A 115,343-nucleotide genomic window follows, 5' to 3' on the forward strand; every position below is an offset into this window, starting at 1 on the left:
CTATTTCTACTGTTTTCTTTCTGAAAAAAGAGCAGCGGAAAATATTTAAATCGAATCTGTTTTATATTTTTCCGGCAGTTTTTCTGCTTTTCAGTATCTATATTCTTTATTTTACACTCATTCATAATCCAAAGGAGAGTATCATAGGATTGGGGATTGTAGCCTTTGGATTGGTTTTATATGTAATTGACCGGAAATATTTTAAAAAACCTTCAGAATAATTAAAATCATAATATCGAACATTCGTGGGGATCTTAAATCTTATAAAGTTTAAGGATTCAAAAAATTATGTGAATCTGATATAACAAAGGAATTTTAATTTGAATTAATAAATTCTTATCTTTGCACTCTCAAAAATTGCAGAATGTCTAAATCATTAATTCCAAAACTAGAAGCTATTAAACAAAGATATAATGAGGTTGCAGACCTTATTATACAGCCTGATATCATTTCGGATCAAAAAAAATATTCTTCTTTGAATAAAGAATACAGTGATTTGGGAAAGATTGTAAGAGTATACGATCAATATAAAACCGCTTTAGATAATATCGCCGAATCTGAAGAAATCATTGCTGACGGTTCAGACAGAGATTTGGTAGATATGGCTAAGGAGGAAAAAGTAGAAGCTCAGGCTAAACTTCCGGGATTGGAAGAAGAGCTTAAGGTTTTATTGATTCCTAAAGATCCTGCCGACGACAAAAACATTATTGTAGAACTTCGTGCCGGAACAGGCGGTGATGAAGCTGCTATTTTTGTGGAAGATGTATATAGAATATATTCTATGTACTTCAAAACAAAAGGATGGAAACATGAAGTGACAGATTCTAATGAAGCAGCAAAAGGATACAAAGAACTGATCATGAAAGTGGAAGGGGAAGGTGTCTATGGAATCATGAAATTCGAATCAGGTGTTCACCGTGTACAGCGTGTCCCTGAAACAGAATCTCAGGGAAGAGTTCATACCTCTGCAATTACGATTGCTGTACTGCCGGAAGCTGAAGAAGTGGATTTTGAACTGAATCCTGCGGATATAGAGATGCAGACTTCACGTTCAGGTGGAGCAGGAGGTCAGAACGTAAACAAGGTTGAAACGAAAGTTCAGCTGACACACAAACCTTCAGGAATGGTAGTTGTATGTCAACAGGCTCGTTCTCAGTTGGCTAACCGTGAGTTGGCTATGGAAATGTTAAGAACTAAGCTATACGATATCGAATTGCAAAAAGTTCAGGGAGATATTGCTGCACAGCGTAAATCGATGGTTTCCACAGGGGACCGTTCTGCTAAGATTAAAACGTACAATTATCCTCAGGGAAGGGTGACGGACCACAGAATCAATAAATCTATGTATAATCTGGATGCTTATATGAACGGAGATATCTCTGAAATGATAGATGCCGTAATCATGGCGGAAAATGCAGAGAAAATGAAGGGAGAAGAAGAAAACTATTAAAAATAAATATCAATCAGGCTCTTGAATTTCAGGAGCCTTTTTTTTGCTTTAAAATTCAGCATAATTTAATGGAAACTAAAACAATGAAAGGATCTATGAGAATTTTATTTCTAATAATGCTGTTCTGTATTCAGAACATTTTTGCTCAAACGAAGCCTTTAAAACCGGAACAGGTATTTGGGATGTATTTTGATACTTTTGTAAAACAGGATGAGCATGCCCAGCAGAAACTTAATGCTTATCTGATACCGTTTCTTGGAGCCGAAAATACGAATAGCATAGACGTGAACAACTCTTTCAGTGATGAGGTTCAGAATCTTACGGGTATTTTCCTTGCCAATCTTCCAAAAGAAAAAGCAGCTGCCTGTAAAACAGAGGCTGAAGAATTTTTTGATGCGCTTTTAAGCAATTTAAAGAATACCGAATACAAAATAAAAAGTATTAAGGACGTTAAAATTGAATATGCTGATAAAAGCTTTGTGACAGAACTTAATGTGGATCTTAGTTTTCCTGTTCCTGCTAAAACGGGAAATTTAAAAGCTGAAGATATACAGAAAATGACTGCAGAAGATTTGAAGCAGTATTTGAAAAAGGAAGCGCAATCTTTCGCAAAATCAACAGGTAAAGTTACAGTAAAACAAATTTTTAAGCTGTACCAGATTAAGAAAGAAGGAAATGTGTATTATTGGAACGGAAGTCCTCAGGAGCTGGTATGGAAACTTAGTGAAAACTATTTCAAGAATTTAAATCAGTAGACAATTAAAAACATCGACATGAAAAATTTTAAGATTATTGTACTGCTGATGCTGGCGGTATTAAGTCAAAACCTGATGGCTCAGACAGAAGTGAAAAAGCCTTCAGAAGTCTTTGAAATGTACTTTGGGACTTTCGTCAATAATGATACAGCTGTTCTGAATAAGCTGAATGATTATTTAAGACCTACCGTAGAAGGAGAAAATGCTTATCAGGTAGATTTTAAAATTGTTTCACAGGATATGATGAAGGAAAGTACGGATAATTTTTTATCTGCTTTTCCTAAATCTACGGCTGATGCCTGCAGAAAAGAAGCTGAAGATTACTTCAGGGCGATGATGGAGAATTTCACAAAGGGAAAACTTACTGTTAAAGAGGTGAAAGTTGTTCAGAATGAATATATAGAAGATCAGAAAATTGCTGAAGTAAGCTATTCTGTAAGCTTTAAAGTTCCTGTAAAATTTTCTGATGTCCCTTCAGGTGATATTAAAAAAGTAAAGCCTGAAGAACTGAGAAAATATCTGGTTCAGAGTGTACAGGACTTTAAAAACGCAGACAAAACTGTAGTAACCGAGCAAAAGTTTAGCTTATATCAATTAAATGAAGGTGGTAAAATTTACTACTGGAATGGTAGTCCTGATGAAATTGTTTCAGGTTTAACGGATTTTTATTTTGAAAGTTTTGGGTCTAAATAACGATCCGTAGAAAATATTTTTTTAATGAAAAGCTCTGGTATCAGGGCTTTTTTTATTTCGTATACTTTACGTATTTTTGAGAAAACCCTTCATTATGAATTTTAAACCTATCTTATTAACCGCTGGAGTTCTGTTTTCAGCAACTTTTTATTCTCAAAAAATGAATTATCCAAAAGCATTAAAAGGCAGTCAGACAGATACTTATTTCGGAAGTGCTGTTTCTGACCCTTTCAGAGATTTGGAAAATGATTCTGACGCTACAAAAAAATGGGTAGACGATGAAGTAACCTACAGCCAGAATTATCTTTCAAAGATTCCTTTCAGAAATAAAATTAAAGATCAGCTGAAAGATATCTGGAATTATGAAAAAATTTCAGCTCCTTTTAAAGAAGGAGATTATACCTATTATTATAAAAATGACGGTCTTCAGGCACAATCTATTCTATATAGAACCAACAACAAGACCAAAGCAACGGAAATATTTTTAGATCCGAATAAATTTTCAGATAAAGGAACGACTTCGCTATCCAATTTGTCTTTCAATAAAAAAGGAAACCTTGCAGCTTATTCTATTTCTGAAGGCGGAAGTGACTGGAACAAGATCATTATCATTGACGCAATTACCAAAAAGCAAATTGACGAAACAATACTGGATGTAAAATTCAGCGGAATTTCATGGCAGGGCGATGAAGGTTTCTACTATTCAAGCTATGATAAGCCTAAAGAAGGAACAGTTCTTTCCGGAATGACCGACAAGCATAAAGTGTATTTCCATAAATTAGGAACCAAACAATCTGCAGATCAACTGATCTTCGGAGGTGATAAAACACCGAGAAGATATCTTAGTGCAGGGGTTTCTGAAGATCAGAAATATTTGATTATTTCTGCAGCCAATGCAACAAACGGAAATGAACTGTACATCAAAGATCTAAAGAAAGGAGGAGACTTTATACAGATCACAAAAGGATTTGATGTTAATGCCAATATCGTAGATACCCAGGGTGATGATCTGTTTATCTTCACAGATAAAGATGCTCCGAATATGCGTTTGGTAAAAACGAGCATCAAAAACCCTTCTCCGGAAACATGGAAAGATGTTATTCCACAGACGGAAAATGTTTTAGGTATTTCATCAGGTGGAGGATATTTCTTTGCAACATACATGATAGACGCCATTGATCAGGTAAAACAGTTTGACAAAACCGGAAAACTGGTAAGAGAAATTGCACTTCCCGGAAAAGGAAATATAGGAGGTTTTGGTGGTAAAGAAGAAGAGAAGGATCTTTATTTCTCGTTCAGCAACTATATTACTCCAGGAACTACCTATAAATTTAATGCAGATTCAGGGAAGTCAGAAGTTTATCAAAAACCAAAAGTAAAATTCAATCCCGAGGATTATGTTTCTGAGCAGGTATTCTATACCTCAAAAGACGGAACAAAAGTTCCCATGATGATCAATTATAAAAAAGGAACCAAGCTTAACGGTAAAAACCCTACAATTCTTTATTCTTACGGAGGATTCAATATCAGCCTTCAGCCATCATTTTCCGTGGTGAATGCAATCTGGATGGAAAATGGAGGAATCTATGCGGTGCCAAATATCAGAGGTGGTGGAGAATACGGAAAAAAATGGCATGATGCCGGAACAAAAATGCAGAAGAAGAATGTTTTTGAAGACTTTATTGCTGCTGGAGAATATCTTCAGAATAAAGGGTATACTTCGAAAGAATATATGGCATTATCAGGAAGATCAAATGGGGGGCTTCTTGTAGGGGCAACTATGACCATGCGTCCTGATCTTGCAAAAGTAGCGTTCCCAGGAGTTGGGGTTCTGGATATGCTGAGATACAACAAGTTCACAGCTGGAGCCGGGTGGTCTTACGACTATGGAACGGCAGAGGATAATAAAGAAATGTTTGAATATCTTAAATCTTATTCTCCGGTACATAATGTAAAGAAAGGAACATGTTATCCTTCTACGATGATCATTACCAGTGATCATGATGACAGGGTTGTTCCGGCACATTCTTTCAAATTCGGTGCTGAACTTCAGGAAAAACAGGGATGTAAAAATCCTATTTTGTTGAGAATTGAAAAAAATGCAGGCCATGGTGCAGGAAGAGCAACTGATCAGGTGATCAGTGAAAATGCCGATCTTATTTCGTTTGCTTTATATGAAATGGGAATTAGTAAATAGATAATAATAACAAAAAAAGAACCAAAGTGACTGATTTTATTAAAATTAGTCACTTTTTTTAATTGTACTATGTATTAAATTCTTATTTTTGCTTTGGATATTTAAAAATTATTAATTCTATTCATTAATTTCAGTTATGAAAAAAAGAATTTTACTAGTTTGTGCATTGGCAGGTAGTTTGGCCAGCTTAAATGCACAGAGGTGGGTGCCCGCCTCACAAAAAACTTCTGAAATCAGAAAAGAAGTTGAAGTTCAGCACTCTTACAAAGTGGATCTTGCATCACTTAGAAATCTTTTAAAGGATGCTGTAGAAACAGGAAAAGGGGCGACAGCTGTTGTTGTTTCTCTTCCAACAGCTGAAGGGAAAATTGAAAAATTTGCGGTATACAGTGATCCTGTAATGGAGAAATCCATAGCAGATAGGTATCAGCTTGGTTCGTATATTGGGGTAGGAGTAGACGATCCTTCCAAATACTTGACATTTACTACATCTCCTACAGAAATGCAGTCTATGATCATTAAAAACGGGGTATTTCAATTCATAGAGCCTATCAGTGCTGATAAGCAGACTTATGGAGTTTTTTACAAAACTAAAAGAACTACAGGAGACCATGGTTTTGATTGTTCTACTGATGAGAAGACTTTTGACATAAAAGCATTAGAGAATAACGGAAAAAAAACTCTTTCCAACACAGGGATTACCAATAGACCACCTAGTACAAAATACAGAACATACAGATTAGCTCTATCTGTTACAGGAGAGTATACTACTTATTTTGGTGGTGTTCCTGGTGCGATGGCGCAGATCAATACTACTATGAACCGTGTGAACGGAGTTTTTACAAAAGATTTTGGAATTAAACTATTGGTTCAGGATTACCCTGCTATTATTTATACAAATGCGGCTACTGATCCCTATTCACCGGCGACACAAATGAATAACTGGAACGTACAGCTTCAGCAGACTCTAACTTCTGTAGTAACTAATGCAAACTACGATATCGGACATTTATTCGGAGCTTCAGGGGGAGGAGGAAATGCAGGATGTATAGGCTGTATCTGTGAAGATCCTACGACTGCAACTTCCAAAGCTAAAGGATCTGGTTTTACATCGCCAGGAAATGCTATTCCAAGTGGTGATGCTTTTGATATAGATTATGTTGCTCATGAAATGGGGCACCAACTAGGAGGAAACCATACGTTTTCTCATGCTACTGAAGATTCTGGAGTTAACATTGAACCAGGAGGAGGTACTACTATTATGGGCTATGCGGGAATTACTCAGGATAATGTCCAGAATAATTCTGATGCTTATTTCCATTATTCATCTATTAATCAGATTCTTAATAATCTTGATGCTAAAACAACCTGTGGGACTTCAGAAAATATAATAAATAATAACGCACCGGTAATTGCAGCTCTTACACCTTACACAATTCCTAAGGGAACGGCTTATTATCTGGATGCATCAGCTACTGATGCACAGGGTGATGCAATTAAGTATACTTGGGAACAGTATGACAGTGTAAGTGGCCTTACCTCTATTTCTGGAGACAGCGGTTGGGGATATAATGCTGAAGGATCTATTGCAAGATCTTTCTTTGGAACAGCAAGCGGTAGAAGATATTTTCCTAGCCTTCCATTGGTAATGGATGGTAAGCTTACTAATAAAGCAACATGGGAAACTGTATCTTATATTCCTAGAATATTGCATTATGCAGTAACAGCAAGAGATGAAAATGCACAAAGACCGATGCTTTCATCTTTGGAAACAACAGTGACTGTAGGAAGTGAAGGGCCTTTCAAATTTAATGGTCTTACTGATTCTTCAGTATTGTACAATAACTCTTCAAATACTATATTTTGGGACGTTGCCAGCACCAATGCAGCACCATATAATGCAGCCAATGTAAAAATTGAGTATACTACAGATCTTGTCAACGGAGCAACGTGGACAGAATTGGTAGCTTCTACTCCAAATACAGGAAGCTATACTGCACAAATGCCAGCCAGCTTAACTGGAGCAGTTAAACTTAAGATTTCTGCAATTGGAAATGTATTCTACGCAGTATCTCCAAAAGTAACTGTGGGAGCAGCTCCTACTTCTACAACAGCAGCACCAACAGGTGTTTTTGCACAAGGTTCTGAAATTTTGAAAACTACGGCCAGACTGTCTTGGAACAGCGTACCGGGTGCTACTTATTCTATCAATTATAGAAAAGTTGGTGCTACAAACTGGTTAAATGCCACAAGTCCTACAAGCTCTGTTGTATTAAGCGGTCTTGAAGATGAGTCTAATTATGAAGCACAGGTAGCAGCTGTTGTAAATACTGTACCGGGAGCTTTCTCTTCTACTTATGCTTTCAAAACAAAAGGTCTTAGAACGGGTGTAGATTACTGTTTGATGACGACAGGAGGAAATAACCTTAATGCGTCTTATTACAGTGGGCTTATTCAGCTTAACTTGTCAAATCTTGCCTATTTCTCAGGTGGTTTAGGTAATGCTGCAAAAACTTATCTTGATTTTAGTGAAGACCCTACTCAAGTAGTTAATTTAACAAAAGGAACTCAGTATACGGCACAATTCAGAAACTTGGGTCATGACTTGGGAACATACAATGACTATTTGGAAATTTGGATCGATTACAACAGAAACGGAGTTTTTGAAGCCAATGAAAAAGTAGGATCAAATGGAGCAATTCCAGTTTTCAGTAATGCAAATCAACTTAGTTTCCATGATGGAAATATAACGTTCACAGTACCTGCCAGTGCATATGCTGGTGATAAGTTAGTGAGAATGAGAGTAGCAAGTACATTCTTTAACCCTGCTACCGGGCCATGTGGAGTTTCCTCAGTTCCAGTAAGTGGAGGAGGTGTTATTTCTACTGGAGGATTCAGAGATTTCTCTGTGAAAATTTCAAGTGGATTGGCAGTAAACGATGTAAACGGACCAAAAACATCTGAAATTTCTATCTATCCAAACCCTGCAGATACTTTCGTGGAAGTTAAAAACCTGAAAGGAAAAGCTGATTACAGCATTTTCAGTGCAGACGGTAGATTAGTTCAACAAGGTCAGACAGATGGTAACAACAGAATTAACGTTGCATCATTGATCAAAGGAATGTATGTGATCACTCTTAAAGATGACAAAAACACGTACAATACTAAACTTATTAAAAAATAAGAAGACAGTATATTGATAATTAAGACCGGGCATTTGTCCGGTCTTTTTTATATCCTAAAATTCAGAAAAACTGGATGTTAACATAAGTTTCATGTTTCGTTCAAAAAAATTAACTTTACGGAGACAAAAATTATTGGAATGCGAAAGACAATTTCTGTGAAAAAACCGGATTTTAGCGTAGACCCTCTGGAAAGAGAGATCTATAATTTTGAAAAAGACGGATTAGAGTTAAAATCATCTTACACTCAAAAAGATGTTAAAAATGAATCTTTAACACAGACTTCTCCAGGAATTGCACCCTTCCTCAGAGGACCATATTCTACCATGTATGTACAGAAGCCATGGACTGTCAGACAGTATGCTGGTTTCTCTACAGCGGAAGAATCAAACGCATTTTACAGAAGAAATCTGGCAGCAGGACAGAAGGGGCTATCCGTAGCTTTCGACCTTGCGACACACAGAGGATACGATTCTGATCACTCTAGAGTCGTAGGGGATGTAGGTAAAGCTGGTGTAGCTATTGATTCTGTGGAAGACATGAAAATACTGTTCAATGAGATTCCATTAGACCAGATCTCTGTATCCATGACGATGAATGGAGCTGTACTTCCAATTTTGTCTTTTTATATCGTAGCCGCTGAAGAACAGGGCGTAAAACAGGAACTGCTTTCAGGGACAATTCAGAATGATATTCTGAAAGAATTCATGGTAAGAAACACCTATATCTATCCACCGGCTCCTTCTATGAAGATCATTGCGGATATCTTTGAATATACTGCACAGAACATTCCAAAATTCAACTCTATTTCCATCTCAGGATACCACATGCAGGAAGCGGGGGCAACTCCGGTATTGGAAATGGCCTACACCCTTGCAGATGGTCTTGAATATGTAAGAACAGGAATTAAAGCTGGAATGAATGTGGATGATTTTGCACCAAGGCTTTCATTTTTCTGGGCGATCGGTATGAACCACTTCATGGAAATTGCAAAAATGCGTGCCGCCAGATATATCTGGGCCACGCTTTTGGAACAGTTCAATCCGCAGAACGCGAAATCTTTAGCATTAAGAACCCACTCCCAAACTTCCGGATGGTCGCTTACAGAACAGGAACCATTTAATAATATTACAAGAACAGCTATTGAAGCCCTTTCTTCGGCTTTAGGCGGAACCCAGTCATTGCATACGAATGCACTTGATGAAGCCATTGCTCTTCCTACAGATTACTCAGCGAAGATCGCGAGAAACACCCAGATTATTCTTCAGCAGGAAAGTGGAATCTGTGATGTTGTAGATGCCATGGGCGGAAGTAATCTTGTAGAAAGCCTTACCCAGCAGATGATCGAAGAAGCGATGAAGTACATCGATGAGGTAGAGCAGGAAGGTGGAATGACCAAAGCCATTGAAGCCGGAATTCCAAAAATGAGGATTGAAGAAGCTGCTGCAAAAAAGCAGGCTAAAATCGACAGTGGCGAAGAATTCATCATCGGAGTAAATTCATTCAGAACCACCTTAAAACAGGACGGAATTGAAATCCTGGATATCGACAACACTGAAGTTCGAAGAAAACAGATCGAAAGACTCGAAAGAATAAAATCAGAAAGAAATTCTGAAGCCGTTACACAAATCCTGGACGAAATCCGCGAGAGTGCCAAAACAGGAAAAGGAAATCTTTTGGCTTTATGTATAGAAGCCGCAAGAAGAAGGGTAACCCTTGGTGAAATGAGCGATGCTATGGAGGAAACTTTCGGAAGATATAAAGCCAATATTAGAACCATCTCTGGAGTATATGCTATGAATGCAGGGAAAAACGAATATTTTGAAAAAGCGCTTCATCTGACTCAAAAATTTGAAGAGGCAGAAGGACGACGTCCGAGAATTATGGTTGCCAAAATGGGACAGGACGGACACGACAGAGGGGCCAAAGTAGTCGCTACAGCATTTGCCGATATGGGATTTGACGTTGATGTAGCACCATTGTTTCAGACTCCGGAGGAAGTAGCCAAACAGGCTGTAGAAAACGATATCCACATTCTTGGGGTGTCTTCTCTAGCAGCAGGCCATAAAACACTGGTTCCGCAGGTTGTGGAAGAACTGAAGAAATTAGGAGCTGATGATGTAACGATTGTAGTAGGAGGTGTTATTCCGCAGCAGGATTATGAATTCCTGTATGCAAACGGAGCCGATTTTATTTTCGGTCCGGGAACGAATTTACCGAAATGTGCGGTGGAAATCTTACAGAAATTCTTAGAAAACTAAAATAAAACTGCTCTCTCTGTGCGGATTGGTTGAAAAGTACTAATTTCAGTTCTCCAACCATAAAGTACCGTAAGATGAATTTTAAAAATACAACAAAGCCTGCTGCCAATAAAATCATTATTGTCGCAGGCTTAATTTTTATAGCCCTATTTTGTTTTACGGCAGACTGTAAGAATAAACCGGTTCAAAAATCCCCTTTGCCGGCTGATATTAGTTTGGTTAAAAGCCACCTGAAGGCCCTTACCGAAACGCCTGAATTCCGAAACCATAAAAATATTGACCAATTGAATGAAGTTGCAGACTACATTAAACAAAACTTCAGCAAATATGGGGATAGTACGATCTTTCAGGAATATAATGTTGAGGCTAAAATCTATAAAAATGTAATCACTTCCTTCGGAACTGAAAATAAAAAAAGAATCATTATTGGAGCCCATTATGATGTTTGCGGAGATCAGCAGGGTGCCGATGACAATGCTACCGGAGTGACAGCCCTTTTGGAACTTGCCAGAATGCTCAAAAACCAAAAATTGAATTACAGAATTGATCTTGTAGCTTATACATTAGAAGAACCTCCCTATTTCAGGACTGAAAATATGGGAAGTCATATTCATGCCCAGTATTTAAAAGACCATAACATCGACGTTTATGGAATGGCTAGTGTAGAAATGATAGGGTATTTCAAGGATGAAAAAAACTCACAAACCTATCCTTTAGGCATTTTGTCGTGGGTCTATGGAGATAAGGGAGACTTTATTACCCTTGTTAAAAAGTTCGGAGCAGGAAATTTTGTAAATAATTTCAGTACTCAATTTAAAGAAGCCAACCAGATAAAAACAGAAATCTTTACAGCTCCAAAATTTGTAAAAGGAACCGATTTTTCTGATCATCTTAATTACTGGAAATTCGGCTATTCTGCCCTGATGATCACAGATACGTCATTCTTTAGGAATAAAAATTACCACGAGAATACAGATACACTGGAAACGCTGGATCTTGTCAGAATGACCAAGGTAATAGATGGTATTTTTCTCAGCCTGATCCACATGAAATAAAAAAAAATGTTTTCAGATTCATAAAAAATACTATATTTGCATCTGAAAATCAAGTTTAACCCTTTAAAAAACAACGAAGCAATGTTCAAAACGAATCAAAATTCTTCAGCTGGAGTACCCCTTATGGTGGTAAGGCTTCGTGGTTTGGTATACTCTTAGAATAATAGTACAACGAAATATCAAAACCCGAAGTCGTAAAGATCTCGGGTTTTTTATTGCGCAATATGTAAACTCCAGTTTCCCCGAAATTTTTATAGTGTCATTAAGAACAAAATGAAAAGATCTTTTAACAGGTCTGTTTCATGATGTTCACTATCGTAAAATCGATCAACTTAATATTTAGTTAAGTAAAGAATTGTTGTGGTTTGTCAGAATCTAGCTTCTGGCATCTCACTTCTGAATTCTCTTTTATGGAAAATAATAACCTTCTGTTTTATCGGCTGAGAAGCGTAAGAAGCAGAAAAAGAACAGGTAAAAAAGATGTAGAAAAACAGATAAGAAAAAAGTATAAACGTAGTAATGAGCTTTGGAACCTCAGGAGGAATATTCCGTGGATTCCATTGGAAAAACCCTATCAAAGAGGTTTTGTAAGATTCTTCGTGCTGAGTGATGATGTGAAGAGATCCAAAGATGCAGATTTCTATGAAGGAATTCTGAAGAAGATCAACACGTACATGTATTCCGAAAGCCGGCTATTTTTGAAAAAGCGTAGAAAGTTTGGAAGAAGAATATACGTAGAAAAAGCACAGAAACTTAATAGCATTTCCTTTTACTCATGGATAGATCCAAAGTTTGGGCTTGCCCCCAGAGAGAGGCAGTATTTTCTTAGAAAAGAAGAATACAATCCGTTCAGAAAAAGAGCTGAAACGTACTACGAATTCATTGAACCCTGGAGATTTACTCTACGGATAAGACCCCATATGATTACGCACTATAAACCAGTTGACCTGAATCTCGAGAGAGAATATGCTTCACTGAAGGCATATGTGGAACAGCATAAAATTGCGGGAATCATCCGAAAAAAAATCTATGGTAAATCAAATGCCTGGAAAAGGGAATATGAAACTGATCTTATCAAAAGCAGGAAATATGCAAACTGCATCATGTCTGCAACAGAGATTGCAGAATATTTTGAGGACTTATAAGTCCAATATTATTTAAAACAAAAACAATGGGAAATTTAAAACTAAAAGGAAAAGATATATTAAAACTGGGTTATCCAAATAATCAAAGCGTCAATGTGGCTTTAGAGGTCATGAAAAGGAATTTTGCAACCAAGAATATTCATCATGTAAAATCTATTTTAAAAGACATTCTCCTCAATCCTGAGAACTTTGAAAAAGACCTGACTTTCGGACAGATCGCAGAATCCCTGCTTTCATCCAGAAAAACAGAAAAAAGAATGCTCAATAGCCAACGGGCTTCTTTTCAGATCTTTGGAAATAATATCTCTGAAGAGGCAAAAAACCAGCTGTATACGGCTTTAAAACTGCCAATATCAACTCAGGGAGCGTTAATGCCCGATGCTCACAGCGGTTATGGACTTCCTATAGGAGGTGTTTTGGCTGTAGAAAATGCGGTGATCCCCTACGGAGTAGGAATGGATATTGGCTGCAGAATGAGCCTCAGTATTTTGGATATACCCGTTTCATATCTTGACGGAGCAAGAGATAAATATGAAAAAGCTCTTGCTGAACACACCAAATTCGGGATGTATGAAACGCATAAATCTCATGTAGACCACGAAATCTTTGAAAGAGATACATTCGGGATGATCCCGATTTTGAGAAGATTAAAAGGAAAAGCCATTAAGCAGATGGGATCATCAGGTGGCGGAAATCATTTTGTGGAATTTGGAGAAGTCGAAATCACGGAAGAAGAAGAACAGATTGGATTACCGAAAGGCAAATATCTCGGAATTCTTTCACATAGCGGTTCCAGAGGTCTGGGAGCAGAAATTGCACAGTATTATTCAAGAGTTGCGGCAGACCAGTGTCCATTGCCAAAGGAAGCGCAGCAGTTTGCCTGGCTGGATCTCAACACCCATCTCGGACTGGAATACTGGACTGCGATGAACCTTGCCGGAGATTATGCTTCCGCCTGTCATGATGATATCCACAGAAGGCTTGTGAAAGCTGTAGGAGGAAGAGTAAAGGCGAGGATAGAGAATCACCACAATTTCGCATGGAAAGAAATTCACAACGGAAAAGAGGTCATCGTCCACAGAAAAGGGGCAACACCTGCCAACGAAAATGAATTGGGAATGATTCCGGGATCTATGACAGCAAAAGGTTTTATCGTCCGTGGAAAAGGAAATCCTGATGCTTTAAATTCAGCATCGCATGGTGCAGGAAGAGCTCATTCGAGAGGTGAATGCCGAAGCCTTTTTACGCAGAATGATATCAAAAAAGAACTGAAGCTCAAGAAAGTTACCCTGATTGGTGGGAATACTGAAGAAGCACCAATGGCATACAAAGATATCCATGAAGTAATGAATGCGCAGAGTGAACTGGTAGATATACTGGGAACATTTCAGCCCAGAATTGTGAGAATGGATAAATAACTAAGTTGCAGGCTTCTGGTTATCAGTTGTTATTTTTCAACGGGTAACCGGAAACCGGTAACTAAACGACAAAAAATAAAAAAATGGGAGCACCTCATAATATAAAAAGATACGGAGAAGTCTGGCCGGAATTTAGAATCCGCCACGGACTTGAAATTTTAAATAAATTAAAGGCTAAAGTCATCATATCCGGTGGCTGGGCATGGCATTTTATGTCGGAAAAATCGCATACGGAGTACAAACATGCCCACGATCATAAGGATATTGATGTTTTTGTAAAAAAAGAAAATGCAGCAGAAACAGTCATGATCCTGCAACAGGAAGGTTTTCAGAAAGTATGGACCCGGTATGATCATCTCCAGAGTGAAGAAAATTTCAGGAGATATGAGAAAACGGTAGAACTTGAAAACGGTAAATCTCATAGAATCACCATCGATTTCTTTGAAAAAAATGATCTTGATACGATTGAGATAGATGGTTTTACTGTTGTTAAGCCGGATGTTTTGCTGACTTTTTACCGAAATATCCATTCCAGTGATAAATGCTGGGCTGTAATGGCTGCCAAAGATTTGTTGGAAAAAGGAATTGACCCTGTTGGTCATCCAAAATTAAATGAAATCCCTAAAGGAGATTAAAATGGAAAAACTCATACAAATAACTTCTGGAAGAGGACCTTTAGAGTGCCAGTGGGTTACCGCTAAACTACTGAAAGTCTTCCTTGAAGAGGCAAAAGATAATAAAATAGATTATGAAATCATCCACCGTGAAAATGGGGATGAAAACCTGACCCTCAAATCCGTAACCATTCTCTTAAGAGCAAAAGGTTTAAATGAATTTTTAAAAAGTTGGTTAGGAAGTATCTGCTGGACGGGAAAAAGTACATTCAGGAAACTACATAAAAGGAGCAACTGGTTTATCGGAGTTTTTGAACTGGAAGGACTGGAGAAGATCAATTTTAATGAAAAAGATATTCAGTTTCAGACCACAAGAAGCCAGGGAAGCGGCGGACAAAACGTGAATAAAGTGAATACAGCCGTTCGCGCAACCCATTTACCAACGGGACAAAGTGTTTTCGTGCAGGATACTCGTTCACAATTGGAGAACAAAAAATTGTCTGTCACAAGATTAAAGGAAAAAGTGATGGAACAGAATATCATTCAGCTTCAAAAAAGAATGGAGGAAACCTGGAACAACCACTTGCAGGTGCAAAGAGGAAATCCGGTCCGTACATTTTCCGGGACAGATTTTAAAAAGAATCATCAGGATAAATCATTTAAAAAACAGAGAAACATCCTGAAAAAAGAATTAAAAAACGAAAGAAATGACCTTAACTAAAAACAAATATTATTTTGAAGCCCTGGACAATTATCCATACAGTCTTCCTGATTGCCTTGAAGCTTTAAATTACGCGTTATCCTATGATCCTGAAGATGCAGACAGTCTTTGCCTTATGGGAAGGATATATAGTGAAATGCTGGCCGATCATGATAAAGCTAAAATGTATTTCGGAGAGGCGATGCAGTGCAATGTGGGTAATCTCAATACACCAGAGCATTATATCAAATGTCTTTTGGCTCATGAAGATCTGGAAGAAGCAGAGAAGCTGATCAGTTACGCATTAAAAATAAAAGGGATAGATAAAGCCAGGATATTAATACAAAAATCGTTGTTATTTGAGATTCGTTTTGAATATACAAAAGCTTTGGAACCTTTAAGAGAGGCTAAGAAATACTGTTACGATCAGGCTATGACCGATATTGTAACGGGTAGGATCAAATTTGTTAAAAACAAAATGAAAAAAAGAAGAACGAAAAAAAAGAAAAAGTAAATTAGTTTCTTCCCAAACAGTAGAGACTTAAATATTCGTTGAATTAAGTAAGAGGATCTTTTTTAAGGTCCTTTTTTGTAGCTTTAATAGATGGAACTCTATTTCGAACTTAAAACACTTCAGTTAAAGGAAACTTTCTCCATTGCGTATGGAAATTATGACAAAAGGGAAGCCTTGCTGGTAGAATTATCTTATCTAAACTTTAAAGGTTATGGTGAATGTGTTGCTATTGATTATTATCAGATTAATTTGAAGAGCTTTATACGTAAACTAAAAGAAATACAGCCGTTACTTCAAAAACAGAGCATTATCCATCCAACAGAATTTTTCGCTATTCTTTCAGAACTTCATTTGCATCCGTTTTTGATGTCTGCTTTAGATTGTGCCTATTGGGATCTCTTTGGAAAACTTGAAAACATCAGCTTTACAGAATTAAATGATATTCCTGCTGAGAGCTTAGTTGAAAGCTCTGTCACCATTTCTATAGCAGCTATTGAAGATCAGATCAGTAAAATAAAGAAAAGCAGCTGGAATAGATTTAAAGTGAAATGCAAAGGACTGAACCAAGATCATATTGGACAACTGTTGAGGTTAAACAGGCATATTGCGCTGGATTCCAATGCTAGTTTTACAGACCAGGATTGTCTGTGGCTTCAGGAAAATGAAATGATAAGCAGGTTTTCTTATCTGGAACAGCCAAGACCTATTGGGAATTACAAAATATTAAGCAAAGAAAGTTTTACCAACTGGATGGCTGATGAAGACTGTCAGAACCTTAATTCTCTTGAAAAACTTTTGCCCTATTATAAAAGTGTCAATATCAAATTAATGAAATGTGGAGGACTCACGCCTGCACTCGAAATGATTAGAAAAGCGAAAGAATTAGGTTATAAAGTGATGATCGGCTGCATGACAGAATCCAGCATTGGTATATCGGCCGGCTGCGTACTGGCAGGTCTTAGTGATTTTGCAGATCTGGATGGAGCCCATCTGATCTCCAATGATTATGCCTCGGGAAATTTCGTGGAAAATGGAAAAATAATCCTATCCGGAAAACCAGGCCTCGGAATAGTTTTAAAATAAACCACAAAAAAATATGAGTTATGAGGCTGATACACTCTAACTCTAACTTCTCAAACTCTCCGATACAGAAAATTACTTCTTATTTACAGAGATCAGGTAATCATAAACCATTTGGTGCTGCTCGTCACTTAATTTTGCTTTCGGAGCCATTCTGCTTAGTGTTTTGATCCATCCCTGATCGTCGTGTTTAGCTGGATCCGGAAGTTTGTGACATTTGGAGCATGAATTTTCAAAAATAGTTTTACCCTGAACAAGCTGTTCAGAGGCAGTGTATTTTGGTCCGGTTACAGCGACACTTTTAGGACCGCATGAAACCATACATGCAGCGCCTGCAGCTATACTTAAAATTACTTTTTTCATATCCCTGTTTTTTTTGATTGGGTAATTATTTTTTCACAGAAACAATATAATCGTAAACCCACTGATGCTGCTCATCTGTCAGTTTTGCTTTTGGAGCCATCGAATTCATGATTCCTACCCACTGTACTGAAGTATGCGCCGTAGGATCAGGTAATTTATGACATCTTCCACAAGAATTTTCAAAGATTGTTTTCCCCTGTGCAAGTTGTTCTGCAGTAGAAACAGCAGGTCCTATGGGAGCAACAGTTGAAGCCTTTGGAGTACAGGATGCCAATAAAATCCCGGCAAGTAATGCAGCAGCAGATATCTTTTTCATATTTTAAATTTTGAATTGTAACAAATGTAGGAATTTCCATCTCCCATTGATATGGTGAACTCTAGTTTTAATTTAGAAGAAATAAAATTAACGCCTCATTATATGGGAGTTTGCAGGTTATTTTTATATTTTTGAATCAATGAAATTTTCGACAGACGAACTAATGGAAGGAATAAGGTCAGGCGACAAACGTCTGACAGCAAAAGCTATTACATTAGTTGAAAGTAAAAAAGCTGAGCACAGAATTCAGGCAGAGGAGCTTCTGAAAAGGATAATGCCCTTTACAGGCAATTCTATCAGGGTAGGAATAACGGGAGTTCCGGGCGCAGGAAAGTCTACATTTATCGAAAATTTCGGTAGGCTGGTCATTGCAAACGGCAAAAAAGTAGCGGTTTTGGCCATTGATCCCAGTTCTTCTATTAATAAAGGAAGTATTTTGGGTGATAAAACCCGAATGGAGGAGCTCGCTAAAGAAGAAAATGCCTTTATACGCCCTTCTCCAAGTTCCGGATTTCTTGGAGGTGTCGCCAATACTACTTTTGAAACCATGATGATTTGTGAAGCAGCGGGTTATGATTATATTCTTATTGAAACCGTAGGCGTTGGGCAGTCTGAGGTTTTGGTGGCTGATATAACGGATGTGTTTCTATTTCTTAAAATCATTGGAGGAGGAGATGAACTGCAGGGGATTAAGCGTGGGATTATGGAAATGGTAGATCTTATTTTCATCAATAAAGTTGAGCAGGACAATCTGCAGAAAGCAAAAAATACAAGACTGGAGTTAAAAAGGGCCCTGGACTTTATTCCTCCAAAAGAAAAAGGTTGGAAAATTCCGGTATTATTAGGTTCTGCTCTTTATAATGAAGGTCTGGATGAGGTCTACGCCAAGATCTTCGAATTCACAGATATGAAAAAGAAAACAGGCCGTTTTAACGAAGTTCGTACCCAGCAGGCAGAAAAACGGTTTGAATATTGGGTTCAGGAATATATTCTGGCCATGATGAAAAGAAGCAGTTCCGTAGAAGAGGCTTACATAAAGCACAAAAAAAATGCTTCAGAAATGGTTTCTAATCCCAGCACTGAAGCAAAAATATTTGTTGAAAAATTTTTATCTAAAGACTAAAGTTTTTCCTTCTCTTTTTCTATTTTCTGATTTTCCGAAACATAACCGTCATAAGTGATCGGCTGTCTGTCGTTGCTTTGTATAGAAACAAATGCTTTACCGTTTTTAAACACCTCTATATTAATCTGATCAACATTTCTTACATCATTGGGCTTGATTTTTAAAGTCCAGTTGCCTTTTTTATTTTGAGATTTGTTGACGGTGAAATCTTTGGATACAAAGCGGTAGCCGGTTTCAGATGAATTATATGAAGCATTGTACATTCTGCCAAAATAGGGAAGGGCTACATCCATATTATTTTTTTTAAGCTCTATAGAATAGCCTCCACCTTGCAGCTGAAGTATTCTGGTTGTAGGTGCATTCTGAATAGAACCGATCGCATTGATCACTTCATAGTTCATAGGATTGGCCCTTTGAGCATTAAAAGTAAATTCCTCGGAACCTACCAGTGTATCTACTGTTTTGGAATCTAAATAAGCTTGTGAAGAGCAGCTCTCAAAGAGAAAAAAGAAACCAAAAATAAATATAAGTGAAATATACTTTTTCATAACCGTAATTATTGTTAAATTTAAATAGCAAAATGTATGCAAATATATGGGTTGTTATCTGTTTTGGAATAAAAATTGTAAATGTTGAATTATTAACACTCGAACTATGAAATTTACACATCTATTAGGAATAGGAGCAGTTGCCCTGTCAGCTGTAGCTTGTACTACCAATCCGATTACGGGGAGGTCGTCTTTGCAGATTGCCAATAACTCGGAAATACTGACAATGTCTTCCCAGGAATATAGAACAACATTGTCTAAATCTAAAATTATCTCCGGAACTGCAGATGCTAAAAAAATAGTGAGTGTAGGGAGTAGAATAAAAAGCGCCGCTGAAAGATATTACCAGAGTATCGGAAGATCTGCCGATCTTGCCAATTATAGCTGGGAATTTAACCTTATCCAAAGCAATGAATTAAATGCCTGGTGTATGCCTGGCGGGAAAGTTGCAGTGTATACCGGTATTCTTCCTGTAACAAAAAATGATAATGGTCTTGCAGTAGTTATGGGGCATGAGGTTTCACATGCTTTGGCAGGTCACGGAAATGAAAGGATTTCTCAGGCAATGGTTGCACAGTATGGAGGTTCTATTTTGGGAGGAACAATTTCGAACTCACAATGGGCCGGTATTTTTGAAAAAGTGTATCCTATCGGATCTCAGGTTGCTTTACTGAAATATGGAAGAAACCAGGAATCCGAAGCAGACCAAATGGGACTTTATCTGATGTCGATGGCAGGATATGACCCGAGAGAAGCTATTCCTTTCTGGAATAGGATGGAAGGAGCGTCTTCAGGAGCAAGACAGCCTGAGTTTTTATCTACCCACCCGAACCCTGAATCCAGAATTTCGGATATCAATAAAAACCTTCCAAAAGCCCTGGAATATTACAAAGCTGCAGGAGGGAAAATATAATGATTTAAAATTTTAATCTTGTATAGAGTCTTATTGAGTTTTAACCCATCGAGATAAGGCTCCTTTTAATCTAAAAACCACTAAACACAATATTTATGAAAAGTTTATCAATTACAGGACTTATATTGCTGGCTGTTTCAGCATTGCTTTTTTATCTGACGACTGACTTTACAGTAGGAGGAATTACGATATCCCATATGATGGGGGTGATGGCCGGAGTAGGAATTGGGCTTATCATTGGAGGAATGGTTGGATATGTAAGTAAGGGAAGTGCTCTGAAGGCAGAAGAGAAAAGAAAAGAATTCAAACAGTTGCAGAAAGATAAAGAAGATCTGGAAAAGCAGGCGGCAGAAATTGCCCAACGTGAAGCAGAACTTCAACGTCAAAATCAAAACCCTCAAATTTAAAAATTTGAGGGTTTTTCTATAGTTGTTGTTTTCAATTATTTAAACTTATAGCCTACTCCTACTAAAAACAGGTTAGGTCTGTTGTCATATCTGATTTCAGAACCTGAAACCTTATTAATGAAGTTTCTTTCATCCTTACTGAATGAACCTTCGTATCGTGCATTGATAAGCAGTTTTTTGATTTCAAGCTGCGCACCGAACTGATATCCTACTGTGAAATTATTTTTAACATTTTCCTTGAAGTCATTATAGGTGTTTTCCTTGCTTAAATTGTAGCTTGCTACAGGCCCCACAAAAACACCTAACATATCTCCTAAAACTTTATGTCCTAAAAGAATAGGCATATCAAGACGGTTGCTTTTAACATCAAAAGTAGTGTTTTCTGTAGTGAACTCATTTTTGAAGTGGGTGTAGTACAATTCCGGCATTACATAAAATGAACCTGGAAGCCCTACTTTCAGGGAAAGTCCTGCATTGAAACCAACATTATTTTTTCCTGTTCCTTCAATGGCCTCATTAACTGTTCCTTTAAAGTTTTTCCATGAAGGAGAGCTCGTCGGAAATATTAAGTTAGCTTTCGCTGCCAGTGATATCTGTGCAGAAGCGAACATTGAAAATCCGATTAATGCTATACTAAGTACCTTTTTCATTATCATCTATTTTAGTGATTGTATTTTCAATCGTTTTATTATTTTCAAGTAAATACTCTCTCAGTTCTTTAAACAGTTCTGAAGAATAAACGAAGTCAATTAGATTTTTATTGCCTGCAGTGATTAAGACATCCTTGTTTCCTTCCCATTCCTTGATTCCCAATCGTAGATATACAATTTTTTCCCCAATCGTCATCACAGAATTCATATCGTGTGTATTAATGATTGTTGTTGTATTGTATTCCTGGGTAATCTCAAGCAGCAGATCATCAATAATATTAGAAGTATAAGGGTCAAGACCGGAGTTGGGTTCATCACAGAACAAATACTTCGGGTTGTTCACAATCGCTCTCGCAATGGCTACACGTTTCTGCATTCCTCCCGAAATCTCTGATGGGAATTTTCTGCCTGCCTTATCAAGATGTACTCTGCCTATTACGTCAAAAACCCTCTTCTTTTTTTCTCTGAAAGTAAGGTTTGTAAACATGTCCAGTGGAAACATAATGTTCTCTTCGACAGTGAGTGAGTCGAAAAGCGCACTGCCCTGAAATACTGTTCCGATTTCTGAACGCAGATGCTGTTTCTGATCCCTCGTCATCGTGTTGATATCCGTTCCGTCAAAAAGGATTTCTCCTGATGATGGCTGATAAACATTCAGTAAACTTTTCAGGAAAACAGTTTTTCCGGAACCACTTTGTCCGATGATCAGGTTCACTTTTCCTTTGTCAAAAGAAGTTGAAATTCCCTTAAGTACTTCAACATCACCAAAACTCTTCTTCAGATCTTTTACCTCAATCATCAGCTTAATATTAATTGGGTTAAAATTAATTCAGAAATGATAATAAATACCATTGTCCATACTACCGCCTGGGTACTTGCTCTACCTACTTCCAGCGACCCTCCCTGTACATTATATCCAAAATAAGAAGGAACTGTAGCAATAATAAAAGCAAATACAGTAGTTTTTACAAATGCATAATACACGAACAAGTTGGGCATATACATCTGAATCCCTACGATGTAGTCGTTCTCAGTCCAGTTACCAGTCAGCATACCTGCCAAATGTCCACCACCTATACCGAAGACGATACTGATGGCAATAAGAATAGGATTGAAAATAACGCAGGCGAAAATTTTAGGCAATATCAGGAAATTGGGAGAATTTACACCCATAATATCCAGTGCATCGATCTGCTCAGAAACCCTCATTGTTCCTATACTTGATGCTATATATGACCCTACTTTACCTGCCAGAATAAGACTGATAATCGTTGGGGAAAATTCCAGAACCAAAACGGCTTTGGTAGCATATCCCACGAATGAAGGTGGGATAGGAAAGGACGAAGAGGCAAAGTTATTGAACATCTGGATAGCAACTACTGCTCCCACAAATATAGAAGTGAAGATCACAAGCCCAAAAGAATTGACGCCGAGATCATTGATTTCTCTCATGAACAGCTTCCAAAAAACCCTCATTTTCTGGGGTTTCTGCAAGGATTTACCTAGAAGGATAATGTATTCTCCTACTGCTGTAAAAAACTTTTTTAACATGTTGCTAAATTAGACTTTTTTTATTTAATTAAGGTTAAGGCTCAGCCATAGCTCTGAGGATTATTAAACCTTAGAAGCAAATATGATTCCTCAATTTTAATCTTAACCTTTTGTTTGATTTATTTTGCGTTTTTATCGCCACCGATGACCAATAAAACGGTCTTTAAAACAATCACCAGATCCAGGACAAAACTCCAGTTCCTTACATAGAACGTATCTGCCAATATCCTTTTTTTCATTTCTACCTCTACGTCTCCATAATCTCCCCGCAATCCATTGACCTGCGCAAGACCTGTAATGCCCGGAGAAACCATACTTCTTAAGCTGTATCTTCCGATCTTGGGTTTATAGTAATTGTCAACAGCCAGCATGTGTGGACGTGGTCCTACAATAGACATTTCCCCTTTGATGACATTAATGAACTGAGGCAGCTCATCAAGACTGGTTTTTCTGAGAAATTTACCAATACTTGTGATTCTGGAATCATTATCTTCGGTCGTTTTTGTGGCAGATTCATCATTCACGACCATGGTTCTGAATTTCAGGCAGCAAAATACTTCCTCATGAAAACCATATCTTTTTTGAACAAAAAATACAGGCCCCTTAGATGTTACCTTTATTAATATAGCAATAACAGGAAACAGCCATGAACAAAGCAGGACTAAGATAGTGATTGAAAAAACAAGATCAAAAATCCTTTTCACCAGAAAATTAGAATAATAATCTAAAGGATATTTTGCCTGACTGAGCACTGGCTGCGTCTGAATATACCCCAGATCATACAGGAAAAAGTCACTCTGTGTAATGCTAGGAATTAATGAGATATGAACCTTATTATCTTCGGCCAGCTTAAATAACTCTTTTTCCACGCTCTCGGTGAACGTGTTTTCGGTAGAGAGAAACAGGGTATGAATTCCATTCCTTTTCCAAAAATCAACGAGTTTATCCTTGCTGATATCTGAACTTTCATATTCAAATATTCTGTATCCGTAATCTTTTCTATCCTGAAATATATTCCTTAAAATCTCTGTTGAGCTTGTTTCTCCCAGAAACATTACATTTCTGTAATTGATCCCCAGTGAGCGAAAATACTTAATAGAGAAGTAAATCACCGATTTCGCTAGGAAAATACAGAAAAACAGATAAAAAGAAAGCCAATATATATCCGAATTGAAAAATACATTTTTGCTCACTTTCCCAATAAGGAGCACTCCCAATATAAAAAACAGAAAATGAATCAGCAATCGCTCAAGAAACAAAGTATAGGTGAGATTCCTCTGAATATTATAAATTTTTGTCCTGCCGCTCAGCAGCATCCAGAACAAAAACAGCAATATCAGTGAGAAAATATTTTGATACCAGGTCTCTTCATGATATCTTAAACTCTCATTCCTGCTTATAAAAAAGAATATGAAGATAGATGCAATAACCATAAGGTCAAGCAAAATAATGATCGATTTCAGGTATCTAGAGTATCGAATTCTCTGCATCTATCGGTGTTTATAACGGATACGAAGAGCGAAGGTACATATTTTTTACGGGATATTCAGGTATTTATGTGTCTGAACCGACGCTTGCCATTCCGGATGAGCTAAAATAAAATCAGTGATTTTTGGATACATCTCATCACGCTTGCTCCATTCGCTCTGCATATACAGCTTACAGTTTTCAGAAACCTTGGCGGCCTGCTCCTGTGCAAATGTAAAATCGTGTTGATTGAAAATAATTACTTTAAGTTCACTTGCTTTCGCATAAATCTCTTCTTTAGGAAGTCCTGTCTTCTTAGGAGAAAGAGTGATCCAGTCGATTTGTCCACTTAAAGGATAGGCTCCGGACGTTTCAATGTGAATGGTACATCCCAGCTCCTTTAATTTAGAGGTCAGAACATCCAGGTTCCACATAAGCGGTTCTCCACCTGTAAGAACAATAGTCTTGCAGTGTTTGGCTGCCGTTTCTGCAATTTCTTCTGCATTCATTAATGGATGGAGTTTAGGATCCCAGCTTTCTTTTACATCACACCAGTGGCAGCCGACATCGCAACCTCCTAATCTGATGAAATAGGATGCTTTTCCGGTATGTGCCCCTTCTCCCTGTAAAGTGTAAAAATGCTCCATTACGGGGAGCATTTTACCTTCTTTTAATAAAATATCTTCTTCTTTATTCATTTTAAAATTAGTCGTTATAGACCGAAGTTTTGTATGCGATGATGGTGTTTTTCATCAGCATGGCTCTCGTCATAGGTCCTACTCCTCCAGGTACCGGCGTAATCCAGCTTGCTTTGGCTGCACAGCTGTCAAAATCTACGTCACCTGCAAGGTAGTATCCTTTTGGAGAGTCATCATCTACTCTTGTTATACCTACATCCACAATTACTGCACCGTCTTTGATCATATCTCCTTTTAAGAAATGAGGATCACCTAAGGCCGTAATAACGATGTCTGCTTTTTTTGTATACTCTTCAATATCTTTTGTATAAGAGTGCGTCAATGTTACAGTAGAGTTACCCGGGAAATCTTTTCTTCCCATCAGGATGCTCATAGGTCTTCCCACGATTTTACTTCTTCCTATAATTACACAGTCTTTTCCTTTAGTTTCAATATTATATCTTTCCAATAACGTCAGGATCCCGAAAGGAGTAGCAGGAAGGAATGTATCCATTTCCAAAGCCATCTTTCCGAAATTTTCAGGGTGGAAACCGTCCACGTCTTTTCTTGGATCGATAGCGAGAATAATTTTTTCCTGATCGATCTGATCCGGCAAAGGAAGCTGTACAATGAAACCGTCTACAGCCTTAGATTTATTCAGTTCGTCGATCTTTTCCAATAATTCCGATTCAGAAACTGTACTTGGGAATTTTACAAGTGTAGATCGGAATCCTACTTCCTCACAGTCTTTTACTTTACTGTTTACATAGGCCTTGCTCGCTCCGTTGTTTCCAACAAGAATCGCTACCAGATGCGGTGCTCTTTTCTTGCTTTCCAGGATCTTTTCCACTTCAACCTTGATCTCTGCCTTTATTTCTTTGGATACTTTAAGTCCGTCAAGAATTTCTGCCATTTTTACTTTTTTTACTTTTATTTAGATTTTATTGAATACAACAATATCCTGGAATTCATCGGCACCTTCCTTTTCTACATCAGTTCTCCAGAATCCTTCTTTTATAGCGGTCACTTTTAATCCTGCTTCTGCCGCCATCTGGTTCAGGAGTGGAATGCTTACCGCAATATTGGCAGCGGTCACCTTATCATCCATCAGTCTGTAACCGTCATATTGATGAGGGAACGGCATTGTACCATATTCCGTTTTGGATTCATCATACAGAAAGAACGTGGCTAAACACTGTCCGCCGCTGTTCAGAACCCTGCTGATCTCACTCAGATATCTTTTAATCTCAGGTATCTGCATATGCGTGAAAACTGAGAACAAAAATGCTTTGTCGAACCGGGCATCATTATAAGGAAATGTAAAGTTTTCCGCTTTTTGGCTGAAAGTATTATACAGATCATTATAAATCGGAGTAAACTTGAATTTAAAATTCGGATGCTTTAGTCCAATATTTTTGTTGCACCAGTTAATTCCTTTTTCTACAGCGTCGAAACCGTCGTAAGTACCCTTATCAATAATTCCGGTAAGAGCTACAGCCGTTCTTCCGATTCCACATCCTACGTCAAGGACATGGTCTGTATTTTGTAACCCGATATATTTTTTAAGTGCATTTACCTGACGTATTCCATGAGGAATAAAGTCGCTGCCTCCTACGTAAATATCCCCTTTCTTAGGCTCATTTTTAGATCTTTTTCCCGTAAGACCATCATAGAGGTCGATTGGGAAGTAATAGATCTTTCTTCCCAGAAGCCTGAGGCCGGGAGGAAGTTTGTAATAATATGATCGTAATGCAGACATCTGCTACTTATTTCCTTTATAATAATTAATCAATCCGTTGGTAGAGCTGTCATGAGAGCTTATGGTCTCACTGCTTTCAAGTTGAGGAAGGATTTTATTGGCTAAAACTTTTCCTAATTCCACTCCGAACTGGTCAAAACTGAAAATATTCCAGATCACACCCTGTACAAAGATTTTATGTTCATACAGTGCAATAAGCTGTCCTAATGAAAAAGGAGTTAATTCGTTGAATAATATAGAGTTGGTAGGTGTGTTTCCGTGGAAGACTTTGTAGTTCAATAGTCTGTCGATCTCCTCCTCAGATTTTCCTTCGTTTTTCAATTCTGCTTCCACTTCCTCTTCAGACTTTCCGAAAGCAAGTGCCTCAGTCTGTGCAAAAAAGTTAGCTAAAAGCTTCGGCTGATGGTCCGAAACCGCATTGCTGCTTTTTATATAAGCGATAAAATCAGCCGGAATTAATTCTGTTCCCTGGTGGATAAGCTGGTAAAAGGCATGTTGACCGTTTGTTCCTGGTTCGCCCCAGATGATTGGTCCTGTTTCATATTCTACAAATGCTCCGTTTCTGTCTACGCACTTTCCGTTGCTTTCCATATCTCCCTGCTGAAGATAAGCTGCGAATCGGTCAAGATATTGAGAATAAGGAAGAATCGCATATGTTGTTGCAGCGTAAAAATTACGATACCAAATCCCTAAAAGTCCCATCAGAACCGGAACGTTTTCCGAGAAATCTGCGGTTTGAAAATGCTGGTCTGTATCAGAAGCTCCTTTTAGAAGTTCCTCAAAATTGTCATATCCTACGGCCAGGACAATGCTGAGACCGATAGCGCTCCAAAGAGAATATCTTCCACCTACCCAGTCCCAGAACTCAAAAATATTTTCTTCTGCAATGCCGAATTTTTTAACTGCTTCAACATTAGTAGATAAAGCCACGAAATGTTTCGCTACATCTTCCTCTTTTCCTGCTTTCAGAAACCAGTCTTTTGCAGAGTTGGCATTCGTCATCGTTTCCTGAGTTGTAAAAGTCTTGGAAGCAATGATGAATAATGTAGTTTCAGGATTCAGATTGTTAACGGTTTCTGCAATATGATTGCCATCAACGTTTGAAACAAAATGAACGTTTAATCTAGTTTTAAAATGTTTTAAAGCCGAACAAACCATTACCGGGCCCAGATCTGAACCTCCGATTCCTATATTGACCACATCTGTAATTTCTTTTCCACTGAAGCCTTTATGTTCTCCGGAAATAATTTTCTCAGAGAACGCTTTCATATGCTCAAGAACCCTTTTGATCTGAGGTTTTATGTTTTCACCGTCTACAATGATCTCCTTATCAGAGAAATCTCTCAATGCAGTGTGTAAAACTGCTCTTCCTTCTGTTTCATTGATTTTATCACCTGAAAACATTTTGGAAATTGCATCTTTCAGTTGACATTCGTCTGCTAACTGCAATAAAAGTTCTTTCGTTCTCGAATCAATCAGATTTTTAGAATAATCGAAAAGAAAGTTGTCTTTCTGCAAAGAAAATTCCTTAAAACGATCTGCATTGTATTGGAAAAGACTTCTCAGATCAAAGTCGTTTTCTGCAAAATGATCTTCAAGCGCTTTCCAGCTGGTGGTTTGTATAGGATTTATTTTTGATAGCATAGATTAGGAATTAGATAGATTCAGAAAAGATGAGATGGGATCAAAATGTTTAAAATCCATATCATTTTATTTCTGATGTGCAAATTTAAGGAAAAATAAAACCTCAGATAAATTTGAGCGGGATAAATAACATTTTTTTAAAAAACAAACCCCAGATCAAGTCTGAGGTTTTATGGTTACTGTTTTGTGAAAGATGCATAATGAAGGCTATTCATCTATTTCGTTCAGGATATTTTCAAGGCGCTTTGCATTTCTTCCGTAGATGTACCGGGTCCATAAAACAATGCTTGTTACTATTGCTGCTGTTCCAATCAGAACACTTATGATAAGAGCCTGCTGATAAGGAGCTGACATATTTCCTAAAGATTCTCCTTTTTTCTCCAGCAAATTATAAAACTCCAGCCCTAATGCGATCATAAAATGAGGAAGAAGGAGAAATCCGAAAGATTGATATCTCTCCATATTCAGTTTCAATTCATGGTATATTTTCCAGAGGCTGTTTTTGGTATTTCCCGTATACAGTTCGGTTTGCTTATAAAATTTGTAAAATCCGAAAAGATAGTATGAAGATATCACCACAAGAATGGCGTAAGAGGTATAATAAATAATATACTGAGATTCAGGGAAATCTAACTGCTGTGGAAAGAATGCAATCAAAATGACGGCAATAACCTGCATCGGAAATTCAGCTTTCATACTTTTCTGAATCTTTTCGATAGGATGCTTGCTCTTTTTTAGCTGTTCTATAGTGTTGGGAATATGGACGCTGTCACCGTCTTCCTTATTCCACTGTTCTTTTAATTGATCAAAATTCATAACCTGATTTTTTTATGATTTGTTGTAATTTTTCTTTGGTTCTGTTAAGTTTTACACGGGCATTGCCTTCGCTTAGTCCCAGGTTATCCCCGATTTCTTTGTGGGACATCCCTTCCATGAAATAAAATATAACGGCTTTCTCAAGCGCTTTAAGCTCCTGGACTGCGCTGTAGAAAACTTCCAGTTGTTTATCCTTTGCGGGATTGTAATCTTCATGTTGTACTTCAAAATGATCAGGAACATCAGTTTGATTGCTGGTGCGTTGTTTTTCTTTTTTTAAATAAGTGATAGCGGTATTGATTGCTACACGGTACATCCAGGTAGAAAATTCGCTGTTGCCTTTGAAGTTCTGGTAAGATTTCCACAGCTGAATAAGAATCTCCTGCTGCAGGTCTTCCCGGTCTTCCACAGAATCCGCATAGATACGGGAGGCCTTGTATAAAATGCCTTTGTGTTGATTGACAAGCTTTAAAAAAGCGGTTTCAGTTTGACTGCTCACGATGATTTCATGGTTTGGTTATGCGTTATAAGCTTGATACAGGTTTTACAGTGTATCCTTTTGATCTTAAAAGTTGGATAACTCCGTTTTCGCCCATAAGGTGAGCTCCTCCCACGGCAAAGAAAGCACTTTCTTTTTTCATTATTTCCGGCATTTTCTCTGCCCAGTTTTTGTTTCTGTCCGTAAGCATCGCTTTTTCCTGTTTAGCATTCATTATTTTATCATTTTTAAAGAGTGTATAGAGGGACTGTACATCTTCTTTTTTGAATGCTTCGACCATTTCCTTAAGCAGAATTTCATATTCTTTGCCCATTTTCAACTGTCCGATTACTGCTTTCAGATCATATGCTTTATTGATGGAGGTCATCTGATCTTCTACTTTCTCAAGTCCGCTGACTTTCTTTTTGTTTTTCAAAGCATTTTGAAGAAGCTCGATTTCATATAATTTTATTTCAGTCTGGGGGCATGGTAAAGCTTTCATTGAAATAAGGGCATACAATCCCTGCGAACTGGAATGATCCATTTTCTTTAAGTCTGTTCCATAATCAGCAAGGATCTTATCCAGTTCATTTGCCTCTTCAGGAGAAAGCTGTTCTGATAGTTTTTTATCGGTCTGATACATTTTCTGCATCGCCGCAATTTCTGTAGGTTCCGTATAATTGATTTCCATGACAAATTGCTCAGATTTTTCAAGAGCCTTCATGACCTTTGTTTTTATTTCAAAATCTTTGCTGCACATAATATGAGCGGTTCCTGCAATATAAGAAGGTTTTGTAAGTTCATTCCCCGAAATTTCCCAGAGCGTACTGTTTTCTGTGTTTTTACGCTGAGCGTTTAGGAGTATGGAGCCTGTTGATAATAATGCTGCCAACCCAAGTTTTACTAAATTTTTCATATGATTAAGTTTTTAATTCTTTAAACAGTAGGTAAGGGCAGTACAATGATCGTTACAGTTTTTTTTGAAAAAAGTAAAAAACCTCCTGAAAAGGAGGTCTGTAAAATCTAAAATTATGATGATAACCAATAGGTTAGGATTGCTTTTTTCTAATCTTGAATTTTTGTAGATTCCGCTTTCAAAGGTCTTCTCTTTCTCAAAAAGTATACAATAGCAGCTAGGATCAATAGCAAAGGCCATATTGTGATAAGTCCTACTGCTATCTTTTGGATCAGATAGTAGCCTTCTACAAAAGCATTTTTTGCATCATATATAAAATTGAATTTATATTTATTGTCTATATTTTTGGTATTGGTTACGGCAATTTCGGCAGTACGAAGCTTTGGTTCTTTAATATAAATATCAACGGTGCTGTATTTTATATGGTCTGAAGTATCTATATTGGCAAGCTGCTGGAGATTTCCTTCTGCCATATTATCATTGTCAAGTTTTACTTTGTCTTTATTCGTTTTCAGCTGATCGATATTTTCGCCTGTCTTTTTGATTCTTTTGGCTTCCATTTCTGCATATTTGATGTTAGAGGTTACATCTTCAGCCTTGATCGTTCTAGAGTTCAGGAAAAGTTTTTTATCATTAATTTGCACGAGCAAATCACCCAGCTTTTCAGTGGGGACACGTACCTGCATGGTGTTTTCTGTCTGATACTTTTTGATCAGCATCGCTTCTTCACCGGAAGTATTATAAGTTTCCTGAGAAACTACATTGCTCTGTAAATTACTGTGAGTAACAAACCCTCCCAGATCCTGAACTGTTTTTTCAATGGAAATGGTTGTTTCATAAACATCTTTGACTTCCATATTCACATCAGCTGTTTTAATGAATTGTTTGTTTTCTACTGTCATGGTAGCTGCGGAAGAAACACTGTCTGTAACCATGGCAACAGCAGAATCTGTAGCGGAATTTTCCACTGAGACAGCTTCTCCTTTTTTACATGAATAGATTCCTAATAATAGAATTGCAGATAATGATACTTTAATGTAAGTCGTTTTCATAGCGTTGATTTTAATGGGTTTGCTTAGGTCAAAGTTCTGCCAGGATCTTTTGTAATATTTGGATATCCACTGTAAAAATTTTGTAAACAAAAATTTCCATTTTAATATATTGTAAATGAGTGTTTTGTAAAACAGACTGAGGTGGTGTGGCTTGGTTTCGGAGCAATTTTTGCTTAACTTTTACAAATCAATCCCACAACACATTACTATGTCAAATACTTTTTCCAAAATCAGAAACGCTATAGAATTATTCAGATCCATAGATTTTGACCAGCTGAGTACTATTTCTCAAAAAGTTGATCTGCCGAAACTCATGCAGAATTTCTCAAAGCTTGATGATAAACAGCTGAACGGAATGATGAAAATGCTCGATCCGAATAAGAAAAAACGAGAACTTCCTCCTATTGATGGCGACTTTTATGATATCTACCACACCCTTACTCCTGAGCAGCGTGAGATCCAGCTTAAAGTTAGAGCGTTCATGGAAAAAGAAGTAAAACCTTTAGTGAATCATTATTGGCTTAGAGATGAGTTTCCTTTTGAGTTGATTCCGAAATTCCAGAAACTTAATATCTGCGGTGTCACCTATGAAGGGTATGGCTGTCCGGGGATGCCTTTTTTAATGGAGGGTGTTATTGCCATGGAAATGGCGAGAATTGATGCTTCTATAGCTACATTTTTCGGCGTTCAGTCGGGGTTGGCTATGGGATCTATCTATATATGTGGATCAGAAGAGCAGAAACAGAAATGGCTTCCACAGATGCAGAAGTTTGAAAAAATAGGAGCATTTGGTCTTACAGAACCTGAAGTAGGATCCGGAGCTGCAGGCGGTCTTACGGTAACCTGTAAAAAAACTCCCGACGGCTGGATTCTTAACGGTCAGAAAAAATGGATTGGAAATGCAACATTTGCAGACCTGATTATAATCTGGGCGAGAGATGTTGACAGCGGTGAGGTGAAAGGTTTTATTGTAGAAAAAGATAATCCAGGCTATTCTGTTGAAAAAATCAAAGGAAAAATGGCTTTGAGAATTGTTCAGAACGGACTGATCACATTAACGGACTGTCTTGTGACTGAAGAAAACCGTCTGCAGAATGCGAATTCATTTAAAGATACTGGAAAAGTTCTGCGTATGACCAGAGCAGGAGTAGCATGGATGGCTACGGGCTGCGCAAGAGGTGCCTACGAAAGTGCATTGCAGTATACCAGAACCAGAGAGCAGTTTGGTAAACCGATCGCTTCTTTTCAGATGATTCAGGGGCATTTGGTAGAAATGCTTTCCAATCTTACCGCAATGCAAACTATGGTATTCAGGCTTTCTGAAATGCAGGATGAAGGGATTTTGAAAGATGAGCATGCATCGCTTGCCAAAGTATTCTGTACTCTAAGAACAAGAGATATTGTTTCGAGAGCAAGAGAAGTTCTGGGGGGGAATGGTATTCTCCTTGAATATGGTGTGGCCAGATTCGTGGCAGATGCAGAAGCTATTTATTCTTATGAAGGCACGAAAGAGATCAATTCACTTATAGTGGGAAGATCCATCACCGGATTCAGTGCATTTGTATAGATACTTTACTGGGAATGATGAATGGTCAATAGTAAGTTTTTGCATGGTACAAAAATGTACAGCATTTAATTAGCTATTCACCATTCATTAATAGGTTTTTAGCTAATCAAAGCCTTGTATTTTTCACGGTCATCAATAATCGCCCAAATGTTAATCAGGAACATGACTACGGCAGTGATGATTCCCATTTGCGTAGGATCTCTGTATATATTGTGAATAACTATTCCGACCATAACAGGAAGGAGAATGATGGCACCCAAAGCTTTGGTCTTTTGGAAGATAAATAATACTCCACCAATAATTTCTACAATCCCTACCAATGGCAGCAGCCACCCAATTTCTCCGAACGCAGCAAAGATCTTGATCTGCTCATCAGACATTTTTGGCATAGGTGAATAATGGAAGAATTTGTTCATACCGGCATGAATAAACATTAATGCAAATATGAAAGAAAGGATAAATTTTACGATTTTCATGATTGCTGATTTTATATCAAATGTAAAACAAAAATGGTATTCGTTTATTTATTTTGAGTGAAACTTGAAAATATTTAAGTTTTTCTAATGTGTCAGGTGTTTATTTTTAATTTGATTTAATATATTTGTGGTTCAAATCAAACTAAACAATCGTATTATGTTGAAAAATCTTCAAAAATTAGATCGCGAAAATTTAAAAAAAATTAATGGAGGGGGTAAACCACCTATCTGTGATATTGGGTTGGAAGGATGTCCTTGTAAAATTCCACCAGGGCACCCATGTTTAGGGGGTGGGGGCGGAGGCACCAATCCTGGAACAGATTTAGGGTACTGCCCGGATAACCAGTCTTATATTCCATGCGACCAGACATGTCCAAGCGGAATGAGCCCATTTTGCGCTTCTATAGTTTAAAATAACAGGCTGCCTCAATTAAGGCAGCCTTTTTTATAAGTTGAGCATATTGAATAAATGATAAGCCTTATGAAGGTTATTTATCTTCTAGTCCATTTCCTTCAATGTGATATTCTTAGAAATTTTGTAGCTTTTTTTCTTTTTATTAGGCTTTTCTTCTTCCCCAAGCAGTTTCCCCCAAGGTCTTAAACCATCCACTCTTTCGAAGATAATTTTAATAATTGCGATAGCCGGAATACAAAGGAACATGCCCGCGATTCCCCAAAGGTGCTCGCCAAGGATGATCCCAATGAATGAAAATAGTGCGTTAATCTTCACCTTGGAACCTACCACGAATGGAAGGACAATATTACCATCAACAATATGGATGGCGATATATCCTATAGCTACATAAACACAGGTAGATGGAGTGCCGGTCGCAAAAGCGATAAAGCATGAAATCAACAGGGAAATGCATATACCCAGATAAGGAATTACATTCAGAAGCCCCGTTAAAACAGCAAGAAGAATCGCATACTTTACACCTAAAACGGTAAGAACAATAGAGGAAAGTGCTGAAACGATCAACACCTGGAGGCAGAGTCCGAAAATATATTTCTTGGTCATTACCCTGATTTCAGTAACGACTTCCTGTACACTCGCTTTATGTTTTTCGTTAAAAACAGTTACAATAAAGTTATTAAGAATTCTTCTATAGTTTAAAATGAAGATAAAAAACAGCGTGAAAAAAACAATAAACCCGAATCCGCTGGAAAAGATCCCAAACGTGAAACCCAGAATGACACCCGAAGAAGAAAGAAGTTTATTCAACCCCTGATTGATATAATCAAGCTGTTCATCAATCTTAACATTAAATGTCTTGGAAATCCAATGTTGAAGATTATTGAAAACGGTGGTCATCTGTTCCCTAAGATGCGGGAGATCCTTACTGAAGTCGGAAAGTTGTGATCCGAAAAAATAAATAAGTCCTGATAAAATAGCCAGCATGACGAAAACTGATGTCATCGTCGATATAGATCTTGGAAATCTTAATCTTTTTTCCATGAAAGTGGCGGCAGGCAGAAAAAGCATAGCCATTAAAAAGGCCAGAAAAAAGGGTGCTAAGATGCTTTGTCCGAGTGCTAAAAGGTAGCCGAGTCCAATAATGGAAATGACTACAAGCGTAAGTTTAACAAGAAACGGGAGTCTAAGGAAATTCATAATTTTTCAAATCTGTTGGATAAAAATAAGAAAACCCATTGTATTAATGACGGGTTTTACTTTAATTAACATAATTCTTTTGAAAGTGAATATGCAGGAATTGTGCCGTGTGGTATGTCTTTACTTAAAATAATATCAGTTATTTATATAATTGAACAACTGTTGATTTTTTAGATTAAAAAGGCATTGTCTATTGCATTGAAGAAATAATAGGTTTTCATCACTTAAGTCTACTTCGTACGCATAACGTATGTATTTAAAAAAGCATTGAGTCTTTATGGTTGAACTTAACAAAAAACGCACCCCAGATACAATCTGAGACGCGTTTTCTTATTGAGAGTTGATATGTTAAAAAATTATTTTTCTATCGCAATATCGATCACTTCTTCCATTCTGTTTACATAGTTTACAGTAAGATCTTTCAGATAATCTTTTTTGATCTCCTCAACATCTTTTCTATTGGCTTCACAGAGAATAACTTCTTTTATTCCTGCTCTGGTTGCGGCAAGAAGTTTTTCTTTGATTCCTCCTACAGGAAGCACTTTACCTCTTAAAGTTATTTCTCCCGTCATCGCAAGATGAGGTCTTACTTTCTTGTTTTTGAATGAAGATACTATTGACGTTAACATGGCAATACCTGCAGATGGTCCGTCCTTCGGCGTTGCTCCTTCAGGAACGTGAACGTGAATGTTTTTCTTGTCCAGATCTTCCTGTGGGATTCCAAGTTCATCATGTCTCGCTTTGATATATTCCAGGGCAATGGTTGCAGATTCTTTCATTACTGTACCTAAATTTCCGGTCATCGTAAGACTTCCTTTTCCGTTGCTTAATATACTTTCTATGTATAAAATATCTCCACCAACACTGGTCCAGGCCAAACCTGTTACCACACCCGGTACTCCTGTGATTTCTGATAGGCTTTTCGGCCTTGGTACACCCAGGATCTCGTCTACTTTTTCGATCGTGATCTTTGGATCGTATTCTTTTACCAATGCAGTCTGAAGAGCGACCCATCTTGCAATGGAAGCAATTCTTTTTTCCAGTGTTCTTACTCCGCTTTCAGAAGTGTGTGCTTCGATAATATGTTTAAGTTCAGCATTTCCAAGTTTAAATGATTTGGAATCCAAACCGTTTTCTTCCTGCTGTTTTTTAATCAAATGTCTTTTCGCGATCTCGGTTTTTTCTTCCATGGTGTAACCTGCGATCTGAATGATTTCCGTTCTGTCCAAAAGTGGGGTCTGGATCGTGGAAAGTGAGTTTGCTGTGGCAATGAACATTACCTTAGACAAGTCATACCCCATTTCTAAGAAATTATCATAAAATGCCTTATTTTGTTCAGGATCAAGCACCTCTAGCAGTGCGGAGCTTGGATCGCCATGAAGTCCCTGAGCGATTTTATCAATCTCATCAAGAACAATCACGGGGTTGGAAGTACCCGCTTTTTTGATTGACTGCAGGATTCTTCCTGCCATGGCTCCTATGTATGTTTTTCTGTGTCCGCGGATTTCGCTTTCGTCGTGAAGTCCACCAAGAGATAATCTGATATATTTTCTTCCTAAAGCATCAGCAACTGATTTTCCTAAAGAGGTTTTCCCTACTCCCGGAGGACCCACAAGAAGTAAGATAGGAGATTTCATGTTGTTTTTTAATTTTAAAACAGCCATGTGCTCAAGGATTCTTTTCTTAATGTCTTCCAGTCCAAAATGAGCTTTATCTAATATTTTTTCTGCTTTAGCAATGTCGAAAACGTCTTTTGTATACGTTTCCCACGGAAGATCTGTAAAGAAGTCAAGATAGTTTCTCTGAACATTATAATCCGGAGAATTAGGGTTCTGGCGCTGTAGCCTGTTGATCTCTTTCTGGAAATGTTCTTCCACTTCCTGATTCCATTTTTTGCGTCTTGCTTTAATGATAAGGTCTTCCACATCACTTTCCGGACCTCCTCCCAGCTCATCCTGAATCGTTCTGATCTGCTGGTTCAGGAAATATTCTCTCTGTTGTTTGTCGAGATCCTTTGAGGTTTTTTGATGGATTTGGTTTCTTAATTCCAGCTTCCTGAAATCCTCATGCATCATTTCATAGCATTTATTGGCTCTTTCTATCAGGCTTTTTTCTTCAAGAAGCTTTTGCTTTACATTAGAAGGGAAGCTTGCGTTCGTACAGATAAAATTAAGCAGGTCATCATTATTGGTGATGTTCTTGATCGCAAAATTAGCTGCGTTCGGAATATTGGGATCAAGTTCAATGATCTTTAAAGCCAGATCTTTAATGTTTTCCAGAAGAGCTTCATACTCTTCTTTATTTTTTGGTCTTGAATCTTTTAATTTTGTAATCTCGGCTTTAAAATAAGGTTGATTTTCTACAATCTTCTTTATCTTAAACCTGTGGAAACCTTTGGTTATAGCCGTAATATTACCTTCCGGAAGTTTGATGATCTTAATGATCTTGGCAAGGGTGCCGGTTTGGTACATATCTTTCTCAGATGGCTGTTCCAAATCTGAATTTTTCTGGCTTACGATACCTATAAAATCACCATTTTTCTGCGCTTCTTCAAGCAGCTGTATCGATGTTTTTCTCCCTGCAGTAATAGGAATTACTACGTTGGGAAACATTACCATATTTCTTACGGGAAGTATAGGGAATATTCTCTGTTCGGAATTCTTATCAGTCTCCGAAAAGTCTGAAAGATTGATCTCTTCTGCTACAATGTCAAACCCATCGCTGATCATTTCCTCTAAACTAATATCTTCAAATTCTGTCATAGTTAATCAAATGACAAATTGTCATCTTCGTTTTAAATCGTTAAAATGATATTTTACAATATGCGCTGAAAACGTGCAGCGTATTATGGTTCTCTAAATTGCACAATACCTATGCCATTTGTTTTTTGCTAAAAAATATGGTCAAAATTTCCTTTTTTTAATAATCTTTCATTTTAAAAATTAAAATAAAGGACTTCTGCTTCTCTAATTTCTTAAAAATGTGTATTTTCGCAAACTGATAAAAAACTATAATATATAAAATGGCAATTTTAGGACAGATTAGGAGTAAGCCTTGGCTTTTGATGGGAGTGATAGCATTAGCGCTTTTAGCGTTCTTGGTAAACCCGGATAGCATCGACAAGGTTTTTGGGAAAAATCCTGACGTTTTAGGAAAAGTAAACGGTGAGAAAATCACCCGCGAAGAGTTCAATGATCAGCTTTTCGTACTGCAGCAGCAATCTGAGCAACAGGGCCGTCCAAAAACGGGACTTGAAGAGCAGGCGTGGCAGTTACTTGTACAATCTAAACTTATCAAGCAGCAGTTTGAGAAATTGGGCTTTGAGATGACTGACGACTATTTCTGGAGCCAGATCCAGTATGATCAGATGTTTGCCCAGCAACAGCAGTTCTTTGATGAGAAAGGTAATTTTAAAACTCAAGAGCTTAAAAAAGAAATTGAAACACTAAAGAACACCAACCCGGAAGGTTACAACCAATGGTTGAAAACCAAAAAATCAGTTGAATACAGACTGATGGCGAGACAGGTGTTTTCTAATATTTCAGCAGGTATTACTACCGGAAAGAAAGAAGCGGAAGAAATCATGAAACAGAGAGATCAGCTGGCTGATATCGACTTCGTGAAAATAGACTACGCAGCATATCTTCAGAAAACGAAGATCAACGTAACTACAGCAGATCTTGAAAACTATATCAAGAAACACCCTGTAATGTTTAAAGCAGAACCTAGCAGAAATATTGGGGTCGTATATTTCCCTTCTACCCCTAGTGCAGCAGATGATGCAGCAGCTCAGAAGGAAATCAATAAGCTTTTCTCAGGTGGTACTGATGCGAGTGGAGGAACAGAAAACTTCCAGAATACGAAAAATGATTCTATGTTTGTCATGGCAAATTCTGATATGCCTTTCAATAATCAGTATTCAAATCCAAATCAATTACCTGCGACTATTAAGGGGCAGATTCCAACAGCTGCTATCGGACAGACTTTCGGACCTTACAAGGAGCAGAACTTCTACGTAGTTTCGAAACTTTTGGATAAGAAGACTTCCGATTCTACATTGTCAAGACACATCCTTATTGCTTTCAAAGGAAGCCCTGCAGGAGAAGGTGTGACAAGATCTAAGGAGCAGGCTAAAAAATTAGCTGACTCTATCGGAGCAATTGTGAAAGCAACTCCGGCGAAATTTACAGAGTTCATTAAACTTTCTAATGACCCAAGTTCTGCAGCACAGGGAGGGAGCTTAGGTTGGACCACTCCGGAAACGCCTTTCGTTCCTGAATTCCTTACCTATTTGGCAAACAATCCTAAAGGAGCTACAGGTGTTGTAGAAACACAGTTCGGATACCATATCATCAATATTGAAGATAAAAAAGCAGGGGCAATGAGCTATAAAGTAGCGAACCTTGTGAAAGAAGTGAAGCCTTCAGATGCTACAGAAGCAGAATCTGATAAAAAAGCAAGAAGATTCATTCAGCAGGTTCAGGGGAAATCTTTCAACGATTTCGTGAATATTGCTAAAAAAGGAAATTATCAGTTCTCCAATCCTAAAACAGCCAAAAGATTTGACGGACAGCTTCAGGGTCTTGGTACAGATAAAGATGCAGAAATCTTAGGTTGGGCTTTCGATAAGAAAAGAACTAAAGGAGATACCGAATTCTTTACTGTAGAAGGAACAGGAGATAAAATCGTAGTATATCTTAACGGAAAACAGGAGGCAGGTCTTGCAGATCCTGAATCTGTAAGAGACCAGATTGAAGTTGTTGTTAAAAATAAATTGGCAGCAAAACAGATTTCTGATAAAATTGCAGGAGCTAAAGCTTCCAGCTTAGATCAGATTGCCAAATTATTTGCATCAACAAAACAGACTGCTCAGGTTAATATACTTAACCCTTCTGTAGCAGGTGCTATGGAGCCTAAAGTAGCTGGTGCAGCATTCGGTGTTGCGAAAGGTAAACTTTCTAACCCTATCGAAGGAGGAACAGGTGTTTATGTACTGATCAAAAAGTCAGAAACAATCAACAAACAACCTGGTGACCTTAAGCAGTTTACAGAGTCTATTACTCAGAGAGGAGCGCAGATGTTCGGACCGGCTTGGATGAAGAGCCTTCAGGATAATGCAGATATCGAAGACTATAGAATCGAGATCTGGAATAAGGTTGGAAATCAACAACAGTAAGAAATAATTTTTACAGATATAAAAGCGGCAGATTTTTCTGCCGCTTTTTTTGTATTTAACGCAGAGCAATAAAGAAAAAGATTAATTTAAAATGTGTTATATTTGCTCATTAGAAAAAATTTAGCAAGTGAAGTTCAGTAAAGAATTAAAAGCTGGTGTGATCGCACTTTTGGCTATTGTAGGCTTTGTGATATTGTTTCAATTCATGAAGGGCAGAAGTCTTTTTACTACCGACAATATATTTTATGCAAAATACGATAATGTAGAAGGGCTGGCGCAGTCCTCTGCAGTTTCCATCAATGGTCTGAAAGTAGGACAGGTCGATAAGATCATTCCCAAAACAGCCAAAGACGGAAAAATCAGTTTTGTCGTGAAAATTACGGTGGATGATAAATTCGAATTTTCGAAAAATTCTACCCTTGAAATCTTTGAACCAGGACTGATGTCCGGAAAAGAAATGAGGGTTAATCTTATGTATGGTGGTCAGACTGCAAAAGACGGTGATACGCTTTTGGGTTCTTTCAAATTAGGAACCTTGGGAAGTCTTTCTTCTCAGGTAGGTCCGGTGAAAGATCAGCTGCAAACTGTTTTGCATCGTGTAGACTCTTTAATGGCTAACGCCAATCTATTGGTCGACGGTCAGAACAGAGCTGAGATCAAAGCCTTACTTTCCAATCTTAACAAGACGGTAGGAGCTCTTCAGACAACAGCAGGAAGTGTTAACAGCCTTGTAGGGCATAATGACCCTAAACTGCAGAAAGTACTTGATGATGCAAGCGTTACCATGCAGAGTGGTAAAGTAACTTTGGATAAATACGGAAATCTTGCAGAAAGCATTGATACTAAAAAACTCAATGCGGCAATATCAAATTTAGATGCTACCGTAGGAAAGCTTAATCAGGTCATTGCAGGAGTTGATAACGGACAGGGAAGCTTAGGGAAATTAATGAAAGATGAACAGCTTTACAATAATCTGAATGCTGCTTCTACAAACCTGAATTCATTGATTGAAGACATGAAGGCAAATCCTAAGAGATACATTAATTTCTCAGTTTTCGGCAAGAACAATAAAGACTAATCACCTTATGCAGTACATCGATAACATTATTTTTCTGATCTTATTAGTTGCTGGATTTGGGCTGTTTGCAAAAAGCCTGCAAAAGATTTACAGAAATATCAAACTTGGAAGAGAGATTGACAGAAGCGACCGGAAATCTGAGCGCTGGGAAACCATGGCCAGAGTGGCAATGGGGCAGAGCAAAATGGTAAAACGTCCGGTAGCTGGTATTCTTCACCTTTTTGTATATGTAGGTTTTGTTATTATCAATATTGAGCTGATAGAAATTATTGTAGACGGAATCTTTGGAACCCACAGATTCTTAGCTTCAATTTTCGGACACGGTTTCTACAATTTCTTTACAGCGACTTTGGAAATTCTGGCGTTGCTTGTAGTCATTGGAGTTGTTGTGTTTTTCATCAGAAGAAACTTTTATGGCGTTAAAAGACTGACCATGAAAGAACTTTTCGGATGGCCGAAAAACGATGCTAACTGGATTCTTATCATTGAATTTGCTCTGATGATGGCTTTCTTTAGCATGAATTCTGCGGACTATGTATTGCAGATGAGAGGTGTGCTTGCAGAACATGGAAGCTTTCCGATCAGCGAGATAACATTAGTTCCGTTTCTGGAGGTTTTCAGTTTTGATAACGGCTTTCTAATGTTTATTGAAAAAGGAGCGTGGTGGTTCCACTTTGTGGGGATTCTTTTCTTCATGAATTATCTTTACTATTCAAAACACCTTCATATCATTTTGGCTTTTCCAAGCACTTGGTTTGCTAATCTTGATAAAAAAGGAAAATTCAATAACCTCGATTCAGTAACCAAAGAGATTAAGCTCATGATGGATCCTAATGCTGATCCTTATGCCGCACCGGCTGAAGGAGATGCTGCAGATGTTCCCTCAAAATTTGGAGCAGAAGATGTGTTTGATCTGAATCAGGTACAGTTGCTTAATGCCTATTCCTGTACAGAATGTGGAAGATGTACTTCTGTATGTCCTGCCAATATCACCGGGAAAAAACTTTCTCCGAGACTCATCCTTATGAAAACAAGAGACAGACTGGAAGAAGTAGGCCGAAATATAGACAAGAACGGAAAATTCGAGGACGATGGCAAGAAACTTCTGAATGATTATATTTCCAAAGAAGAGCTTTGGGCATGTACTACCTGTAATGCCTGTACAGAAGCATGTCCGGTACTGCTGGATCCTCTTTCTATTATTTTCGAAATGAGAAGATTCCTTGTAATGGAACAGTCCGCTGCTCCTCAGGAACTGAATCTGATGATGACGAACGTAGAAAACAATGCTGCCCCTTGGCAGTATAACCAGGCAGACCGTTTGAACTGGGCAAATGAAAATTAAGGTAACAATGTAAAATAATGTAACAATGTAGCAATCATTGGTGAACTGGTACATTGGCATATTACTAAATTTGAAAAAATGGATTTCAATATAAAAACAATGGCAGAATATGCTGCCGAAGGAAAATCCCCGGAAGTTTTATTTTGGGTGGGATGTGCAGGAAGTTTTGACGACCGCGCCAAAAAGATTACGAAAGCATTTTGCAAGATATTAAACAAGATAAAAGTTGAATTTGCAGTTCTGGGACAGGAAGAAAGCTGTACCGGAGATCCCGCAAAAAGAGCAGGGAACGAATTTGTTTTTCAAATGATGGCCCTTACCAATATTGAGGTCCTTAATGCTTACGAAGTGAAAAAAATCGTAACAGCGTGCCCACACTGTTTTAATACCCTTAAAAATGAATACCCAAGTCTGGGAGGACATTATGAAGTGGTTCACCATACGCAATTCCTGAAAACATTGATGGAAGAAGGAAGGCTGAAGATTGAAGGCGGTGCTTTTAAAGGTAAAAAAATCACTTTCCATGATCCTTGTTATCTGGGGAGAGCAAACAATGAGTATGAAGCTCCAAGAATGCTTCTTGAAAAACTCGACGCTGAGCTTGTAGAAATGAAACGTTGCAAAACCAATGGTTTATGTTGTGGAGCAGGAGGGGCACAGATGTTTAAAGAACCGGAAAAAGGAAACAAAGACATCAATATTGAAAGAACGGAAGAAGCTTTATCTTTTCAGCCTAAGGTTATTGCTACAGGATGTCCGTTTTGTAATACCATGATGACCGATGGTGTCAAACATTTTAATAAAAACGAAGAAGTAGTAGTAAAGGATATTGTAGAACTTCTTGCTGAGGCAGAAGATTTGTAAGAACTCCATTAAAGATATTTGAAAACTCAGGCTCTGGCTTGGGTTTTTGTTGATTATAAACTCAGGAATATTTATTAATTTTATACTTTAAAATTGACAGGATATGAAAATTGAAGAATCTAGTATAGTAGAAACAAACGACTATAGAGTCATTATATACCCCGCATCAAGACCTTTTGAAACCAAAGAGGCAAAAGCGATCACCGAAAAGCTGTTCGACTTTCTGGCAACGTGGGCAGCACACGGAAAACCTCTTGATTCATCCTTTAAAATTGAGAAAAATCAATTTATTGTTGTCTGTGTAGACGAGGAAAAAGAAATGGCTTCAGGATGTAGTATTGATGCCTTAGGGAAGATCATGCGCGAGATTGATGAAGAATATAAACTGGGACTTTTCGACAGAATGAAAGCCAGCTTTGTACAAAACGGAGAAGTAAGAACGCTGAAACTTCAGGAATTTAAATCTCAGTTGAGAAGCGGCGAATTGCCGAAAGACATCCAGATTTTTGATTTCTCAAAAAATACGTATCTGGACTTTTTAGGCCACTTTCTTCTACCATTGGAGAAAAGCTGGGCAGCCGGGATCATTTAATACGCTATAAAATACAATCTTCTAGAACTTTAGATTGACGCCTTCAGGAAGCTTTCTGTTAAAAACAGTCTTTGTGAAGTCTTCAATGTAAGGTTCTTTTTGTTTAATGACCTTACATGGATTTCCCACAGCAATAGAGTTGGAGGGAATATCTTTTGTAACGATCGAACCTGCACCGATCACTACATTGTCACCAATCTGTACGCCTGGAAGGATCACAGAATTGGTTCCCACAAAAACATTATTTCCGATAACAATCGGGCCGCACTCATCATGGATGCTGTGGTCATTATGATTATGATTGGCAGAAATTAAAGATGTTCCCGCACCGAAACCGACATTGTGCCCTATGATAATGCCGTTATTAGCCTGAATATAAATGTTAGGGTTATCGCCCGGATCACACATAATTCCCTTCTTAATTTTCGTGTAATTCCTTACTTCTGAAGTAAAATGTACAGGCCATGGAACATTTCCGTTAATTCTCAGGATTTTTTGTGGAACCAGATAATAGAAAAAAAGAACATGGGGAACCATATACTCATATTTTTGGCGGTAGTATTCCGGATAGAAAAAATTATTAATTCTATGGAAGATCTGGTATTCAATAAATTTTTTAAACGGATTCATTTTTCTTCAGAATAAACATGATGTAAAAATACAAAAATCCATATCCGATAAACAAAAAGAAAGAAAAAATACCTACCAGATAGCTGATCCCTAGCTCCTTTCCAATGAATATTGCTGCAATATTGGCCAGAAAGAGATAAATATTAAACACCATCGCCACATTATTTCTCTTTAAGATTGTTAGAATATCTGAAATAGGATTGATTAAACTGCGGGTAAGATACCCAAATGACATCAGGAAAATAAACAAACCGAGATGTTCCCAGTTTTTATTGAAAAACAGTTGTATGACTGGAATTCCAACTGTATTGATCAGAATATAAAGTGCGCAGATGATATAAAAATTCATTAAGCTCATCTTCCTGGTATACGCAAACAGCTCACTTCTGCTTCTTCCTCTGTTGCTGAGTTCTGCTGCTCTTGGATAATACACGGTGGCAATTGAAGAGGAGATCAGAAGAAGCGGGACAGACATGATTTTTACCGCTAAAGAATATTCTCCCAGCAATGAATCAGCAAAATATAAAGAGATCAGGATAGGCATAATGTTATTCCCTAAAGCATTGATGAGCGTAGAGGGATAGGAATATTTAAAGAGCTCCGACCGCTTTTTCGCATTGGCAATGTATCTTTTCAGGTCAGGCTTTACAAAATATTTTCTTGAGCAATAGATCGCCGCGAGAAAAGCAACTATATATCCTATAAGACTGCCGATAACAAGTCCGTTTTCTATTTTAATAAACACAAATAATACCTGAAAAAGAAAACTTATCAGAGAATCCGTGATTGTAATAATCGAAATCAATTTGAACATCTTTTTTTTAGCCAGCAGATATTTCGCATTATTGGTAAATAGGTAAAGAAAACCGGAAAAGATTCCAAGGAAAATGATGTTTTTAGGAATGTCAAAAGGAATCAATATCAGCAGAAAGGCTACAATCATGACCGCTGCCGAAATAATGCCTGCTGTACTGAAATTATTATTTACTTCCTCTGCATCTCCTTCAAGCATGATCATGTGTTCCTGGGCAAGACTCAATACCACAGAAAATATGCTCATAATGCTCAGATAAATGCTGAATATGCCATATTCTGAGGAGCCATAATATTTTGCAAGCAAAAGCCCGCCGATCACCAAAACAAACTTGGAAATAAAGTTTCCCTTAAAGATGGTGGTGATATGACTGCCGTTTAATCTTTTGAGTTTGTTTAAAAACATGGTAAAATATTACGAGAACAAATATATAATTATACATTTGCATAAAAAAGATTATTGAAAATTAACGGAAGATGAAATTTAAGCTAAAACATATTTTCATACTTAAACTTATAGCCATCCTTTTTTTGATGGTGTCATGCGGAAGTGATGACGATTCTTTACAGAGAATTGATCAGGTCATGAATTTCTACATGCAGAATAATACAGGCCAGGATCTCTTGAATGCCAAAAAGACAGGGGCTTATACGACCTTTTCTGTGAACGATGACAATGGTGCCACAGCTGTCGTTCCAGTGTCTATTCCACTTAAAATGACAACAGATTCCTTATTTTATTTTGAGTATGTTAGTGGAGCCAAAAGAATAATAAAGGATTCTATCAGTCCTGAGAATAAAACGTACCGTTCGAACTTAACTTTTTCGCTTAGAAGAACTGTGAATAATCAGGTGGTTACCGTTACAGATGTGATGGAAATTCATTACCGATGGACCCCAACACTGTTTCAGGTTTCAGAGGTGCTTTATAACGGAAAAGTAGTGTTTTCTAAGGCTGCAGATGCACCGAATGCGATAAATACCTTTACTATCATAAAATAATTTTAAATTTGTACAACTGTTAGCTTAATATGTAAGTTTAACAATCTAATATTTAACATCTAAATAAAATGTTACAAGTCAATTTTTTACGCGACAATAAAGAACGCGTTTTAGAAGGTCTTCAAAAAAGACGATTCAAGAATCTTGAGTTGGTAGACGATGCTATCGCTGCTGACGACGAAAGAAAAAGAATTCAGTTTGAATTAGATTCCCAACTTGCCGAAATCAACAAAATCTCCAAAGAGATCGGACTTTTGATGAAAGAAGGAAAGAAAGAAGAAGCGGAATTGTCAAAATCTAAAACAGCTCAATACAAAGAATCGAGTAAAGAACTGCAGTCCCAATTAGATGTAACGGAAAAAAAATTACTGGATGTTCTATACCAGATTCCAAACATTCCATTTGAATTAGTAAAAAGCGGATCTTCTGCGGAAGACAACGAAAATATTTATCAGTCTCATGATGTGGAGGGCCTTGGAGAAGGGGCTATTCCTCACTGGGAGCTGGCAAAAAAATACAATTTAATTGATTTTGAATTAGGCGTGAAGATTGCTGGTGCCGGTTTCCCTGTATATTTGGGTAGAGGTGCGAGACTTCAGAGAGCTTTGGTTCAGTATTTCTTAGATAAGAACATTGAAAAAGGATATATGGAGGTGAATCCTCCTCACGTTGTGAATGAAGCTTCAGGCTATGGAACGGGACAGCTTCCGGATAAAGAAGGGCAGATGTATCATATCGGTCTTGATGACCTGTATCTGATCCCTACAGCAGAAGTTCCGGTAACCAATCTTTACCGTGATGTATTGCTTGAAGAAAAAGAACTTCCAATTAAAAACACAGCCTTTTCTCAATGCTATAGGAGAGAAGCGGGAAGTTACGGAGCTCACGTAAGAGGACTGAACCGTCTTCACCAGTTTGAAAAAGTAGAGATCGTAAGACTTGAAAAACCGGAAAATTCTTATGCTGCACTGGAAGAAATGGTAGAACATATCAAAGAGATCCTTACCGATCTTGAACTTCCGTTCAGAGTATTGAGACTTTGCGGTGGAGATACAGGTTTTGCAGCTGCTATGACTTATGACTTTGAAGTATGGAGTGCTGCTCAGGAAATGTGGCTGGAAGTAAGCTCTGTATCTAATTTTGAAACCTTCCAGTCAAACCGTCTGAAATGTCGTTTCAAAACAGATGGAAAATCTCAGTTAGTTCATACTTTAAACGGTTCTGCAATGGCACTTCCAAGAATTATGGCTGCGTTGCTTGAAAACAATCAGACTGAGGAAGGAATCAGAATTCCAAAGAAAATTGCAGAATATGCAAGATTTGATCTGATCAGTTAGAATATATACCTATATTATAAACAGTCCCCTTTCGGTTTTGGAAGGGGATTTTTTTAACCGTTTTGCTGTGTTGCAGTAAAGTTTAGATAAGATCATATTTATAGGTTGGGCGATATTTTTTTTTATTATTTTCGCTCACTAAATTTTAACCATGAGAAATAAATTACGTGTAGTATTTTCTGCTGTAATGACAGTAGCGCTTCTTTCCTGTGGGGGAGGAGACAGTGATGAAGTTATTGTGATTTCAAATCCTTCTGTACCAAGCGTACCAGAAAAGAAAATAACTATTGGGACAACAGGGGAGATCTTCCCAACAACGGCTATCTTCAGAGGAAGTATCGTTCAGCAAAATGGAGAATCTGCAACTCCGGGGTTTGTATATTCTACTTCACCCAATCCCACAGTAATCAACAATAGTTCCGTATCAACGTACGCCCATGGTCCTGTAAATTATCAGGTAAAGGCCGAGAATTTGCAACCCAATACCACCTATTATGTACGAGGTTATTTACGTGTTAGTGAGGGGATTTATACCTATACTTCAGAATCTACATTCAAAACGACAGGTTATTATGGTCCTGGAGGAGGACATGTAGGTTATGATAAAGGAGAATATAAAGACGGATGGAGATATATGGAAATTCACCCTACAGGAGTGTTCTACGGAACCTCTCAGATAGGAACGAACTGGGGAGATCTTAATCTTTTCATTTCCGGAACTTATCCGGATTTTGGGAAAGGACTTGAGAATACAGTCCTTATTGCCAGCCAGAATCCAGGAGCGAACTGTGCCGCAAAATTATGCAATGATCTGGTAAGAAACGGCTTTTCAGACTGGTTTCTTCCTTCAAGTCAGGAGATTCTTACTTTAGCTAAAGAACTTAAAAAAGCGAATATTAGTTTGAATGCCGGATCAATATGGTCATCTACTCAGCAATCGAATAATTCTGCCTATGATATTACCTATCAGCAGTCAGGTGTCATTGAGATCACGGATATAGTAAAGTCATACACCAACAAAACACTTCCAGTAAGAAGATATTAAGAATCATAGAAAACGCGCTGCAAATGCAGCGCGTTTTCTATGGTTTTATTCTGTTGTGATCACTACTTTTTTATCTTTGTTCACCAGATTTTTATTGTCTAAAAGATCATTGGATCTTACGATGATCTCAACGGTTTTATGATCTACCTGCTTCACAAAATCATGTTTTCCTTCAATACTTTTGATTGGTTTCTGAAATTTGAGGGTATTGGTAAATGTAAGATTAAACATTCTGAGCATACCTGCCATTCCTGACGCCATTTGCTTACCATATGCTTCAATAGAATCACTTTTGGTTTGAGGAACCTTTTTTTGTTCTGAATCTTTTTCTTCCAGCATTTTAAGAATGCCATCAGAATTAAATTTTTCAGTGTTAATGGTTAGTGAGTTACCATTCCATACTGCTATATCCTGTAAAGGGATTTTCTTCAGGCGCTTGTCGCTGGCCAGGAGTTGGGTAATTTCCGAAGGCATGAGTTTATCATACTTGAGGGAAAGACCAACAATCTCGTTTTTATCTTTGTCCACTTTCATGTAGACTTTCTTGAGGACCTTCGCTGAATCCTCATTAAGGGTTACTTTTCCGTGTTTCTGAACAGTATAAAGACTTGTCCAGTCAGTGGGAAGCTTGTCCAGTTCACTCAATTTCTTTGAATCTGATCCCATCATGCTCATCATTCCCATTACATTTTTATCCATCAGGATATTAGAATGCATACTGGTTGCAGCATCTTTATAATAGGTAGTTTCTGTATTGATAGAGCAGGACTGAAGCATTATAAAAAGAATGGCAGCCCATAAAAACTTCATCTGTTTAATCATTGCTTAAATTTTTTATATTACAGTATATTACAAAACAAATACCAACCAAACAACGGGCTGAAATTTCAGCCCGTTGTTTTATTCTGTAGTGATGATGATTTTTTTGTCTGAATGTTTAAGTTTAGCCTCTTTATCATACATGGCTTTCAGATCGTAGTCAATTTGTACAGTCTTGTTATCGATCTGTTTTAACCAGTCATGCTTTCCGGTGATCGATTTTATTTTGTTTTCAAACTTCATAGTTGTTCCAATGCTTTTGAAAAACATACTAATCATTCCTTCTACCTTTTCAGCTTCCTCTTTTGAACTTTTGCTGCGGAGTGTCTCTTCGATATTTTTAAGATTGAAATTTTCCGTATCGATAGTCAGTATTTTCCCATCCCAGTTATTGAACATATTCTGATCCAGCGGAAGTTTTTCCTTTTTGTTGTAGCTGCTCAACAGATTATAGTCTGTCTGATTGAAGTGATCCATTTTTAAAGAAAAACCTGCAGGCTCATTATTTTCTTTATTGGCTTTCATGAAGATCTTTTTCATGATCCTGATAGAGTCCGGGTCTTTCGTTTTCAGCTTTCCTTCGTGTTTCTGTATGTCAAAAACACTGGTCCATACCGTTGGAAGTTTATCCATATCACCGAATTCTTTCTGCTGTTTCAGGGAATCGGGAGTCATTGCCTTCATTTCAGCTATAAACTGCCGCATATCGATGTCAGTGACCGAAGTAGATGCACCATCGCTGTGATATACAATTTCCGAATTAATAATACATGACTGCAGGACAAATACTGCCGCAGTGAGTAAAAGAAGTATTTTTTTCATGGAATTAGTTAGTCGTATTAGTGGCAGTTGGTCGAACTGTGATCGTGTCCTTCAATATGACAGTTACCATTGTGATCTTTGGAGATGGTCATCGCTTCAGCTCTTGGTGAGATGTAAGGAATTCCCAATTCAAGACCTCTCAGAATAAATAATCCTCCCAGCACAATCATAATGAGAGGAACGGCTCTTAAAACCTTTACTCTGAAAGCCTGATTCATGAGGTTTCCGGCGAGAACTACAGCAAACATGAATGGAAGTGTCCCCAAACCAAATAAAGCCATATATGAAGCTCCCTGCCATACCCCTCCGCTTGCTAAACTGGCTGTAAGAGCCATATAAACCATTCCGCAAGGCAGAAAACCATTCAGAACACCTGTGCTAAATCTTGAGCGGTAATCTGCTTTCTGAAGTAATTTTCCCAGATTTGATTTGACGGAAAACAGAAATTTAGAAAGAAAAGGAATCTTTGAAGCGAAATCCTTTCCTCCAAATGAAAACAAAGCCATAATGATCAGGAGAACTCCTGCAATGATCGTGAGATACTGCTGGAATCCTGCCATTTCAAAACCTTCTCCTATAATCCCCAGAATTGCTCCCAATAAAGAATAGGTGAAAATTCTGCCGAACTGATACGTCAGATTCTGAAGATAAAAATTAGTGGCCTGTTTTTTAGTCAACCCCATCGATAAAGCAATAGGGCCACACATTCCGATACAGTGAAAACCGGAAGCAAATCCCAAAGCAATGGCCGATAAAATAAGTCCTATTTCCATATCACATCATAATCCATTCTATAGTCTGTTTTGTCTTTCGTCCACATCAGTCTCAGTGTATAGTTTCCTACTTTCAATACCTGGGCAGGTATTGTGAAAGATTGTGTGGCATCAAGCTGTACCGCTTTTTTTATGTCTAAATTCTGGTCTTCGGTTCTGTTTAAAACAAATTTTACCGTAGTATTGGTATTGTTATATTCTTTTGGAAAAACGATTTTAATTCCGTCTTTTTCCTGACTGTATACAGGCTTTTCTTTTAGATTATCAGCATTTTGTTTAGCATCAATGACATCCTGATACTTAAGTTCTTCTTCGTAATAATTATCGGTAACCATTTCAGAATTCTTCTGCCCGTTAGGGAAAAGAAACAACATGGATAATATAAAAACAATGAATGCAAATAATGCAATTACAACACCGTGTCCCCAACTAAAGTTTTTCATTTCTTCCGGATTTTTTTATTTTTTGTGATTGTAAGGAAACTCTGTGATTGTATATTACAGAGTTTCTTAAAATTAAAATTGCAGTTTAAATGGTCCCTCAAAATACGTCTGATAAGAATCAACAAGTTTCCCTTTCATATCATAAACTCCAATGGTTATATTTTGTTTTGAAAGCTTCATTTCATCTTCCGGGAAGCTGATATTGACGGTTCCCTTAGAAATCTTATCACGCTCTACCTGAATTTTGCTGGATCCGCTGTATATAATTTCGCCATGAGCAGGCTCAACGACTTTTATGGTAACAATTTTCTTATCGTTGGTTTTGTTCAGAAACGTATAATTGTAAGTATTGGTAATTTTTCCGTCTCTCACAAAGAAAGTACTTCCTGCAGGTTTAATGAATTTTGCCTCCATCTCACCTCTGCTGGAAAGAAGAAATCCTAAGAACCCAACCAATAACACAAGAACAACAGCAAAGCCCTTCATTCTTCCGGTAAATTTAAACTCAGTCTGGTTTTCGATTTCATTTTCTGAAGCATATCTTACCAACCCTTTTGGAAGACCAACTTTTTCCATCACCTCGTCGCAGGCATCGATACAAGCTGTACAGTTGATGCATTCGAGTTGTTGTCCGTCTCTGATGTCAATTCCAGTGGGACATACAACCACACACTGGTGACAGTCGATACAATCTCCTTTTCCAGCTGCTTTACGGTCTTCTCCTTTTCTCCATTTTGAACGGTTTTCTCCTCTTTTAAAATCGTAGAAAACGTTGATCGTATCCTTATCAATAAGAACACCCTGTAATCTGCCGTAAGGACAAACCAATGTACAAACCTGCTCTCTGAACCATGCAAAAACAAAGTAGAAGGCAGAGGTAAACAATACCATGATGATGAAATTGCTTGGATGTGCAAAAGGTCCTTCGGAGATGATTTTAAATATTTCCTGATACCCCACAATATACATCAGCATAAAGTGAGTGATAATTAAAGAAATAATAACGTAAACTGTCCATTTCAAGCCTCTCTTCCATATCTTCTCGCTGTTCCACTCCTGTCTGTCCAGCTTCATTTGCTTGTTTCGGTCACCTTCAATAAGATATTCAATTTTACGGAATATCGATTCCATAAAAATTGTCTGAGGACATATCCACCCGCAGAAAATTCTTCCGAACGCAATCGTAAAAATGATAATAAAAATTAAAGAGGCAATAGCACCTAAAGTAAGGATAAAAAAGTCCTGTGGATAAAAGGGCTGTCCGATAATGAAAAACTCCCTGTCAATGACGTTGAATAAAAAGAACGGGTTGCCATTGACTTTTATGAATGGTACCGTAAAATAAATAATTAATAAAGCATAGCTTACAAGGTTTCTGTAATTGGTGTATTTTCCCTTTGGTTTTCTGGGGAAAATCCATCTTCTTTTACCGGATTGCTCCATTGTCCCGATAGAATCTCTGTAAGTCTCAGGGTCCAGAACCTGTCCCTGTCCGCCGCGTACTTCTATTTCTTCTATTTCTGACATTTCGTAATATGTTTAAAAAAGAAAAAACATAATTCGTTACTATTTTTCTTAATAACAAATTATGTTTTTTTCATATGATTTCTAATCTTTTAAAATTATTCTTTTTCCCAATGTGCTTCAGTTCCTTGAGGAGCTGCTCCTCCCTGAGCCTGCGTCACTGGTGTCTGTTCCTGATTGATGTGATATACATACGCTGCAATCTTCTCAATCTCTGCTCCGGAAACTTCGCCGTTTTTACCGAATGCTCTCATCGCAGGGTTAGTAGGAGAACCATTCCAGTCCATATGGAAAACCGTTTTGAATAAAGTTTTCTCAGGCTGGTTGATCCAGTAGTTATCCGTAAGGTTTGGACCAATACCTCCACTACCGTCTTCTTTATGACAAGATGCACAGTTAGTCTTGAACAGCTCTTTTCCTTCAGCGATATTGTCAGCAGAATATTTTGCTGTTTCAATCGTTACAGGAGGCTGATTTTTTTCATAATCTGCAATACTCGCCATCTGTTCTTTATACTCCTGCTCATATTCGGTCAGCGGGTGTGCGAAATCTGTGAACGCAAAAGCTGCGATATATATAATACAAAAAGCAGTCCCAAAATAGAATAACCCTACCCACCATTTTGGAAGTTGATTATCCAATTCCATAATCCCATCGAAACCATGGTCAATAAGAATATCTTTTTCTTCTGTGGCAGACTGTTTTTTGAATGCACTGTCATACATTCTTCTTAGGAAAGGAATCTTCTTTTCCGTTAAGTAAGCTGCTTTTTCTTCCGGAGATAATTTTTTGAATTTATTGTTTTCAATCAAATCTCCAATAGCACTGTGGATGTATGCCAAAATAGCACTGATCACCACAGTTCCCCAGAAGTAAGGTGAAGCTAGGAACGAGTAGCTCTGTACAAACAAATAATAAAAAACTATTAGAAGTCCAGTTATTATTAAGATGTTTACAACAACAGGTGTTCTTTGTTTCATAATAAATAGTTTAATTTTTTAAATTAAAATCGTCTTCATCATCTCCCAGAGGTGCCTCTTCTTCTTCCTTGTAATATTTCTTAGGCCTGCTAAATACATATATTATTAGGGCGACGAAGAACATCATAAAGAATATCAGCGCCAATGTTTGATACAAGCCTGCGTTTTCAGTATTGGATAATATATCTTTAAAGTTCTGAGGAATCATGTGAACCTTTTAATGTTTAGTTAGTACTTGCTGTTTTTATTTCTGTAGTCTTGATATCCGTTCCTAATCTCTGAAGATAAGAAATAAGAGCTACAATCTCTTTTTTCTCCAATTCTCCCTGAGGTCTCTTCGCATAAGCCTGTTTAAGGTCATTTGCTTCAGAGAAGATATCTTTTACAATTTTCGTTGCCTGGTTGTCTGCCCATGCGTTGGCAGAATCTATTTCAGCTTTGCTATAAGGAACGTCAAATGCGTTCTTCATCAGCTTCATTTTGTCTACCATTTTAGATCTGTCTAAGTTAGTAGCAATTAACCAAGGGTAACGAGGCATGATAGAACCTGCAGATGTAGATCTAGGGTTATACATGTGCTTGTAATGCCAAGAACTTGGGTTTTTACCACCTTCTCTATGTAAATCCGGTCCGGTTCTCTTAGATCCCCATAAGAATGGTCTGTCATAGATGAACTCTCCCGCTTTAGAATATTGTCCGTTTTTACCGTTGAATCTCGTAATCTCATCCCTGAACGGTCTGATCATTTGAGAGTGACATGCGTTACATCCTTCACGGATATAAAGATCTCTACCTTCCAGCTCCAAAGGAGAATAAGGTTTTACAGCTGAAATTGTAGGTACACTCTTGTCAAGAGACAGAGTAGGAACAATCTCAATAATACTTCCTATTGATATCGTGAAGAAAGATAGGATACCTAATAATACAGGCATTCTTTCTAACCAAAGGTGAGTTCCCTCTCCTTCTTTACGTTTTTTACCGATATTGGCTAATGCAGGAGCTTCTGCAGGAACTTCTTTTTGGAAAGATCCTTTTCTTACAGTAGCAATAACGTTAATGATCATTAAAGTTGCTCCTGAGATGTAGAAGAATCCTCCTAAGAATCTCATTTTAAAGTAAGGAATAATTGCTGTTACAGTATCCAACCAGTTTTTCCACAATAGGGTTCCATCCGGGTTGAATTGTTTCCACATTAATCCTTGAGTAAATCCTGAGATATACATCGGAACTGCATAGAAAATAATTCCTAAAGTACCTAACCAGAAATGCCAGTTAGCCAATTTTACAGACCATATTTTTGTTCTCCACATGATTGGTACCAGGTAATAGATAACCCCGAATGCCATGAAACCATTCCATCCAAGAGCTCCTAAATGTACGTGACCGATAACCCAGTCAGTAAAGTGTCCAATCTTGTTAATATTTTTTGTTGCTAAAAGCGGTCCTTCAAAGGTTGCCATACCATAACAGGTAACAGCTACCACGAAGAATTTAAGAATAGGATTTTCCCTTACTTTGTCCCATGCCCCTCTTAAAGTTAAGAGACCATTAAGCATTCCCCCCCAAGATGGAGCGATAAGCATAATAGAGAATCCTGTAGATACTGCCTGAACCCATGCTGGAAGTGCTGTATACTGTAGGTGGTGAGGACCAGCCCAGATGTATACAAAAATTAGTGACCAGAAGTGAATAATAGACAGTTTATAAGAGAAAACCGGTCTGTCAGCTGCTTTTGGCAAGAAGTAATACATCAAACCTAAAACAGGTGTTGTAAGGATAAATGCTACGGCATTGTGCCCGTACCACCACTGTACGATTGCATCTTTTACTCCAGCGTATGCTGAATATGATTTCCATCCTGTAAAGGATAACGGAACTTCTAAGTTGTTAAAAATGTGAAGCATTGCTACAGCAATCCAGGTACCGATATAGAACCAGATGGCTACATAAAGGTGTCTTACCCTTCTCTTAGCAATGGTTAGGAACATGTTGGCCCCAAAAATGATCCACGAGAAAGCAATTAGTATATCGATTGGCCATTCGTGTTCAGCATATTCTTTTGAAGTATTGATCCCCATAAAGAATGTAATGAACGTAGCAACAATCATAAACTGCCAAGTCCAGAAATGTAACCATGATAATGTATCACTGTACATTCTTGTTTTTAATAATCTTTGTAAAGAATAATAAACACCCGTGTAAACGATATTACATACGAATGCAAAGATTACTGTATTGGTGTGCAACATTCTGATTCTACCAAAACCAAATGCACCATGAGTATTTATCAGCCCTTGAATATTACCACTTTTTAAACTTTGAATGGTAGTATCATCAGTACCAAATAAAAATTCAGGAAGCTCAGGGTAGAAAAGCATTAATGCCGCTGTAAGTCCGAACAAAAACCCTATAAACCCAAAAACTATGGTCGCATAAAGGAATGCCCGAACAATACTGTTGTCATAACTAAACTTTTGTGTCTCCATATCAACTATTCACTTTTTTCTTCAATTTTATTATTTTCTCCTATTTCTTTCTCGTCTTTTTTGTTGCCATTATTCTCTTTTTCCTTGATTTCACCAGAGTCAAAAAGAATCCTCACAGCTGGAGATTCATCATCTTCAAACTGCCCTTTTTTGGCGTTGACTATAAAAATAATCAAGAAAACTGCAGCTAAAGAAGCACTGCATAAGATCATTAAATATAGAATATCCATTTGACAACAAAATTAACCTATTTTCGGGGTTCAAATTTAGTGAAAAATAATGACATTCATCACGAAATACCGATTCTTGCTAATTTAAAATCAGTCTAAATAAGGGCTTTTAAGCCGCTTTTTTAAAGTATTTTCTTCCCAGGATCCAGGTTGAAATTGTAGTAAAGGTAACTACTGTTATAGAGCTTATTGGCATGATTATCGCTGCGAAAAGCGGATCCATATGGCCTGTTACTGCATAACTCAAACCTACAATGTTGTATAGAAAGCTAATTATGAATGTCATTTTCACAATAGTAATCGAACCCTTGGCAACGTTCAGGTACTTGTCAAGGTCTACTACTTTGTCCCCATTCATGATCACGTCTGAAGAAGGGGTGAAGCTATTCGTGTCATCAGAAATTGCGATTCCCACATTGCTTTGTTTTAATGCTCCTGCATCATTTAAGCCATCTCCCAACATGGCTACTTTAGAATTGTTATCCTGTAATGCTTTAATGTAATTCAGTTTGTCTTCAGGACTTTGATTGAAAGCCATGGCCTGGCAATTGGGAATGATATCTTTTAGCTGGTTTTCTTCAGAAGAGTTGTCTCCGCTGAGAATGTAGATCTTATAGTTTGTAAGGGTTTTAAACAGGTTTTTAAGATGTTCTCTGTATTCGTTTTTGAAAATGAACTTACCAATGAATTCATCATTCTTGCTGATGTAAACTGCGGTTTCCAGGTTTTTAGATTCCTGATTGTTGTATTTTGCAGATCCTATTTTATAGATGTTGCCTCTGATATGAGCTTCGTAGCCTTTTCCTGAGATTTCCTGAAAATGTTCAACCGTAAAATAATCATCGTTTACTTCAATAAATTCATATAAAGATTTTGAAAGTGGGTGATTAGAGTTTTTCAGCAATGTCTTGATATTCAGTAAATCAAATTCTGAAATCTCCAAGCCGTCATATTTAATGTTGGTCTTTTTTCTATGAGTAATGGTTCCTGTTTTGTCAAAAACAAGAGTGTCGATCTTTGCTATTTTTTCAATCGTCAGTGTATCCTTTACGTAAAATTTATTTCTGCCGAGGATTCTCATAATATGTCCGAATGTAAATGGTGCAGAAAGAGCAAGTGCACAAGGACAGGCAATGATCAGGATGGCAGAAACAACCTGGAACATTTTTTCCATATCTATGAATGACCAGTAGATTCCCGAAACCAGAGTGATGCCCAAAATGATGAAAGTAAAGTATTTACTTATATTGTTGGTTAATGTATCAAGCCCTGTTTCATATTTCTTGAAAGCCTCTTTATTCCATAGCTGAGTTAAATAGCTCTGATCTACATTTTTTATAACTTCAAGTTCAAGAGAAGAACCAATCTGTTTTCCGCCTGCGAAAATTTTATCTCCCGGCTGTTTGCTTATACTTTCGCTTTCTCCGGTAATGAAACTGTTGTCAATATTACCTTCTCCGTTAATTAAAATGGCATCTACTGGAATTAATTCTTGGTTTCTAACCAAAATTCGATCTCCTACTTTGATTTCAGACAGTAAAATGTTTTGTTGTTTGCCATTGAAATCAACCTTGGTAACAGCAATGGGGTAGAATGATTTATAATCACGGTCGTAGGAAAGTGCACTGTAGGTTCTTTTTTGGAAAATTTTACCTAAAAGCATAAAGAATAACAGACCACATAAGGTGTCAAAATAACCCGGACCATAATCTGTAATGACCTCGTAGGCACTCCTTCCGAAAAGCACGAAAATACCTAAAACGATCGGAACATCAATGTTGACAATTTTGTTTTTCAATCCATACCAGGCGGATTTATAATAATCTGAAGCTGAATAGAAAACAACAGGAATAGCAAGAAGGAAGGTTAAGCTTCTAAATAGCCCTTTGTAGTGTTCCATCCAGAAATCCTGACCTCCTATATATTCGGGGAATGCCAGAAACATCCCGTTACCAAATGCAAATCCTGCGATAGCAAGTTTGATGAGGAGTGATTTGTCGAGATGATCTACATTTTTATCGGCTGTTTCCAGATTGATGACCGGTTTGTATCCAAGATTATTTAAAAATTTAGCTAGTTCGCTTAATTTTAGATTGTTATGGTTGAATGAAACCTGTAGCGTTTTTCTCGTGAAATTAACCTGAGAATATTTAATATCTTCGTTAAGGGTGTGAAGACTCTCCAATAGCCAGATGCATGAAGAACAGTGTATTACGGGGATTTTGAAAGTGACAAGACTGGTGCTTCCTTCAGAGAAATCAGTTACTTTTTCGAAGATTTCCGGAGTGTCCAGATAATCATACTGAGTAGAACTCTCATCACTTGGCCGAATTCCGGCCCTTTTATTAAGTTCGTAGAAATTAGCTAAGTTGTTGATATTTAGAATTTCGTAGACAGACTTGCATCCGTTGCAACAGAAAGTCTTTTCATCAAACAAAATTCTCTCTTTTTCTATACCTTGACCACAATGAAAACAGTTCTCGCTCACCTCATAATATATTGAACTACAAAATTATAACAATTTTTTTTGTTTATCGCGTTAAAAAGTTCTATTTTTGTGATAAATGTCATATAAAATGTCGCAGGAACAACAGATTGCAATTGAAGAGAGGTTCGCCAGAGTTTTTAATGATAAATCATTTAAGGAAAGACTTTCTAGCACTGATTTTGAAAAGTATATTAACGGCAAGAAAAAATTAAGTTTTCAAAAACATGACACGATTTTTGAAGATGGAGAAACACCAAAAGGAGTGTTTGTTTTAGAAAAAGGAGCTGCTAAACTGTCAAAATCCGGAGCTTTTGGAAAAGACCAGATCTTAAGATTTATCAAAGAGGGGGACATCATTGGCTATCGTTCATTGCTTTGCGGGGAGAATTTCCAGGCAAAAGCAGAGGCTATGACAGACATTGAATGTATTTTCCTTCCTGCAGATATTTTCATGTATCTTCTGGAAGTAGATCCACAGCTTTCTTTTGCAATGCTTCAAAAAATCTCTTATGAATTAGGAGAGTCGTCCAACACCATCACTTTCCTTGCACAGAAAACAGTAAGAGAAAGACTGGCAGAAATTCTGATCCTCCTTGAGCAGAAACTCGGTGTAGATCCCGAAGGCTTCATCAAAATCTCTTTAACAAGAGAGGAGATTGCCAATATTATAGGAACTGCTACAGAAAGTGCCATCCGTTTGATCTCTGAATTCAAACAGGACAGTCTCATAGAAGTAGACGGAAGAAATATCAAAATTCTGAACCACGACAAACTCATGAAACTAGGTCACGTAGTTTTATAAAAATCATACAAAAACTTAAGTCGGCGAAAGCCGACTTTTTAACTTTTAAAAAATAGATAAATTATGTCTGTTCACTCTGAAATAAAAAAAGTTACGACTGAAACCTTGCGAAAAATGAAATTCGACAAGGAAAAAATAACAATGCTTACTGCTTACGATTTTACCACTGCAAAGATGGTAGATGCAGGAGGAGTAGACGCTATTTTGATAGGAGATTCTGCAGCCAATGTGATGGCTGGTTTTGAAACAACTTTACCGATTACCTTAGATCAGATGATTTATCATGCTCAAAGTGTTGTTCGTGGAGTAGACAGAGCGCTTGTAGTAGCCGATCTTCCTTTTGGAACTTACCAGAGTAATCCAGAGAAAGCATTGGAGTCTGCGGTAAGAATGATGAAAGAAGGAGGTGCTCATGCCGTGAAAATCGAAGGAGGAAAAGAAATCTCAAAATCTATAAAGAAAATCATCAATGCAGGAATTCCTGTAATGGGACATTTAGGATTGACCCCACAGTCGATCTATAAATTCGGAACCTATAAAGTAAGAGCAAAAGAAGAAGCCGAAGCTGAAAAATTAATAGCTGATGCTCAGCTTTTAGAAGAATTAGGATGCTTTGCTATTGTTTTAGAGAAAATTCCTGCTGATCTTGCTAAAAAAGTAACAGAGGCTATTTCAATTCCAACAATAGGAATCGGAGCCGGTTCTGACTGTGACGGACAGGTTCTTGTATATCACGATATGGTAGGAATGAACAAAGGCTTCAGTCCGAAGTTCCTCAGAAGATATCTTGATCTGTATACAGAAATTACCGGAGCAGTTGCCCAGTATGTGAAAGATGTGAAAAGTGTTGAGTTTCCTAATGAAAATGAAAGCTACTAATTGATGAAAAACCAACAGTCTATTCAGGGAATTTTATCAATCGCAGCACTGATCTGTCTTGGAGCAGGGTGGCTTAATTTATTTTCTCCGGAAATCAATCATTTGCTTTCCAGAAAGATTTTTTACTACCTGATCGGAGCCAGTTTTATAGTTCAGGCACCTGCGCTTACCAATAAAAACTTCACATACGCCATGTACGCAGCAGCTTTGTTATGTGTAGTGGGAGCTTCTTTGCCGGAAGAATCTAAACTTTCAGTGCTTAAAACAATCGGCCTTCTTGGAGGAATAGCCATTTCTTTTACCAACAGACCAAGACGTTCATAAGATATGCAGGAGCAGATTGTATATGAAGACAACCATCTTTTGGTGGTTAACAAAAAAGTAGGACAGCTTGTTCAGGGCGATAAAACCGGTGATGAATCATTGCTGGAGTCCATTAAGAATTTTATAAAGAAAAGAGATGACAAACCGGGAAATGTTTTTCTCGGTTTGGTTCATCGTATAGACCGCCCAACTTCGGGTCTGGTTATCTATGCAAAAACGTCCAAGGCACTTTCCCGTCTTACACAGATGGTAAAAAACAGAGAGGTCAAAAAAACCTATTGGGCTGTTGTCGGAAAAGAAATGATTCCTCAGAGCCAACGTCTTGTTCACTATTTAAAGAAGAATGAAAAGAATAATAAAGCGAGTGTCTTTACAAAAGTAACAGAAGGAGCAAAAGAATCAATTCTCACATATCATGTTATCAAGACATTAGATAATTATATGCTTCTTGAAATCGATTTGGAAACCGGAAGACACCATCAGATCCGTGCGCAGCTTTCCAAAACAGGAATTCCAATCAAGGGAGATCTTAAATATGGGGCTCCGCGCTCAAACCCGGACGGTGGAATTAACCTTCACGCTAGAAAACTTGAATTTATTCATCCTGTCACTAAAGAAAATGTAGAAATTACAGCTCCCGTTCCGCAGAACGATGCTATTTGGAGAGCATGTGAAGAATAAATGCATCGGATTAAGAAATAATTCAGAAAGATATAAGACCATTTCAATGTTGAGATGGTCTTTTTATTTCAGAAAAATAAAATTTTGTCCCTTCTGAAAAAAATACCTACCTTCGTCGCAACTTTAGGGGTGTCTGTAGACATACAGACTGAGACTTTACCCTTTGAACCTGATCTGGATTATACCAGCGTAGGGAAAAGTAAATGACTTTTGCTGTACATTCTACTGTACAATAATAGCCATTCCTAAAGTATATTTTTATAATAATTAGGAATGGAAATTACAATCAACCACACAACGAAAACATTTGAAGTACTTCCTGATAATCTGGAGGCACTCATGGCTATGGAAATACCCGGAAAGAAAAAGGGGATTGCCGTAGCCCTCAACAATCGTATTATTCCACTGTCCGCCTGGGCAGAAACCCTTCTTAAAGACAAAGATTCAGTGTTAATCATTACTGCCACTCAAGGCGGATAATTCTCATTTAATAAAACAAAAACTTATGGCTCATTCAATCACATGTTCGCCATTTCCGAACGCCAAAAAAATTTATGTTGAAGGAAAAATACATCCTATCAGTGTGGCGATGCGTGAAATACATCTCAGCCCTACAAAGCTTACGAACGGTAAACTAGAAGACAATCCTCCTGTGACGATCTATGATACTTCGGGGCCTTATACCGATGAAAATGCGTCAATCGACATTATGAAGGGGCTTCCAAGGATCCGTGAAGAATGGATCCTGAACCGGAAGGATGTAGATATCCTGAACGGAATCACTTCTGAATACGGAAAGGCACGCCTTGCAGATCCACGTCTTGACGAATTACGTTTTGCATACGATCATAAACCGAAAGTAGCCAAAGAAGGAATGGAGCTTACACAACTCTATTACGCAAAACAGGGAATCATCACTCCAGAAATGGAATATGTGGCAATCAGGGAAAATCAAAAAATAGAACAGTTGGAAACTGTTTCTGAAGAAATGGCATTTCAGCACCCGGGGCACAGTTTTGGAGCCAATACTCCCAAAGGTAAAATCAGTCCCGGGTTTGTAAGAGATGAAATCGCTGCCGGAAGAGCAATCATTCCGAACAACATCAATCACCCGGAAAGTGAGCCCATGATCATCGGGCGTAATTTTTTGGTTAAAATCAATGCCAATATCGGAAACAGTGCCGTTTCATCCAGTATTGAAGAAGAAGTAGAGAAAGCAGTCTGGGCCTGCCGTTGGGGTGCAGACACCATTATGGATCTTTCCACAGGGAAAAATATTCACGAAACCAGAGAATGGATCATCAGAAACAGCCCGGTCCCTATCGGGACGGTTCCCATTTATCAGGCACTGGAGAAGGTGAAAGGCGTGCCGGAAGATCTTACATGGGAAGTTTTTAAAGATACATTAATCGAGCAGGCAGAACAGGGAGTTTCTTATTTTACCATTCATGCCGGAGTATTATTAAGATACATTCATCTGACAGCAAAAAGAGTGACGGGAATTGTCTCTAGAGGTGGTTCCATCATGGCAAAATGGTGTCTTTATCATCATAAAGAAAACTTTCTGTACACCCATTTTGAAGAGATCTGTGAAATCATGAAGAAGTATGACGTGGCATTCTCACTTGGAGACGGTCTTCGCCCCGGATCTATTGCAGATGCCAATGATGCAGCTCAGTTTGCGGAACTCGAAACGTTAGGTGAACTCACCAAGATCGCATGGAAACATAACGTACAGGTAATGATCGAAGGTCCAGGTCATGTACCCATGCATATGATCAAAGAAAATATGGAGAAGCAATTGGAGGTTTGTCAGGAGGCTCCTTTTTATACTTTAGGTCCTTTGACAACGGATATTGCGCCAGGTTACGACCATATTACTTCGGGAATAGGAGCGGCAATGATCGGCTGGTTCGGATGTGCGATGCTATGCTATGTAACCCCGAAAGAGCATTTGGGCCTTCCCAACAAAGAAGATGTAAAAGTTGGAGTGATTACTTACAAACTTGCTGCCCATGCTGCAGATCTTGCAAAAGGCCATCCGGGAGCTCAGTACAGGGACAATGCATTAAGCAAAGCCAGATTTGAATTCAGGTGGGAAGATCAGTTCAATCTGTCATTGGATCCGGATACAGCAAGAGCTTATCATGACGAAACATTGCCGGCAGATGGGGCTAAAATAGCTCATTTCTGTTCTATGTGCGGTCCTAAATTCTGTTCCATGAAAATTACCCAGGAAATCCGTGATTCTGCTGAAAAAGGAATGCTGGATAAATCGCTGGAATTTATTGAAAAAGGAAAAGAAATTTATATATGATCCTTGTGATCACTCCTGAAAAGGCCGTCCAAAAAGAGACAGAAATAATTAATCAGCTGTTTCACGAAGGTTTGGATCTGCTTCACATCAGGAAGCCTATGATGAGCCGGGAAGAAATAGAAAATTTTGTGTACGGTATTCACAAGGAGTTTTATCCTCAGTTGGTACTGCACGGAAATGATGATCAGGGTAAGGGTCATCATATTTCCCGGTTTCATTTTAGCGAAGCAAACCGATTGAAGGGAGATCATAAAGCTTGTGCTGGAGGCAATATTATCTCAACATCAGTGCATGATATCCAAGTTTTTAATGCTTTGGGGAAGGAGTGGGAATATGCATTCATCAGTCCTGTTTTTCCAAGTATTTCAAAAAAAGGGTATGGTGAAAAGTCGACTGTTTTGGAAGATATCAAATACAGAAATAATCATGATGTACAATTGATTGCTTTAGGAGGGATTAATGAACATAATATCAGTAAGGTTTTTGCAAATGGGGCAGACGGAGCAGCGCTTTTGGGAGCTGTCTGGGAAAGTGATGAACCTGTTGATACATTCAGAAAGTGCAGACAGAAAGCTATTTTGTCATAGCCTTATTGAGTGGTATAGAGAAAACAGAAAGCATACATCATTCAATTTAATAATGGAAAAATTACAATACATATCACAGGGGCAGACAATGCAGGAACAGGAAATCAATATCCGTACAGCATTGGATAACGGAATACAATGGGTGCAGGTTCGTTGGAAAAATGCTTCAGATAAAGAATTAACTGAGCTCTGTATGGTTTCAAAAAAACTCTGTTCAGAATATCAGGCAGTCTGTATTGTGAACGATCATGTTCAGATTGCAAAAGAAATAGATGCTGATGGTATTCATTTAGGTTTAAATGACTTATCAATTGAGACAGCAAGAGGCATTCTAGGAAATAATAAAATCATAGGAGGAACTTCAAATACATTATCCGATGTGATTCAAAGAATAGAAGAGGACTGTGATTATATTGGCCTTGGACCGTTGAGATTTACCGCAACCAAAGAAAAGCTGAGTCCTGTCTTAGGATTTAAAGGATATGAGAATATGATCAACAGCTTGAAAGAAAAATCAATAGCTATTCCGAAAATTTTCGCCATAGGAGGGGTTTTACTTCAGGATGTAGGACAGCTGCAGCAGATCGGAATATATGGTGTTGCAGTTTCTGGTGAGATTACAAACCGTCCGGCTGCGATCAGTGAATTTAAAAAAGCAATGATATGAATAATAAGAAATTAATAATAGCAGACAGAATATTTGATTCAAGACTGTTTCTGGGAACCGGAAAATTCGGAAACCTAAATGAAATGGCCGCTTCTGTGATCGCTTCAGGAACAGACATGGTGACCATGGCACTGAAAAGAATCGATTCCGGAGCAGAAGAAGACGGATTACTGGATTCTTTAAGGGAAACCCAGGTTCATCTTCTTCCCAATACTTCAGGGGCAAGAACCGCAAAAGAAGCAGTATTGGCAGCCCAGCTTGCCAGAGAAGCGCTGGAAACCAACTGGGTGAAACTGGAAATTCATCCCGATCCGAAATACCTTCTTCCTGATCCCATTGAAACCTTGTATGCAACCGAAGAGCTTGCAAAACTCGGCTTTATTGTAATGCCTTATATCCATGCCGATCCTGTTTTGTGTAAACGTCTTGAAGATGCAGGAACAGCTGTAGTAATGCCTTTGGGAGCGCCGATCGGGACTAATAAAGGTTTGAGAACGTTAGATTTTCTGGAGATTATCATCAGCCAGAGTAATGTTCCTGTTGTGGTAGATGCCGGAATAGGAGCACCTTCGGATGCCGCAAAAGCCATGGAAATGGGAGCTGATGCTGTTCTTGTCAATACCGCAATTGCTGTCGCAAGAAACCCCGTGAATATGGCCTTAGCGTTTAAAGAGGGAGTTGTTGCCGGAAGAAGAGCATTTGAATCAGGATTGGGAGCAATAGCCGATCATGCGGAAGCATCCAGTCCGTTAACATCCTTTTTATTTGAATAACATATCATAAAGATGAACAGCTTTAAAGAGGTTTTTGAGCACTACCAATGGGATGAAATAAAAGCAAGAATCGGAACAGTAACCCGTTCGGATGTTCTGAACAGCCTTCAGAAAAAACAGAAAAACATAAATGATTTTCTGAATCTCCTTTCCCCAGCTGCTGCACAGGAGCTTGAGCTGATGGCAAAAATGACCCGCCAGCTTACTCAGAAACGTTTTGGAAAAACCATACAGCTCTACGCTCCGATGTACCTCAGCAATGAGTGTCAGAATATCTGTACCTATTGTGGCTTCAGTCTCGATAATGAGGTGAGAAGAAAGACACTTTCGGATACAGAAGTCATGATTGAAGCTTCCGTCCTGAAATCGATGGGGGTTAATCATATTCTTCTCGTAAGCGGAGAAGCGAATAAAACAGTTGGGATTTCTTACTTTCTGAATGCCGTTCGTATGCTGAGACCTCACTTTGCCAATATCTCGATTGAAGTGCAGCCTTTGTCAGAAGAAGAATATGTGCAGCTGCATCAGGAAGGTGTTTATTCTGTTTTGGTGTATCAGGAAACCTATCATCAGGAGGTGTATAAAGAATACCATCCCAAAGGAAAAAAATCAAACTTTCATTTCCGTTTGGATACGCCCGACAGAGTAGGAAGGGCCGGAATCCATAAAATTGGACTTGGCGTTCTGCTTGGACTTGAAGACTGGCGTGTAGACAGCTTCTTTAATGCTCTCCACATCGATTATCTGCAGAAACAATACTGGAAAAGCCGGTTTTCTGTTTCCTTTCCAAGACTCAGACCGGCAGAAGGAATTATAGAACCCAACTTTATAATGGAAGATAAAGATCTGCTTCAGCTGATTTGTGCCTATAGGATCTGGAATGAAGATCTGGAAATCTCAATCTCTACAAGAGAAAATGAAAAATTCAGGGATAATATCATATCACTTGGAGCAACATCAATGAGCGCCGCTTCAAAAACAAATCCGGGAGGCTATGCTGTAGATGTTGAATCTCTGGAACAGTTTGAAACCAGCGACGAACGAAGCATGGAGGAAGTAAAAAGAAGTATCAGAAAAGCCGGTTATGATCCGGTGATGAAAGACTGGGATTCAGCATACAGCGGATTTAATTACAGTGACAAATGAAAAGCGAAGATATTTTTGAAAGATACAGCAGACAGATATTCATTGATGAAATAGGCCTGGAAGGTCAGCGAAAAATAATGAATTCCAAAGTACTGGTCATTGGAGCAGGTGGTTTGGGAAGTCCCGTTATTCAATATCTCGCAGCAGCTGGCACAGGAAGTTTGGGAGTTGCTGATTTTGATGAGGTAGAACTTCACAACCTGAACCGCCAAACCATTCACTGTGAAAATACAGTTGGATTTTCTAAGATTAAAAGCGCAGAAGCCTTTGTCAATAACCTTAATCATCATGTGAAATTGATAGGAGTAAATACAAAAATTGACAGCTCGAATGCAGAAGAAATTCTTTCACAATACGACATTATTATAGACGGATCAGATAATTTTACAGCCAGGTATTTGATTAATGATACCTGCGTAAAACTTGCAAAGCCTTTGGTGTATGGAAGTATATTGGGGTTTTCGGGACAGATGGCTGTATTTAATTACAAAGGCAGCAGAAACTTAAGACACCTGTTTCCGGAACCGCCTTCTGATGAAGATATTCCGGACTGTGACAGTCTTGGAGTTTTGGGACCGTTGCCGGGAATAGTAGGGAGTATGATGGCCATGCAGACTTTGAAAATAATTACCGGGCTTCATATAATTCCTGATCAGCTTACGCTTATTGATACTTTGCACTGGAGATTCCAGACTATAGATTTTTAAATTATATTGTTTTAAATAAATGAGGCAACAAAATTACTTTGCTGCCTCGTTTTATGATTGATGATAGAACTATTGCCCTGGCTGCATTACACCGCCTGCGTCTTCTTTTTTTGTACTGTTTAAAATACTTGCATCTTCTTTTGCCAGTTTATTCTTTGTAGGAATTTTGTAGTTGATAGACAATCCGAAATTTCTTGTGTCATATTTGCTTCTCAACACCACAGCATCACCTGTTGGCGGGTTAGAACGCACCTGCATTACCTGTCCGTTGAAGATATCATTAGCGAAAACAGAAAGAGTCAGCTTGTTGTTAAGGAATTTCTTCGTTAAAGTAATATCTACGTTATTGTTAAATGGCTTTTCTGCCGTAAAGTAGAAATAGCCGGCTTTTGGAGTAAGATAACTGTAATTGGCCGTCATTTTTATGCCTTTCGGAAGAATCAACTGAGTCATTACATTAAAAATCCAGAAACCTTTATTGTTGAGGTTGTCAATTTCATGCTTCTGATAACCAGCGTACAAATACATAAAGTTAATTTTGTCCGGATTGAAATCAAACTTCATGATTTCACTGATCGGCTTGCTGAAAATCATAAATGGAACAGGTAATCCTACATTGAAGTTATGAATTTTCATACTCGAAATATTCACCTGCTGATTATAAAGGTTTTTGCCATCCTTCATAATGATCTGTGCTACCTGGTCCTTTGCAGAACTTACACTGTATCCGATAAATGCATAATCAAAAGCAGATATCTTTACTTCGTAATTATCAAAGATTGTAGGCTGAAGATCCGGGTTACCATTGACTTGCGTGTTAGGCCCAGAGAACGTTACGTTATTCGGGTTCAGGGCAGAGATGCTTGGTAAACTGATTTTTTTATTATAGTTTGCCGCAATATATACCTGATTCATCAGGTTATACTGTACACTGGCATTGGGGAAAATTTTAAACTTATTGAACGTTTTCAGATCTTTTTGTACGATGATATTAGAACTGTCCTTTCTTGCTATTCCGGATATATCATAATTTTCAGCACGTGCTCCTAATGTGAAATCGAATTTTTTCAGTTTAGCCTGAAACTCAAGATAGGTAGAAGCAGTCTGTCTCTGATATTCAAGGTTTTTAAGTCCTTTACTTTCTGTCTCAAAATCCTGTCTTTCGTACAATCCGCCTGCACTTACTTTTCCACCGTCAAGAAGCTTAATAGGCTGTGAATAATCCACCTTCAAATTGGCGACTTTCATATCCGATTTATTGTTAAGGATATCATTGGCACCGGGGTTATCGAATGGCTGGAGAGGATCTGTATAAAATCCTTTCTGGAAAAAATTATCCTGAACAAACTCGCTGTCAGATTTTGTAAATCCAAACTGGAGATCCAGTTTTTGAGACTTGTCACTGAAACGTTTTTGATAGGTAACAACGGCTTCCTGACGTAGATTATTGGTTCGGGCAGCATCAAAAGCGTTAAAATCTGCTTCTCTGTATTTATCTTTTTCTTTATCAAAAATTACTGCCAGACCATTACTCAATGTGTAATTGTCATTATTATTATGATAGATATCGTAGTTAAGCAATAATCTGTCATCGCCCAGATCAAAAGTCACTCCCGATTTGGCAAAATATCCGCGACCAATTCTATCTGTGTTGCTGTTCAGTAATACATCCTGCATCGTATTCAGCATGGTTTCGCGATAGTTTTGACCAACATTCAGCTGCCATCCGAATAGTTTATTTCTTGCATTCAGGTTCAGGGAGTTGGTTGTTCTGCTTCTGAATTTGTCATAGTTGGAAAAAGAATAATTCCCCGAGTAAGTAGCCGTTAAATATTTGTTAGCATTTTTATTGGTAATAATATTCATGATTGCTCCTCCTGAAGTGGCTGGATATTCCGCACCCGGTTGGGTAATGACTTCTATTCTGTCAACCGAGTTGGCAGGCATTCCCTCAAGGAAAGAATTTAATTCATTGGAAGTAATATTTAAAGGTCTTCCGTTAAGATAGACATCCAGCATCTTTCCCTGGTACATCATTCCGGCAATATCCGTTGAAACCAGCCCCGGAAGTTTTTTAATACCTTCCAGAACATTACCATTATTAAGCTGTGGCTGTTCAGAAAAATCAAAAATTGTACGGTCTGCTTTCTGTTCAACGGCTTTTTTAGTTTTGGTGATAACTACACCTTCAATTTGCTTTTCTTTCTCCTGCCCACTGCTGCTTTTCTCCTGTGAATATGCGAAAAAAGACCCAAGCAGGGATAAAACTAATATAGTTTTTCTCATAATGTTTTTTTACTACTATCCAGTTAGACGTAAAAAAAAGGAATTTGTTACGCTAAAATTTGCGAAAAGTTAAATTTTTATGCAATTATTTTTTTTATTCCGAAATAATTATATCTTTGCCAGGTAATTATCAAGAATCTCATAGATGGGATAGCAACCTGCAAAAACAAGCAAGGTGCTAAAATAGATAAGCCGGTACATCCGGAAAAAATGTTTATTCTCTATTTTCTCCCCATCTTGACATTTTTGTTTTAAAAAATAAAATCAATGTTTAAAGACAGGGGAAATTACATTTCCAATTTAAATTTTCGTTTCTCAGATCATGAAGTGCTTCTTCATTATTCTGACCTCTTTTCATGCCACTTCTACATGCGCATGTGTTGTTGTTTCTAGACCTTTTTAAAAAATAATATCTCCATTTTGGCTTTTCATGATAACCTTAAATTAAGGTTAGAGGAATACTATTGCCAAAAAACAAATAATCAATCAACAAAAAACAGAAAACACATGCGTAGTTTCGAAAAAAAAACAATCATAGCTTCAGCAGCATTTATTTCAGCATTTTACTTTGGACAGACGGATTCAGCAGCATCAAAAAAGATTGATGATGTGGTCATTCTTGGATCAAGAGGGTCCGGCAGATCCCTTACAGATACTCCGGTTCCTGTAGATATCATTAATATCTCAAAGATCCTAAGGCAAAGTCCTGTCAATAATATAAGCCAGGCACTCAACTATGTGGTGCCGTCATTTTCTTCCACCTCACACACCGTCAATGACGGAACTGACTTTGTGGATCCTGCTCTTCTCAGAGGACTTGGCCCGGATCAGGTCTTAGTCTTACTTAATGGAAAAAGAAGATATCAGTCTTCTCTGATCAATGTGACGCTGACACCGGGAAGAGGTTCAGTAGGAACAGATCTTAATGCAATTCCGGCTTTTGCCTTGGATAAAATAGAGGTATTACGTGACGGGGCTTCAGCTCAGTATGGTTCCGATGCCATTGCAGGGGTCGTTAATTTAGGACTTAAAAGAAGGCTTGGACTTTCCGGGCAGGTATTTTTGGGAGGATATGCTTCTGCCGTTACCAATAATTTTTCCGGTGGAATAGACGGACAGACCATTTCTGCAGATCTTAACTATGGAGCGAAGATCGGTGAAAAAGGCTTCATTAATGTAACGGGATCTGTACAGTACAGAGATCCCTATTCAAGAGCTGGCGTGCGTCAGGGCGATATTTTCAATGCCTATAATGCAATTAATTACAGAGCATTGCAGGATGGAGTCAATATCGATGGATTATATAAGAATATTACCAACACAGCAAATAGCCAGCAAATCATCAATACAGTCAAACAGTATGCATCACAGGTTGATTATTTTTCACCTCTTTTGCAATCACAGATTTCCGGTGCCGGGAGCATTACAGAGTTACAGGGAATATTAGGTAAAGATGTTACTGATCAGGAACTGAAGTACAGAGGTTTGGACCGAAAAGACTTCAGCTTAAGGGCGGGGCAGTCCAAGCTGCAGTCGGGACAGCTTTTTTTTAATTCCGAAATTCCGGTCAGTGAAGACTGGAAAGTGTATTCCTTTGGCGGTTATAGCTATCGTTTGGGAAATGCTGGTGGATTCTACCGTCTTCCTAATACAGAAAGAAATATCAATGCAGTAACTCCCAACGGATACCTGCCGCAAATCGAAGCCAATGTGAACGATTATTCGCTGGCAGGGGGCATCAAAGGTAAATGGAACGGCTGGAATGTAGATTTCAGTAATACGTTTGGGAAGAATGCTTTCAATTTTGGAGTAGTCAATACCTTCAATGCATCTTTGGGTGACAGTTCACCAAGAACCTTTAAAGCAGGAGGATCTGAGTTTTTGCAAAATACGGTTAATCTAGATTTTTCCAAAAAATATGATGTTTTACATGGCCTGAATCTGGCTTTTGGAGGAGAATACCGCCATGAAAATTATAAGGTGAATGCGGGAAATGAAAACTCCTACGTTTCCTATGATATTTATGGGCGTGTTGTAACAGCAGCCACTCCTGATAATGAGTTGGTCACTGATTTTTTTGGTAAAAACAGACCTGCCGGATCACAGGTATTTCCTGGATTCAGTCCCGATAATGCCGTTTCAGGAAGTAGAAACAGTATTGCCGCTTATGCAGATGTTGAGATCGAACCAACCGACTGGTGGCTGGTAGAAGGGGCCGTTCGGTTCGAAAATTATTCAGACTTTGGATCTACCTTTAATTACAAATTGGCAACCAATGTAAAACTGGCTAAGAACTTTAACTGGAGAGGAGCTGTGTCCACAGGGTTCAGGGCTCCTTCTCTTGCACAGATCTATTACAGCTCTACATCTACACTGATCCAACAGGGGCAAACGACACAGGTAGGTACTTTTCGAAATAATTCCGAAGCGGCTCAGGCTTTGGGAATTCCAAAATTAAAACAGGAAACGTCACAATCATACAGCACGGGAATCACCTGGAAAATTCCTGCTTTAAGCCTTGTATTTACAGCAGATGCTTATCTGATAAAGATTAAGGATAGAGTCGTTCTGACGGATTTGTTTTTCCGTCCGGACAAAATTAGTAGTCCAGATGATCAGGTACTGCAGAATGCTTTTGATATTGCAAGAGCGAGTGCTGCAAATTTCTTTGCCAATGCGGTTGACTCACAGACCAAAGGATTGGATATTACCGTTTCTCAAAATACCCGTATTTCGGAAAGAATCTCTTTGGAAAATAATTTTGGACTTAATCTTAATCAGACCAAAAGAGTAGGAGATATTCACGCCTCTCCCAAGCTGGTAAGCCAAATCAACAATTATTTTTCTGAGCCGAACAGAGTGTATTTTGAAGAAGCTGTCCCCCGCATAAAAGCCACTCTTGCCAATACGGTAAAATTTTCAGCGCTGACCGTCTCTCTTAGAAATTCCTATTTTGGAAAAGTGACAGACGCAGATGTTCTGGATGCAAATTTTGACGGAGTAACCGGAAGCAGAGAACATTTTGTTTTAAATGACCGTATTATTACAGACCTTTCTGTAGGTTATGATTTCAATAAGAATATTTCGGCTACCATTGGAAGTAATAATATATTGAATATTCTGCCTTCCAAAAATCCAAATATAAGCTCTTTGACTGCTGATAACCAGTTTGTATATTCCAGACAAGTTTCGCAATATGGAATTGGTGGACGCTTCCTCTTCGCAAGAGTGGAATTTAAGTTTTAAAAGAAGTAAATAAAAAACAAAAAACAGAGACCCGTTCTCTGTTTTTTTGTTTTAATCTAAAGCAGACTATTGTACTCTTTCTTTTTCCTCGAAATTAATATTTTTCTTATTGATTTTCTTCTTACCACTTCCAAAGGTATAATTGACACTTAAACGGAAACTTCTACCATCCCAATAGTTATCCATATGTTGGCTGTTATCTGCAAAATATAGATCTCCACGGTATCTCTGCGCAAACACATTTGTAACTGTTGCATTGATCTGAAGCTTCTTTTCCATGAGTGAGACCTTTAATCCGGAAGTCAGCTCCGGGAACGCATGAAAATAAGAGTTTACATTTTTGTAGGCCAGACTATGACTGTAATTCAGGAAAAATACAAGCGTCTTGTTTTTGTTTAAAGTAAAAGTATTGTTGATGGAATAGCTGAACGCACTGCCTTTCTGCGTTTCTGCCTGAATATTGAATACAGATGAATTTTGAAGTGAAGCATTCATCGAGATGCTGGTTTCCCAAAACTTGAAGAAGGTATCGGTATAAGAAGCATTGAGACCCCAGAAATTATTGTTATAATAGTTGATGGTATGAAGAAAATCCATACTCATATTCTTCTGGAAACCCTTTATTAACGCCAGCCTATATCAACAACTGGCAGTTGGGATATACTTTTAACAGTAAATTCTCAACCAGTGTTTATTATCTAAGAATGAAAAATACATTCGGGCAGCTTTCTTTCATAGACGTACTGTCTCAGGTTTCTGAACTTACGGGAATCAATTTTATGAAAATTGTTGGTGAAAAGAAAAAGTATATTCTCACGACAGCCTATTCGGAGTATGCACTGGAAGGTTACGAGCATAATATTATTGATTATCTTTTGAAGCCCGTTTCTTTTGAACGTTTTTACAAAAGTGCGCTGAAGGCTCAGGAACGTTTCCCGTCTTCAGAAGACAGTATCGACTCTTATTTTTTCGTAAAATCTTCAGGGCAACAGCATAAGATCAATTTCAATGATATTCTTTATGTTGAAAGTATCAAAGATTACGTGAATATCAGAACTTCAAATGAAGAATATATTGTGCTCGATACACTTAAATCTTTGGGAAATCAGCTTTCTGACAAATTTGTCCGGGTTCATAAATCCTTCATAGTTAATCTGGATAAGACCAAAAATATTGGCATAAAGAGAATTATTCTGCTTTCTGAACAGGAAATTCCAATCGGCGAAAGCTACCGAAGTAATCTTCTGAACAAAATCAAATAAAGTAAAATGAAAAGCGGCTTCCTTGGAAGCCGCTTTTCTATGATAAATTAAATCTAACAATTAATTTTCCTGTCTTTTAATCAGGTTCAGAGCAGAACCTGCTTTAAACCAATCAATTTGCTGATCATTATATGTATGATTAGCCATGATGATATCTTTTGTTCCGTCAGCGTGAATGAACTCTAGAGTCAACTGTTTTTCTGGTGCAAATTGATCAAGGTCTAAGAAATTAACCGTATCATCCTCCTGAATCTTGTTGTAATCAGCTTCATTAGCGAAAGTGATTCCCAGCATTCCTTGTTTTTTAAGGTTTGTTTCGTGGATTCTCGCAAATGATTTCACCAATACCGCTTTTACACCAAGATGTCTTGGTTCCATAGCAGCGTGCTCTCTGGAAGAACCTTCACCGTAATTCTGGTCTCCAACAACGATAGTAGGAATTCCGGCGGCTTTATAAGCTCTCTGCACAGCAGGGACTTCACCATATTCACCAGTTATCTCATTTTTAACGTGGTTGGTTTCCATGTTGTAAGCGTTGACAGCTCCAATCAACATGTTATTTGATATATTGTCAAGATGACCTCTATATTTTAACCATGGTCCAGCCATAGAAATGTGGTCAGTGGTACATTTTCCGAAAGCTTTGATCAATACTTTAGCTCCTTCAATATTTTTACCGTCCCAGGCTGGAAACTCTTCCAACAGCTGTAGCCTGTCTGAAGTAGGGCTTACGTTGACAATAACTGAAGAACCATCCTCAGATGGCGCCTGGTATCCATTGTCATCAACAGCGAAACCTTTTGCAGGAAGTTCAGAACCCTTAGGCTCATTTAATTTTACCTGCTCTCCGTTTTCAGCGGTTAAAGTATCAGTAATTGGATTGAAGTCTAATCTTCCTGAAATCGCTACAGCAGCTACCATTTCCGGAGAAGCTACAAACGCATGTGTGTTTGGGTTACCATCAGCTCGTTTTGCAAAGTTTCTGTTGAACGAGTGGATAATAGAATTTTTCTCTCCTTTATCAGCACCTTCTCTGTCCCATTGTCCAATACAAGGTCCACAAGCATTAGTAAAGATCCTTGTGTTTTCGAATTTTCTGAAAGAATTTAAGAAACCGTCTCTTTCTGCTGTAAATTTCACCTGCTCGGAACCAGGGTTGATTCCCAGAATTGCTTTAGGCTTAACTCCTTTTGCCACAGCATCTTCTACAATGGAGGCAGCTCTTGATAAATCTTCATAAGAAGAGTTGGTACAAGAACCAATAAGAGCCCATTCTACCTCTATTGGCCATCCGTTAGCTTCAGCTTTAGCTCTGAATTCAGCTACCGGTGTCGCTAAGTCTGGAGTGAAAGGTCCGTTTAAGTGTGGGGTAAGCTCAGAAAGGTTGATTTCAATTACCTGATCAAAATACTGTTCCGGGTTGGCGTATACTTCAGCATCACCTGTTAAATGTTCTGCAATTTGGTCAGCGGCATCCACTACATCCTGTCTTCCTGTCGCTGCTAAATATCTTCTCATGGAATCATCGTACCCGAAAGTTGAGGTAGTTGCTCCGATTTCAGCACCCATGTTACAGATGGTTCCTTTACCTGTTGCTGAAAGAGATTCTGCTCCTTCTCCGAAATATTCTACGATACATCCCGTTCCACCTTTTACGGTAAGAATTCCTGCTACTTTCAGGATCACATCTTTTGCAGAGGTCCATCCGCTCATTTTACCGGTTAATTTGATCCCGATCAGTTTAGGCATCTTGAGCTCCCAGGCCATTCCTGCCATTACGTCAACTGCATCAGCACCACCTACACCTATGGCTACCATTCCCAAACCTCCTGCATTTACTGTGTGAGAGTCGGTACCGATCATCATACCACCTGGAAAGGCGTAATTTTCCAATACTACCTGGTGGATAATACCAGCTCCCGGTTTCCAGAAGCCAATTCCATATTTATCACAAACAGAACTCAGAAAGTTGAAAACTTCAGAGTTTTTGTTGATACCTTCCTGTAAATCTGATTCAGCACCTACTCTTGCCTGGATCAGGTGATCAGCATGAGCCGTTGAAGGAACAGCTACTTTTGCTTTTCCAGCCTGCATAAATTGTAAAAGCGCCATCTGTGCAGTTGCATCCTGCATGGCGACTCTGTCCGGTGCAAAATCTACGTAAGAGTTTCCTCTTTCATGTGCTGATGTAGCATTACCTTCCCAAAGATGGGTGTAAAGGATTTTTTCTGAAAGTGTAAGAGGTTTTCCCACGATTTGTCTTGCAGCAGCAATCCTTTCCGGGTAACGCTCATATACTTTTTTGATCATATCAATATCAAAAGTCATATCTTAATTTAATTTTTTTCTTCTTTTCAAATAAACTTTTCCGTAATTAATGTCATCATTAAAAGACGGAAAATAGTTTCTGTTACTGCGATCCATCAAATTCCGTTCCTTCGAACTATAAAAAGGATAATTACAATAAATAATCAGGATTTTTTATATCTATTTTATATGTATCAAGTTAAGAAAAAATAAAATTTCTTTTCTGTATTCTATTTAAAATAATTCCTAATCAGTCTTAAATAGAAAGGTTCTAAACAAAAAATGAAAGATTTTAAATCCCGCAGGATCAAAATCTTTCATTTTTATATTATGTAAACAGCCTTATGGCTGATCGTCACACTCTGTTAGTGACCAACCTGAACCAACTCCTTAATTGGTGGAGCAAATTTAGTCAGGTCAATACCTTCAACGGCAGCTTTATATTCTTCAATGTTAGGAATTCTTCCGATGATAGCAGAAAGGACAACAACCGGAGTTGAAGCCAATAAAGATTCTCCTTTCTTACGTTCAGAATCTTCTACTACTCTTCCCTGGAAAAGACGGGTAGAAGTTGCCAATACGGTATCTCCCTTAGCCGCTTTCTCCTGGTTACCCATACAAAGGTTGCAGCCGGGACGCTCAAGATACATCATGTTTTTGTATTCAACACGTGCTTCGCCTTTAGGAGCGTTATCATCAAATTCGAATCCGGAATATTTTTCTAAAAATTCCCAGTCTCCTTCTGCTTTTAATTCATCAATGATGTTATAGGTAGGAGCTGCTACTACAAGAGGTGCGTTGAACTCTACTTTCCCCTGTTGCTTTTCAATGTTTCTAAGCATTTGAGAAACTATTTTTAAATCTCCTTTGTGAACCATACAAGATCCTACAAAACCAAGATCTACTTTTTTCTCTCCTCCGTAATAAGAAAGCGTTCTGATGGTATCGTGAGTATATCTTTTAGAAACATCGTCATTGTTTACATCAGGGTCAGCAATCATAGGTTCTACGATGATATCAAGATCGACCACCACTTCAGCATAATATTTAGCATTTGAATCCGGTGTTAAAGCTGGTTTTTCTCCAGATCTGATCTCAGCGATTCTTTTATCCGCTTTATTAATCAATCCTTGAAGAACCTGGTTGTGATTATCCATACCCTTATCGATCATGATCTGGATTCTGCCTTTAGCAATTTCCAATGATTCAATCAAAGTATTATCTTCAGAAATATTGATAGAAGCTTTTGCTTTCATTTCTGCAGTCCAGTCTGTAAATGTAAATGCCTGGTCAGCAGGAAGTGTTCCGATGTGAACCTCTATGATTCTTCCCTGAAATACATTTTCTCCTCCAAACTGTTTAAGCATTTGAGCCTGAGTAGCATGAACAACATCACGGAAATCCATGTGTTCTTTCATATCTCCTTTAAAGGTTACCTTCACAGATTCAGGAATTGGCATGGATGCCTCACCCGTAGCCAATGCTAAAGCAACAGTTCCGGAGTCTGCTCCAAAAGCAACCCCTTTAGACATTCTTGTGTGTGAGTCACCACCGATGATGATCGCCCACTCGTCTATTGTTATATCATTAAGAACTTTGTGAATAACATCCGTCATTGCGTGATATTCACCTTTCGGGTCACGGGCAGTGATCAAACCGAAATCGTTCATAAATTTCATTAATTTAGGAATATTGGCCTGAGCTTTTTTGTCCCATACTGAGGCAGTGTGACATCCAGACTGATAAGCACCGTCAACGATTGGAGAAATCACTGTTGCTGCCATCGATTCCAATTCCTGAGAAGTCATAAGACCTGTTGTATCCTGAGATCCAACAATATTAACTTCTACACGAACATCAGAACCGGCATGTAATACTTTTCCCGGTGTGGAACCAACTGCATTCCTGTTGAAGATTTTCTCTACAGCAGTAAGACCTTGTCCCTCATGAGAAATTTCTTTCGACGGAGCGTAAACTAACGGTGTATCTATTCCCAATAGTTTAGCAGCAAATGTCTGCAGCTTTTTACCAAATACAATGGCATATGATCCCCCAGCTTTTATAAATTCCATTTTCTGAGGAGTGAACGCCTTAGAAATATCAATCAGTTCCTGGTCGCCATTATACAATTTCTTTGTTTTTGTATTGATGGTAAGCACTGTTCCTGTAGCAACTGAATATGCTTGTTCAAGAATTGGCTCTCCAGCTTCGTTGCGAATTGGCTCTCCATTCTCATCAAGTTTTTTTACCCAGTTTTTAAGGTCAAGACCAATACCTCCTGTAACGTCAACTGTTGTAAGGAAGATAGGAGAGATACCGTTTGTACCTCCTACAATCGGAGCAATATTAACGAATGGAATATATGGGCTTGCCTGTTTACCAGTCCATAAAGCCACGTTGTTTACACCTGACATTCTTGATGAACCTACACCCATCGTACCTTTTTCAGCAATAAGCATTACGCTTGCATCAGGATGTTGTGCCTGTAAAGCTTTGATTTCTTCCTGAGCCTGAGGAGTGATCATACATTTACCGTGAAGTTCACGGTCTGATCTGGAGTGAGCCTGGTTACCCGGAGAAAGTAAATCAGTAGAGATATCACCTTCACCAGCGATAAATGTAACCACTTTCACTTCTTCAGCAACTTCAGGAAGTTTAGTGAAGAATTCCGCTTTTGCGTAGCTTTCAATTAATTCTTTTGCGATTTCGTTACCGCTATTGAATGCTTCCTTCAGACGGTTCGTATCTGCGTCATAAAGGAAAACCTGTGTTTTAAGAACATTTGCAGCTTCTTTAGCAATAGAAAGGTCGTTACCCAAAGCAAGATCCAATAATACTTTTATGGAAGGACCTCCCTTCATATGAGACAGTAACTCAAAAGCATAAGCTGGTGAAATTTCTTCTACTACGGATTCACCGAGAATGATCTCTTTTAAAAACTGAGCTTTCACACCCGCTGCACTGGTAGTTCCCGGCAATGTGTTATAAATAAAAAAATTAAGAGAGTCTTTTCTGTTGATGTTCTCTGAATCTTTAATTTGCGAAATGATTTCGCTTAATAATTCAGCCCCATCAATTGGCTTTGGATTAAGCCCCTGGTTTTTTCTTTCTTCAATCTCTTGGATGTAATCCTGATAAATATTCATAATAATAGAAGTCTTTTAAATTTTAAATGTAGATTTAAAGCAGTTGCACTGTTATTTTCTCTTAACAGGGTATGAATTACAATAAGACCATTTAAAGTTGTGGAAACAAAACGACCATAAGTAATAACAACATAATCTACCACCTTTAGAATGTGAGATAATGTTCCGTCTCAAAGTTAAGTATATATGACTTTTAATAGAAGTGTAAGTAGTTTACCTGCGATCTGTCTTGTTGAAAAAACTCTCTTTGGGTAAGATTTGTACACTTTTTTGACAGCATGACTATCAAAAATTATATCTCCAAAACGTTTTTAGATTATCAAACACTTAAAAAGTGTTCCCAAATTTACGGATTTTTAATATTTTTTATACTCGAAATTATTTAGATTCTTTATAAATATGAATTTGATATTTTCTATTTTTGGCCGTAGTTTTGCACGCAAATGGTGAATATGAAAAATATCCTTAATTTTTTATGTGTATTTATTTCGATTTTCGTTTTTTCCCAGACGAAATCTGTGAAGAAGCTACCGGTTAAAAATGCTTCAAAATCTATAATAAAGAAGGTGCCTTCTGAGGATAAACCTAATCCTGATCTGGTGATTGTTCATCAGGAACTTCCTGTCCTGATCCCGAAAAAGGTGAATGGAAAATTTGGATATACCAATCAGAACGGAAAATTTATCATCAAACCTGAATATCATATTGCTGTCTTTTTTTATGAAGACTGTAATTTGCTGAATTCCCCCAATCAGAAAGTAAGAAAATTCGGAACCAATGAATTTGCTACTGTTGAAAAAGATATGATCTCGTACCGTGTTGATAAAACAGGTAAACGGGTGTATCAGTTCAAAGATTCAGATTTAGGAAAATGTAAGTTTGAAGAGTATAAACAACAGCTTTATCAGGCCTATGTTTTAAATGGTTTCTACGGAGTTATTGAAAAGGCTAAATTTGTTAATGCTGCAGACTACAGGGATTATAAAATCTATCCGCAGTATCAGTATTTATATATTATGGAAGGAGATGATACTGCCAATCCAATGATTGTCGTTTCCCATAATGACAGGTTTGGTGTGATCGATGTTAATAACAAAGTGATCATACCATTTGAATATTCCAATATAAAAAGAAATTTCAGCTGGAAACTTGGAAGGATGTTTGAAGTCACAAAAGACGGGCAAAACTACTATTACATTGATGTAAGGAATAAGACATATTAAATGGGGCAGGCTATAGGCAGTAAGCTTTAGTCTTATGCTTTTGTCTGGGTTTTGTGGCAATTCAACGCACCTGACTGCTCCTTTGCCTTCTGAATCAACAGGATAAAAGTCGAAAAACTTCTTAAAGATCAGCCTGGTTTCCAGTTATATTTCCCCGAAAACCAGTATTCAAAAGCCCGAATCTTACAATCAGCTATCCTCATTCCACATCTCGCAATTTTTTTGTAATTTCGCGGCTGAAATAAAGGGGTGCTTTAACAGGCTGAGATTATACCCAATGAACCTGGAACGGATAATGCCGTTTAGGGAATTTTGAAAATGTGTCAACGGAACAGTATACCAATTCTATAGGATAGACTGCTACACCATTAAATTGTTACATTATTTAATCCGCCCCTTTTATTCATTAAATTTTAAAAATTTATAGAATGAAAGGATTATTTTTTTTAGGCCTTACTGTAGGCTCTGTAGCTTTTATCCAGGCTCAAAATAAGGATTCTCTGAAAATCAGGGAAATTGAAGCTGTCAATTTTACCAAAAGACTTCCTGTTGCTAAGGAAATCATCAACGTACAGAAAGACATAGACAGCAGAAATCTAGGACAGGATCTTCCGATTCTCTTAAAAAATCAAACCTCTATTATCTCTACTTCTGATGCCGGAAACGGAGTCGGTTATACAGGATTCAGAATTCGTGGAGTAGCAGGAAAAGGGATCAATGTGATGATGAACGGTGTTCCGTACAATGATTCTGAAAGCCAGGGAACATTCTTCGTCAACGTTCCGGACCTTACAAGTTCCGCATCGCAGATTGTAATTCAAAGAGGGGTAGGGACTTCTAATAACGGAGTATCTGCTTTTGGGGCAAGTATTAATGTGATCTCCAAAGAACCGGATGAAAAGATGTATTTTAAGACCGATGACAGCTACGGTTCATTTAATACTTACAAGTATTCGGTGGAAGCAGGGTCCGGTAAATTCTGGAAAAACAGGCTTTCGGTAATGGGAAGGTATACCCGCATCCACTCGGATGGATATATTGACAGAGCCTCGTCAAAGCTGGATTCGTATAACTTCACTGCGCTATTTGAAGAAGGAAAAACGAGACTTCGTCTGATGGCTTTCGGAGGAAAAGAAAAAACATATCAGGCCTGGAACGGGATAGACCGGCCAACATGGGAGACTAACCCAAAATTCAATTACTCAGGACAATATACGGACCTGTTCACCGGAGAAGAGAAGTTTTATGATAATGAAACGGATAATTACAGACAGAATCATTTTCAGCTTTTGTGGGAACAGAAATTCAATGATAACTGGAGCCTGGAGACAACGCTGCATTATACCAAAGGAAGAGGGTATTATGAAAACTATAAAAGAGTCGATGAAGGAAATGCAAAAGCAGATCATTATTCCAATTATAATTTGCCTGTACCGATTGTCAACGGATCCTCAGTAAACGTAACAGATTTTATCAGAAAAAAATGGTTGGATAATGATTTTTACGGGGCGGTTTCCACATTATATGGGAAGCTGGATAATGTAGATCTTAACTTCGGTGTCGTGGCCAATCAATATTATGGAAGACATTTTGGAAATGTTACGGGTGTTTATTTTCCGCAGATCAATGAATATGAATACTACAGAAACAGATCTGTAAAAACTGAGGTGGCGGGTTTTGCAAAAGCTTTATGGAGAACCGGAGATCACTTTGAATTCTTCGGAGACCTTCAGCTCAGAAATATTGACTATAATACAAAAATAGTAACAGCCGGAGACGGTGAAGGTGGAACTCTAGATAAAAACTGGCTTTTCTTTAACCCAAAAGCGGGTGTAAATTATAAGATCGGAAACGGAAAAGTCTTCCTGTCTTATGCACATGCTCAGAGAGAACCCAACAGGGACGACCTGATGAGTGACAATGAAGTGAAGGCTGAAAAGCTCCATGATTTTGAAGCTGGTATTGAAAAACAGTTTGGAATTTTATCGGTAACGGCTAACCTTTACTATATGTATTATGTCAATCAGTTAGTACTGAATGGACAATTAAATAATGTAGGTGCATTCATCAGAACTAACTCAGGAAAGAGTTACAGGAGAGGTGTTGAGATTGGTGCTTTGGCTAAACTGTCCAAACAATGGGAAGTAACAGGAAATGTGAGTCTGAGCCAAAATAGAAATCTTGATTTTAATATTAAAAATAAAGGTGTTCTACAAAGTCTTGGAGATACCGAAATATCATTTTCTCCGAATATTATTGCCAATCTTGGTCTGAAATTTAATCCTTCCAAGAGTTTCCAGTTTGCTTTAATGAACCAGTATGTTGGAAAACAGTATCTGGATAATACTGGCGATAAAAACCTTCAGCTGAAAGATTATTTCTTAACAGATTTCAATGCCCAGTACCAGTTTACGATAGGCAGCAATGATATTGCATTAAAATTACTGGTCAATAATCTTTTCAATAAAAAGTATGTGAACAATGGAGCCGTTTATGATGGAGACCCGTACTATTTTTCGCAGGCGGGAACTAATTTTATGTTCGGGATCAGCTGGAAAATTCAATAATTGGCAAGATAATTTACCAAACAGGTTTTAATACTTTCAATTTTATACATATTTATCAAAAGACTGCTTCGGCAGTCTTTTTTTATATCTCATAAATCTCTTCAAAAAGTCACGAAAAAATTATAAATTTGCTGCCAAATGAATATTTCAGCTTACATTTTAGAATATCTGAAACAATTTGGAACTGTGACGGTTCCGGGCTTCGGTGTGTTTTCGCTTAAAAACTCCAAAGCAATAATTAATTCTGAGAACGGAAGCATCCTTCCTCCCGCCAGTGAGATCGTTTTTGCAGTGGATTATGAAGTGCAGTCTGATGAGCTCGCTGCCTTTATAGCAACGCAGAAACAGATGTCTTTAGAGGCCTCCAAAAGTGATCTGAAAATCCAGACGGATTTTTGGAAGAAAAAACTTCAGGCAGATCAGGTCCTGGAAATTCAAAACCTCGGGATCATCAATATCGTAGAAGACAGTCCCCTTTTCAAAGGAAAAAGAATAGAGTCTGGGCATCCCGATTTTTATGGACTTGAAGAAATCAGGCTTTCAGATATCAATAACGGAGAAAAGATAAGTACAACAGAAAACAGAGAAAAGGATTATAAATTCAAAAAGTCTATTCTTTGGATTTTCCTGCTTGCTGTTCCTGTTTCAGGAATTGTTTATCTGGCATTTACCCAACAGGAACTTCTTTTTGGAAAAAAATCTTTTGATAAAGTTTCTGTACAGACTTCTACACACAGAATTGCAAAAGATACCATAAAAATGATGGTTCATTCTCCGGAAGCAGCAGTTTCAGATTCCCTGAAAAAAGATTCATTATCAAAACCAGCCGGAAAAGGCGTAAAGCCGGCTCAGGCAGTTCAAAACAACACTAAGACTCAATGGCAAAAGTAAAAAAAGCGTCAGAATCCCTGACCATCATGACCAATATTGTTCTTCCGAACGAAACCAACTCTTTAAGAAACCTTTTCGGAGGTGAGCTCCTTGCAAAAATGGACCGTTGTGCTTCCATATCTGCTGCAAGGCACTGTGAAAGAAGGGTGGTAACAGCATCTGTAAATCACGTTTCTTTCAATCATCCTATTCCTGAAGGTGGAGTAGTGGTCCTGGAATCTAAAGTATCCAGAGCTTTCTCTACTTCAATGGAAGTATATGTAGATGTATGGTTGGACGACCCTATCAATCAGAAAAAGATCCACACCAATGAAGGGATTTATACTTTTGTTGCGGTGGATGAATTCAACCGTCCTATTCCAATTCCTGATATGATCCCGGAAACCGAAGAAGAAATACTGAGACATGCTGCTGCAATCAGAAGAAAAGAACTTTCTCTTATCCTATCAGGAAGAATGAAACCTCTGGACTCTGTGGAACTTAAGAAATTATTTCAGGAACCGGAGGATGTAAAAGAATCAAAGAAAGATAAAAAATAAATTCACTTCTTAGATTGACTTGTCTTTGCCAGGTTTCAAGCGCTTTACGATCTTAGAAATAGCTATATGTAAGTCAGTCTTTGAATATTATACATTAAAATAAATCACGGTTTATTCATCATATTCGCGTTGAAAAAATGAAGATTCTCCTTTTAGATAAAAACCATCCCCTCATTACAGAACAGCTTTTGGCTAAAAACTTTGTTCTGGAAGAGGATTTCACGTCTTCCTACGATGAGGTTTGCCGTAAAATTGAAAATTACGACGGGATTATTATACGAAGCAGAATTCCTTTAGATAAAAATTTCCTTGAAAAAGGTACAAACCTAAAGTTTATCGCCAGAGTAGGAGCAGGAATGGAAAATATTGATATTCCGGTAGCCGAAAATCTGGGAATACAACTGATTAATTCCCCGGAAGGAAACAGAGATTCTGTGGCTGAACACGTTGTCGGAATGCTTTTGATTCTTATGAACCGACTTTTTATTGCTTCTCAGGAAGTGAAAAAAGGGATTTGGAAACGGGAAGAAAACAGAGGTGATGAGCTGCTCGGGAAAACTGTTGGATTGATAGGATATGGTAATATGGGCAAAGCTACAGCGAAAAGATTTTCCGGATTTGGCTGTAAAGTTATATTTTATGATATATTACCAGGACTTTCTGATGAATATGCTTCACAGGTACCTTTAGAAGAATTAAAGAACTCTGCGGATATCTTAAGTCTGCATATCCCGCTGACTGCGGAAACCCTTTATATGGTGGATGAAAAATTCATTTCAGAAATGAAGAATAACTTCTATTTCGTCAATACAGCAAGAGGCAAGAATGTAGAAACGAAATATTTAGTTGATGCTTTGAAATCCGGAAAAGTAAAAGGAGCGTGTCTTGATGTTCTCGAGTACGAAAAATCTTCTTTTGAAAATATTGAAACAGAAAACGAGGATCTCCAATATCTTCTGGAATCTGAAAAAACAATTGTAACACCTCACATAGCCGGCTGGACGCATCAGAGTAAGGAAAAGCTGGCGCAGGTTATTGTTGATAAAATTGTGAAGAGGTTTGCAAGGTAATTAATAATCCTTGCTGAAGTTACTGATTTGTCTTAGAATATAGTTACAAATCAACTTTTTGAAGTAACCTTTCCAAATGAGTTTCAGTAAACGATGTTTTTATTTTCAAATTATAAAAAAGCACAGATCTTACGATCTGTGCTTTGCCATTTATTGCCGGAAGCTGGTATTTACATAGCAAAAGGCAATTTTTCACTTATTGTTTATTTTTTTATAAGTTTGTGTATACTCTCTGATCCGTTGGCTGTTGCAATCTTAATAAAATAGGTTCCAGTAGGAATTTGTTGTAGGTTTAATTGATTTGTTTCACCAACTTTGATTAATAATGCTTTTCCTGAAGCATCTAAAACTTGTACCGATTTAGTTATGTATTCTGATTTTATGAAGATCATTTCTGAGGCAGGATTTGGGTACAGTAGTAATTTTGTTTTGCCTGATTTTATTTCTTCAACGAGTAACAAAGGTTCCGGGCAGTTTGGAGAAAAACTGTCTCCAGCAAATGTCCAGCCTTTATTGTTAATTAGTTGATTTCGAAATATTTGACCGCCATTTCCATAAGTCCTTCCAAATGCTCCGACGAGTCGGCCAAGTGGAGAATTAGGGTTTTCAGCCCAGCCTTTTAATGTTGCCCCATAATTTCCACAATCTAAACCACTATAGCCAAAAATTTCTGTCAAATTAACTATTGGAGAAAGTGTCCAATTGCCTAAATTCTTATTAAAATTACTGTTAGACCAAAACATGTGAGACATGTTGGTAACATTAGAAACGTCCCAAGAGGAAATGTCTTGGTTAAAACTTGGATAAGAAAACATCTGAGACATATTTGTGACATTTGAAGTATTCCAGTTGTTTAATGGTTGGTTAAACATCTGAGATGCTTCGAACATCAGTGACATATTCTGAACATTTGAAACGTTCCAATTATTAATATTCTGGTTGAATGCCTTCGCACGATTAAACATTGAACTCATGTTGGTCACATTTGAAACATTCCAATTGCCAATATCCTGATTGAATGAGTCAGCATAAAAAAACATCTGGCTCATATCTGTAACATTTGATGTATTCCAATTACCAATTGGCTTATTAAAAGCCTTGGCATTGAAGAATAAATTACTCATATTGGTCACATTGCCAACATTCCAACTGTTAATATTGTTTACAATTGATAAGTTTGTGCAACCTGAAAAAAACGAGCTTAGGTTAGTAACTGCTGAAAAATCGGGAATATCAGTTGCTGTAATTTGAATATTCGCATATCCAGAAAACATTCCTGATAAATTAGTATTCCAGGTAATTTGCCCCCATTGTGTTAGTTCGACAACTTTATCTACATCAGTTCCAGAACTAAGTTTAAAGGTGCCAGTAGGCGTAATTGAAATATTATACGTTCCTATTGAGGGAACGTTTATTTCTGTTAAACCCGTGTTTCCTATCCCATTACCTGTAATAGTAGAATTGTTGGTCTTTACATATGAGTAGTTGTAAACACCTTGAGTATTTAATTTTATTTTTAGGTTGTTGGCATCACTCACCAAAAATTTCAATATAAGTGGAGTCTGTGCCCTCAGAGTAGTAATGACTAAAAGGAAGAAAGAGAAAAAGTAAATTTTTTTCAACATTTTTTTTATTTTTTTATTGATGGCAAAAATACATATTTCCCACAAATAAGACATTAATACAAAAATTAAAAATGCAAAAAATCTCCTAAATTCCGTGTAATTTAACTTTTGGGTATGTCGTGTATTGATTTAAAATTTCTATTTCTAAAAATCTGTTCTTAGTAAATTTTTACAATTTAAAAGTAAGTACTTGATCTAAATTATAAAAGTTTCTCAACATTGTGAAGATTTGTATAATGTGATTTTATATTATTCAAAAAAGCATTTAGTAATGTTAAATAATTCATAATGTACGCTCCATACTAAGAATTTATTTTTGAGTTTTATTAAATTGCCGCTCATTTTTGATACTCATGACGACGCGTAACTTTATACTTATTTTAACAGTTTTTTTATCCCTTATTTCCTGTAAAAAAAACTCCGAATCCAAACAGGCTTCAGCTGAAAATACTACCAATCTTCCGAACTACGGAAATGTAGATTTGAACAATGTATTTACCAAAGCCGAAAGCCAGCTGGGTGATAAAGGATTGCTGACAGGATATATCGATCAGTACTATAAAAAAATCTGGGAAGGCGGAGACCTGAGTGGTGGTATCCTTGTGGCCAAAGGAGACGAAATTCTGTACGAAAATTACAGAGGCTTCGGAAGAGAAGGGGATCAGATGCCCATTGATAAAAATACACCACTGCATGTAGCATCAGTTTCAAAAACACTTACAGCAATGGCGATGTTGAAACTTGTGGAAGCAGGTAAAATAAAACTTTCGGACCATCTTACTCAGTATTTTCCTGGATTTCCTTATCCAAACGTAACCGTACAGACTTTACTGGACCAGAGAAGCGGTCTTCCAAAATATGAATACTTTATTGCCAAAATACAGCCGGTTCCAGCCGAACTGTCAAAGCCATTCATTACCAATCAGGATGTTCTGAATATGATCATCAAATATAAACCTGATCTTGCAAGAGATACTGATACGGGGTTTATGTACTGTAATACTAATTTTGCAATGCTCGCTTTATTGATCGAGAAGATTACAAAAACACCTTTTCCACAGGCGATGAAAGAAATGGTATTTCAGCCTCTGAAAATGGAACATACTTATATTTTCCAGGAAAAAGATATACCTACGGCGGCACAGTCCTTTTATTACGGTGGGAAAAAGCTGTATCCTCTGGACAGGCTTGATCTTATTTATGGTGACAAAAATGTATACACGACACCGAGAGATCTTTATAATTTTTCAAAAGCCATGTTTTCAAAAGACTTCTTAAAACCAGATTTGATGCAGATGGTTTTCACGCCCTACAGTAACGAAAAAGCAGGAATGAATAATTATGGTCTGGGCTTCAGAATGAAGCTTTTCGACAACGGTGAGAAACTTACGTATCATAACGGCTGGTGGCATGGAACAAATTCCGTCTTTGCTCATCTTCTGAAATCAAAAGTAACGATTGTAGCCATTGGAAACAGATACTCCACTAAAGTATATACGGCCCTTGCTTTGTCTGGATTATTTGAAGACTTTCCTGTTCAGAAAGATAAACTGCACAGTGTAATGAATGACAATAAAGATACTTTGAATGCCGGACATGAAGTTTTTGGAGAATAATGTTTAATTTTGCTTAAACATATATGAAAAGACTTCTTCTATTATTCGTTATCTGTTTTCTTGTACACTCGTGTGCGAGAGTTGGATCTCCCGTGGGAGGACCAAAAGATACTCTGGCTCCAAAGTTTCTAAGCTCAAATATTGATACCACGAGAGTCAATGTAAAAAGAGATATTCATGAGCTGAGGCTAGACTTCGACGAATATATAACCTTGAAGGATATTAATAAGAATCTGATCATTTCTCCGCCTATTAAAAATATCAAGAGGATCCTTCCTTCCAATATTGCCAATAAATATGTGATGATCCAATGGACAGATACCCTTCAGGCCAATACAACCTATAACTTCAATTTCGGAAATTCAATCGCGGATAATAATGAAGCTAATATCCTCCGTTACTTCAATTTTGCATTTTCGACAGGGGAGAAACTGGATGATCTGTATATAAGTGGTGATATAAAAGATGCGGTAGCTATTAAAAAGAAAGACGGTGAAAATAAACTGGTTGTAGGACTCTATCAGGTAAAAGACACAATTAATTACAAACAGAAACCTTACTATATTACAAAAGTTGATGAAGACGGGTATTATGAACTTAATTATCTTACTCCGGGAAAATATAAAATCATTGCTTTTGATGATGATAATGGGAATTCTGTTTATGATCCCGGAAAGGAAAAAATTGGGTTTCAGAAAGAGCCCATAGATTTCTCAAAATCTATTTCAGGACTGAATTTGAAAGTTTACCCTTCTAAAAAACCTTTGAAGTATATTGAAATGAAAGAAAGCCCGGGAGGGATTACAATGACCTTTGAAGGAAATCCTGAAAACGTAAAAGTTGCCTCTATAAATGATAAACTTCAGGATATAAAAGTCACTCACCGTCCGAAATCAGATACAGTAAAAATATGGTTTGATCCTGTAAAAAGTGATGTAGGACAGACTGTAACGGAAAACCTTAAATTCAGCTATGATATCGGGAGCAAGCAGGATACCGTATCCGTATTTTATAAATATAATAAGAAGAACGCAATGGATCTTGAGAATGATAACGGAGGTCCCGGTCTGGCGCCGAATTCTGATTTCAAATTAAAATCCAATTACCTTATTGATAAAATAAGTCCGGAAAAATGGGTGTTGAAAAGCGATAGTTTGACAACTCAGGAGTTTACTGCAAAAATCTCTGATACAAACCCATACCAGATTCTTATCCATTCCGATTTTGTAGCAGGAAAAAAATATCAGCTTACGGTTCCTAAAGAAACAGCGTCTTCTTTCTATACAAAAAATGTACAGTCAAAACGTTTCGATTTTGAAGCGGAAAAAGTAGAACAATTCGGGAGCCTTGCATTTACTCTTCAAAATGTTCCGGAAGCCAATTACTGGATCCAGCTTTTGGATGGTTCGGATAAAGTGGTCTATTCTCGGTATACTAAGGGAAATGCTGTGAAATTTGATATCCTTAAGCCTAGTGAGTATATTGTAAGGATATTGGTGGATAACAACGGAAATAAATTCTGGGACGAAGCTGATTTTGAAACAGAAACCTTTGCAGAAGATTCTTATGTCTTCTACAAAAAAGCTATTGTGAGGCCGTTATGGGAAACCAAGGAGGATTGGGATCTGAAAGATACCCGAACGCTGGATAATCCTAAAGGAAATCTCCCTAAACCGGAAGTTCCTGCCCAGGAACCTCCGAAAGAGGTCCTTCAGAAAGACGTTACAAAAGAATTGAAGTCGGAATCCGGAAAAGCTGTATTGACGCCGGTAAAATAGAATTATGAAAACGGCAAAAAAAGTATTGTTTTGGACATTGGTGGTTTTTGCACTGATCCAGTTTATCCCTGTGGATAAAGTCAATAAACCCATTGACAGAAAAGTCAACTTTGTTGAAGTAAAGAATACTCCGGAAAAGATCAGAGGGCTGATTAAAGGAGCTTGCTATGACTGTCACTCCAATGAGACTGTTTATCCGAAATACGCTTATTTTGCCCCTATTTCCTGGTCTGTAAAAAGTCATATCAATGAAGGACGGGAGCATCTCAATTTTTCAGTTTGGAATACGTACAGTAAGGAACTGAAAGAAAGTATGCTGAACAAGGCTGTTCAGACGATTCAAAGCAAAGCTATGCCCATGCCCGGCTATATTGTGTACCATAAAGAAGCGAACCTTTCAGAAGCAGAAAGAACACTCCTTGTACAATACTTCGAAGAAATGCTGAAATCAAAATCTTACTAGCTGAGAACCTATAAAAAAAGTCCCGTAGAATGTACAGAACCGGCAAAAATGATGTTTAATCATATTGTGGAATCTGTACATTCTACGGGATATTCTTTATTATTAGATATTCTTCAGGTATTCCTCAAAAAATTTTTTCTGAGAGTCAAAAGCAATATCATCAAGATTCAATGCCTTCAAAGGAATCCAGATAGCCTCTGATATTTCAGAAAGTTCAAGACTTACCTCAAACTTTTCCTGAACATGGTACTCATAAAACAGATCAATGGTGTTGTAATCTATTTCTTTGTATTGATAGATGTTTGGAAGGCTCGTAAGATACCTTAAATTTGAAATGTCTACGTTAAGCTGAAGTTCTTCAAAAAGCTCTCTTTTACATGTTTCCTCTGCGCTTTCTTTCGGATCGACAAAACCTCCTGCCAGATCCAGTTTCCCTTTTTTGGGATCACGGTTTCTTCTGGTAAGATAAATTTCGTCACCACATCGGATAACAACAGCTACTGCGCCGGCAACATTATTATAGAGCCTGAAACTACATTCCGGACAGCTCCATTTTTTTTCACCGTCCCAGTGAAGGGTTTCTTTACCGCAGTTTGGGCAATATTTCAATAATTTCATCTGTATACAATTGTTTTTTCAGAGGTCAGATGGAACTTCGTTTCATTGAGCAATATTGATATTTCTCGGATGGTAATTCAATATAACATCCCGAAGTTCTTCTGTCTTCAGATGGGTGTAGATCTCCGTTGTAGTAATACTGGAATGGCCCAGCATTTCCTGAATATACCGAAGGTCTGCTCCATTCTGTAACAGGTGCGTTGCAAAAGAATGTCTGAACGTATGTGGAGATATTTTTTTACTTACGCCTGCTTTGTCTGTAAGTTCCTTAATGATCAGAAATACAATCACTCTGGACATAGATGTTCCGCGGCTGTTAAGAAACAGCGTATCCTCATATTTTTTATTGATCTTATTAACCGAACGTACTTCCTTGATGTAAGTTTCCAAAAGTTCTGCAGTATAGTCAGCCAGTGGAACGAAGCGTGTTTTGTTTCCTTTTCCGTTTACTTTGATATACTGCTCTTTGAAATTAATGTTCGAAATTTTCAGATCAATAAGTTCTGAGACGCGTAATCCGCATCCGTACAGAACTTCAATGATACAATGATTTCTCTTTCCGAGGTCAGAATTAGTCTCAATAGCTGCGATGATCTTGTTGATGTCAGGCAGGCTTAAGGTGTCAGGAAGATATAATCCCAATTTTGGGCCTTCCAGCAATGTTGCAGGATTGTCTTCTCTGAACTCGTCCTCAAGCAGAAACTTGAAGAAAGCTTTTATAGAAGAAATCCATCTTGCCTGAGATCTTTCGCTGAATTTTTGTTTGGAAAGATTGAAGATATATTCCTGTAAATTTTCGTAATCGATAGTGTCTGGACCGACGTTTGCCAGATCTTCTTTCGCATAGTCTTTTAATTTTTTGATGTCTCGAATATAGGCGTCGAGAGTGTTTTCTGAAAAATTTCTTTCGAAGCGAAGAAATATTTCAAAATCTTTGATCTTTTCATCCCAAGTCATTTGTGCTTATTTTTTTAGTTCACAGTCCGATATTTGTTCTATTTCAATGTTATGGTTTCGCAGAAACGATATCCCGTGGTCATCCGAATATTCATTAATATACACAAGTCTTGTAATTCCTGCCTGCAGAATCAGTTTGCTGCATTCTTTGCATGGCGAAAGCGTTAAATACAACGTTGCGCCTTTTGCAGACTGAGTGGAAGCGGCCAGCTTTAATATAGCATTGGCTTCCGCATGAAGTACATACCAGTGTGTTTTCCCTTCTTCATCTTCACAGCAGTTTTCGAATCCCGAAGGAGTTCCATTGTAACCATCTGAAATAATCATCCTATCTTTTACGATAAGAGCTCCTACCTGTTTTCTCTTACAGTAGGATAGTTTTGCCCACTCCTGGGCCATTTTTAGATAAGCTTTATCAAACTTATTCATACCGCAGCATTAGTTTTTTCGAAATAATTTGGATTAAAAGTCTTTTAGAAGTTAGGCTTTCTTTTCTCTAGAAAAGCGGTAACTCCTTCTTTCTTGTCTTTCATGTCAAAAAGTTCCCCGAAATACTTGATTTCAGTTTCAAAACCTTGAGCTGTATCAGACAAGTTAACGGCCTGAATGGCCTTTGCTATAGCCATCGGTGAGTTGTGGGCTATAGTGTTTGCTAATTCTTTTGTTTTGGTTAATAATTCTGCAATAGGGTATACTTCATTCACCAATCCGATTTCCTTTGCTTTTTGGGCAGGAATCATCTTGGCAGAGAAGATCATTTCGTTGGCAATACCTTTTCCTACAAGTTTAGGAAGTCTTTGGGTTCCTCCGTAACCTGGAATTAATCCCAGTGTAACTTCAGGAAGCCCCAGTCTTGCATTCTCTGATGCATATCTGATGTGGCATGCCATGGCAAGCTCTAAACCTCCTCCTAATGCAAAACCGTTAACGGCTGCAATAACAGGTTTAGACGAATTTTCGATTTTGTTGAACAGGTTATTTTGCCCGTTTCTGGCCAGTTCTTCGGCTTTTTCCTGTCCAAAATCACTAAATTCTTTTATATCTGCTCCAGCTACAAATGATTTTTCTCCGCTTCCTGTAAGAATGATCACCCTACAGGCAGTGTCAGCGTTAATTTCATCTATTGCCGCGCCAATCTCTTGAATAGTTTTTGCATTTAAAGCATTTAAGCTTTGCGGTCTGTTTATTGTAATGACGGTTAATTGGTCTTCTTTTTCTAATAATATATTTTCGTAACTCATTTTTCCACTTTAAAATATTATTTTCTGCAAATTATAAATTTTTTACAAAAAAAAGGAAAAAATATTGGTTTTTTTTCCTTTTAATTGATTTATCTTTCAAAATACTATTTCAAATGATTCATCATATTCGCATCTATATTGATGTTTAACTGAGATGCCACTTTCATGCCAAGTTCAATATTGGTCCTGAAAAAGTGACATAACTGGCGGTTGATGATCTCCTCCCTTTTAGGTCCTGTAATTCCTTTCATGCTTCCTATGATGTTGTTGATTAGATGTTCCCTGTCTTCAGCATTCATGGATTTTGTATACAGTAATCCGGGCTGGGTATAATGGTCATCATCATTTTCGTTCCTGTTGTAATTGGCAACATGGGCGCTGTCCAACTCATACTCATAGTTCTTATACGCAGGGTCTGGTTTGATATCATCAAAACTGTTCGGGTAGTAGTTCGGTTTGTCCTGATACTCGCTGGAATCTGCCATAAACCCGTCTCTCTGATAGTTATTAACGGCAAAAGGACATCGGTTTACCTCAAGCAGGTGAGCATTCACACCCACTCTGTACCGGTGTGCATCAGGATAAGAGAACAGTCTTCCCTGGAGCATTTTGTCCGGAGAAAAACTTATTCCGTTAACCAGGTTGCTTGGTGAGAATGTGGACTGCTCTACGTGTGCAAAATAATTAACCGGAACTTCATTGAGCTCCATTTCTCCTACTTCGATCATCGGGAAGTCGTCATGAAACCATACTTTAGTAACATCAAAAGGATTCCATCGGAAATCTTTAGCCTGTTCTTCGGTCATTACCTGGATGAACATCGTCCATTTTGGGAAATCTCCGTTTTCAATAGCGTTGCAAAGATCTTCCTGTGCAAAGTCAGGATTTTCCCCAGCCATTTGTACAGCTTCTGCATCGGTGAAATTTTTAATTCCCTGTTTTGTTTTAAAATGAAACTTTACCCATACTCTTTCATTCTGATCATTGATCATAGCAAAAGTATGAGATCCGAATCCGTGCATATGTCTGTAACCATGTGGAGTTCCTCTGTCGGACATTAGGATAAGGACCTGATGAAGAGATTCAGGATTATGACTCCAGAAATCCCACATCATTGTGGCGCTTTTTAAATTGGTTTTCGGAACCCTTTTTTGGGTATGAATAAAATCCGGGAATTTTTTGGCATCCTTAATGAAAAATACAGGAGTATTATTTCCTACCAGATCCCAGTTTCCGTCTTCCGTATAAAATTTTAAAGCAAAACCACGCGGATCTCTTGCGGTATCTGCACTTCCTTTTTCTCCTCCTACGGTAGAGAATCTGGCAAACATTCTGCATGAGTTTCCAACTTTTGAAAACAATTTTGCCTTGGTATACTTGCTGATATCGTGGGTTACTGTAAATGTTCCATAAGCACCGCTTCCTTTAGCGTGTACAATTCTTTCAGGAATTCTTTCCCTAACAAAGTGCGCGAGGTTTTCCTGAAGAATGAAATCCTGAAGAAGGACGGGGCCTCTTGGTCCTACGGTTTGTGAGTCCTGATGCTCAAAATAAGGAGCGCCGCTACCGAGCGTTAATTTTTTAGAATCCATATCGTTATGATTAGTATAAGTGATTTCCCTTGTAAACGTCTTAAGCAGACGTATTAAATATCAAATTTACTTGAATTTTTGATTACTAATAGCAAAAACATTTTATCTTTGTAATAGATAATATTAATCAGATGAACATTCAGCAACTTGAGTATCTTATCGCTGTTGATAAGTACAAACATTTTGGTAAAGCAGCTCAGGCATGCTTTATTACGCAGCCCACGTTAAGTGCGATGATACAAAAATTTGAAGATGAACTGGATGTGAAGGTGTTCGACAGAACTACGCACCCTATCCGTACCACAGATGTAGGGCTTCAGATCATTGATCAGGCAAAGGTAATTATAGAATCTGTCAATGAACTGAAAAATAAAGCCAACCTTTTGAATAATATTTTGGGAGGAACAATCAATTTAGGAATTATTCCTACGGTTTCCTCTTTCATTTTACCAACAGAGATCTTTAAGTTTTTGGAAGAAAATCCAAAAATTCAGATGAATGTAAAGGAAATGACCACAGACAATATTATCAAGGCTTTAAAAGCTGGTGAGCTTGATGCCGGTATCATTTCTACACCATACGATACTGCTGATGAATTTTATCAGGACTTCTTATTCAATGAAGAGCTTATGATTTATAGTTCTAATACAGAGGCTAATAAGAAGAATTCCTATATTATCCCGGAAGAACTGAACGTTGAGAAAGTGTGGCTGTTGGAGGAAGGAAACTGTCTGAGAAATCAATTCGAAAATATCTGCCATCTGAAAGAAAATACATTGAAGCCTAAAAATTTAGATTTCCTGGCATCAAATATCCAAACGTTGGTGCATATGGTAGACAAAGTAGGAGGGATCAGTATTCTGCCTGAGCTGGCATTAAGTCAGCTTTCAGATGATCAGAAAGAGAATGTCTTCAGATTTAAAAAACCATTCCCTTACAGAGAAATCAAAATCATTTATTATAAGCCAACTTTTAAGCAGAAAATTATTGACGAATTATCTCACTCTATCAAAAGTTCTTTAGAGCTAAAGCTTAATTACCACATCAACCCGAAGGAGTTTGTGAGTATCAAGCCGCAATGAACTAAGAAGTCTGCGAAGTGATATAAATCATTAATTTTAAGAAAATTATAATTAACAAGCAAAATTCTTTAGTATTAAAAAAATAGTACTTAAATTTGCAGACGTTTCTAAACGAGGAAAAATTTGACCTGATTGCAACCTCTCTAAAAATATGCTAAAACAGTATTCTTTTTTCTGGGCAATTATTCTTATTTTTCTTCACTTATTTTAATCTAAAAAACATAGAATAATATGTCTTATCTATTTACATCTGAATCAGTTTCAGAAGGACATCCGGATAAAATCGCCGATCAAATTTCCGATGCATTAATCGATCATTTTTTAGCATATGATAAAAACTCTAAGGTAGCGTGTGAAACACTTGTAACCACCGGACAGGTTGTGCTTGCCGGGGAAGTGAAGTCCGATGCCTATCTTGATGTGCAGACTATTGCAAGAGATGTTATCAACGGAATAGGCTATACTAAAGGAGAATATATGTTTAACGGTGATTCGTGTGGAGTAATCTCAGCGATTCATGAGCAGTCTCCGGATATCAATCAGGGGGTAGACAGAGCCGTAAACGATGAGTCTTTCGAAGCTAAAGCAAACGCACAGGGAGCTGGTGACCAGGGAATGATGTTTGGTTATGCAACGAACGAGACCGCTAATTATATGCCTCTTGCTTTGGACCTTGCCCACACTATTCTTAAAGAACTTTCTGTATTGAGAAGAGACGGAAGTGAAATTGCTTATTTACGTCCTGATGCAAAAAGCCAGGTTACTATTGAATATTCTGACGATCATAAACCTGTAAGAATTGACTCTATTGTAGTGTCTACTCAGCATGATGATTTCGGAACTGAAGAAGTAATGCTGAATAAGATCCGTGAAGACATTAAGAGTATTCTGGTGCCAAGAGTAATCGCTCAGCAGACTGAAGAAATCAAGGCGTTGTTTAACGACCAGATCAAATATCATATTAACCCAACAGGTAAGTTTGTAATCGGAGGTCCTCATGGAGACACTGGTCTTACAGGAAGAAAGATTATTGTTGATACTTACGGAGGAAAAGGAGCTCACGGTGGTGGTGCTTTTTCAGGAAAAGACCCTTCAAAAGTAGACAGAAGTGCTGCTTATGCTACGAGACACATTGCGAAAAACTTGGTAGCTGCAGGAGTTGCAGATGAAGTTTTGGTACAGGTTTCTTATGCGATTGGTGTTGCTGAACCTTGTGGTTTATACATTAATACTTATGGAACTGCGAAAGTAGATCTTCACGATGGTGAAATTGCTAAGAAGGTTTCTGCGATTTTCGATTTAAGACCTTATGCCATCGAGCAGAACTTAAAATTAAGAAATCCTATCTATCTGGAAACGGCTTCTTACGGACATATGGGGAAAGAACATTACACAGCTGACAAAACATTCAATAAAGGTCAGAAAAATGAAATTACCCTTACAGGACTTGAATTCTTTACCTGGGAAAAACTTGACAAAGTAGACGAAATTAAAGCCGCTTTCGGTATTTAATTTGTCTTTAGAATAATAAATAGACTGCTTTATCTCTGGTAAGGCAGTTTTTTTTAATTTTACACCTTAAATAATTTAGAGATGATGAATTTTAGAACAGCAGTTAGCGTACTTTTTATATTTTTCCTGAGCATCGTAGCCAAAGCACAGTACACCATGCATAAGATGGTAAGCGTGGGGTATACCTATCAGAACCAAAGCTTTGGAGAAGTGGGAGGGAAGCTGCTTTTCATAAAGAATGATGATGTAATATACAGATTAGGTGGATCTGCCTTGATGGGTTCTGCAGATTCTAAATTTGCAATCATGCCGAAACTGCAGGCTGATGTACTTCTTAATTTTCAGAAAAATGTAGACTTCTATCATTCCTACTATCTTTTAGTCGGGGCAGAAGGAACGAATAAATATATCGCTCCCAAAATAGGAGTTACTCTTTTCGGGCTTTTAGATCTTGCCGGGGGCTATGCATTCCCTATTGGAGATGCCAGATTGAACGGAAAAGAGCTGAAAGGTTTAAATATTAATTTAACATTAAATATTCCAACTGTCTTTATTCATGATATGTTTAAATGATTTTTATTAAATTTTCCTGTAAAAATTTAATAATAGGTTAACAGTTATTAAAAAATTATTATATTTACACCATATAATAATTGTACCGCCTATTGATTTTACTTTACTCCAAAAAACTGTTTTGTATTTACAGCTAGGGCCAGATAAACTATCTGGAGAATTGCTGGTCTGCAAATTTTTTATTATTGAGAAGAGTTATGAAATCAAAAACGGACAGCCTACTAATTTCCCTTTACCAGAAAGGAGACGAAGAAGCCCTATCAGCCCTTATTCATCGTCATCAGAGAGAACTGTTTACATTCATTTTTTACAAAATTAATGATGAAGACCTGGCCAATGATGTTTTTCAGGATACATTCATGAAAATCATTCTGATGCTGAAAGAAGGACGGTATAACGAAGAAGGCAAATTTATTCTTTGGGCGAAAAGAATCGCACACAATCTTATTATCGATCATTTCAGACTGAAAGCGAAAAATGTTAAAGTTTCAGAAACTACTTTTGAAACAGACGAGTATTCTATTTTTGATCTGATTAGAGAACCATCTGAAAATATTGAAGATCAGCTTGTCACTCTTCAGATCCAGGAAGATCTGCTTCGAATGTTACAGTTTCTGCCACAGAATCAGCAGGAAGTCATTAAATTGAGGTTTTTTGACGGATTAAGCTTCAAAGAAATTGCGGATCATACGAATATGAGTATCAATACCACCTTGGGAAGAGTACGCTATGCACTCATTAACCTGAGAAAAATCATGGACGAAAATAATATTGTATTGACACGTTAGGATAATAATTTTGAAAAATTCACGTTTAAAGGAAAACATACTTTCGCCTATGAAAAAAAATGATTCCTTAAAAGTGAAAACTTTGAAACCTAAGAAACAAACAATTGATTTTCTACTGAATTATTCAAAAAGTCTTGAAGTGGTACAAACCAAAAGCAAGAATTTCCCGATTTCCAAAAATTAAATTGAGTAATTTTGTGCTGTATGAAAATTCAGCACATTTTTTTTGACCTGGACAATACGCTCTGGGATCACCGTAAGAACGCTTATCTTACCATTAAAGACCTCTTTGAAAAGCAAGAAATCACTTTACATTATAATATTGACTTTGAAAGCTTCCACACAATCTATCATGATATTAATGAGAGCCTTTGGGAGAAGATCAGAGATGGTATTATCGATAAAGAATATCTCAGAAAGCATCGTTTTTATGATACCTTCAAACATTTTGGTGTGGATGATGAAGAGCTTTCCCAATACTTCGAGGAGCATTTTCTGGATAGAATCCTCAATCACAACGAACTGGTAGAAGGAGCAGAATACATTTTGGAATACTTAAAATCCAAACATTATACACTGCATATAATTTCCAACGGCTTCCAGGAAGTGACGGAAAGGAAATGTATCCTGTCCGGTATTGATAAGTATTTTAAAACCATCACCAGTGCCGATTCTGTAGGGGTTAGAAAACCCAATCCTAAGATTTTTGAATATTCGCTGGGACTTGCAGAAGCCCGTAAAGAGGAAAGTATTCTGATCGGGGACGACTGGATCGCGGATGTTGTAGGCTCCCAAAACTATGGAATCGATGTAATCTTTTTTGATGTTTATAAGGAAAATAAGCAGGAAGAAGGACTGAAATCCATTACCCATCTTCTACAGATCAAAGAATACCTTTAGAATAGACTGTTTCTCTACCTGCAGTCAACTGAATTTTTGAACCATTAAAAGCTTAGTGGTTCAAAAATTTTTCATTCTCCATTCCCCACTTTTCATTTTTCCTAATTCTTTCCTAAATTGATTCTGAACTTTGCTCCATAATAAAGACAGAAAAAATTTAACATTATGAAAAATTTTAGAAAAATCACCGGAGCGCTTGTTTTAATTTTCTTATTCGCAGGCGGATTTATTTTTGCACAGGATAAAGCAATCAATGCAAATCAATTACCTAAAACAGCTAAAAATTTCCTTGCTGCCAATTTTAAAGGAATTGCTGTAGGATCAGCTATTGAAGACAGAGAAATTTACGGAGTTGATGAATATCAGGTATACCTGGCCAACGGAATGAAAGTAGAATTTGACAGCAGTGGAAACTGGAAAGAAGTAGATGGAAAACATCAGAAGCTGCCTTATGGATTTATTCCTGTATCGATCAGAAATTATGCTGCTAAAAATTTCCCCAACACCTATATTATTAAGATAGAAAAAGAAAGATGGTCTTATAAAGCTGAACTTTCTAATGGGTTGGATCTTGAGTTTGATAAAAAAGGAAATTTTAAAAAAATTGATGATTAATTGAAATTAAACATATGAACACCTTAAAACTTAATATTATGGTTAATTGGAATATAATCAAGAGCAGCGAAGAACAGGTTTCTTCTCAAAGTATAAGAAAGACCATTGTTTCTTTTTTGACAAGGCACTACCCATGCAGTGTGGCAGATTCTATCGAAAAGAAGTACAATGCTTATAAAATCCATCTGATGGGCGGTTTGTGCCTTACTTTTGATGCCTGTGGGCGTCCGGTAAAGACGAATTAGAAAAGGAAGGTGGACGCTGGAAGTTAAAGAACTTGGGTAGTGGATGCAGCATATTCATTGGCCATAAACAATTTCCAGCTTCCTTCTTCCGGCCTTAGGTCAGGTTATAATTTCATATATTTGATAAGCCCTAATACTGCAGAATGAAGATATTAATTGTAGAAGATGAACCGGAACTTAAAGACACTGTACAGACTTTTCTGGAAGCAGAACATTTTATTGTAGAATATGCTCTTACTTACAGTGCCGGCCTGGAAAAGATTATCTCATATGAATACGACTGTATTTTACTCGATATTATGCTGCCGGATGGAAATGGGATAGAATTACTCAGGGAGATCAAGAAACTGCATAAAAAAGATCCTGTGATCATTTTATCTGCCAAAGATTCTGTAGACGATAAAGTAGCAGGGCTTGAGATAGGGGCTGATGATTATCTGGCGAAACCGTTCCACCTTGCAGAGCTGATGGCGAGAATCAGATCGGTTATCAGAAGAAAAAATCAGGACGGCGAGAATATGATCACCTACAAGAATATCGTCATTGATCCGGAAAACAGAATTGCTAAAGTGGGGAATGAAGAACTGGTCCTTAACCGCAAGGAGTATGATCTTCTGTACTATTTTGTGATCCATCCTGAAAAGACGCTGCAGAAGACAACTTTAGCTGAAGCGATCTGGGGAGATTATATAGATCAGGCGGACAGTCTGGACTTTATCTATTCTCAGATAAAAAATCTACGTAAAAAATTAAAAGACCTGAAAGCTGAAGCTGATTTTCAGGCTGTTTATGGCATTGGTTATAAATTTATTTAATGAAAGTTTCTCTAAAATATTATACCATAAAATACCTGATCACTATTTTATTACTGATCATTGCGGTATGGGCTGCGTTGTTTTATGCCTATATTCTAGATGAAGTATATGATAATGTAGACGACGGCTTAAAAAACAGGAAAATACAAATTATTAAGGCGGTTTATCTTGACGAAAATTTGTTGCGAAATAATGAGTTTGGCTTTAATGAGTTTAAGATAAATCCTATCTCCACATCAGAATATAAAGATAAAAACAGTCTGTATAATAAAATGTATTATATGGAATATGATGACGAAGAACAGCCTTATCGAGTCCTTAAAACTGATTTTATAGACCAGTTCGGGAAGCATCAGCAGCTCACCATCAGAACATCTACAGTAGAAGAGGATGAGTTGGTATATGACCTTACAACAGCATTAATTGTTTTATACCTTTTGTTGGTCATAAGTATCATTGCAGTTAATGGATTTCTGCTTCATAAAGCCATGCGCCCGTTTTATTTAATTTTAGATAAGCTTAAAAAATATCAGTTTGGGGTTTCGTCTTTTAGTGAACCTCAAAATTATTCTATAAAAGAATTTGAAGAATTAAATATTGAAATTAATGAAATGATCGAGCGTAACGAACTTGTTTTTCATCAGCAGAAACAGTTTATAGAAAACGCCTCCCATGAACTTCAGACGCCGCTGGCGATTATGATCAATAAAATTGATCTGATGATACAGAATGAAAATCTGGATAAGAAAAATCTGACTTTAATTTCAGAATTAAAAAGCGATCTGCGAAGAATGACAGGGCTAAATAAATCTCTGCTGATGCTTTCAAAAATAGAGAACAGCCAGTTCACTAAAACCTCTAAAGTTGATTTTAATGAGTTGATTGCAGAGCTGGTCAATAATTATGAAGATTTTATAGAGTTTAAAAAAGTTCAGGTCAAAGTAATTGAAAAAGGCTTCTTTGGGGCGGATTTTAATACTGATCTGGCAGGTATTCTTCTTTCCAATTTATTGAAAAATGCCGTTAAATATAACACTCACGGAGGAACTGTGGATGTCATCATAGAAAACGACAGACTTATATTCCGTAATAGCGGCAGTGATATTCCCCTGGACAGGCAGCAGATCTTCACCCGATTTTATAAGAAGGGCTCGGATCACAGTTCTACCGGCTTGGGGCTTTCTATCATTAAGACTATAATAAAACAATATCCCGGATGGGATATTGCTTATGAGTTCGAAGATGGAATGCATTGCTTTATTCTTTCAAAAAACAACGCTTTACTATAGTAATGCTTAAATTCCTAAGCTCGCTCTTACTTTTCTAATAGTTTCTGTTGCAACGACTCTTGTTTTTGCAGCGCCTTCCTGAAGTTTAGCTTCCAATTCGTCCAGATTGTTCATATAATAACTGAACATTTCTCTTTCTTTCTCAAAACGGGTCAAAATCAAATTCAACAGTTCTAATTTTGCGTGTCCGTAACCGAAGTTTCCGGCAAGATATTTAGCTCTTAATTCCTCTGTCTGTTCTGGAGTAGCAATCAGTTCGTAGATGGCAAATACCTTATCTGTTTTGGGGTCTTTAGGTTCTTCAAGAGCTTTAGAATCAGTTTCTATACTCATTACCTGTTTTTTCAGTTCCTTTTCAGGTAAGAAAATATTAATGATATTTCCCATGGATTTAGACATTTTACGGCCATCTGTTCCGGGAACATATTTCGTGTCTTCCTGAAGCTCAGACTGAGGCAGTACAAAAACTTCTCCCATCTGATTGTTGAATCTTGATGCTACATCACGGGCGATTTCCAGATGCTGCAGCTGATCTTTTCCTACAGGAACAATTTCCGCATCATACAGTAAAATGTCTGCAGCCATCAGAATAGGGTAGGTAAACAGCCCGGCATTAACGTCCTGAAGTCTGTCTGCTTTATCTTTAAATGAGTGCGCAAGGGTTAATCTCTGATATGGAAAAAAACATGATAAATGCCAAGAAAGTTCACAGGTTTCGGGAATATCACTCTGTCTGTAAAAATATGTTTTTTCTGTATCCAGCCCACAAGCAAGCCAAGCCGCAGCGATCTCGTAGGTATTCTGTTTTAAAACCTTCGCATCTTTAATCTGGGTAAGAGAATGAAGATTAGCGATGAATAAAAATGATTCATTTCCCTCCTGCTTGGAAAGTTCAATAGCAGGAATGATTGCCCCAAGAAGATTTCCAAGATGGGGTGTTCCGGTGGCTTGAATGCCGGTAAGAATTCTTGACATTTGTTTAAATTATTTATAAAATTAATGAATTGCAAATTTAATTAATTCTCCCGCAGAATACACAGATGTTTTCTTAAAATTAAAATACGGAAAAGTTTTGGCTAAAAAAGACTTAGAAATCTTTTTGAATGATCATATTAAATATGTTTTATCAGCAAGAAAAAAATTAAGGAATGAAGATCTTCTCTCCTCCGAACTTCGGCTGTACTCCAAAAAGCAGGTCCCAGTAGACTTTTGTTTTGGCGAGATACTCTCTCAGATTCGTTTTTAAACCTGCATATTTGTTGACGTCATTTGCATTATACCCAAAAGCTTCCATTCCGTTCTCTCTGGCAAGAAAGACCGCTCTTTCGTTGTGAAATTTTTGCGAAATAATCACCAGTTTATTCTGCCCGAAAATATCTTTAGCCCTGATCACCGAATCTAAAGTCCGGAATCCGGCATGATCCATTACGATCCTGTCTTTCGGAATGCCGTATTTCATCAGAGCGAGCTGCATGTCTTCAGGTTCATTATAATCTTTGGTGCTGTTGTCTCCACTTACAATGATATACTGAACTTTTCCGCTTTTAAAAAGATCAATGGCCGCCTGAATTCTGTTGTAGAAATAAGCATTGGGCATTCCGTTGCTCAAATTCTTTCCGGTTCCGAGCAATAAAGCTGTTTTAGCTTCGGGAACATCAGAAATCTTATAAGAAACAAACGGACTGCTGTCTTTTATGATGCTGTAATTGGCCCAGGCTATAAAAATAATTCCCACTGCAAAAAGCAGCAGGAAAATTTTAAAAATATTTTTGATTACTTTTTTCATCCGGAATACTGTTTTTTAAAACTCAAGTCCGTTCGGGAAAGCTTTTTTTCTGAATATTAATAATAATGCGGCACCTACTGTAATAGCAGAATCAGCAACATTGAAAATGTATTTGAAGAATTCAAGGTGCTTACCACCAATCAAAGGGATGTTTTCAGGAACATACCAGTCTACTAAAGGAAAGTGCAGCATATCTACTACACAGCCTTTCATAAAAGAAGAGTAGCCTTGTCCAATGGGAACAAACTTAGAAATGCCGCCGTATCCGATCCATCGGTCGATACTTTGGTCATACACCGTTCCGCTGTCGAATATAAGACCATAGAACATTCCGTCGATGATATTTCCAATCGCACCGGCAAAAATAATAGCCATTGGGATCAGAAGATAATTGGAAGCTCCCTGCTTCAGCCATTTCTTAAACATATAGACCATTCCTCCGATTAAGAAAAGCCTAAGGATAACCAGAAAATATTTTCCAATGATCCCTCCGAAATGAAGGCCGTAAGCCATTCCGGGATTTTCTACGAAAGTCAGTTTGAAACCTGGAAGTACAGTGATACTGTCATCCAGATTAAAATGGGTTTTGATGTAAATTTTTGAAGCCTGATCAATTAACAATACTAAAAATGTTATAGCTAAGATCTTTTTCATTACAATCCTTTTGGTTTAGAAGGTTTATCCGGGTTTTTCTTATCGAAAATCTTCTTGGCCACTTTTTCTGTATGGAAAGTATTTTTGGTCTGAGCCCTTTCATATCTGATATTCATATCTTTTAAAACACTCTTCAGTGCACTCAGCTCCATAGGATTTTTAGGATGTACTATGATCGATTCCATTTTCTTATCTATTTTAAATTTTTACATTTTGGACAGCTCATCGAGTCTCTTTCTATCTTTTGGAGATAGATCGTTGATCCCGTTTTTGCCCATCTTACTCAAAAGTCTGTCGACTTCTTTTTCTCTCTCGCGTTTATCAGAATTAAACTGATCATCGATGGTATAGTTCTTCTGTTGATCGGGAAAGAATCTGTTTTTGATCCAGGTTCTGTTGAAAAACAGTAAAACAGCAACCACAATGATGCCTAAAATTAATATTCCGCTCATGGATATACATTAAAAATTAGGTTTATAAAGTATTCATGAATACGATATAAACCCAATATTATTTTTTACAAACCTTACGGTTTATTTCTGCATATTTTTCGCTTCAATGCTTAACGTAGCATGAGGTACAGCCAATAATCTTTCTTTAGGAATCAGCTTTCCTGTTACTCTGCAAACACCGTAGGTCTTGTTCTCAATTCTGATCAAAGCATTTTTAAGATCACGAACAAATTTTTCCTGGCGTCCTGCTAAAATAGAGTTTTGTTCTTTGCTTAACGTCTCAGCTCCTTCTTCAAAAGCTTTGAATGTAGGAGATGTATCATCCGTACCATTATTCTGGTCATTGATGAAACTCTCTCTGATCAGTTGCAAATCTTTTTCTGCTTTCTCTATTTTTTCTTTAATGATCGCTTTAAACTCTTGTAAATCAGAATCATTATATCTTACTCTTTCGTCTGACATGTTCTTTTCTCTTTTTTAATAAAATTATGAAATGGAATTTAAAAAACAATAACTATATGTTAATTTTTTTCAACATTTATCTTAAAATTAACCTCATCTATTTCGATTTCGTTAAAATTTGAAAGTGAAGATACAATTTCTATTTTATTTGACAAGACCTCGGATGAAATATATTCCTCATTTTTCCTAACATCTTCAATGAATGGTGAGTTTTCTTCAATGGAGATTTTTATTCTGTCTGTCAGTTCAAAGTCCTTCTCTTTTCGCAGGTTCTGAATTCTGTTGATGAACTCTCTTGCGATACCCTCAGATTTTAATTCTTCTGTTAACGTCAAATCTAATGCCACAGTCGTTTTTCCATCAGAAGTTACAGTCCATCCCGGGATATCTTTTGTAGAAATTTCTACATCGTCGAGAGTAATCTCGTAACCCTGGATATCTATTTTTCCTTCTTTTTCAAGACTGGCGATTTGTTCTGTATTCAAATTGGCGATTTCTCCCCCTACCGTTTTCATGTCTTTTCCTAACTTAGGACCTAACGCTTTGAAATTCGGTTTGATCTGTTTTACAATTAAATGGGAAGCTTCTTCCGCATTAATCAGCTGAAGTTCTTTAACATTTACTTCCTGCTTGATCAGTTCTGCAACCGCTAGAATCTGCTCTTCTGTTTTAGCATCAAGAACCGGAATCAAAACTTTCTGTAACGGCTGGCGAACTTTTACATTTTCTTTCTTTCTTAAAGAGAAAACCATACTTGTAATATTCTGCGCCAGATGCGTTTTTTCTACCAAATCCTGATCGATCAGACTTTCGTCAGCTACAGGGAAATCCGTTAAATGTACAGATTCACAGTTCTCTTTTCCTGTTACCTTATTCAGATCCTGATACAATTGATCCATAAAGAATGGAGCAATAGGAGCGGATAATTTCGCCACAGTTTCAAGACAGGTATATAAAGTCTGATAAGCAGAGATTTTGTCATCAGAATAATCTCCTTTCCAGAAACGTCTTCTGCATAATCTCACATACCAGTTGCTCAGGTTGTCATTCACAAACGTGTTGATCGCTCTGGCTACTCTTGTCGGTTCGTAATCTTCGTAGAATGTTTTTACTTCTTTAATTAAAAGATTAAGTTCAGAAAGGATCCACCGGTCGATTTCCGGACGGTTCTCCACTTCTTTTTCTGTATAATTGAATCCATCCACATTCGCATACAGTGCAAAGAATGAATAGGTATTATAAAGTGTTCCGAAGAACTTTCTTCTCACTTCGTCGATTCCTTCAATGTCGAACTTCAGGTTTTCCCAAGGGTTGGCATTCGAGATCATATACCATCTGGTAGCATCTGGTCCATATACTGAAAGTGTTTCGAAAGGATCTACTGCATTTCCTTTGGATTTTGACATTTTCAATCCGTTTTTATCCAAAACAAGACCGTTACTCATTACATTTTTATAAGCAACTGAATCAAAAACCGCTGTTCCGATCGCGTGAAGGGTGTAGAACCAACCACGCGTCTGGTCAACGCCCTCTGCGATAAAATCTGCAGGGAACGCTTTATTATTGTCAATTAATTCTTTATTCTCAAAAGGATAATGCAACTGGGCGTAAGGCATCGAACCTGAATCGAACCAAACGTCGATTAAGTCACTTTCACGCTTCATTACTCTTCCTGAATCTGAAACTAAAATTATTTTGTCTACTACATTTTTATGAAGATCCACCAATTCATAGTTCTGCTCAGACATATTTCCAATCACAAAACCTTTGAACGGATTCTCTTTCATGAATCCCGCCTCTATGGATTTTTCTATTTCGTTGTATAATTCCTCTACAGATCCGATGATCTTTTCTTCTTTAAGATCTTCAGTTCTCCAGATCGGTAACGGAACTCCCCAATATCTTGAACGGGATAAATTCCAGTCGTTTACGTTTTCAATCCAGTTCGCAAAACGTCCTTCTCCCGTTGATTTAGGTTTCCAGTTAATTTCTTTGTTTAAATCTACTAATCTTTCTTTCACAGCAGTCATTTTGACAAACCATGAATCCAGCGGATAGTATAATACCGGCTTGTCAGTTCTCCAGCAGTGTGGGTAACTGTGAACGTATTTCTCTACTTTGAAAGCTTTGTTTTCGGTCTTCAGAACGATTGCCAGTTCTACATCCCAGGATTTTTCAGGCGCAGTTCCATCATCGTAATATTCGTTCTTGATATATTTTCCTGAGAATAATTCAGGAACATTTTCTCCCTTGATAAACCTCCCCTGTAAATCTACCAGCGGAACCAGATTATCATTTTCGTCTTTGATCAACATGGGCGGAATTCCCGCTTCTTTGGCCACTCTTGCATCATCAGCACCAAAAGTAGGAGCGATGTGTACGATACCGGTTCCGTCCTCAGTCGTTACAAAATCTCCGGTGATCACTCTGAAAGCTTTTTCAGGGGAATCATTAGGCGTAAACCACGGGATCAGCTGCTCATATTGAGATCCGGCAAGCTTTTCTCCTGTAAATTCTTTTACTACTTTGAAAGGAATCACTTTGCTTTCTGCAGTATAAGCTGCGAAATCATCATCCGTTCCTTCTGCATATTTCTTACCGAATACTTTAGGTAAAAGAACTCTGGATAAAACAACAATTATCGGTTCAAATGTATATTGGTTGAACGTTGTAACTAAAACATATTCAATATCTCTTCCTACAGCCAATGCTGTGTTGGATGGCAAGGTCCAGGGAGTTGTCGTCCATGCAAGAATGCTTACATCTCCTTCAACATCACTAAATAAGTCAGAAGATTCTTTCTTTACTTTGAACTGAGCTACAACGGTAGTATCAGAAACATCGTGATAAGTTCCCGGCATATTTAATTCGGCAGAAGACAATCCTGTTCCTGCTTTTGGAGAATAAGGCTGGATCGTGTAGCCTTTGTACAATAATTCCTTATTATACAACTGCTTCAGCAACCACCAAACCGTCTCCATATATTTTGACTTATACGTGATGTACGGATCTTCAAGATCTACCCAGTATCCGATTTTTTCCGTAAGGTTGTTCCATACGTCTGTATATCGCATTACTGCTTCACGACAAGCTTTATTGTAGTCTTCAATAGAGATTTTTTTGCCAATATCCTCTTTAGTAATTCCTAATTCTTTTTCTACGCCCAGTTCTACAGGAAGTCCATGTGTATCCCAGCCCGCTTTACGAAAAACCTGTTTTCCGTTCTGAGTCTGGTAACGACAAAAAATATCCTTTAATGCTCTGGCCATAACGTGGTGAATTCCGGGCATACCGTTTGCAGAAGGAGGTCCTTCATAAAAAACAAACTCGGCATTACCCTCGCGAATCTCAACACTTTTACTGAACGTTTTATTCTGTTTCCAAAACTCCGATACATTCTCGGCTATGTCAATAAGGTTGAGGTTTTTGTATTCTTTAAATTGGCTCATTGTAAATATCTCAATATCGTTGATTAATTAAGTCTGCAAATTTACTAAATTTTGTCGGTTTATAATATATGTTTTATTTAGCTTATATCTATTAAAAAGTTCAATTTCAGAAATATAAATGAAAAGAAGAGGCAGAAGTGAATGCTGAATGGTAAATCGGTTAATTTTTTCAGCATTTTTATTCTATATAAACATTGCTTTTACGAAACTTTATTTGATAAAAAAAGCCACCCGAAGGTGGTTGTAAGTTACTCAAAATCACTAAGTCTTGGCATGTTTGGCCATTTCCCTGCTTCGTATTCTTTGATATAATAGTCAATGGATCTATTCGTTCCAAATACTACAATTTTACCAGTATTACTTTCTACTAAGAATGAGGAACAACCTATTAATTTGGCTCTTTCAATTTTATCTTCTATATATTTTTTTGAATTAAAGTAAAATATCATACCATACTCTTTTCGAATTGAAAATTCTTCTGCAATAGTAAGTTCTACTTCCCATTTTTGACTTAAATTTTCTACATAGTCTTTTGCTACATTGATGATTTCTATATTTGATAACATAGTAGTTAATTTTTTTTGGTAATATTAGCTTTGATTAGGATCCCAAACTCCATGAGTACTGGGTTTCCATATGCCATATTCATACCCATTTAAATAATACTCTACATCGTCAGATGTCCCAAATTGAATGACTATACCTGTATCGTTTTTTACGAGGAATAGGCCGTTGCCTGCTAAACGATGTTTTGTAGAATCTTTTGTTCCATAAAAATAGATGTTCCCATAAGGTTTATTTATTGTAAGTGGTTCAAAAAAAATGAGTTATATGCTGGCTTCGCCTTCGTTTAATTTTATGTATTTTTTGCTATTTCTAGCATTTGACTGCCTGCTAACATATTGTCTATTTAATGTATCATATAATTCATCCATGGAAATTGCTCTTGTTTACCTGACAATAATAATCTATTTGCTAAAAATACAAAAACCACCATGAAGGTGGTTAATTAATTATTCTAGGCTACTGTTAAATCCTAATGTATTAGTAAATCTTCCTGCTTCATATTCTTGAATGTAGTATTCTTCAGACTTACTGGTTCCAAATACGACAATATTTCCTGTTTTATTTTCTACCAAGAAAGGAGCATTCCCAAGTAAAGTATTATCATCATCATTTCTTGTTTCATTATATTTTTTTGTATTGTAAAAAAATATAATCCCATAAGGCTTTTTAATTGCTTCGTTATCTAAAATGATAAGGTCTAATCCGCTCTTTTCTTTTCTTTCTTTTACGTAGTTTTTTGCTATTTCTATAACTTGTTGTTCTGTTAACATGACTTTATTAATTTTAATTTGTTTTCATATATTTAAATCCGATGAATTCTTCTCCTTTTTTTAAATTTATTTTCCCTTCAATAGTCTGTAAATCAATAAAGGTTGCAATTTTATTATCATTTTTTTTAATAACATTAATAACATGATGTTGTTTTCGACCTCCCCTTATACAAAGAAGAATACCTCTTTCATTATTAATCATCCTTGTATGTAAAACTCCAACATTGTCAATGTGTTCGAGACCTCTTTTAATTCCATACTTATTTTGAAACCATAGACTAAGATCTACCAAATAATCTTGAGCTTCAGAAACGGCAGCGGTATTAATCTTTCCCGTTCTAAAAAAATCTTCTACTACTTTTACCACTTCTACGCAGTTATGACTTGCTATTTGTACAACAACTTTTTTACCCTTCTCATTTAATACTACTTTATGATTAAAATAAATTCTTGCCTCATTAAAAAAGTCTATTGCATTTTCAGCTGTTATGTCAGCTTCTTGAAGAGCTTTTAATCCTGCCTCAAACTTTTCTACCGTTATAACAGTTGTAGAAACAGGTAGGTTTTCCGCCATCCCAACAAGGCGGCTCATTTCTTCCTCTAGCTTTGCACTGTTGCCTCCTGCTTTTCTGTATAGATAATCTAAAAACTTACCAGTTCTTCCGTAGGAATCTGTCTGAAAGAATTTTTCACCTTTATAAAGAACTGCAATTTCTTTCTCCGCATTCTCAACAAAAAGTACATTCAGTTTCTCGAAAGCAGAAGAGTGCTTTGTAATATTTTTGACACCGTCTTTTAAAAGAATTGTTAATCCTCTTTTGGAATAATCTCTTAAAGGAAACGAATATAATGTATTTTCAATTAATTTCTTAAGGCTTTTCTGCTGAGAAGGATATCTGGAAGTATATAATACTTCTACTGTTACATCCAACGCTTTTCGTGCTTTCGGAAGCATGCTTACCATAGCGCTTGCTGTACCTTGAGCTATGTAAATATCATCCCATAGTTCTAAAAGCTTTTTCCCTTTGGTTGTCATTTTAAGCTCATCTCTGAGCTGAGTTTCAATATAAAAATCTGAAAGTGCAATCCCAATATCTGCATAAGCTGCGTATAAAGGTAATCCAGATACTCCGGATTCTATGGAGGCAAGACTGGCGGATATGACTATAAGATCAGCTGCAACACGCAGACATCGCAGTGCGTCCTCTGCTGCTTTCTTTTGTGCGATGTGATATAGAAATAATGCAGGAACTTCAGTATCCGTTTCAATAGTTTGAGTGTTGCCTGTACGCAGTTTTACCTTTTCATAAACTTTGAGATGTAACATGTCCAACGGTCTGAATTCTCCATTTTCAATTTCATTCTCAACTTCAATTTTTTCCGTTTTTATATTCCAGACTTTTACGGTATTGATTAGTGTGACGATATTATCAGGATCTCCTTCCATGAAATATCCGGTGAGCTCACAATGCCTTTCAATAGTGTCAGAATCTCTGCTGACTCCAAATGCGAAAAGACTCCCTGCTTGTAAAGGCTGATGAGCGTCATCCATAGCATGCTGAGCCTGCATGAAAGCAGTTACATAAATGACAAAAAGTTCTTTATTCTCAAACATTTGTCCATGAGCCACCTGATTGGTATCTGAAATGATACCTTTTCCCATATAAACACTCTCTCCATCTAAAGAATGATAAATATGAAGAATGAGCTTAGGGTCATTTTTGATTTTTTTATAAACAAATTCTCCGGAAATTGCTGTAAGAATACGGATCGCATATCGGCTTTTGTCTCTGAAAGGCTCCACCACTAAAGCGGCAGCTTTACCTATTGTATCTACATCCCGAAGCAGTTGGGAGTCATAATTTAAAAACTGTAAGAAATGATCCCACAATAACTGATCGGAGAGTTTTTTAGCTTTTCCTTTGTAATCTACACCAGTTAATGCAAAGTTAGGCAGCTGATTATAAAAAAACATTAAATCATCAATTGAAGTTAGTCCTCTTCCTGCATCTTCAAAATGAGAGATCAGGGCGACCTGTGCCATGTCTCTGTGATATGGAAAAAGATAAGTGATGGCAGCCATATAATCTTCTACATCACTTACTTTAATTTTTATGGCATCAGCAGCTTCTGAAGAGTAGCTTATAGTCGTTTCGACCTCATTTATTACAGTCTGTGTTGCTTCCCGGTTATAGTCCCGGTACGGAATATTGATCGTGCATTCTATT

General features: G+C 37.5%; 107 protein-coding genes and 2 riboswitches (2 of these 109 only partly in view). Of the genes, 57 read left to right on the forward strand and 50 right to left on the reverse strand.

Features of this window, described 5'->3' with window-relative positions:
* From IW16_RS04530 to IW16_RS04595, 14 genes are all read left to right on the forward strand, one after another.
* A protein-coding gene (locus IW16_RS04530) for an APC family permease (RefSeq protein ID WP_034740092.1) crosses the window boundary here: on the forward strand, window positions 1-221 show its 3' end. The gene continues 1,081 nt to the left of window position 1, outside the view; 221 of the gene's 1,302 nt are visible here — the last part of the coding sequence; its start codon lies off the left edge, out of view; its stop codon occupies window positions 219-221.
* A gap of 143 nt (window positions 222-364) precedes the next feature.
* Window positions 365-1,450, forward strand: a complete 1,086-nt coding sequence (prfA, locus tag IW16_RS04535; protein WP_034740095.1) for a peptide chain release factor 1 — start codon at window positions 365-367, stop codon at window positions 1,448-1,450.
* A gap of 68 nt (window positions 1,451-1,518) precedes the next feature.
* Window positions 1,519-2,205 (forward strand): hypothetical protein, encoded by a 687-nt coding sequence (locus IW16_RS04540; RefSeq protein ID WP_034740097.1) that lies wholly within the window; start codon window positions 1,519-1,521, stop codon window positions 2,203-2,205.
* 18 nt (window positions 2,206-2,223) lie between these two features.
* The gene (locus tag IW16_RS04545) at window positions 2,224-2,898 is read left to right on the forward strand and encodes a hypothetical protein (RefSeq protein ID WP_034740099.1); all 675 of its coding nucleotides are present in this window, start codon (window positions 2,224-2,226) and stop codon (window positions 2,896-2,898) included.
* Window positions 2,899-3,058: 160 nt separating this feature from the next.
* A complete protein-coding gene (locus IW16_RS04550) occupies window positions 3,059-5,095 on the forward strand; it encodes a prolyl oligopeptidase family serine peptidase (RefSeq protein WP_394332444.1) in 2,037 nt (678 codons plus the stop codon).
* A 136-nt stretch (window positions 5,096-5,231) separates the two neighbouring features.
* Window positions 5,232-8,279, forward strand: a complete 3,048-nt coding sequence (locus tag IW16_RS04555; protein ID WP_034740105.1) for a reprolysin-like metallopeptidase — start codon at window positions 5,232-5,234, stop codon at window positions 8,277-8,279.
* Between the two features lie 138 nt (window positions 8,280-8,417).
* Window positions 8,418-10,538 (forward strand): methylmalonyl-CoA mutase, encoded by a 2,121-nt coding sequence (gene scpA, locus IW16_RS04560; protein ID WP_034740108.1) that lies wholly within the window; start codon window positions 8,418-8,420, stop codon window positions 10,536-10,538.
* 74 nt (window positions 10,539-10,612) lie between these two features.
* On the forward strand, window positions 10,613-11,593 hold the full coding sequence (locus IW16_RS04565) for a M28 family peptidase (RefSeq protein ID WP_084694492.1): 981 nt from the start codon (window positions 10,613-10,615) through the stop codon (window positions 11,591-11,593).
* Window positions 11,594-12,003: 410 nt separating this feature from the next.
* The gene (locus IW16_RS04570) at window positions 12,004-12,738 is read left to right on the forward strand and encodes a hypothetical protein (RefSeq protein ID WP_034740110.1); all 735 of its coding nucleotides are present in this window, start codon (window positions 12,004-12,006) and stop codon (window positions 12,736-12,738) included.
* Window positions 12,739-12,764: 26 nt separating this feature from the next.
* The gene (locus tag IW16_RS04575) at window positions 12,765-14,156 is read left to right on the forward strand and encodes an RtcB family protein (protein WP_034740112.1); all 1,392 of its coding nucleotides are present in this window, start codon (window positions 12,765-12,767) and stop codon (window positions 14,154-14,156) included.
* Window positions 14,157-14,239: 83 nt separating this feature from the next.
* Window positions 14,240-14,791, forward strand: coding sequence for a nucleotidyltransferase domain-containing protein (locus tag IW16_RS04580; protein WP_034740114.1), 552 nt, complete (start codon window positions 14,240-14,242; stop codon window positions 14,789-14,791).
* A gap of 1 nt (window position 14,792) precedes the next feature.
* Window positions 14,793-15,491: a peptide chain release factor H gene (gene prfH / locus IW16_RS04585; protein ID WP_034740576.1), complete on the forward strand. Its 699-nt coding sequence runs from the start codon at window positions 14,793-14,795 to the stop codon at window positions 15,489-15,491.
* Window positions 15,478-15,984, forward strand: coding sequence for a hypothetical protein (locus tag IW16_RS04590; protein ID WP_034740116.1), 507 nt, complete (start codon window positions 15,478-15,480; stop codon window positions 15,982-15,984). The genes prfH and IW16_RS04590 overlap by 14 nt, the downstream gene beginning before the upstream one ends.
* Before the next feature lie 90 nt (window positions 15,985-16,074).
* The gene (locus IW16_RS04595; RefSeq protein WP_034740117.1) at window positions 16,075-17,067 is read left to right on the forward strand and encodes an enolase C-terminal domain-like protein; all 993 of its coding nucleotides are present in this window, start codon (window positions 16,075-16,077) and stop codon (window positions 17,065-17,067) included.
* 72 nt (window positions 17,068-17,139) lie between these two features.
* Here IW16_RS04595 and IW16_RS04600 read toward each other — a convergent pair whose 3' ends face one another.
* Both IW16_RS04600 and IW16_RS04605 read right to left on the reverse strand, forming a co-directional pair.
* The gene (locus IW16_RS04600) at window positions 17,140-17,427 is read right to left on the reverse strand and encodes a cytochrome c (RefSeq protein ID WP_034740119.1); all 288 of its coding nucleotides are present in this window, start codon (window positions 17,425-17,427) and stop codon (window positions 17,140-17,142) included.
* A gap of 25 nt (window positions 17,428-17,452) precedes the next feature.
* The gene (locus tag IW16_RS04605) at window positions 17,453-17,743 is read right to left on the reverse strand and encodes a c-type cytochrome (RefSeq protein WP_034740122.1); all 291 of its coding nucleotides are present in this window, start codon (window positions 17,741-17,743) and stop codon (window positions 17,453-17,455) included.
* A gap of 139 nt (window positions 17,744-17,882) precedes the next feature.
* Between IW16_RS04605 and meaB the strand changes: the two genes are divergently transcribed.
* Window positions 17,883-18,866, forward strand: coding sequence for a methylmalonyl Co-A mutase-associated GTPase MeaB (meaB, locus tag IW16_RS04610; protein WP_034740124.1), 984 nt, complete (start codon window positions 17,883-17,885; stop codon window positions 18,864-18,866).
* Here the strand turns inward: meaB and IW16_RS04615 are convergent.
* Window positions 18,863-19,414 (reverse strand): DUF4251 domain-containing protein, encoded by a 552-nt coding sequence (locus tag IW16_RS04615; RefSeq protein ID WP_034740127.1) that lies wholly within the window; start codon window positions 19,412-19,414, stop codon window positions 18,863-18,865. The genes meaB and IW16_RS04615 overlap by 4 nt on opposite strands.
* Before the next feature lie 106 nt (window positions 19,415-19,520).
* Between IW16_RS04615 and IW16_RS04620 the strand changes: the two genes are divergently transcribed.
* Together IW16_RS04620 and IW16_RS04625 are read left to right on the forward strand one after the other, a co-directional pair.
* Window positions 19,521-20,327, forward strand: coding sequence for a M48 family metallopeptidase (locus tag IW16_RS04620; RefSeq protein ID WP_034740129.1), 807 nt, complete (start codon window positions 19,521-19,523; stop codon window positions 20,325-20,327).
* A 95-nt stretch (window positions 20,328-20,422) separates the two neighbouring features.
* Window positions 20,423-20,734, forward strand: coding sequence for a hypothetical protein (locus IW16_RS04625; protein WP_034740131.1), 312 nt, complete (start codon window positions 20,423-20,425; stop codon window positions 20,732-20,734).
* 35 nt (window positions 20,735-20,769) lie between these two features.
* Here IW16_RS04625 and IW16_RS04630 read toward each other — a convergent pair whose 3' ends face one another.
* From IW16_RS04630 to IW16_RS04685, 12 genes are all read right to left on the reverse strand, one after another.
* Window positions 20,770-21,384 (reverse strand): outer membrane beta-barrel protein, encoded by a 615-nt coding sequence (locus IW16_RS04630; RefSeq protein WP_034740132.1) that lies wholly within the window; start codon window positions 21,382-21,384, stop codon window positions 20,770-20,772.
* Window positions 21,368-22,183, reverse strand: a complete 816-nt coding sequence (locus tag IW16_RS04635) for an ABC transporter ATP-binding protein (RefSeq protein ID WP_034740135.1) — start codon at window positions 22,181-22,183, stop codon at window positions 21,368-21,370. The genes IW16_RS04630 and IW16_RS04635 overlap by 17 nt, the downstream gene beginning before the upstream one ends.
* Window positions 22,183-22,935 (reverse strand): MlaE family ABC transporter permease, encoded by a 753-nt coding sequence (locus IW16_RS04640; RefSeq protein WP_034740137.1) that lies wholly within the window; start codon window positions 22,933-22,935, stop codon window positions 22,183-22,185. Before IW16_RS04640 ends, IW16_RS04635 begins: the two co-directional genes overlap by 1 nt.
* 119 nt (window positions 22,936-23,054) lie before the next feature.
* A complete protein-coding gene (locus tag IW16_RS04645) occupies window positions 23,055-24,425 on the reverse strand; it encodes an exopolysaccharide biosynthesis polyprenyl glycosylphosphotransferase (RefSeq protein WP_034740139.1) in 1,371 nt (456 codons plus the stop codon).
* A gap of 45 nt (window positions 24,426-24,470) precedes the next feature.
* Window positions 24,471-25,100 carry a 7-carboxy-7-deazaguanine synthase QueE gene (locus IW16_RS04650; protein ID WP_034740141.1) on the reverse strand — a complete coding sequence of 210 codons (630 nt, stop codon included), beginning with the start codon at window positions 25,098-25,100 and terminating at the stop codon, window positions 24,471-24,473.
* Window positions 25,101-25,107: 7 nt separating this feature from the next.
* Entirely contained in the window at window positions 25,108-25,992 is an 885-nt protein-coding gene (locus tag IW16_RS04655; protein ID WP_034701320.1) for a bifunctional 5,10-methylenetetrahydrofolate dehydrogenase/5,10-methenyltetrahydrofolate cyclohydrolase, read from the reverse strand.
* Window positions 25,993-26,013: 21 nt separating this feature from the next.
* Window positions 26,014-26,838, reverse strand: coding sequence for a class I SAM-dependent methyltransferase (locus tag IW16_RS04660; RefSeq protein WP_034740143.1), 825 nt, complete (start codon window positions 26,836-26,838; stop codon window positions 26,014-26,016).
* A gap of 3 nt (window positions 26,839-26,841) precedes the next feature.
* Window positions 26,842-28,482: a glucose-6-phosphate isomerase gene (pgi, locus tag IW16_RS04665; RefSeq protein WP_034740146.1), complete on the reverse strand. Its 1,641-nt coding sequence runs from the start codon at window positions 28,480-28,482 to the stop codon at window positions 26,842-26,844.
* Window positions 28,483-28,689: 207 nt separating this feature from the next.
* On the reverse strand, window positions 28,690-29,298 hold the full coding sequence (locus IW16_RS04670) for a hypothetical protein (protein WP_034740149.1): 609 nt from the start codon (window positions 29,296-29,298) through the stop codon (window positions 28,690-28,692).
* The gene (locus IW16_RS04675) at window positions 29,288-29,797 is read right to left on the reverse strand and encodes an RNA polymerase sigma factor (RefSeq protein ID WP_034740151.1); all 510 of its coding nucleotides are present in this window, start codon (window positions 29,795-29,797) and stop codon (window positions 29,288-29,290) included. The genes IW16_RS04670 and IW16_RS04675 overlap by 11 nt, the downstream gene beginning before the upstream one ends.
* A gap of 25 nt (window positions 29,798-29,822) precedes the next feature.
* Window positions 29,823-30,692: a TraB/GumN family protein gene (locus IW16_RS04680; protein WP_034740153.1), complete on the reverse strand. Its 870-nt coding sequence runs from the start codon at window positions 30,690-30,692 to the stop codon at window positions 29,823-29,825.
* Between the two features lie 149 nt (window positions 30,693-30,841).
* Window positions 30,842-31,744, reverse strand: coding sequence for a DUF4349 domain-containing protein (locus tag IW16_RS04685; RefSeq protein WP_034740578.1), 903 nt, complete (start codon window positions 31,742-31,744; stop codon window positions 30,842-30,844).
* A gap of 208 nt (window positions 31,745-31,952) precedes the next feature.
* Here IW16_RS04685 and IW16_RS04690 point away from each other — a divergent pair, with 208 nt between their 5' ends.
* Window positions 31,953-33,311, forward strand: a complete 1,359-nt coding sequence (locus tag IW16_RS04690; protein ID WP_034740155.1) for an acyl-CoA dehydrogenase family protein — start codon at window positions 31,953-31,955, stop codon at window positions 33,309-33,311.
* 98 nt (window positions 33,312-33,409) lie between these two features.
* On the opposite strand, the gene IW16_RS04695 is transcribed toward IW16_RS04690, so the two are convergent.
* Complete coding sequence (locus IW16_RS04695; RefSeq protein ID WP_034740158.1) at window positions 33,410-33,787, reverse strand: DoxX family protein; 378 nt, start codon at window positions 33,785-33,787, stop codon at window positions 33,410-33,412.
* Between the two features lie 157 nt (window positions 33,788-33,944).
* Here IW16_RS04695 and IW16_RS04700 point away from each other — a divergent pair, with 157 nt between their 5' ends.
* A complete protein-coding gene (locus IW16_RS04700; RefSeq protein ID WP_034740161.1) occupies window positions 33,945-34,199 on the forward strand; it encodes a bacteriocin-like protein in 255 nt (84 codons plus the stop codon).
* A gap of 87 nt (window positions 34,200-34,286) precedes the next feature.
* Here IW16_RS04700 and IW16_RS04705 read toward each other — a convergent pair whose 3' ends face one another.
* Together IW16_RS04705 and lon are read right to left on the reverse strand one after the other, a co-directional pair.
* Complete coding sequence (locus IW16_RS04705) at window positions 34,287-35,399, reverse strand: AI-2E family transporter (protein WP_034740164.1); 1,113 nt, start codon at window positions 35,397-35,399, stop codon at window positions 34,287-34,289.
* A 356-nt stretch (window positions 35,400-35,755) separates the two neighbouring features.
* Window positions 35,756-38,161: an endopeptidase La gene (gene lon, locus IW16_RS04710; protein WP_034740166.1), complete on the reverse strand. Its 2,406-nt coding sequence runs from the start codon at window positions 38,159-38,161 to the stop codon at window positions 35,756-35,758.
* Between the two features lie 260 nt (window positions 38,162-38,421).
* On the opposite strand from lon, the gene IW16_RS04715 reads away from it, so the two are divergent.
* From IW16_RS04715 to IW16_RS04735, 5 genes are all read left to right on the forward strand, one after another.
* On the forward strand, window positions 38,422-40,575 hold the full coding sequence (locus IW16_RS04715) for a peptidylprolyl isomerase (RefSeq protein WP_034740168.1): 2,154 nt from the start codon (window positions 38,422-38,424) through the stop codon (window positions 40,573-40,575).
* Between the two features lie 127 nt (window positions 40,576-40,702).
* Window positions 40,703-41,653: an MlaD family protein gene (locus IW16_RS04720; protein WP_034740170.1), complete on the forward strand. Its 951-nt coding sequence runs from the start codon at window positions 40,703-40,705 to the stop codon at window positions 41,651-41,653.
* Window positions 41,654-41,660: 7 nt separating this feature from the next.
* Window positions 41,661-42,998 (forward strand): 4Fe-4S dicluster domain-containing protein, encoded by a 1,338-nt coding sequence (locus tag IW16_RS04725; RefSeq protein ID WP_034740173.1) that lies wholly within the window; start codon window positions 41,661-41,663, stop codon window positions 42,996-42,998.
* A gap of 78 nt (window positions 42,999-43,076) precedes the next feature.
* Complete coding sequence (locus IW16_RS04730) at window positions 43,077-43,862, forward strand: (Fe-S)-binding protein (protein ID WP_034740175.1); 786 nt, start codon at window positions 43,077-43,079, stop codon at window positions 43,860-43,862.
* Window positions 43,863-43,965: 103 nt separating this feature from the next.
* Window positions 43,966-44,454 (forward strand): hypothetical protein, encoded by a 489-nt coding sequence (locus tag IW16_RS04735; RefSeq protein WP_034740177.1) that lies wholly within the window; start codon window positions 43,966-43,968, stop codon window positions 44,452-44,454.
* 21 nt (window positions 44,455-44,475) lie between these two features.
* On the opposite strand, the gene IW16_RS04740 is transcribed toward IW16_RS04735, so the two are convergent.
* Window positions 44,476-45,084 (reverse strand): acyltransferase, encoded by a 609-nt coding sequence (locus IW16_RS04740; RefSeq protein ID WP_051889913.1) that lies wholly within the window; start codon window positions 45,082-45,084, stop codon window positions 44,476-44,478.
* Entirely contained in the window at window positions 45,071-46,303 is a 1,233-nt protein-coding gene (locus IW16_RS04745; protein ID WP_034740180.1) for an oligosaccharide flippase family protein, read from the reverse strand. Before IW16_RS04745 ends, IW16_RS04740 begins: the two co-directional genes overlap by 14 nt.
* Before the next feature lie 71 nt (window positions 46,304-46,374).
* Here IW16_RS04745 and IW16_RS04750 point away from each other — a divergent pair, with 71 nt between their 5' ends.
* From IW16_RS04750 to IW16_RS04760, 3 genes are all read left to right on the forward strand, one after another.
* Window positions 46,375-46,899 (forward strand): hypothetical protein, encoded by a 525-nt coding sequence (locus IW16_RS04750; protein WP_034740184.1) that lies wholly within the window; start codon window positions 46,375-46,377, stop codon window positions 46,897-46,899.
* Window positions 46,900-46,967: 68 nt separating this feature from the next.
* A complete protein-coding gene (gene serS / locus IW16_RS04755; protein ID WP_034740186.1) occupies window positions 46,968-48,236 on the forward strand; it encodes a serine--tRNA ligase in 1,269 nt (422 codons plus the stop codon).
* 151 nt (window positions 48,237-48,387) lie between these two features.
* Window positions 48,388-49,281 (forward strand): hypothetical protein, encoded by an 894-nt coding sequence (locus IW16_RS04760; RefSeq protein ID WP_051889915.1) that lies wholly within the window; start codon window positions 48,388-48,390, stop codon window positions 49,279-49,281.
* Between the two features lie 45 nt (window positions 49,282-49,326).
* Here IW16_RS04760 and IW16_RS04765 read toward each other — a convergent pair whose 3' ends face one another.
* The 10 genes from IW16_RS04765 to IW16_RS04810 all read right to left on the reverse strand — a co-directional run bounded on the left by IW16_RS04765 (window position 49,327) and on the right by IW16_RS04810 (window position 59,846).
* Entirely contained in the window at window positions 49,327-50,091 is a 765-nt protein-coding gene (locus IW16_RS04765) for a hypothetical protein (protein ID WP_139259780.1), read from the reverse strand.
* Between the two features lie 90 nt (window positions 50,092-50,181).
* A complete protein-coding gene (locus tag IW16_RS04770) occupies window positions 50,182-50,922 on the reverse strand; it encodes a hypothetical protein (RefSeq protein WP_034740189.1) in 741 nt (246 codons plus the stop codon).
* Between the two features lie 17 nt (window positions 50,923-50,939).
* Window positions 50,940-51,695, reverse strand: a complete 756-nt coding sequence (locus IW16_RS04775) for a sulfite exporter TauE/SafE family protein (protein WP_034740192.1) — start codon at window positions 51,693-51,695, stop codon at window positions 50,940-50,942.
* Complete coding sequence (locus IW16_RS04780; protein ID WP_034740195.1) at window positions 51,686-52,138, reverse strand: FixH family protein; 453 nt, start codon at window positions 52,136-52,138, stop codon at window positions 51,686-51,688. The genes IW16_RS04775 and IW16_RS04780 overlap by 10 nt, the downstream gene beginning before the upstream one ends.
* Before the next feature lie 72 nt (window positions 52,139-52,210).
* Window positions 52,211-53,665 (reverse strand): cytochrome c oxidase accessory protein CcoG, encoded by a 1,455-nt coding sequence (gene ccoG / locus IW16_RS04785; RefSeq protein ID WP_034740199.1) that lies wholly within the window; start codon window positions 53,663-53,665, stop codon window positions 52,211-52,213.
* A gap of 95 nt (window positions 53,666-53,760) precedes the next feature.
* Complete coding sequence (locus IW16_RS04790; RefSeq protein ID WP_034740202.1) at window positions 53,761-54,642, reverse strand: cbb3-type cytochrome c oxidase N-terminal domain-containing protein; 882 nt, start codon at window positions 54,640-54,642, stop codon at window positions 53,761-53,763.
* Between the two features lie 10 nt (window positions 54,643-54,652).
* Window positions 54,653-54,850: a cbb3-type cytochrome c oxidase subunit 3 gene (locus tag IW16_RS04795; protein WP_034740204.1), complete on the reverse strand. Its 198-nt coding sequence runs from the start codon at window positions 54,848-54,850 to the stop codon at window positions 54,653-54,655.
* A gap of 16 nt (window positions 54,851-54,866) precedes the next feature.
* Window positions 54,867-57,128, reverse strand: coding sequence for a cytochrome-c oxidase, cbb3-type subunit I (gene ccoN / locus IW16_RS04800; RefSeq protein ID WP_034740207.1), 2,262 nt, complete (start codon window positions 57,126-57,128; stop codon window positions 54,867-54,869).
* A 5-nt stretch (window positions 57,129-57,133) separates the two neighbouring features.
* Window positions 57,134-57,358 carry a cbb3-type cytochrome oxidase assembly protein CcoS gene (gene ccoS, locus IW16_RS04805; RefSeq protein ID WP_034740209.1) on the reverse strand — a complete coding sequence of 75 codons (225 nt, stop codon included), beginning with the start codon at window positions 57,356-57,358 and terminating at the stop codon, window positions 57,134-57,136.
* A gap of 109 nt (window positions 57,359-57,467) precedes the next feature.
* Window positions 57,468-59,846, reverse strand: a complete 2,379-nt coding sequence (locus tag IW16_RS04810) for a heavy metal translocating P-type ATPase (protein WP_034740210.1) — start codon at window positions 59,844-59,846, stop codon at window positions 57,468-57,470.
* A gap of 88 nt (window positions 59,847-59,934) precedes the next feature.
* Here IW16_RS04810 and IW16_RS04815 point away from each other — a divergent pair, with 88 nt between their 5' ends.
* The 11 genes from IW16_RS04815 to IW16_RS04865 all read left to right on the forward strand — a co-directional run bounded on the left by IW16_RS04815 (window position 59,935) and on the right by IW16_RS04865 (window position 68,729).
* Window positions 59,935-60,648, forward strand: a complete 714-nt coding sequence (locus IW16_RS04815; protein ID WP_034740212.1) for a Crp/Fnr family transcriptional regulator — start codon at window positions 59,935-59,937, stop codon at window positions 60,646-60,648.
* Window positions 60,649-60,711: 63 nt separating this feature from the next.
* Window positions 60,712-61,527, forward strand: coding sequence for a 3-methyl-2-oxobutanoate hydroxymethyltransferase (gene panB, locus IW16_RS04820; RefSeq protein ID WP_034740216.1), 816 nt, complete (start codon window positions 60,712-60,714; stop codon window positions 61,525-61,527).
* Between the two features lie 3 nt (window positions 61,528-61,530).
* Window positions 61,531-61,851 (forward strand): hypothetical protein, encoded by a 321-nt coding sequence (locus IW16_RS04825; protein WP_034740218.1) that lies wholly within the window; start codon window positions 61,531-61,533, stop codon window positions 61,849-61,851.
* A gap of 3 nt (window positions 61,852-61,854) precedes the next feature.
* Complete coding sequence (locus IW16_RS04830) at window positions 61,855-62,532, forward strand: RluA family pseudouridine synthase (RefSeq protein ID WP_034740222.1); 678 nt, start codon at window positions 61,855-61,857, stop codon at window positions 62,530-62,532.
* A gap of 115 nt (window positions 62,533-62,647) precedes the next feature.
* Window positions 62,648-62,745, forward strand: a riboswitch (TPP riboswitch).
* A 60-nt stretch (window positions 62,746-62,805) separates the two neighbouring features.
* Window positions 62,806-63,012, forward strand: coding sequence for a sulfur carrier protein ThiS (gene thiS, locus IW16_RS04835; RefSeq protein ID WP_034740225.1), 207 nt, complete (start codon window positions 62,806-62,808; stop codon window positions 63,010-63,012).
* Between the two features lie 25 nt (window positions 63,013-63,037).
* The gene (gene thiC, locus IW16_RS04840; protein ID WP_034740227.1) at window positions 63,038-64,849 is read left to right on the forward strand and encodes a phosphomethylpyrimidine synthase ThiC; all 1,812 of its coding nucleotides are present in this window, start codon (window positions 63,038-63,040) and stop codon (window positions 64,847-64,849) included.
* On the forward strand, window positions 64,846-65,436 hold the full coding sequence (locus IW16_RS04845; RefSeq protein WP_034740229.1) for a thiamine phosphate synthase: 591 nt from the start codon (window positions 64,846-64,848) through the stop codon (window positions 65,434-65,436). Before thiC ends, IW16_RS04845 begins: the two co-directional genes overlap by 4 nt.
* Window positions 65,437-65,488: 52 nt before the next feature.
* Window positions 65,489-66,103, forward strand: a complete 615-nt coding sequence (thiE, locus tag IW16_RS04850) for a thiamine phosphate synthase (protein WP_034740231.1) — start codon at window positions 65,489-65,491, stop codon at window positions 66,101-66,103.
* Window positions 66,100-66,876 carry a thiazole synthase gene (locus tag IW16_RS04855; protein WP_034740233.1) on the forward strand — a complete coding sequence of 259 codons (777 nt, stop codon included), beginning with the start codon at window positions 66,100-66,102 and terminating at the stop codon, window positions 66,874-66,876. The genes thiE and IW16_RS04855 overlap by 4 nt, the downstream gene beginning before the upstream one ends.
* A gap of 12 nt (window positions 66,877-66,888) precedes the next feature.
* Window positions 66,889-68,022, forward strand: a complete 1,134-nt coding sequence (thiH, locus tag IW16_RS04860) for a 2-iminoacetate synthase ThiH (RefSeq protein ID WP_034740235.1) — start codon at window positions 66,889-66,891, stop codon at window positions 68,020-68,022.
* Window positions 68,019-68,729: a HesA/MoeB/ThiF family protein gene (locus tag IW16_RS04865; RefSeq protein WP_034740237.1), complete on the forward strand. Its 711-nt coding sequence runs from the start codon at window positions 68,019-68,021 to the stop codon at window positions 68,727-68,729. The genes thiH and IW16_RS04865 overlap by 4 nt, the downstream gene beginning before the upstream one ends.
* 69 nt (window positions 68,730-68,798) lie before the next feature.
* On the opposite strand, the gene IW16_RS04870 is transcribed toward IW16_RS04865, so the two are convergent.
* On the reverse strand, window positions 68,799-71,015 hold the full coding sequence (locus tag IW16_RS04870) for an outer membrane beta-barrel protein (RefSeq protein WP_034740239.1): 2,217 nt from the start codon (window positions 71,013-71,015) through the stop codon (window positions 68,799-68,801).
* A 122-nt stretch (window positions 71,016-71,137) separates the two neighbouring features.
* Window positions 71,138-71,236: riboswitch (SAM-I-IV-variant riboswitch) on the forward strand.
* Between the two features lie 286 nt (window positions 71,237-71,522).
* Here IW16_RS04870 and IW16_RS04875 point away from each other — a divergent pair.
* Window positions 71,523-74,261, forward strand: a complete 2,739-nt coding sequence (locus IW16_RS04875) for a TonB-dependent receptor plug domain-containing protein (protein WP_034740585.1) — start codon at window positions 71,523-71,525, stop codon at window positions 74,259-74,261.
* Window positions 74,262-74,327: 66 nt separating this feature from the next.
* Here IW16_RS04875 and IW16_RS04880 read toward each other — a convergent pair whose 3' ends face one another.
* Window positions 74,328-74,858: an outer membrane beta-barrel protein gene (locus tag IW16_RS04880; protein ID WP_034740241.1), complete on the reverse strand. Its 531-nt coding sequence runs from the start codon at window positions 74,856-74,858 to the stop codon at window positions 74,328-74,330.
* A 41-nt stretch (window positions 74,859-74,899) separates the two neighbouring features.
* Between IW16_RS04880 and IW16_RS04885 the strand changes: the two genes are divergently transcribed.
* Window positions 74,900-75,523, forward strand: coding sequence for a LytR/AlgR family response regulator transcription factor (locus IW16_RS04885; RefSeq protein ID WP_228376910.1), 624 nt, complete (start codon window positions 74,900-74,902; stop codon window positions 75,521-75,523).
* 60 nt (window positions 75,524-75,583) lie between these two features.
* Here the strand turns inward: IW16_RS04885 and IW16_RS04890 are convergent, their stop codons facing one another.
* Window positions 75,584-77,851 carry an aconitate hydratase gene (locus IW16_RS04890; RefSeq protein ID WP_034740244.1) on the reverse strand — a complete coding sequence of 756 codons (2,268 nt, stop codon included), beginning with the start codon at window positions 77,849-77,851 and terminating at the stop codon, window positions 75,584-75,586.
* Window positions 77,852-78,195: 344 nt separating this feature from the next.
* Window positions 78,196-80,976 (reverse strand): bifunctional aconitate hydratase 2/2-methylisocitrate dehydratase, encoded by a 2,781-nt coding sequence (locus IW16_RS04895; RefSeq protein ID WP_034740246.1) that lies wholly within the window; start codon window positions 80,974-80,976, stop codon window positions 78,196-78,198.
* A 452-nt stretch (window positions 80,977-81,428) separates the two neighbouring features.
* Between IW16_RS04895 and IW16_RS04900 the strand changes: the two genes are divergently transcribed.
* The 5 genes from IW16_RS04900 (at window position 81,429) to IW16_RS04920 (ending at window position 87,266) form a co-directional block, all read left to right on the forward strand.
* The gene (locus IW16_RS04900) at window positions 81,429-82,199 is read left to right on the forward strand and encodes a WG repeat-containing protein (RefSeq protein WP_034740248.1); all 771 of its coding nucleotides are present in this window, start codon (window positions 81,429-81,431) and stop codon (window positions 82,197-82,199) included.
* Between the two features lie 428 nt (window positions 82,200-82,627).
* Complete coding sequence (locus IW16_RS04905) at window positions 82,628-84,766, forward strand: TonB-dependent receptor (protein WP_034740250.1); 2,139 nt, start codon at window positions 82,628-82,630, stop codon at window positions 84,764-84,766.
* A gap of 138 nt (window positions 84,767-84,904) precedes the next feature.
* Window positions 84,905-85,657 carry an HU domain-containing protein gene (locus tag IW16_RS04910; protein ID WP_034740252.1) on the forward strand — a complete coding sequence of 251 codons (753 nt, stop codon included), beginning with the start codon at window positions 84,905-84,907 and terminating at the stop codon, window positions 85,655-85,657.
* Entirely contained in the window at window positions 85,645-86,196 is a 552-nt protein-coding gene (locus IW16_RS04915; protein WP_034740253.1) for an acyl-CoA thioesterase, read from the forward strand. Before IW16_RS04910 ends, IW16_RS04915 begins: the two co-directional genes overlap by 13 nt.
* Before the next feature lie 137 nt (window positions 86,197-86,333).
* Window positions 86,334-87,266, forward strand: coding sequence for a 2-hydroxyacid dehydrogenase (locus tag IW16_RS04920; protein WP_034740255.1), 933 nt, complete (start codon window positions 86,334-86,336; stop codon window positions 87,264-87,266).
* Between the two features lie 203 nt (window positions 87,267-87,469).
* Here IW16_RS04920 and IW16_RS04925 read toward each other — a convergent pair whose 3' ends face one another.
* On the reverse strand, window positions 87,470-88,891 hold the full coding sequence (locus IW16_RS04925; protein ID WP_165571955.1) for a BspA family leucine-rich repeat surface protein: 1,422 nt from the start codon (window positions 88,889-88,891) through the stop codon (window positions 87,470-87,472).
* A gap of 353 nt (window positions 88,892-89,244) precedes the next feature.
* Here IW16_RS04925 and IW16_RS04930 point away from each other — a divergent pair, with 353 nt between their 5' ends.
* The 3 genes from IW16_RS04930 to IW16_RS04940 are packed head-to-tail and all read left to right on the forward strand — an operon-like array spanning window position 89,245 to window position 92,748.
* Complete coding sequence (locus IW16_RS04930) at window positions 89,245-90,507, forward strand: serine hydrolase domain-containing protein (RefSeq protein ID WP_051889920.1); 1,263 nt, start codon at window positions 89,245-89,247, stop codon at window positions 90,505-90,507.
* Window positions 90,508-90,530: 23 nt separating this feature from the next.
* Window positions 90,531-92,285 carry an Ig-like domain-containing protein gene (locus IW16_RS04935; protein ID WP_034740256.1) on the forward strand — a complete coding sequence of 585 codons (1,755 nt, stop codon included), beginning with the start codon at window positions 90,531-90,533 and terminating at the stop codon, window positions 92,283-92,285.
* Window positions 92,286-92,289: 4 nt separating this feature from the next.
* Window positions 92,290-92,748 carry a heme-binding domain-containing protein gene (locus IW16_RS04940; RefSeq protein ID WP_034740258.1) on the forward strand — a complete coding sequence of 153 codons (459 nt, stop codon included), beginning with the start codon at window positions 92,290-92,292 and terminating at the stop codon, window positions 92,746-92,748.
* Window positions 92,749-92,850: 102 nt separating this feature from the next.
* Here the strand turns inward: IW16_RS04940 and IW16_RS04945 are convergent, their stop codons facing one another.
* The 5 genes from IW16_RS04945 to IW16_RS04965 form a co-directional block, all read right to left on the reverse strand.
* Window positions 92,851-93,366, reverse strand: coding sequence for an NUDIX hydrolase (locus IW16_RS04945; protein ID WP_034740267.1), 516 nt, complete (start codon window positions 93,364-93,366; stop codon window positions 92,851-92,853).
* Between the two features lie 42 nt (window positions 93,367-93,408).
* A complete protein-coding gene (gene xerD, locus IW16_RS04950) occupies window positions 93,409-94,323 on the reverse strand; it encodes a site-specific tyrosine recombinase XerD (RefSeq protein WP_034740269.1) in 915 nt (304 codons plus the stop codon).
* 6 nt (window positions 94,324-94,329) lie between these two features.
* Window positions 94,330-94,752: a deoxycytidylate deaminase gene (locus tag IW16_RS04955; protein ID WP_034740271.1), complete on the reverse strand. Its 423-nt coding sequence runs from the start codon at window positions 94,750-94,752 to the stop codon at window positions 94,330-94,332.
* Window positions 94,753-94,796: 44 nt separating this feature from the next.
* Window positions 94,797-95,564 (reverse strand): enoyl-CoA hydratase/isomerase family protein, encoded by a 768-nt coding sequence (locus IW16_RS04960; protein WP_034740272.1) that lies wholly within the window; start codon window positions 95,562-95,564, stop codon window positions 94,797-94,799.
* A gap of 104 nt (window positions 95,565-95,668) precedes the next feature.
* On the reverse strand, window positions 95,669-97,156 hold the full coding sequence (locus tag IW16_RS04965; RefSeq protein WP_034740274.1) for a catalase: 1,488 nt from the start codon (window positions 97,154-97,156) through the stop codon (window positions 95,669-95,671).
* A gap of 131 nt (window positions 97,157-97,287) precedes the next feature.
* Here IW16_RS04965 and IW16_RS04970 point away from each other — a divergent pair, with 131 nt between their 5' ends.
* From IW16_RS04970 to IW16_RS05010, 9 genes are all read left to right on the forward strand, one after another.
* Complete coding sequence (locus tag IW16_RS04970; RefSeq protein ID WP_034740276.1) at window positions 97,288-98,238, forward strand: LysR substrate-binding domain-containing protein; 951 nt, start codon at window positions 97,288-97,290, stop codon at window positions 98,236-98,238.
* Between the two features lie 231 nt (window positions 98,239-98,469).
* Window positions 98,470-99,750, forward strand: a complete 1,281-nt coding sequence (gene metK, locus IW16_RS04975; protein WP_034740277.1) for a methionine adenosyltransferase — start codon at window positions 98,470-98,472, stop codon at window positions 99,748-99,750.
* An 81-nt stretch (window positions 99,751-99,831) separates the two neighbouring features.
* Window positions 99,832-100,323, forward strand: coding sequence for a hypothetical protein (locus IW16_RS04980; RefSeq protein ID WP_034740279.1), 492 nt, complete (start codon window positions 99,832-99,834; stop codon window positions 100,321-100,323).
* A gap of 197 nt (window positions 100,324-100,520) precedes the next feature.
* Window positions 100,521-101,111, forward strand: a complete 591-nt coding sequence (locus IW16_RS04985) for an RNA polymerase sigma factor (RefSeq protein WP_034726967.1) — start codon at window positions 100,521-100,523, stop codon at window positions 101,109-101,111.
* Window positions 101,112-101,315: 204 nt separating this feature from the next.
* Window positions 101,316-102,011: a YjjG family noncanonical pyrimidine nucleotidase gene (locus IW16_RS04990; protein WP_034740280.1), complete on the forward strand. Its 696-nt coding sequence runs from the start codon at window positions 101,316-101,318 to the stop codon at window positions 102,009-102,011.
* Between the two features lie 165 nt (window positions 102,012-102,176).
* Window positions 102,177-102,626, forward strand: coding sequence for a PepSY-like domain-containing protein (locus IW16_RS04995; RefSeq protein ID WP_034740282.1), 450 nt, complete (start codon window positions 102,177-102,179; stop codon window positions 102,624-102,626).
* Between the two features lie 14 nt (window positions 102,627-102,640).
* Entirely contained in the window at window positions 102,641-102,871 is a 231-nt protein-coding gene (locus IW16_RS05000) for a hypothetical protein (RefSeq protein WP_034740284.1), read from the forward strand.
* A 143-nt stretch (window positions 102,872-103,014) separates the two neighbouring features.
* The gene (locus IW16_RS05005) at window positions 103,015-103,686 is read left to right on the forward strand and encodes a response regulator transcription factor (protein WP_034740285.1); all 672 of its coding nucleotides are present in this window, start codon (window positions 103,015-103,017) and stop codon (window positions 103,684-103,686) included.
* Window positions 103,686-104,975 carry a sensor histidine kinase gene (locus IW16_RS05010; protein ID WP_034740287.1) on the forward strand — a complete coding sequence of 430 codons (1,290 nt, stop codon included), beginning with the start codon at window positions 103,686-103,688 and terminating at the stop codon, window positions 104,973-104,975. Before IW16_RS05005 ends, IW16_RS05010 begins: the two co-directional genes overlap by 1 nt.
* A gap of 6 nt (window positions 104,976-104,981) precedes the next feature.
* Here the strand turns inward: IW16_RS05010 and trpS are convergent, their stop codons facing one another.
* The 10 genes from trpS to IW16_RS05060 all read right to left on the reverse strand — a co-directional run.
* Window positions 104,982-105,950: a tryptophan--tRNA ligase gene (gene trpS / locus IW16_RS05015; protein WP_034740288.1), complete on the reverse strand. Its 969-nt coding sequence runs from the start codon at window positions 105,948-105,950 to the stop codon at window positions 104,982-104,984.
* Between the two features lie 166 nt (window positions 105,951-106,116).
* On the reverse strand, window positions 106,117-106,761 hold the full coding sequence (locus tag IW16_RS05020; protein WP_034740291.1) for a SanA/YdcF family protein: 645 nt from the start codon (window positions 106,759-106,761) through the stop codon (window positions 106,117-106,119).
* A gap of 15 nt (window positions 106,762-106,776) precedes the next feature.
* On the reverse strand, window positions 106,777-107,415 hold the full coding sequence (locus IW16_RS05025) for a lipoprotein signal peptidase (protein WP_034740292.1): 639 nt from the start codon (window positions 107,413-107,415) through the stop codon (window positions 106,777-106,779).
* Window positions 107,415-107,600 (reverse strand): DUF2683 family protein, encoded by a 186-nt coding sequence (locus IW16_RS05030; RefSeq protein WP_034740294.1) that lies wholly within the window; start codon window positions 107,598-107,600, stop codon window positions 107,415-107,417. The genes IW16_RS05025 and IW16_RS05030 overlap by 1 nt, the downstream gene beginning before the upstream one ends.
* Window positions 107,601-107,621: 21 nt before the next feature.
* Window positions 107,622-107,867 (reverse strand): DUF6576 domain-containing protein, encoded by a 246-nt coding sequence (locus IW16_RS05035; RefSeq protein ID WP_034740296.1) that lies wholly within the window; start codon window positions 107,865-107,867, stop codon window positions 107,622-107,624.
* A gap of 81 nt (window positions 107,868-107,948) precedes the next feature.
* Window positions 107,949-108,329 carry a TraR/DksA family transcriptional regulator gene (locus IW16_RS05040; protein ID WP_034740299.1) on the reverse strand — a complete coding sequence of 127 codons (381 nt, stop codon included), beginning with the start codon at window positions 108,327-108,329 and terminating at the stop codon, window positions 107,949-107,951.
* Window positions 108,330-108,388: 59 nt separating this feature from the next.
* Window positions 108,389-111,778, reverse strand: coding sequence for an isoleucine--tRNA ligase (ileS, locus tag IW16_RS05045; protein WP_034740301.1), 3,390 nt, complete (start codon window positions 111,776-111,778; stop codon window positions 108,389-108,391).
* 248 nt (window positions 111,779-112,026) lie between these two features.
* Complete coding sequence (locus IW16_RS05050; RefSeq protein WP_034740303.1) at window positions 112,027-112,344, reverse strand: hypothetical protein; 318 nt, start codon at window positions 112,342-112,344, stop codon at window positions 112,027-112,029.
* A 447-nt stretch (window positions 112,345-112,791) separates the two neighbouring features.
* Window positions 112,792-113,115, reverse strand: coding sequence for a hypothetical protein (locus IW16_RS05055; RefSeq protein WP_034740305.1), 324 nt, complete (start codon window positions 113,113-113,115; stop codon window positions 112,792-112,794).
* Between the two features lie 13 nt (window positions 113,116-113,128).
* Window positions 113,129-115,343: the 3' portion of a hypothetical protein gene (locus IW16_RS05060; protein WP_131327837.1), read on the reverse strand. The gene runs 455 nt beyond the window's last position; the window shows 2,215 of its 2,670 coding nt (coding positions 456-2,670); its start codon lies beyond the right edge, outside the window — the gene reads right to left on this strand; the stop codon is at window positions 113,129-113,131.

The sequence above is a fragment of the Chryseobacterium vrystaatense genome (assembly GCF_000737765.1).
Taxonomy (GTDB): domain Bacteria; phylum Bacteroidota; class Bacteroidia; order Flavobacteriales; family Weeksellaceae; genus Chryseobacterium; species Chryseobacterium vrystaatense.

Coding starts and splice junctions, on each gene's coding strand:
- prfA (WP_034740095.1), top strand. CDS start 365: ATGTCTAAATCATTAATTCCAAAACTAGAAGCTATTAAACAAAGATAT.
- IW16_RS04540 (WP_034740097.1), top strand. CDS start 1,519: ATGGAAACTAAAACAATGAAAGGATCTATGAGAATTTTATTTCTAATA.
- IW16_RS04545 (WP_034740099.1), top strand. CDS start 2,224: ATGAAAAATTTTAAGATTATTGTACTGCTGATGCTGGCGGTATTAAGT.
- IW16_RS04550 (WP_394332444.1), top strand. CDS start 3,059: ATGAATTATCCAAAAGCATTAAAAGGCAGTCAGACAGATACTTATTTC.
- IW16_RS04555 (WP_034740105.1), top strand. CDS start 5,232: ATGAAAAAAAGAATTTTACTAGTTTGTGCATTGGCAGGTAGTTTGGCC.
- scpA (WP_034740108.1), top strand. CDS start 8,418: ATGCGAAAGACAATTTCTGTGAAAAAACCGGATTTTAGCGTAGACCCT.
- IW16_RS04565 (WP_084694492.1), top strand. CDS start 10,613: ATGAATTTTAAAAATACAACAAAGCCTGCTGCCAATAAAATCATTATT.
- IW16_RS04570 (WP_034740110.1), top strand. CDS start 12,004: ATGGAAAATAATAACCTTCTGTTTTATCGGCTGAGAAGCGTAAGAAGC.
- IW16_RS04575 (WP_034740112.1), top strand. CDS start 12,765: ATGGGAAATTTAAAACTAAAAGGAAAAGATATATTAAAACTGGGTTAT.
- IW16_RS04580 (WP_034740114.1), top strand. CDS start 14,240: ATGGGAGCACCTCATAATATAAAAAGATACGGAGAAGTCTGGCCGGAA.
- prfH (WP_034740576.1), top strand. CDS start 14,793: ATGGAAAAACTCATACAAATAACTTCTGGAAGAGGACCTTTAGAGTGC.
- IW16_RS04590 (WP_034740116.1), top strand. CDS start 15,478: ATGACCTTAACTAAAAACAAATATTATTTTGAAGCCCTGGACAATTAT.
- IW16_RS04595 (WP_034740117.1), top strand. CDS start 16,075: ATGGAACTCTATTTCGAACTTAAAACACTTCAGTTAAAGGAAACTTTC.
- IW16_RS04600 (WP_034740119.1), bottom strand. CDS start 17,427: ATGAAAAAAGTAATTTTAAGTATAGCTGCAGGCGCTGCATGTATGGTT.
- IW16_RS04605 (WP_034740122.1), bottom strand. CDS start 17,743: ATGAAAAAGATATCTGCTGCTGCATTACTTGCCGGGATTTTATTGGCA.
- meaB (WP_034740124.1), top strand. CDS start 17,883: ATGAAATTTTCGACAGACGAACTAATGGAAGGAATAAGGTCAGGCGAC.
- IW16_RS04615 (WP_034740127.1), bottom strand. CDS start 19,414: ATGAAAAAGTATATTTCACTTATATTTATTTTTGGTTTCTTTTTTCTC.
- IW16_RS04620 (WP_034740129.1), top strand. CDS start 19,521: ATGAAATTTACACATCTATTAGGAATAGGAGCAGTTGCCCTGTCAGCT.
- IW16_RS04625 (WP_034740131.1), top strand. CDS start 20,423: ATGAAAAGTTTATCAATTACAGGACTTATATTGCTGGCTGTTTCAGCA.
- IW16_RS04630 (WP_034740132.1), bottom strand. CDS start 21,384: ATGAAAAAGGTACTTAGTATAGCATTAATCGGATTTTCAATGTTCGCT.
- IW16_RS04635 (WP_034740135.1), bottom strand. CDS start 22,183: ATGATTGAGGTAAAAGATCTGAAGAAGAGTTTTGGTGATGTTGAAGTA.
- IW16_RS04640 (WP_034740137.1), bottom strand. CDS start 22,935: ATGTTAAAAAAGTTTTTTACAGCAGTAGGAGAATACATTATCCTTCTA.
- IW16_RS04645 (WP_034740139.1), bottom strand. CDS start 24,425: ATGCAGAGAATTCGATACTCTAGATACCTGAAATCGATCATTATTTTG.
- IW16_RS04650 (WP_034740141.1), bottom strand. CDS start 25,100: ATGAATAAAGAAGAAGATATTTTATTAAAAGAAGGTAAAATGCTCCCC.
- IW16_RS04655 (WP_034701320.1), bottom strand. CDS start 25,992: ATGGCAGAAATTCTTGACGGACTTAAAGTATCCAAAGAAATAAAGGCA.
- IW16_RS04660 (WP_034740143.1), bottom strand. CDS start 26,838: ATGTCTGCATTACGATCATATTATTACAAACTTCCTCCCGGCCTCAGG.
- pgi (WP_034740146.1), bottom strand. CDS start 28,482: ATGCTATCAAAAATAAATCCTATACAAACCACCAGCTGGAAAGCGCTT.
- IW16_RS04670 (WP_034740149.1), bottom strand. CDS start 29,298: ATGAATTTTGATCAATTAAAAGAACAGTGGAATAAGGAAGACGGTGAC.
- IW16_RS04680 (WP_034740153.1), bottom strand. CDS start 30,692: ATGAAAAATTTAGTAAAACTTGGGTTGGCAGCATTATTATCAACAGGC.
- IW16_RS04685 (WP_034740578.1), bottom strand. CDS start 31,744: ATGAAAACGACTTACATTAAAGTATCATTATCTGCAATTCTATTATTA.
- IW16_RS04690 (WP_034740155.1), top strand. CDS start 31,953: ATGTCAAATACTTTTTCCAAAATCAGAAACGCTATAGAATTATTCAGA.
- IW16_RS04695 (WP_034740158.1), bottom strand. CDS start 33,787: ATGAAAATCGTAAAATTTATCCTTTCTTTCATATTTGCATTAATGTTT.
- IW16_RS04700 (WP_034740161.1), top strand. CDS start 33,945: ATGTTGAAAAATCTTCAAAAATTAGATCGCGAAAATTTAAAAAAAATT.
- IW16_RS04705 (WP_034740164.1), bottom strand. CDS start 35,399: ATGAATTTCCTTAGACTCCCGTTTCTTGTTAAACTTACGCTTGTAGTC.
- lon (WP_034740166.1), bottom strand. CDS start 38,161: ATGACAGAATTTGAAGATATTAGTTTAGAGGAAATGATCAGCGATGGG.
- IW16_RS04715 (WP_034740168.1), top strand. CDS start 38,422: ATGGCAATTTTAGGACAGATTAGGAGTAAGCCTTGGCTTTTGATGGGA.
- IW16_RS04725 (WP_034740173.1), top strand. CDS start 41,661: ATGCAGTACATCGATAACATTATTTTTCTGATCTTATTAGTTGCTGGA.
- IW16_RS04730 (WP_034740175.1), top strand. CDS start 43,077: ATGGATTTCAATATAAAAACAATGGCAGAATATGCTGCCGAAGGAAAA.
- IW16_RS04735 (WP_034740177.1), top strand. CDS start 43,966: ATGAAAATTGAAGAATCTAGTATAGTAGAAACAAACGACTATAGAGTC.
- IW16_RS04740 (WP_051889913.1), bottom strand. CDS start 45,084: ATGAATCCGTTTAAAAAATTTATTGAATACCAGATCTTCCATAGAATT.
- IW16_RS04745 (WP_034740180.1), bottom strand. CDS start 46,303: ATGTTTTTAAACAAACTCAAAAGATTAAACGGCAGTCATATCACCACC.
- IW16_RS04750 (WP_034740184.1), top strand. CDS start 46,375: ATGAAATTTAAGCTAAAACATATTTTCATACTTAAACTTATAGCCATC.
- serS (WP_034740186.1), top strand. CDS start 46,968: ATGTTACAAGTCAATTTTTTACGCGACAATAAAGAACGCGTTTTAGAA.
- IW16_RS04760 (WP_051889915.1), top strand. CDS start 48,388: ATGAGAAATAAATTACGTGTAGTATTTTCTGCTGTAATGACAGTAGCG.
- IW16_RS04765 (WP_139259780.1), bottom strand. CDS start 50,091: ATGAAGTTTTTATGGGCTGCCATTCTTTTTATAATGCTTCAGTCCTGC.
- IW16_RS04770 (WP_034740189.1), bottom strand. CDS start 50,922: ATGAAAAAAATACTTCTTTTACTCACTGCGGCAGTATTTGTCCTGCAG.
- IW16_RS04775 (WP_034740192.1), bottom strand. CDS start 51,695: ATGGAAATAGGACTTATTTTATCGGCCATTGCTTTGGGATTTGCTTCC.
- IW16_RS04780 (WP_034740195.1), bottom strand. CDS start 52,138: ATGAAAAACTTTAGTTGGGGACACGGTGTTGTAATTGCATTATTTGCA.
- ccoG (WP_034740199.1), bottom strand. CDS start 53,665: ATGTCAGAAATAGAAGAAATAGAAGTACGCGGCGGACAGGGACAGGTT.
- IW16_RS04790 (WP_034740202.1), bottom strand. CDS start 54,642: ATGAAACAAAGAACACCTGTTGTTGTAAACATCTTAATAATAACTGGA.
- IW16_RS04795 (WP_034740204.1), bottom strand. CDS start 54,850: ATGATTCCTCAGAACTTTAAAGATATATTATCCAATACTGAAAACGCA.
- ccoN (WP_034740207.1), bottom strand. CDS start 57,128: ATGGAGACACAAAAGTTTAGTTATGACAACAGTATTGTTCGGGCATTC.
- ccoS (WP_034740209.1), bottom strand. CDS start 57,358: ATGGATATTCTATATTTAATGATCTTATGCAGTGCTTCTTTAGCTGCA.
- IW16_RS04815 (WP_034740212.1), top strand. CDS start 59,935: ATGTCGCAGGAACAACAGATTGCAATTGAAGAGAGGTTCGCCAGAGTT.
- panB (WP_034740216.1), top strand. CDS start 60,712: ATGTCTGTTCACTCTGAAATAAAAAAAGTTACGACTGAAACCTTGCGA.
- IW16_RS04825 (WP_034740218.1), top strand. CDS start 61,531: ATGAAAAACCAACAGTCTATTCAGGGAATTTTATCAATCGCAGCACTG.
- IW16_RS04830 (WP_034740222.1), top strand. CDS start 61,855: ATGCAGGAGCAGATTGTATATGAAGACAACCATCTTTTGGTGGTTAAC.
- thiS (WP_034740225.1), top strand. CDS start 62,806: ATGGAAATTACAATCAACCACACAACGAAAACATTTGAAGTACTTCCT.
- thiC (WP_034740227.1), top strand. CDS start 63,038: ATGGCTCATTCAATCACATGTTCGCCATTTCCGAACGCCAAAAAAATT.
- IW16_RS04845 (WP_034740229.1), top strand. CDS start 64,846: ATGATCCTTGTGATCACTCCTGAAAAGGCCGTCCAAAAAGAGACAGAA.
- thiE (WP_034740231.1), top strand. CDS start 65,489: ATGGAAAAATTACAATACATATCACAGGGGCAGACAATGCAGGAACAG.
- IW16_RS04855 (WP_034740233.1), top strand. CDS start 66,100: ATGAATAATAAGAAATTAATAATAGCAGACAGAATATTTGATTCAAGA.
- thiH (WP_034740235.1), top strand. CDS start 66,889: ATGAACAGCTTTAAAGAGGTTTTTGAGCACTACCAATGGGATGAAATA.
- IW16_RS04865 (WP_034740237.1), top strand. CDS start 68,019: ATGAAAAGCGAAGATATTTTTGAAAGATACAGCAGACAGATATTCATT.
- IW16_RS04870 (WP_034740239.1), bottom strand. CDS start 71,015: ATGAGAAAAACTATATTAGTTTTATCCCTGCTTGGGTCTTTTTTCGCA.
- IW16_RS04875 (WP_034740585.1), top strand. CDS start 71,523: ATGCGTAGTTTCGAAAAAAAAACAATCATAGCTTCAGCAGCATTTATT.
- IW16_RS04880 (WP_034740241.1), bottom strand. CDS start 74,858: ATGGATTTTCTTCATACCATCAACTATTATAACAATAATTTCTGGGGT.
- IW16_RS04890 (WP_034740244.1), bottom strand. CDS start 77,851: ATGACTTTTGATATTGATATGATCAAAAAAGTATATGAGCGTTACCCG.
- IW16_RS04895 (WP_034740246.1), bottom strand. CDS start 80,976: ATGAATATTTATCAGGATTACATCCAAGAGATTGAAGAAAGAAAAAAC.
- IW16_RS04900 (WP_034740248.1), top strand. CDS start 81,429: ATGAAAAATATCCTTAATTTTTTATGTGTATTTATTTCGATTTTCGTT.
- IW16_RS04905 (WP_034740250.1), top strand. CDS start 82,628: ATGAAAGGATTATTTTTTTTAGGCCTTACTGTAGGCTCTGTAGCTTTT.
- IW16_RS04910 (WP_034740252.1), top strand. CDS start 84,905: ATGAATATTTCAGCTTACATTTTAGAATATCTGAAACAATTTGGAACT.
- IW16_RS04915 (WP_034740253.1), top strand. CDS start 85,645: ATGGCAAAAGTAAAAAAAGCGTCAGAATCCCTGACCATCATGACCAAT.
- IW16_RS04920 (WP_034740255.1), top strand. CDS start 86,334: ATGAAGATTCTCCTTTTAGATAAAAACCATCCCCTCATTACAGAACAG.
- IW16_RS04925 (WP_165571955.1), bottom strand. CDS start 88,891: ATGTTGAAAAAAATTTACTTTTTCTCTTTCTTCCTTTTAGTCATTACT.
- IW16_RS04930 (WP_051889920.1), top strand. CDS start 89,245: ATGACGACGCGTAACTTTATACTTATTTTAACAGTTTTTTTATCCCTT.
- IW16_RS04935 (WP_034740256.1), top strand. CDS start 90,531: ATGAAAAGACTTCTTCTATTATTCGTTATCTGTTTTCTTGTACACTCG.
- IW16_RS04940 (WP_034740258.1), top strand. CDS start 92,290: ATGAAAACGGCAAAAAAAGTATTGTTTTGGACATTGGTGGTTTTTGCA.
- IW16_RS04945 (WP_034740267.1), bottom strand. CDS start 93,366: ATGAAATTATTGAAATATTGCCCAAACTGCGGTAAAGAAACCCTTCAC.
- xerD (WP_034740269.1), bottom strand. CDS start 94,323: ATGACTTGGGATGAAAAGATCAAAGATTTTGAAATATTTCTTCGCTTC.
- IW16_RS04955 (WP_034740271.1), bottom strand. CDS start 94,752: ATGAATAAGTTTGATAAAGCTTATCTAAAAATGGCCCAGGAGTGGGCA.
- IW16_RS04960 (WP_034740272.1), bottom strand. CDS start 95,564: ATGAGTTACGAAAATATATTATTAGAAAAAGAAGACCAATTAACCGTC.
- IW16_RS04965 (WP_034740274.1), bottom strand. CDS start 97,156: ATGGATTCTAAAAAATTAACGCTCGGTAGCGGCGCTCCTTATTTTGAG.
- IW16_RS04970 (WP_034740276.1), top strand. CDS start 97,288: ATGAACATTCAGCAACTTGAGTATCTTATCGCTGTTGATAAGTACAAA.
- metK (WP_034740277.1), top strand. CDS start 98,470: ATGTCTTATCTATTTACATCTGAATCAGTTTCAGAAGGACATCCGGAT.
- IW16_RS04980 (WP_034740279.1), top strand. CDS start 99,832: ATGATGAATTTTAGAACAGCAGTTAGCGTACTTTTTATATTTTTCCTG.
- IW16_RS04985 (WP_034726967.1), top strand. CDS start 100,521: ATGAAATCAAAAACGGACAGCCTACTAATTTCCCTTTACCAGAAAGGA.
- IW16_RS04990 (WP_034740280.1), top strand. CDS start 101,316: ATGAAAATTCAGCACATTTTTTTTGACCTGGACAATACGCTCTGGGAT.
- IW16_RS04995 (WP_034740282.1), top strand. CDS start 102,177: ATGAAAAATTTTAGAAAAATCACCGGAGCGCTTGTTTTAATTTTCTTA.
- IW16_RS05000 (WP_034740284.1), top strand. CDS start 102,641: ATGAACACCTTAAAACTTAATATTATGGTTAATTGGAATATAATCAAG.
- IW16_RS05005 (WP_034740285.1), top strand. CDS start 103,015: ATGAAGATATTAATTGTAGAAGATGAACCGGAACTTAAAGACACTGTA.
- IW16_RS05010 (WP_034740287.1), top strand. CDS start 103,686: ATGAAAGTTTCTCTAAAATATTATACCATAAAATACCTGATCACTATT.
- trpS (WP_034740288.1), bottom strand. CDS start 105,950: ATGTCAAGAATTCTTACCGGCATTCAAGCCACCGGAACACCCCATCTT.
- IW16_RS05020 (WP_034740291.1), bottom strand. CDS start 106,761: ATGAAAAAAGTAATCAAAAATATTTTTAAAATTTTCCTGCTGCTTTTT.
- IW16_RS05025 (WP_034740292.1), bottom strand. CDS start 107,415: ATGAAAAAGATCTTAGCTATAACATTTTTAGTATTGTTAATTGATCAG.
- IW16_RS05030 (WP_034740294.1), bottom strand. CDS start 107,600: ATGGAATCGATCATAGTACATCCTAAAAATCCTATGGAGCTGAGTGCA.
- IW16_RS05035 (WP_034740296.1), bottom strand. CDS start 107,867: ATGAGCGGAATATTAATTTTAGGCATCATTGTGGTTGCTGTTTTACTG.
- IW16_RS05040 (WP_034740299.1), bottom strand. CDS start 108,329: ATGTCAGACGAAAGAGTAAGATATAATGATTCTGATTTACAAGAGTTT.
- ileS (WP_034740301.1), bottom strand. CDS start 111,778: ATGAGCCAATTTAAAGAATACAAAAACCTCAACCTTATTGACATAGCC.
- IW16_RS05050 (WP_034740303.1), bottom strand. CDS start 112,344: ATGTTATCAAATATAGAAATCATCAATGTAGCAAAAGACTATGTAGAA.
- IW16_RS05055 (WP_034740305.1), bottom strand. CDS start 113,115: ATGTTAACAGAACAACAAGTTATAGAAATAGCAAAAAACTACGTAAAA.